Here is a 110,446-nt window from a genome sequence, read left to right as displayed (position 1 = left end):
CCGACCTTCTTCATGTTGCCGCCGGCCGCAGTGAGCACGGAGCGGCCAACCGGCGTCGAGCCGGTGAACGACACCATGTCGACGTCCATATGCTCGGCGAGCGCCTGGCCGACCACCGGGCCGAGCCCCGTCACCACGTTCACGACGCCGTCCGGCAAGCCGGCTTCGCTCAGCAGTGCGGCGAGCTTCAGCGTGGTGGTCGAGGTGAGTTCAGCAGGTTTGACGACAGCCGTGCAACCCGCGGCGAGTACGAACGGCAGACGCTCGGAAAGAATGAAGAACGGAAAATTCCATGGCGTGACGATGCCGACGACACCAATCGGTTGACGCACCGTCAAGCCGAACAGATCAGCGCCCAGCGTGTCGTGCGAATCGCCGTGCACGACGCGTGCGAGACCGGCCGCATATTCCCAGATGCCTGCCGCCGCATTGATCTCGCCGCGCGATTGGCCGATCGGCTTGCCGCTTTCCAGCGTTTCCAGATACGCCAGCGTTTCGACGTTGTCGCGGATCAGACGCGCGGTTTTCAGCAGCACGGTGGCGCGCTGCTCGCCCGACAGGCGCGACCAGCGGCCGTCGTCGAACGCGCGGCGCGCGCTGGCGACCGCTGCGTTCAGATCGTCGACAGAGGCACGCACCGTGGCCGTGACCGGCACGCCGTGGCCCGGGCTCTTGCGCTCGACGAACTCGCCGGTGCTGCCCGCGTAGTCCTTGCCGTCGATGAACATCGGCGTGCGCAGCGGCTCCGCCGGAAGACGAAGCGTTGCTGCGAGTTCATTCAGATTGCTCATTCCTGTCTCCAGAGTTTGCATTCACGCGGGCGCTGAAACGCGCGCCGCGCGCGAGGTAAACCGCTTCGGCAAGACAATGCTTCTGGCATTTTTGGCGCCCATTCTGCACCATCCAGTTACTTCCTCGCAATGCCTTTTTGGTCTATAGTCGCTGACACGACACCAGATCGACCGACACCGTTCCCTCACACTTTTTTCCTGCGACCAGCCAACATGACTCTTGCGAGCACGCCCCCGGGCCGGGCATCGAAAACGGCCCAAGCCGGCGCCGCGCAACCGCCGCGGCAACGCGACCCCGAAGTCACCCGGGCACGCATTCTCGAAGCCGCCAAGAAGGAGTTCGCCAAACTCGGCCTCGCCGGCGCTCGCGTCGAAGCCATTGCCACGCGCGCCAAGGCCAACAAGCGGATGATCTATCACTACTTCGGCAGCAAGGAGGAGTTGTTTCAGGCTGTGCTCGAAGATGCCTACGCCGACATCCGCTCCGCCGAACTGAAGCTGAACCTCGACCACCTCTCGCCCGAAGACGCGATCGTCGCGCTCACCACGCACACGTGGAACTACTACCTGAAGAACCCTGAGTTCATGACGCTCGTGAACAGCGAGAATCTTCACAAGGCACGCCACGTGAAGAAGTCCGAACGGTTCAAGGAACTGCATCATGGTTTCATCTCGATGCTGCAACGCATAATCGATCGGGGCGTCGAAGCGGGCGTATTTCGCGCGGGCGTCGATGCAAGGCAACTGCACATCACCATGGCGGCGGTCGGCTACTACTACCTGACCAATCGCTTCACGAGCGGTGTGATCTTCGACATCGACTTCATGAGCAAAGAGGCTTTGAAAAACCGTCTCGACTTCAATATCGAAACCGTTCTGCGCCTGCTGCGCCCCTGATCGCCGTGACGGCTGAAGCGCCCGGATACGGCGCTTCACGTCACCGCGAGCGGCGTCAGGCCACTCTGGCATGTGCTTCACGCGCTTCATTTTTTCCTCGCGCCAACAGTGCGTCGTCGACGAGCGGACGGAACGCCATACGCGCCAACACATCACGCTCGACATCGACACCTTCCGCCACTTCGATCAAACGCACGCCATTCTCTTCGAGACGGAACACGGCGCGCTCCGTCACGTACAACACTTCCTGCTTCGCGATACGCGCCTGCTCGCCGCTAAACGTAATGTGCTGCACGCGTTCGACGAGCTTCGGCACACTGCCCGGCGCCACGATCTTCACGCCCGCGCCAGCCTGTTCGACCTGCAACCCCTTCGCTTCGAAACTGCCGCAAAACACGATCTTTCGCGCGCCCTGAGTGATGTCGATGAAACCACCCGGCCCCACCACCGTCGCACCAAGCTTCGACACGTTGATGTTGCCTTCGCCATCCATTTCGCCCATGCCGAGGAACGTGATGTCCACGCCGCCGCCGCTATAGAAATCGAACTGGTCGACGCTCGAAAGGATCGCCTCCGCGTTGCGGGCGGTGCCGAACATCGGGCCGTCGAGCATCGCGCCGTTGTGAATGCCCTGCTCGACCGAACCCCAGAAAGTGCCGAGCCGACCGTGTTGCGCGAGCACGCCGGGAATGCCGCCCGGAATGCCGAAACCGAAATTCGCCGACTGTCCCTCATGCAATTCCTGCGCGGCACGCGCTGCGATGATGTAGCGGATGCCCGTGGGAATTTCGTAGAAACCGTCGTCGATCGGGCTCAGTGATTCGCCGCTCAGCGCCGGGTCGTAATCGGCGACCACGCATTGCACCTGCTCCCGCGTCTCGACGAGCGTATCGACGAGAATCCCCGGAATACGTACAAGACGCGCCGGCACATAGCCCTGCGTGGTGCGCTGCTTGACCTGCACGATCACGCGGCCACCGCTGTTATGAGCGGCAAGCGCCGCGGCGTATGTGTCGAGATCGGCAGGCTCGCGGCGCAGCGTGACGTTGCCGCTCGCATCAGCAGACGAACCGCGCACGATCGCGAAGTCCACCTTGAACGGCTTGTAGCGCAGGTATTCGCGCCCATCCAGTTCGATCAGTTCGACCAGGTCTTCACTGGCGCGCGCGTTGATCTTGCCGCCATCGATACGCGGATCGACAAACGTACGCAAGCCGACATGCGTGACCAGCCCCGGCCGCCCCGCGCCGATTTCGCGCAGCAACGTGGAAATCGCACCGGCGGGAAAGCTATAGGCCTCGAACGCGTTGTCTTGTGCCATCTGCTGCATGGCCGGCGACCAGCTCCAATGTCCGCCGATCACGCGCCGCACCATGCCGGCGTGTGCAAACCGTGAGAGCCCGCTGCTCTTGCCGTCGCCGATACCGAGCGCGTGAACCACCGTCAGGTCACGCGGATGTCCCGTCCGAAGAAAGCGCTGTTCGAGCGCCGCGAGCACGGCGTCCGGCTCGAGCAGACCGCCGCCGGAACCGGCCAGCGCAATGGTCGCACCGTCGAAAATTTGCCCGGCCGCCTCGGCGGCATCCATCCACTTATCCAAACCATCCTCCACTCAGATCGGCCTCAAACCTCGTTGACAGCAGCGATTCGTTGGTCTTAAATAACGAACCAGTTGGTTACTTGTTGCCAATGTTGGCACAGGGAATCATGTAATTCAAGTAGCGATGCGCGAGGCTCGGGTTTACCTGAACGAGCCCGATCAGACGCAAAAACAGGTACCGATCATTACGATGGAGACAGCATGAAACTCTCAGACACGCATCAGCAGATTCGCGAAACCACGCGCCGTTTCGCGCAGGAAGTGATTCGTCCGATCACGGAAGAACTGGATCGCGACGAGCGCTTTCCCGCCGAGATCTACGCGCAGATGGGCGAACTGGGCCTGTTCGGCATTACCGTTCCGGAGGCGTTCGGCGGCGCGGGGCTCGATGTCACGGCGTATGCGCTGGTGATGGAGGAACTGTCGCGCGGTTACGCGTCGGTGGCGGATCAGTGCGGCCTGCTCGAACTGGTCGGCACGCTGCTTTCGGTGCACGGCACCGACGCGCAGCGCGCGAAATACATGGAGCCGTTGCTGCGCGCGACGCTGCGTCCCGCGTATTGCATCACTGAAGCGGACGCCGGCACCGACGTGTCGGGCATCCGCACGACAGCGGTCCGCACGCCCGATGGCTGGGAGCTCAGCGGCGCGAAACTGTGGATTCACAACGCGCCGGTCGCAGACGTCGCGTTCGTGCTCGCGCGCACCGACCCTGCCGCGGGCCGGCGCGGCATGAGTATTTTCATCGTGGACTGCGCGCTCGCCGGTGTGTCGAAAGGCGCGAAGGAACACAAGATGGGCCAGCGCGCGTCGCAAGTCGGCGAACTGCATTTCGATCGCGTGAAGCTGCCGCAAGACGCGCTGCTCGGCCAGGAAGGCCGCGGCTTTCACATCATGATGAGCGTGCTCGACAAGGGCCGCGTGGGCATTGCGGCACTGGCGGTCGGCATCGCGCAGGCGGGCCTCGAAGCGGCGCTCGACTACGCTCAGACGCGCAAGCAGTTCGGCAGCCACATCGCCGAATTCCAGGGCATTCAGTGGATGCTGGCCGACATGGCGACCGACATTCAGGCCGCGCGGCTACTCGTGCACGATGCGGCGGAACGGCTCGAAGCGGGCGAACGCGCGAGCATTGCGTGTTCGATGGCGAAGTGTTTCGCGGGCGACACCGCCGTCAAGCACAGCGCGAACGCCGTGCAGATTTTCGGCGGCAGCGGCTACATTCGCGGCTATGAAGTCGAGCGTCTGTATCGCGACGCGAAGATCACGCAGATTTACGAAGGTACCAACCAGATTCAACGCACCATCGTCGCGCGCGATCTGATCGCCAATGGAGCCACGTTATGAGTGCGCGTCCCATTGCTCTTGTCACAGGCAGCCGGCGTGGCATCGGCCGGGCGATCGCCGTCGAACTCGGGCGCGCGGGTTTCGATGTGGCGTTGACCGATGCGGTGGCGTCGCAAGAACTCGACGACGCCGTGCGCGAAGTTGAACAAACCGGCGCGCGCGCGATCGCGGTCATCTCCGATCTCGCCGACATCGACTCGCATCCCGCCACGTTAAACGAGATCGAAGCAGCGCTCGACGGCCAGATCGATTGCCTCGTGAACAACGCGGGCGTCTCGGTGATGTCGCGCGGCGATCTGCTCGACGTGACGCCGGAAAGTTTCGACCGCTGTATCGCCGTGAATACGCGGGGCACGTTCTTCCTCACGCAGGCCTTCGCGAAACACTGCCTCGCGCGCTCCGGCGGCGCCGTCGCGCCACATCCGTCTGTGATCACGATCACGTCGTCGAACGCGATCGCGGCGTCGCCGTTGCGTGGCGAATACTGCGTGTCCAAAGCCGGACTTTCAATGGCGAACACGTTGTTTTCGCTGCGCCTCGCCGAACACGGCATCAGCGTGTACGAAGTGCAACCCGGCCTGATCGAAACCGAAATGACGGCGCCGTCCCGCGCGCGCTACGACACGCAGATCGAGCAAGGGCTCACCGCGATTAAGCGCTGGGGCACGCCGCAGGAAGTGGCGACCACCGTGCGCACGCTTGCAACGGGCGGCCTTCCCTATAGCGTCGGCCAGGCGATCCGTATCGACGGCGGCCTGCTCGTCACCAAATATTGAGTTGCATATGAACCTTACAATCAAACTTCCGGCCGCGTCCGGCACGATGGAAACGTATCGCGTGGAAGGTGTGCCGCTCGAAGTACGGCCGCCCGAACGCGAATTCAACCGCATCGCGTATTCCGCCGCCCACGTGGTGGCCGATCCGCTGCGCGCGGGCGAACTGAACGCCGCGCCCGCCATCGACTGGGATCGCACGATCGCTTACCGGCGCTATCTGTTGCAGCAAGGGCTCGGCATCGCGGAAGCGATGGACACCGCGCAACGCGGCATGGGCTTGCCGTGGAGCACGGCGCTCGAACTGATCACGCGCAGCATCGAAGGCACGCGCGACATTGCGGGCGCGGCGATCGCGTCGGGTTGCGGCACGGACCATATCGCGCCCGCTTCGGTCATGAACTGTGATCAGGTGATCCGCGCGTATGCGGAGCAACTTGAGGCGGTGCAGCGCGTGGGCGGCCGGGTGATCCTGATGGCGAGCCGCGCGCTCGCGCGGGTCGCGCGTACGCCGGACGATTATCGGCGCGTGTATCGCGAAGTGCTCGCCATGTGCGATCAACCGGTGATCCTGCACTGGCTCGGCGATATGTTCGACCCCGAATTCGCGGGCTACTGGGGCGCAAATGAATTTGCCGACGCAGCGCAGGTGTGTCTCGACATCATCGGGACGAGTGCTTCAAAAGTCGACGGCATCAAGATCTCGCTGCTCGATGAGCAGAAGGAAATCGCATTCCGTCAGCGCCTGCCGCACGGCGTGAAAATGTACACCGGCGACGACTTCAACTATCCCGCGCTGATCGCCGGCGACGGCACACATTTTTCGCACGCGTTGCTAGGCATCTTCGACGCGATTGCGCCGGCCGCGTCGCAGGCGTTATCCGCTCTCGCCGCCAACGATCACGCCAGCTTCAACGCGTTGCTCGCGCCGACCGTGCCGCTCTCGCGCCACATCTTTCGCGCGCCGACGCAGTACTACAAGACGGGCGTGGTGTTCCTCGCGTACCTGAACGGCTTCCAGGACCACTTCTTCATGCCCGGCGGCCACCACGGCATGCGTCCGCCCGCCTATCTCGCCGACGTCTTCCGTCTCGCCGATCAGGCCCGCTTGCTGCGCGATCCCGCGGATGCCGTCGCGCGCATTCGCCGCGTCATGGCGCCCCTCGGCTGCGGAGACTGACGATGAGCCGCCCAACCGGTGCTGTGCGGCACATGGTGTTCTGCCGGTTTCGCGCCGACGTCACGCCGACGCGGCGGCTCGCGTTCTTCGAGCAGATCCGGCGGCTCACCGAAGTGCCCGGCATTGTCTTCACGAACTTTCAGTGCGGACCCAATGTGTCGCCGGAAGGCTACGGCATGAACTTCGCCGACGGCTTCATGATGGACTTCGAGAGCCGCGCGGCCTGCTTTGCGTATCTTGCGCACCCGACGCATCAGGCGATCGGCGCGCGTCTGCTCGAAGCACTCGATGGCGGCGCGCAAGGCCTGCTCGTGTTCGATATCGATCTGGAAACTTATGAGAAACCTTCAGGGAAGACTCGACCTGTGCTCCATCAATACCGCCACGCTGGGGCATCGGGAGCCGCTCAGTCGCACGATTGACCGCATCGCCCGAGCCGGTTTCGGCGGGATTGCACCGTGGCGTCGCGAAGTCGACGAAGCCGACGTCGTGCAGATCGCGAGACAGATCAAGGCGCTCGATCTCACGGTAACGGGCTATTGCCGCTCGACTTACTTGCCGGCGACGACATCGGCGGAATTCGCGGCGAACGTCGAAGCCAACCGCGCTGCGTTGCGTGACGCGGCCACCCTCGGCGCGCGTTGTTTCGTGATGGTGGTCGGTGGACTGCCCGCAGGCGGTCGGGATCTGACTGGCGCGCGAAACCAGGTTACGGAGGGCATTGCGATGCTGCTGGAAACCGCTCGCGATTGCGGTGTGCCGCTTGCGCTCGAACCGCTGCATCCGGTGTACGCAGCCGACCGTGCCGTGCTCAACACCATCGCGCAGGCATTGGAAATTTGCGAGCGCGTGGATAATGATCGCAGCGCAATGATCGGCGTCGCCGTGGATGTCTATCACTGCTGGTGGGACCCCGCGCTGACGGCGTCAATCGAGGCAGCGGGCCGCGCCGGGCGACTTCTTGCGTATCACGTGTGTGACTGGCTGCGCGAAACGCGCGACGTGTTGCTCGATCGAGGCATGATGGGCGACGGCGTGATCGACCTGCCCGCCGTTCGGCAAACCATTGAACGAGCCGGCTACGAGGGGCTGATCGAAGTCGAAATTTTTTCCGCGCAAGACTGGTGGCGGCGTGATCCGGAAGAAGTTCTGGCAATCTGTGCCGAACGTCTGCAGAGCGTCTGCTGACAGCGCAACGCGGAACCGCATCAACAATAAAGGAAAGACAATGACAGACAGAGTCCGTTGGGGCGTATTAGGCGCCGCAAAGATTGCGAACAACTTCGTGGTGCCGGCCCTGCAGCGATCGCGCAATGGCCGGGTGACCACCGTGGCCAGCCGCGATCACGCCCGCGCGCAGGCTTTCGCGACGAAGCATGATATCGCCCATGTATCGTCCAGCTATGAGGAAGTGATCGCGAGCCCGGACGTGGATGCGATCTATATTCCGCTGCCGACGGCAAGCCACTTCGAATGGTGCAAGAAGGCATTGCTCGGCGGCAAGCACGTGTTGTGCGAGAAGCCGATTGCCATGAGTGCGGCCGAGGTGCAGGAACTGATCGCGTTGCGCGATCAAACGGGCCTTGTATGCGGCGAAGCGTTCATGGTGGCGCATCATCCGCAGTGGACCTTTGTGCGCGACAGCCTTGCACAAGGCTTGATCGGCGAGCTCAAGCTGGTTGAAGGCTCATTTACCTACTTCAATGACGACCCCGACGCGCTCAAGAACAACTTCGCACTCGGCGGCGGCGGCGTGCGAGACATCGGCGTATATCCGGTCGTCACTACGCGTCTTGCCACCGGCCTGGAACCGGATCGCGTCCAGAGCGAAGTCGTATTGGACCCGCGTTTCGGCACCGACCGGTTCGCCCGTTGCGTCGCGGATTTTCCGGGGTTCACGCTGAGCTTCTATTGCGGCACACAAATGGCGCGCCGCCAGCACATGATCTTTCATGGCACCAAAGGATGGCTGAGCGTCGACGCGCCGTTCAATCCGGGAAGCTATGGCCCTGCGCAAGTCCGCCATCGTTCAAATGAAACAGGCAATGAACACTTGCAGGAATTCAGCGATGTAGACCAGTATCAGGCGATGGTCGAGGACTTCTCGGACACGGTCATTGGCCGCAAAACCGGACTCGCATTTTCTCTCGAGAGTTCGCTTGCCAATCAGCGCGTCATCGATCAGATACTTCGCTGACGATTAGAACGTCAGGCGGCCAGATCGTCGGATGAACCGCCAATCACGCCGCCACATCAAACGAAATCCTAGAACAACGTGCGAATACCGACGCGCACCGCCGTCGACGATTGGCCGGTACTCACATACTCGCCGTTTGCAAACACCGGCGCCGCGCCACCGCCGAGAAACACCGGCGCCGCGCCGCCTGACGCACGCAGATACGTTGCACTCGTGTAGACGTCGGTGCGCTTGGACAACGCATAGTCGAGCAGCACCGTCACGTTCTGCCACTTCTGCCCTTCGAGTTTGCTGTACCAGTAGCCGCCCATCAGCGTGGTGGCGGGCGTTAGCTGGAATACTTCGTTGGCCTCGTAAGTGGTCATGGAGCCGCTGTCGTCGCGAACGCGGAAATGCACATCGGTGAACAGGAGACGAGTAAGGCTACGGCCGAAGCGGTAACTGCCGCCAATGCCGAAGCTGCTGACGCTATTCGCAATCACCGGGCCGGCGGGCAAATCGGGAAACAGCGTGGTGCCAGCCTGCGTCGGCGCATTCACACCGAGGTCATGCGTGTCCGTGTAAGCCGCGCCGAGGTTCAGCGGCCCATTCGAATAACGCAGTCCAAAGGCGATCACACGGCCAGTGCCCGCGGGAACGGATTGCGACGGAAACGCGTACAACGCGCCCGCGGAAAATCCGCCGTAGTTCGGCGACGTGTACTTGAGCGCGTTGTTGATATGCAGCGTGCCGGCCAGGTGATCAAAGTCGCCCGGATGCCAGGCATATTGCCCCGCGACCTGGCCCATCGCGAACTGCGTAAGGTTGTCCCAGAAGAAGTCATATTGCTTTCCGAGCGTGAACGTGCCGTATTTCGGCGCGCTCAGGCCCAACCAGGCCTGGCGGCTGAACAGAACACCGGATTGGACCATCGTGCCCGAATAGAGATTAAAACCGTTCTCCAAAACGAAAACGACCTTCGTGCCGCCGCCGATATCTTCCACGCCGCGCAATCCCCAGCGATTGGACTGAATCGAGCCGTCGTTCGCGACAAACGTGCCGTGGCCGTTAAGATTGCTGAAGTACGTCAGCCCGGCATCGATAATGCCGTACAACGTGATACTGCTTTGCGCATGCGCGACGTGGCTGCTCAATGCCAGCGCTGCGGCCGTGCTCAAGCTCAAGGCAAACTTTTTCATTGCTCGTCTCCAGATTTTATTTTTTAAAGGCAAAGCGGTGCCCTCCCGTGCCGAAGGGATATCGGTTCCCGTGGAGGATTGCCCGGCGGGTCGCCGGGCCAGTCAGTGTTCGACGAAGCTGCTAACCGTTGAAGCGATACAGCGCCGAATCGATACGAAAGCGAATGTCCGCGCTCAGACTATTGCTGACGGCCAGATAGCGCTGTCCGTCGATCATGAAAGCGCGGGCGTCCGTTGCAGCGGAAGTCTCGAACGTCTCGACGAGTTCGAAACGGTCCTCGCGCCATTGGAAGATTTGCGATTGCGGCACGACGACCGGTGCTTTCGGCGTGCCGGTGATAAAGCACACACGTACCAGATACAGGCCTTGCTCGCCGTCGACCAGACAGAGTTCGCGTCCGCCCGCCTCGCCGAGTACCTGCACGGCCACGAACTGCGAGCCGTCGAATCGGTACAGTGTGGTGTGCTGGAGCAGATTCGCGTGAAGCATCCAAAGCACGCCGTTCGCTTCGAAAAAACGGAATGCGCGGCCGCCGTTTTCATCGAGCCCCTGGAACGTTTCGAATCGCTCGCCGTTCCAGCGATAAATCGCCGAACCGCCGACATGGTCCGCATACGCGAGATAGTGTTCGCCACCGAACGAGACGAACGCGTAGTTATAGCCCCACTGTCCATCGAGCGTCTGAAACGGCAGGAAGCGCTCACCGTCCCACTCGAAAATGCGCGACGTGCGAGGGTTTTTTGGCTCGACGCCTTCAATCACCACGCCTTGCGCCAATGCGAGAAAATGCCGTGCGCCGAGCGAGAACGCGAACCACTGCTTCGCGGCGAACGTCGGAAAGTGCTGTAACGGTACCCATTTACGCTCGATCCGTTCGTATACGGTTGCGTCGCAATCGAGTTCGTATGGGCCCTTTCCCGTTCGAATTCCAGCTGCCGCCAAAAACTGCCGTCCGTCGATCTTGAAGTAAGCGAGATCTTCGCCGCCCGGCAAAGCCAACGCTTCATGCTCGACAAAGCGGCCATCCTGCCAGCGGTAAATCGGCGCGTCGATATCGCTGTCGCCTCCGTTCATGTACGGCGCTTCACCGGCCACATCGCGTGCCAGTTGCGGCACGCCGAGGAAGGTGCCCTCGTCGTTCGTAAAGACTTCCACGGCACGCGCACCGCTCGTGGGTAATTGCTGCAGCGGTGTGAGCAAGAATCTGCTGCGCTCAGTGTTTGCCATTCCCTAACTCCGAACCTGTGATTGCAAAGGACGCAGACGCGAGCGCCGGCCCACTCTCTTCGCGTGGCCGCCACATATTCGCGAGGCCGATGCCGAGCGCACCGCCCACCGCGAGCAGCGCGGCGACCATGAACAGCGTGTCGAACGGCAGATGCTGCGACAGCAGAATGCCGCCCACCAGCGGCCCGATGATCGAGCCGGTGCGTCCGATCGCCATCGCCCAACCAACGCCGGCCGCGCGGACGTCGGCGGGAAAGAGGCGGCTAGCGATCGCCGGAAACGTCAGTTGCCCGCCGACCAGACACGCCCCCACCGCGGACAGCATGGCGAACGCGACGTTGCCCGCACCGATGATGTGCCCCAGCGCAAACGTCAACAACGCGCCGCAGAGAAACGAGATCGTCACCGGCACGAATGGTCCGCGCTTGCCGACCAGCATGGAGATCACCAGCGCGCCGCCAATCGCGCCGATGTTCAACACCACCGCCCCTAATGCAGCACGCGCCGGCGCCACGCCGTTCATGTTCAGGATGGTCGGCATGAAGCTGACGAGAAAGCCCGACAGGATCATGCTGGACAGCACGCCGAACCACAGCGCCAACGTCGCGGCGAGGCGGCCGCCGGCAAACAGATTGCCGAATAGCTTGCCGGGCAACCCGGTTCGAAGCGCCGCGTTGCGCTGCCGCGCCGCGGCCAGTTCAGCGCGAGAAACGGTCTGCTTCGGGATCACCAGTAGTACCGGAATCAGCGCCACTAGCGCGGAGGCGCCACCCATCACAAACACGAACGGCCAGCCGAAGCGCATCATCAATGCAGCGGTGATCGCACCGCCCACCACCGCGCCGAGCGGAAAACCGATGAACATCAGAATCACCAGCGACGAGCGGCGCTGCGGCGAACTGCTCTCGGCGGTGATCGCCGCCACCGGTGGTATCGCGCCGCCCATCCCTAAGCCACCGAGAAAGCGCAGAGCGGCCAGCGCCGTCGCGGAAGTGGCAAACGCGCAGCCGAGCGTGAAAATGCCCGTCACGCACAGCGCGAGCACCAGCATGGGCCGGCGTCCGAAGCGGTCCGCCAGTGGACCCACGATCAACGACCCGAGCACGGTGCCGACAAAGCCCGCGCCGAATACGCGCCCCAATGCCGCGTGATCGATCTGCAAGGACTTGGCGAGCAAGGGCGCGACGAACGACAACATCAAGGTGTCGAAGCCGTCGATCATCGACACCGCGAAGCACACGAGCGTGATACGCAGCACGTTGTTCGACGGCGGCCCGGCGGATTGCTCCAACCCAAAAGCGTTCATGACTGTCTCCATCCATCAAGGGCATTTGATTCAGCCGGCGCGCGTGCCCTGACACGCCGGTCGTTTTTTAACAGTTGGCAGGCATGCCGTTATGGCTTCACGACGTCCGGATACGACACATTGGTGAACCCCGGAATCGCCACGTTTTGCGGCTGATTGCCGTTGTCATGAAGCTGATCGACGATGTAGTCGGCAACGCAATTCGACAGCAGCTGCGCGGGATCTTCCATGATGCGGCGCAGCCGGGCAGCGGTGGCGTCGCGATCGTCGATGGAAGTGATCGGCGGCATGCCGTCGGCGGGCGCCGGCTCGACGCGATAGGCGCGCTGGTCGGGAAACAGCAAGCGCGCTACGTCGATGCTCGAGCGCGTGTTGAGCCACAGGCTGCGATACATGCGTTCGAGTTCGGCAAGGCCGGCCCCGTCGCCAAGCTCGGCCACCGAGAACGACGGCGCGTGCGGTGCAACGAGAATGCGATCCGGTGGCAGCACACGCTCCGACGCGCGCCACACGAAGTAGCACATATTGTTCGACGCCCACGTCGTGCCCGCCGTCGGCCGGCCGGATTGACCGCTCACCAGCACCATCGCGCGTTGCCAGTCGAGCGACTGCGCACGCAACCAGTTGCCGATCCGATAGGCGATATCGAGGAACGCGAGCCCGAAAGTGGCGAACATCACATCGTTCATCGGTACGGGTAACGCGCCGCTTGAGGGCACGGCGAAGTACGCCGCATTCAAACGCTCGAAACTCAGCACCTCCGGATCCTGCTCGGCTCGCGTAAGCCAGTCGATCGTCGCGCCGCAGGTGTATTCGACGAGGTTGGCGATCTTGCGCTCATGACCGCTGAAGCTCTCCACGGCAACATGCTCGCGCCACAAGGCAACCGAGTTGGCCTCGCGCACGGCCTGTGCGTGTCGGCGCAAGCGCGCTGCGTCGCTTTTCCACGTGTCGTCGTGCGGCGCCACTTCGCGCATTCGCGCCAGATAGGCCAACGCCAGAGGCAAATGCGACACCGCGGTCAACTCGATGAAGCCGCGCGTCGATTTGCGAAAACTTTCGATCGACGGCGCACGTCCCGCACCGGGGAATAGCACGATGTCGCTGCCGGTCGAGACGAGCATGGGCGTGTCGTCGGCTTGCTGCGCCATCTGCTGCGTCAGATGCGCGCCGATGCTCTGCGGGTCGGACGTGAAGGCGCGGAATAGACCTGCAAAAGCCGCGTCTGGTTGATAGGACATAAGCTTGCGTGCTCTCTAGTAATCGAACAGACGCGCCGGATTATCCGACAGAATCATCTTGCGAACCGCGGCATCGTCGGTCCACGCGCCGAGCAGATTCAGCAACTCGCCGGTGTCGCGCGTCGAGTCGGGAATGTGCGGCCAGTCCGAGCCCCAGATCACTTTGTGCGGCGCGGCTTCGATGATCGCCTCGGCCATCGGCGCGACCGCTTCGTAGCCGCGATGTTTGGCAATGCGATACGGTGCGCTGAGTTTAAGCCAGCAGTTGCCGTCTTTCAGCAAACTCAACAGGCGGTCGAAATCGCTTTGAGTAAGACCGTCCTCTTCCAGCATGTAGCCCATGTGGTCGATGACGAAATCGCTCTGCACGTCGGCGAGAAACGGGATCAGATTGCGCACGACCCAACCCGGCGCATAGAACTGCACATGCCAGCCGAGGCTCGCGCACAACCGCGCCATGCGCGTGATGTATTGCTGGATCTCCGCGGTCGGCAATCCGGCGCGTGCGAACAGATCGAGCCTGATTGCGCGTACACCGGAATGATGGAAACTGTCGAGCGTCGCCGCGCCGGTGTTCTCCTCGATCATTACGACGCCGCGCGCTATCGAACCCGCCACATGTAACGCATCGATCATGCAGCGATTATCGGTGCCATAAAAACTCGGCTGCACGATCACGAAGCGCTTCAGTTGCAGCACGCTCATCATCTGCAGATAGTGCGAGAGCTTGCCGTCCGGCAGCGTGTAATGCGGATGCTCGACCTTCGGATATTTGTCTTCGGGGCCGAACACGTGCATGTGCGCGTCGCAGGCGAGCGCGGGCATGGTGAACGACGGACGCGAGAGCGTGTCGTAGTCGCGCATCGGCGTGGAAATCAGCGGGGTCTCTGCCATGATCTAGTAGTAAGAGTGTCGAATTAAAGTTGGCGTGCCTGCTCGGCGCGCTCACGCAGCGCCGCGAGATAGACATCGCTGTCGATGCCGGCAAAGATGAACGGCGCCGCGCCGTCGCGGCGCAATTCGTCGAGCGCCGCGCATTCCGGCATGCCGCCGACGATCACCACCTTGCCGTGCCGCTGCGCCGCCGCGATCACCTTGCGGCACGCGGCCACCACCTCGGGATGCGCCGATTCGCCGGTGTAGCCCATATCGGCGGACAAATCGTTGCAACCGAGCGCGAGCACGTCGACGCCTTCGATCGCCGCGATCGCGTCGGCCGCTTCCACGCCGGCGCGGCTCTCGATCAGCACCTTGAGCACGGTGGCATCGTTCAGACGCTGGTTGAGTTCACGAGCGGGCAGTTTCTCGAAGCCGACATAGGGGAGCGTCGCCAGTTGCGAGCGCTGGCCGAGCGGCGGAAAGCGCGTCGCGACCACGGCGTCGCGCGCCTGCGCCGCCGTTTCGACGCGCGGCACGATGATGCCGAGCGCTCCGCCGTCCAGCACGCGGTTGATCGTGCCGTAGTCGCGCTCCGGCACCCGCACCCACGGCATCAAACCGAGATCGACCGCGCACGAACACAGCTGCGAGACGGTGTCGACCGGCAGCGAGCTGTGTTCCATGTCCACCCAGATCGTGTCGTAGCCGGTGGCTTTGGCCCAGCGGACGGCGTCCGTGGTGCGCGAGGCGCGAATGCCCAGCGCAATAATTTTCTGTCGCGCTCGCAGGCGGTCGACGAGTTCCGCACCGTTCATGCTGTCTCCTGTGTTGTTGGTGGAAGACAGTATCGCCCCGGAAACAGTTTTGATTTATTCTCTAAACCAAGGTTATTGATTTACAGAGCAAATCAATGAATATCCGTCATCTGGAATTTTTCGTGGTCCTCGCCGAGGAACTGCATTTTCGCCGTAGCGCCGAGCGGCTGGGCATTACGCAGGCCCCGCTGAGTCTGGCGATTCAGTCGCTGGAGGCGGAACTGGGAGCACGGCTCTTTCATCGCACCCGCCGCACGGTCGCGCTGACCGAGGCGGGACTGGCGCTCGTCGACGACGCGCGGGCCATCCTCGCGCGGATCGAGCATGCGAAAGAGAGTGTGTGGGAGACGGTCAGTGGCGAGGTGGGGCGCTTGCGGGTGGGGTTCACGAACGCGTCTTCGTTGTCGCCGCTTTTCCCGCGTCTGATTCACGCTTACCGCACGCAGCGGCCGAAGGTGAATATCTCGTTGCTCGAACTGTCGTCGTCGTTGCAGATCGAGGCGATCGAACAGCGTGAGCTGGATGTCGGTTTGCTGCGTTTGCCGGACAACACGCCGCGGACCGAACTCGTCTTCACGCCGTTGATGGAAGAGCCGTTGCTTGTTGCGATGCATGCCGGGCACCGTCTGGCGAAGGCCGCGTCGATCAAGATCAAGGATTTGCGCGGCGAGCCGTTTATTGCGTATCCGCGCGCCGCGGGTGTGGCCGTGTCGCAGCAGATACTTGCGCTGTGCGCGAAACGCGGCTTCGAACCGCAGGTGGTGCAAGAAGCGCAGCAGGCTTCGACGTTGATCGGCCTGACGGCGACAGGACTTGGCATTGCGTTGGTGCCGGCTACGTTGCAAACCATCGCGGTGCCCGGCGTCGTGTTCAGAACGCTCGATGAGACCGACACCACGACCACGTTATATATCGCGCACCGTTACGGCGATGCGAATGCGCGAGCCATGCAATTTGCGGAGCTTGCGCTGGGGTTGCGGTAAGACGTCGAACCAAGAGAATCAGCGCTGCACAATTCAGCGCAACGCTTTCGCAGACTCAAGTCGGGCCACACTTCACCCCTTCCACGCTGCCCCCTCAGGAAAGTCATACTCATCAAGCGACGCCGCATGCATCTCGATGCTGTAACCCGGACGCTGCGGCGGCATATAACGGCCATTGCGGATCACAACCGGATCGACGAAATGCTCATGCAAATGATCCACGTATTCGAGCACCCGGTTTTCCAGTGACGCCGACACGCAGATATAGTCGAACAGCGAAATGTGCTGGACGTACTCGCACAATCCGACACCGCCCGCATGCGGGCACACCGGCACGCCGAATTTCGCCGCCATCAGCAGGACGACGATCACTTCGTTCAGCCCGCCCAGGCGGCAGCTATCGACCTGACAGAAGTCGATGGCCCGCGCCTGCAGCAACTGCTTGAACATCACCCGGTTATGACAGTGCTCGCCCGTCGCGACGCCGATCGGCCGAATTCGCTCGCGGATGGCCGCGTGACCGAGAATGTCGTCGGGACTCGTGGGCTCCTCGATCCACCACGGATCGAATTGCGCCATGCGCCGCATGTTCGCGACCGCTTCGTCGACATCCCACACCTGGTTTGCGTCCATCATCAGCTTCAGATCCTCGCCGATTTCTTCGCGCAGGATGCGAGCACGGCGCATATCCTCTTCGAGATTGCCGCCCACCTTCTGCTTGAAGTGCGTCCAACCCTGCGCGACGCCTTCACGCGCGAGCCGGCGGATCTTGTCGTCGTCGTAGCCGAGCCAGCCGGCCGATGTCGTGTAGGCCGGATAGCCTTGTGCAAGCATCTCCTTTTCGCGCTCGCCGCGCGTTTTCGCGTGACGATGCAGCATGGCGATGGCCTCCTCCGGCGTGATCGCATCCGTCACGTAGCGGAAATCGAGGCAACGCACGAGTTCTTCGGGGCTCATGTCGACGAGCAGCTTCCACACGGGCTTGCCTTCCGCTTTGGCCCACAGATCCCAGGCCGCGTTGACGACAGCCGCCGTCGCCAGATGAATCGCGCCCTTGTCCGGGCCGATCCAGCGCAACTGGCTGTCCGACGTCAGCGCGCGCCAGAAAGCGCCCATGTTCGCGGCAATATCCTCGAGCCGTTTGCCGACGATCAGCGGAGCAAGCGCCTGTACCGCGGTCACGCAAATCTCGTTGCCGCGTCCGATCGTGAAGGTAAGGCCGTGGCCAGTGAGCGCGTCGGGCGAATCGGTTTCGAGCGTGACATAGGCGGCGGAATAATCCGGCGCGGCGTTCATTGCATCGGAGCCGTCCAATGAGCGCGAGGTGGGAAACCGAATGTCACGGACGGACAGCTTGGTGATCGTGGGCATCTGAACACTCTCCTCTGCGGCAGCCATCGACTTCGGTCCAAAAGCCAACAGGGCCGTGGCATCGAACGACGCCGCGACCCATCCCCTCACACCGCGTTCAGGCGGCGACGATCAATCGTAGAGCACGGCTGCGATCTTCGGATCGGTCATATTGGTCTTGTCGTACCAGTAGAAGCCCGTGTCGACTTTCTTGGGCAGCTTCTCGCCCTTGAGCGCCTTCACCGCGGAGTCGACCACGCACTTGCCGATGCCGACCGGGTTCTGCGTAATGGCGCCGGCCATCAAACCCGAATTGATGTCGTCCTTCTGCTCCTTGCCCGAGTCGTAGCCAATCAGCACGAGCTTCTTGCCCGATTCCTTGACGCCGATCGCGGCGCCCTCAGCCGAGCCTTCATTCGCCCCGAAAATGCCCTTGAGATTGGGGTTAGCCTGGATCATCGTCTTGGCAATTTCCGCCGACTTCAAATGGTCGCCGCCGCCATATTGGACTGAGACGATCTTGATGTTCGGGTGCTTCGATTTCATTTCATTCAGGAAGCCATCGCGGCGATCGATGCCGGTGCGGCTCGTCTGATCGTGCACGATCACGCCGACTTCGCCGGCATTGCCGATTGCCTCGGCCATCTTGTCGGCGGCGAGGGCAGCCGCGGCGAGGTTATCCGTTGCACACGTCGTCAGCGGAATATCGCTGTCCACGCCGGAGTCGAAAGCGATCACGGGTATCTTGCCGGCCTGCGCGCGCTTTAACAGCGGAATGGCCGCCTTGCTATCGAGTGCGGCGATGCCGAGCGCCTGCGGCTTCTTGGCGAGCGCGGCCGAGAGCATGTCGATCTGCTTGTCGACCATGGCCTCCGTTTCCGGCCCCTCGAAGGTGATCCTGACGTTGTGCTCCTTGGCCGACTGTTCCGCGCCGGCTTTGACGGCCTGCCAGAACTGATGCTGGAAGCCCTTCGAAATGAGCGGGATGTAGGTGTCCGCATATGTCACGCTCGTCCCGCCAATAAGAGCGCCAACGCCGACCACGACACCGATTAGTTTTCTTTTCAACATGGTGTTTCTCCTCCTAAGATGGGCTATCAACTTCAGCCGTTGGGGAGCTTATGGCGCTCCATTCCTTATCCTGCCCCGCGTCGCATCAGCTTTTCTTGCGCCGCAAAATATCGCCGTAGACCGCAAGAATGATGATGAGACCGGTCACCACGATCTGCCATTCCTGCGCGACGGACATGATGCGCAGACCGTTGGTCAGCACGCTCATGATGAACGCTCCGATGATCGTGCCGAGAATCGTGCCCGCGCCGCCGCTAAGAGAAGTCCCGCCGATGACCACGGCCGCGATCGCTTCGAGTTCGTAGCCTTGACCTAGCGCCGGCTGGGCCGAATTCAGGCGCGAGGCGATGAGCAGACCGGCGACCCCGCAAATCGCTCCGCTCAGACCGTAAATGGCGATCTTCCACCGATCGACATTCACACCGGACAGGCGCACCGCCTCTTCGTTGCTGCCGAGCGCAAACGTGTAGCGCCCAAGCGCCGTGCGATTGAGCGTGATCGAACTCACCACCGCGAGGAAAAACAGAATCAGGACCGCGTTCGGAACCGGCAGGCTCGGCAACAGGTCACCGATCAGCGAATCCTGCGAGATCATGTAGAAGTTTTCGGTGTCGGTGAAATAGATCGGCTTGTCGGCCGAGACGACCAGCGAAAGCCCTTTCAGCAGCATCATCATGCCGAGCGTGGCAATGAACGGCGGTATTTTCATTTTCGCCGTGAGGGTGCCCGAAACGGTCCCGCAGATCGCGCCCGTGCCAATCGCGGCAAGGACGCCGGTCCACATCGGCAAATGCCAGTAGGTCAGAAACACGCCGCAAATCACCGCGGTAAAAGTCATCAACGTGCCGACCGACAAATCGATGCCTCCGGTAATGATGACGAACGTGCAGGCGATCGCCAGCACGCCGTTGACCGCCGTCGCCTGCAGAATCCCGAGCATGTTGTCCATCTGCATGAAAGCGGGAGACGCGAAGCTGAAAAACACCAACAGCAGGATCAGGCTCCCGAAGGCGAGCAGCTTTTGCAAAGCGGTCGGCGTGAAGACGCGGGCTCTAAGGCTCGAAGACCTCTTTTTATTGCCCAGCGCCGAAGTGTCCGATTGCAGTGTCATAAGAGACCTCTCGAGGCTCACGCCGCGTTTAGGGGTTCGCGCTGCGTGGCCAGTTGCATGATGCGCTCCTGGGTCGCTCCCGTCGCCGGAAGTTCGCCGGTGATGCGGCCCTCGCACATTACGACGATGCGGTCGCTCATGCGCAGGATTTCCGGCAGTTCCGACGAGATCATTACGATTGCCTTGCCCTGATCCGCGAGCGAGCGTAGAAGCTTGTAGATTTCACTTTTAGCGCCGACGTCGATGCCGCGCGTCGGCTCGTCGAAGAAGAGCACGTCGCAGTCGCGCTCGAGCCATTTCGCAATGACGATTTTCTGCTGATTGCCGCCCGAGAGCAGCCGCACCTCCTGCGTCGCGGAAGGCGTGCGAATGGCGAGCAGATTGATGAAATGCGCGGCGGTCCGGCGTATCTGCGTACGGCGCAGGAAAAAATTCAGCGACAGGAATTTGCGCAAGTTGGACATCACGATGTTCGATTCGACGCTCATTCCGGTCGCGAGGCCGAAGCGCTTGCGGTCTTCAGACAGATAGCCGATACCGCGCGCCACCGCATCGCTCGGATTCCTGATCGTCGCTTTCACGCCTTTCACGACGATCTCGCCCGATTCGATCGGATCGGCGCCGAACACGGCGCGGGCGACTTCGGTGCGACCGGCGCCCATCAAGCCCGCAAAACCCAATATCTCGCCCTTGCGCAGCGCAAAGCTCACGTCTCTGACCAGCGGGCCGGCGTTCAGATTGGTGACTTCGAGTGCGACCTCGCCCTGGTTGGCGATGTGTTGGGAAGGCGCGGCGTCGGTCAAGGTGCGCCCGACCATCATGCCGATGATCGCCTGCACGCTGGTGTCTTTCGCCTCGACCGTTGCCACATATTCACCGTCTCGCAACACGGTGACGCGATCGGCAATCTGCTTCAACTCATCCATCTTGTGCGAGATATAGACGATCCCCACGCCCCGGCTCTTCAGCTCGCGGATGATGCGGAACAGCTCGGCGATTTCGGCGTCGTTGAGCGCCGAGGTCGGTTCGTCCATGATCAGGACGCGCGAGTCGTAGGACAAAGCCTTGGCGATCTCGACCATCTGCTGCTTTGCGACAGTCAGCGTGCTGACCACCGCGCGCGGGTCGAGACTCACGTGCATGCGGGCGAGAATGTCATGCGCCTGCGCGTTGAGCTTGTCTTCGTCGAGGAACAGTCCGAGTCGCCCGCGTGGCTCGCGGCCGATGAACATGTTCTGCGCGACGGTCAGATGGTTCATCAGCTGGAGTTCCTGATGAATGATGCCGACGCCCACGGCCTGCGCCTCGCGCGGGCTCTGGAAATCGACCGGCTGGCCGTCATAGATGATTTCGCCGGTATCCCGCGTGTACACGCCGGCGAGGATTTTCATCAACGTCGATTTGCCGGCGCCGTTCTCGCCCATTAGCGCGTGGACTTCGCCCGTCATGAGCTCGAACTGGACTTCGTGAAGCGCCCTCACGCCGGGAAAGCGCTTGCTGAGCCGTTTGACGGAAATGAGCGGGGTCATGATGCGGATCGAACGACAAATCCGCGAGCGCCGCTGGCCTCACTGCGAGGAGCGGATCGAAAAAACGTGGAACCCCGCTGCGCCGGGCGCCGCCGGGTATCGCAGTGCAAAGACGGACGGTGCAAAGCGCGGTTGAAATCGCAACGAGAAGCCAGACGCATTGCTGGGCCCTCAAATCGATGTGCCACGATTTTACGACGCTGGACCTCGCCGGCTCAAGGTTAGGCATTCCCTAATAGGACGAGACTCCTGAATGCGTCGCTTGCCTGCTTCCCACTATTTGATTTGTCGCCGATTTCAGGCCGATGCGTTGGCCTTCACTATCAGAACAGTTGAGCGCCGAGCTCGCGCAGGCTGTTCCATTTCACGGTGCTGACAAAAGTGCGACCCGTGGTGTCGAGCGATTCGATCATCGCTCGCTGGCCGCGCGCTTCGGCGACAACGCGCACGATGCGCGCCTGGTAGCGCAGCAGCGCGCCAATCGGCGGGCACAGCGCTTCCCGGCGAATCCGCGATCGTTTCTTTTCCATACCCAATCTATCTAGATGTCCAGCGAGTTGCAGGGCCGCCGACTATCCACGGCGTCTCTGCGCGTGATGCTACCAGGTTGGCCGGCAATGGTCCAGGCCGTCTAGCGGCGCTCGGCTTGGGTATCGCGTTGCACCGACCGTCGGCCGCGAAGCTTACGTTAGCCTGAAGCCGTGCTAATTCATCGCTAATTCAAGCCCGATACCCTCATCGTCATGGTAACGATGGGGATGACCCATGGCCGACGTGCTTGAATGGCTCATAGATATCTCGATGGCGAGCGCGAGTGCCGCAGCCACCGGCTCGATCTTCCTGCTGCTGGTCGGCGTGGCCTGCGAGACGCGCCGGCACGTCGTCAAACATCGCGATGACGGCAGGATGGAAAAGCGCAGCGCCTTGTGAAAATCGGTGCAATTGCAACGACCGCGGCAGTTCGAACGCCTGCGCGCCGACATCAATGAACGCAAACATCCGCATCCGGGATCAGCGAGCCAGTTTTAACGACAATCCATTCCCATATATTTTTACAGTGCAAAGATGACATGACCGCATCGCCCCGCCAGGCGATAATCTTACCGATGTAAAGACTTTGCGCCCGAAGTGACCAGCGCCGTGATTCGATCAACGGATACCGGCTGCACAGGCTGAACGGCATGTAGTCCGCGACGTATGGGTCGATATTTTCAGCGCGAAGATTTTGACTTTCCCCTTTCAGTCGGCCAATATATCTTTTCACTGTAAAAATACCGCTTGCGACCAACAACCATGAAAGAAGCAACGTCACGCCGCAAAGCGTCCGCGTCTCCAAAAACTACTGCCCCAGCCGATCACTCGTCACGCGACAAGCCCTATCATCACGGCGCCCTGCCCCACGCGTTGCTGGAAGCGGCGGAGGTCGTACTACGGCGCGACGGCATTCGCGGTCTGACATTGCGCGCTATCGCGCGCGAGGCCGGCGTATCGCATACGGCGCCCCAGCATCATTTCGGCGACACGGCTGGGGTGCTGAGCGAACTTGCCGCCAGCGGACACCGGCGGCTCGCCGCTTCCATGGCGGAGCAGGCGGACGGTATCGAAGCGGGCCAGGCGCGGCGCAAAGCCATCGCCCGCGGCTATGTCAGCTTCGCGGTGGCCAATCCGGATTTGCTGCACCTCATGTCGCGCAACGAAATGCTCGACGCGGCGCGCCCTGCTCTTGCGCAGGCGCGGCAAGTGTCGGCGCGCGCCCTGGCCGGCGTATTCAGCGCGCCCGCCGAACGCACGGAGGAGGATAGATCCTCATTCGGCCGAACCACTGCGGCTCAGGCCATCGCCATGACTGCGGGCTGGGCCTACGTTCACGGACTTGCCTTGCTTCTAATCGATGGACGCCTGAATGCGCTGGCCGCATCCGCCGACGGCATACGGAGCGCCGAGGATCTGGTGGAAGCCGCGATCGAGCACGTCCAGATCGTTCCCGCCGAGCCCGCGGGCAAAGGCCGAAAATGAACTCGAAGGCTCACGACGCGATGAAGCAACGCTCATGCTAAAGCCAATAACGGGAACGCGTGCTTCCTCTCGCGGCCTCGCCACTCGTTCCTTCTGACGTTCACATCCATGCTCAAATCGCTCCGCAACCAACTCGTTATCGCAATCGGCGCCGTGGTGAGCCTGTTCGCCATTCTGCAGGGCGTGAGCTCCTACCAGTTCTGTGTGGCAGGCATGAGCGCGGTGCTCGATCTGCGCATGGAACAGGTCGCATCGCGTTTGCGAGTCGGCTTCGGCGACGGCATCCCGACGGTTCCGGCGCGCGGGTCGCAAGACGCTCGCGATATTTTCATCGTCATCTGGAAAGAGGGCGAAACGCAGCCCGTGCGATCCACCGAGCCGTCGCTGCTCCTGCCGCGCGATGCGGCCACCGGTTTCACGTCGCCGGAGGTCAATGGCGAACGGTGGCGGATCTATACGGCGCGTGACGGCGCTCAGACTGTCCAGGTCGCGCAGCGCCTGTCAGTACGCCATGAGATCGAGGAGACCGCCGCGACCAAGACCCTATGGCCGATCGTCGTGTTGATTCCGCTCGTCTGGGCCGCGGTGATCTTTGTCGTGAGTCGTTCGTTGCGGGAACTGAATCGGCTCGGCAACGAGGTCCGCGTTATCGACGTGAACCATCTGCAAGCGTTGCCGCTCACGGGTGTGCCCACCGAACTGCTGCCGTTCATCCGCTCGATCAATCTGATGATCGAGCGGCTTGCCCGCTCCGTCGAGAGTGAGCGCAAATTCATTTCCGATGCGGCGCACGAGTTGCGAACACCGCTCACCGCTCTGCAATTGCAGGCTGATAATCTGCAACGCGACATCATGCCCAGCAATCAGGAACGGTTTCGCGCGCTTCAAGGCGGGATCACGCGCAGCAGCAATCTGATTTCGCAGTTGTTGCGGCTCGCGCGTGCGGACGCGCCACCCGTCGGCCAATCTCTGACACGGGCGATGGTCAGCGTCGATGTCGCGGCCGCCGTCGTCAACGCCATTGCCGACGTGTTGCCGATCGCCATGCAGCGTGGCATCGATATCGGCGCGGACGAAATGGTCAGCGCCAACGTGCGCGCAATCGAACTCGACGTCGGCACCGTGATCAAGAATCTCGTCAGCAATGCGGTTCGCTATACGCCCGACGGCGGCACGATCGATTTGTCGACCCGCGTGCAGAACGGAATGGTGGATGTCGAAGTGACGGACACCGGTCCCGGCATTGACGAAACTCTGCTGCCCCGCGTGTTCGATCGTTTCTTTCGCGCCAATACGGACATTGAAGGCAGTGGGCTCGGGCTCTCGATTGTGAAGGCGATTGTCACGCGGTATGGCGGGACGGTGACGCTCCGCAATCGCAGCGACGGACAGTCCGGCATCGTTGCCACGGTCAGTTTTCCAATTGAACCGGCCGATGCTGCTTGATAGGCGGCGTACCCAGTTGCCGGAAACAGCGTGGCGCAATCTTGCGGCTCTACCTGCTCGGCGCATAACATCACCCGGCGTTCATCGCCATCGTTCACCGCTCATTTGCGACTCATTCTTCGCGCCTACGATGATGTTCATCGACGGGCAGCACTTCATTTCAAGGCCATTCATTCATCACGCTCGTCGTACTAACGAACGGAGCACGTCATGTTTGAAAAATTTGCCAAGAGCTTAGGGTCACTCTTCTTCGACTCACGAGACTACCAACGCGACGCGTTTCTGGCCGAACCGGTCGATTTCGCCGACCTCGAAAACCGCATGCGAATGCTCGAGATGAACCATCAACCGTTCGCGTTTTATTCGCGCGACGCGTTCCGAGTACGGGCCGATTGACCCGCCTCGACGGAGGCACCGAAGTGCAATAGCTGAGCGTGAAACGCGGGTGGACTGCGAAAGTCGGTCCGTGCCCGCGCACATTGCCGGAAACCAGGAAGCCCAGTACGGTCGGCATTCGATATCGCCATAGGCCCGGTTAGACACCGAGTCTAGTTGACGACTCGCAAGCGTTGAACCGGCGATTACTGCCCGACATGTGTCGAGCGTAATCGCCGGTTGCGTTTTAATGTCTGCGTCATTGTTTAGTGACGGAGGTAAATCGAATTCAAGCCCACGTTCGAGTTCGGACGCAGCAGTTCGGCTGGCATTGCGCCGACGTGCGTGCCGTGGTTACCGATAGCCGGAGTGGTATGCGTCGACATCGGCGGTGAATCGACACCGACAACTTCGTAGGCCACCATCTCGACCTGCATTTCATCGACCTGGTTGACAGATTGTGCGAACGCCGCAGTCGGCAAAGCGATCATGGCGGCGAGCAGTGTGGTGCGGAAAAACTTGTTCATGGTAGTGCTCCTTCAAAGTTGCAGCTTCATTCCGGGTATGGGATACGGCCTGGGCTATTGCGACGTCGCTTGCCAGGTCGATCCCGGCGCCGTCCGCAAATTAACGGCGGCAGTTCGATGCGGCGAAGTCACCGCGGCATCGATCTTTTCCACGACGATTGCCAACCACGAGAACATATTGCGCGCCCAGAATTAGCGCTGAATGAGGGAGCCCGGCTTACCCGCCCTGCCCTTCGGCCAGCCCGGCCCGCACCGCTTCGTGCTGAGCCGGACGTTCGAGACCGCGGGCTCGCATGCGCCCGCGCCGCTCCATCCATTGCGCGCATTCCCCGACGATGCCGCGTCTGAACAGCAAGACGCAGGCTACGAACATCACGCCGGTCAGCAAACTGACCGACTCGCCCAACCCCTGAAACCACGCGATCTGCGTCACGTCGGCCAGCCAACCACCGAACGCAGCCAACCTGGATTCCAGCACGACGACGATTACCGCCCCTACCACCGGACCCAGCCGCGTTCCAAGCCCGCCGATCAACGTCATCAGAATGACCGTACCGGATAGCGTCCAATGCACATCCGAGAGAGTCGCAAAACCCAGCACCAGCGTCTTCATCGCACCGGCAAGCCCCGCGATTGCCGCTGATAGTACGAACGCGAGAAGCTTGAAGCGGTCCACATCGTAACCAAGGGAAATCGTCCGTGCTTCGTTCTCTCTCAACGCCGTGAGGATTCTGCCAAACGGAGAATGAATGACGCGGCCAAGAAAGAGAAAGACGACCGTCGTAATCGACAGGATCACGAAATACAGTGTTAGATCGTTCTCGAGCGGAAGCACGCCGAACAGACGCCCGCGCGGTACACCTTGCAAGCCATCTTCACCGCCCGTAAACGGCGCCTGGACGCAGAAAAAGAACAGCATCTGGGCAAAGGCCAGCGTCACCATTGCGAAATAGATTCCCTTGCGCCGAATGGCGAAGAGCCCGAATATCAGTCCGAGCGCCGCGCCCACGCCGGTACCGAAAAGCAGTGCCATCTCCGGCGCGCAGCCGTGATCCCGCATGGCGCTACCCGCGATGAAGGCGGCCCCGCCGAAGAACGCCGCGTGCCCGAACGACAGCAAGCCGACGTAACCGAGCAGCAAATCCAGCGAGCACGCGAACAGGGCGAAACACATCAGCTTCATCAAGAACACCGGGTACGCACCCAGCCACGGAGCGACGGCCAAACAGCCCAATACGAGAGCCCCTACAATCCAGTTTCGCATGATGTGCCTCACTTCGAATTGCCAAAAAGACCGCTTGGGCGCACGAGCAGCACGAGCGCCATGATCACGAATACGACTGTCGCCGACCCTTCCGGATAAACCATCTTGGTCAGCCCTTCGATCAGGCCAAGGCACAGACTGGTCATGACCGACCCCGCGATCGATCCCATCCCGCCAATCACGACGATCGCGAACACGGTGATGATCACGCTCTGGCCCATCAGCGGCGACACCTGCATGACGGGTGCGGCGAGAACGCCGGCCAGCGCGGCAAGTGCCACCCCGCTGCTATAAGTCAACGTAACCATGGCCGGCACATTGACGCCGAATGCCGCCACCAGCTTCGGGTTCTCTGTCGCCGCGCGCAGCAGCGCGCCGAGGTTGGTACGCTCGATCGTCCACCAGACTCCGGCACACACGAGCAACGACGCCACCACCACCCATCCCCGATACGCGGGCAGCACCATGAAACCGAGCTGCATGCCTTGCATCAACGCTTCGGGTGCGGAATAAGACATGCCCGATGCGCCATAAAAAGACCGGCACAGCCCTTCTATAATCAGCGTCAGGCCCAACGTGAGCAGCAGACCGTACAGATGATCGAGCTTGTAGATCCGGCGCAGCATGGTCCGCTCGACGAGCGCCCCTAACGCGCCGGCCACGAATGGTGCGGCGATGAGCATCGGCCAATAGCCGAGACCCAGATAGTTCGTGCCCATCCATGCCAATAGCGCACCGAGCATGAAGAACGCGCCATGCGTGAAATTGATGACGTTCAGAAGCCCGAAAATGACGGACAAGCCCAGGCTCAAGACGGCATAGAAGCAGCCGTTCATGAGACCGAGGACCAGTTGGCTGGAGAACGCCGTAAGCGGAATACCAAAGAGTTCCACGATGATCTTCCTGTTCAAACGTTGAGCAGTTCCTGAAGCACGCCCGTCTTTGCGGCTAGAAGGCTTGCGTCGAATGTTTCGACGATCTGCCCGTGCTCCATCACGTAAAAGCGATCGGCGAGCGGCGCGGCAAACCGGAAGTTCTGTTCGACTAGCAACACCGTAAAGCCGCGCGACTTGAGAAGCGTGATGACCCGCGCGAGCGTCTGGACGATCACGGGCGCGAGCCCCTCCGAGATTTCGTCGAGTAGCAGCAGGTTGGCTCCTGTGCGCAGAATCCGCGCAATCGCGAGCATCTGCTGCTCGCCGCCCGACAGGCGCGTGCCCTGACTCGCTCTGCGCTCCGCGAGGTTTGGAAAAATCTCGTAGATCTCTTCGAGCGACATGCCGGTCGCATTCGACACCGGCAGTCGCGGCGGCAGCAGCAGGTTTTCTTCGCACGACAAGCCCGCGAAGATGCCGCGTTCCTCCGGGCAATAACCCACTCCTAATCGCGCGACACCTTGCGGCGGCATCCCGATCGTTTCCCGGCCGTTCACGCAGATCGAGCCTCGCCGTGCGTCGGTGAGACCCATGATGGATTTGAGCGTCGTGCTGCGCCCGGAGCCATTGCGTCCCAACAACGTGACCACCTCGCCACGTGCGGCGCGAACCTCGACGCCATGCAGAATGTGCGATTCCCCGTACCACGCATGCAGTCCCTTGATATTCAGAACATCGGCAGGCGCTTCCTGGTCGCGGGACGGTGCCGGACTCTTCAGGCGTTCAGTGTTCAAGCGATCCATTTTCGGTCCCCATGTAGGCTTCCCGTACCCGAGGGTCGGCGGCGACGGCTTCGTATGCGCCTTCCGCCAGGATCTCCCCGCGCTGCAGCACAGTGATCGTGTCCGAGATACTGGAAATGATTTTCATGTTGTGCTCGACCATCAAAATCGTTCGACCGGTCGATACCTTCTTGATCAGCGCCGTGACTCGATCGACATCCTCATGCCCCATGCCTTGCGTCGGTTCGTCGAGCAACATCAGAACCGGGTCCATCGCGAGCGTCGTGGCAATTTCGAGCGCTCGCTTGTGGCCGTACGACAGCTCAGCGGTTTTGACGTCGGCAAATGCGGTCAGGCCCACTTCATCGAGCAATTCCAGCGCGCGTTTCCTAAGCCGGCCGAGAACCGCGCTACTCATCCAGAAACGGAACGACACGCCGAGCGCGCGTTGCAGTCCGACACACACGTTCTCCACCGGGCTCAGATGCGGAAATACCGCGGAGATCTGGAACGATCGAATCACCCCGCGTCGGGCAATCGACGCAGGCGCCGCGCGCGTGATCTCCTTGCCGTCGAAGAAAATCCGCCCTGATGTCGGCGTCAGAAACTTGGTCAGCAGGTTGAAGCAGGTCGTCTTGCCGGCCCCGTTCGGCCCGATCAGCGCGTGTATCGTGCCGCGCCGGATGCGCAAATCGACTTCGTTGACAGCCGTGAAGCCGTTGAACGACTTGGTGAGGCTGCTGGTTTCAAGAATCAGGTCGGTGTGCGCCATACCCGCTCTCCTCGTCCCTTGGACGCGTGCGTTGTAAAAAGACGGCTTCAGCCGACCACGGGGAGCGTCTCGATTGCATAGCTATGGGTCAACGAGCGCCGCAGGATCGGATCTTCGAGTTCGATGTCGAAGCGCTCGGCCGGCCTGATGCCACCGAACGCGGCGAGCGTGCCGCACAACATGGCCGTGCCATCCACGAACCGGCCGTCACGACGCGCAAACTCGTCGAGCAGATCCTGCGGCGAGCGCATGGCTGTCACCTTGCCCTGCTGATACAGCACGCGCTCGCCCTCGATCGTCGCGTAGGAACGCAACACGAGTTCGTCCCAGTGGCCAGCAACCTCGCTCAGGCGCCAGAGTTTGCGTGAACACGGCTTGCCGCACATCTGCTTCGATACGGTGATGCCGTAGGTTTCCACTTCGCGATCGGTGTGGTCGGATGCGATACCGACGAACGTTTCGCCACCATCCTTCAACAAAACGAATTCCACTTCGCCGCTGCTCTGCGTGCCTGTCGCCTGGATCTTCGGAGTCGGTTCGAGCCGGTCGGCCGCGACACGGTAAAAGACGGGTGTATAGGCGGGCCGCTTGACGCCCAACTCTTCCAGCTCGCGAATGTGTTTTTCCATAGCGACGGCATCGCGGCCAGTCCAGCCGGCGATGACCAGCGTGTCGATCGAGATCGTTCGTACGAACGAACCCTGACAGTCTTCGACCTCAAACGAGATTTCTTTCATCACAGTCTCCTTGTAGGCGTGTGCCCGTTCGGCGCTCCGGTCACACGCGATTCGATTCAGTTGGATTTCGCGGTGACGAGCGGGCAACGGCTCGCGCTGAGCGGCGCGAACGCTTCCTGCGCCGGAATGACCTGCTTGATGGTGTAGTAGTCCCACGGCTTTTTTGACTGCTGCGGACTCTTGACCTCGGCCAGATACATGTCGTGGACCATCAGGCCGTCGGCGCGAATCGTGCCGTTCCTGGCGAAGAAATCGTCGACCGGGGTCTTCCTCATTTGCGCCATGACCGTGTCGGCCGCATCGGTTCCGCTTGCCTTGACGGCTTTCAGGTAGTGCAGTGTCGATGAATAGACGCCTGCCTGGACCAGCGTCGGCATGCGTCCGGTTCTCGCGAAGAAGCGTTGCGACCAGGCGCGGCTCGCGTCGTCACGGTCCCAATAGAAGGGCGTGGTCAGCATCATTCCCTGCGCAGCTTGGAGGCCAAGGCTGTTGATGTCGCTGATGAATAGCTGCAAGCCCGCGATTTTCTGCTTACCTTGCCCGATCACACCGAACTCGCGTGCCGTCTTGATCGCATTCACGGTATCGCTGCCGGCGTTGGCAAGGCCGATCACCTTTGCTTTCGATGCCTGAGCCTGCAACAGATAGGACGACAGATCCGAAGAGTTGATCGGATGCTTTGCCTTGCCCACCACCTTGCCTCCGGATGCCGTCAGCGCGGCGGCCGCGTCCTTTTCCAGCGAAGCACCGAGCGCATAGTCGACGGTCAGAAAGAACCAGGTGCTGTCGCCGCTGCGCGCCATCGACTTCACGAGGCTCGTGGTGAACGCATACGTGTCGTACGAGTACTGAATCGTGTACGGCGAGCAATCTTCATTGCTGAGCCGCGTGGTTCCGGCGCCGCTTGCAATGGCGATCCGATGCTTTTCCTTCGCCACGTTCGACACCGCCAGCGCGACGGAGGAAGGCAACAAGTCCTCCACCATGTCCACGTGCTGGTTATCGAACCAGTCCCGCGCGACCGTGGCGGCCACATCGGTCTTGTTCTGATGATCGGCGCTGATCACTTTGATGGGGACGCCATTGATCTTTCCACCGAAATCCTCAGCGGCCATCTGCGCGGCGACAACTGAGCCCTTTCCGCCGATGTCGGAGAAGATGGAAGACATATCGGTGAGCACACCGATTTTCACCACGCCGCCATTGGTCATGACCGGATCGGCGGCATGGGATAGAGCGGCGCACAGCATCGCCGCGGCTGGCACCGCAGTGAGTACGAGACGTTTGAACATGGACTCCTCCTTGATATGAATAGCGAGCGTGGTGGCCGACGGCTGACCAGCACGCGACGTCAGCCGGTTCGACGCAGAATCGCTTCGACACCCGCGCCGATTGCGAGCAGACGCCGGTCGCTCATGTACCGTCCCATCAACATCACGCCGACGGGCGCGCGGCCCGCCTCGTGACATGGAATGGACAAGGCGCATAGATCGAGCATGTTGGCAATCGACGGATTGCGCAGTAGCAGCCGATTTGTCGATGTATAGACACGCTCGTCGGCAAGCTCAGCGATGCGGGGCGCGATAATGGGCACGGTCGGACACACCACGGCATCGAATGGCTGCAATTCGACATCGGCTTGCCTGCACAGCAGCGAGCGGCGAGCTTTGGTGCGGAGATATTCGGCTGTGCTTTGCTGGCTGCCAAAACGGATGCGGGACAGAACCCGCGGGTCATACTGATTCGCCTGGTTGCAAATCATATTCACGTGCCACGCCCACGCTTCGGCCGCTACCAGTCCGCCGTGCAGCGTCAACTCGGCGAGTGCGTTCCAGCTGTCGAATTCCACTTCTCGCAGAATCGCGCCGGCTGCCGCGAGTCGGGAGAGCGTGCGCTCGAATGCGCTGGCCACGTGCGCGTCCGTGTCGTCGAGCACCGGTTTCGCCGGCACGGCGAGGCGCAAGCCACGTACCGAAGATAGCGGCGTTGGCGCGCCCGTTTCGCCTGCCATGACCGAATCGATCGAGGCACAGCACGCGACGCTCGGCGCCATCGATCCGACCGAGTCGTAACTGCACGACAAGGGCACCGCGCCGTCCAGTGGAATACGCGACGCGGTGGGCTTGAAACCGGTCACGCCGCACAAGGCCGCGGGAATCCGGCACGAGCCGCCCGTGTCCGAGCCGATCGCGGCTGCCGCCATGCCGTCCGCCACCGACACCGCCGCACCGGACGACGACCCGCCGGGAATGCGCGCTGTCTCGCGATCGAATGGATTGGCCGGCGTCCCGTAGTGCGGATTGATGCCGAGCCCCGAGTACGCGAACTCTGTCATGTTGGTGCGGCCCACGAATACGGCGCCGGCCGCACGCAACCGGCCAATCGCCACGGCGTCGCGCGTGGCTGCGTGCTCGGGCAGAACGCGTGCCCCCGCTCGGGTGATCTCACCTTGTACATCGAAGAGATCCTTGACCGAAATCGGGATGCCGGCGAGCGGGCCCGCGACGCCGTATCGACGCAACGCATCGCTCGTTATCGCCTGCGTCGCCGCCGCGGGACTGATGCCATGCGGGAAGACTCTCAGGCCCCCACCCACATCGGCTTCAATGGTCTCGACACATGAGGCGAGCAGCGCCTGTGCGTCGAGATGGCGATTGGCGAGTTGAATACGCAGGGCGTCGATGGCGGGCAACATGATCAGGCCGGATCGAAGTAGTGAATCTCGAGCAGCACACAGCCCTTTTCCGACTTGAACGGACCGTGGTAGGCGCCAGGCGGCCGCACCGCATAGGTGTAGCCCTTGAACGGCGTGCCGCCCTGGCCGACCTCGTCGTTGCCGACCGTCAGGTCACCTTCCACCAGAAACACTTCTTCCCAGTAGTCGTGCACAAAGGCCTTTTTCGTAAAGAGCCCGGCAGGCAAGCGCAGCAAACGCGTGCGGCTGCCTTTCCTCTTGTCCGTATCCAGCGAGCCGGAAAGAATCAGTTCCTGCGCGCCGGAAGCGGGATCGTAGCCTTCCGGCAATTGCCAGCCCTGCTGCATTTCCAGCGTGTGAAACTCGTCATGAAGTTTGTTGATTGCCATGCTGCTCTCCTGTGTGAGTTGGAATCGGTGCAATGCGAAATCAGGCGGCCTGCAAGGTCGCGAGTTCGGCGCCGAGCGAGTAGCTCGACAACATCTCGTCGACGAGGCCCGTCGCGCGCGGCCAGTCGTACGTGCGAAATGCGTGGCCCTTCGTGACGAACGACGCGCCCGCATAGAACAGTTCGTATTGGTTGTGGCGCGACGCGAACTCGGAGCCGACGGCGTCCCACGCGAGCTTGAAGAACTTGACGCGTTCCTCCGGGCTGCAGACAGGTGACTTCTGGGTCTTTTCTATGATGCGCAGGAGGTCCGGATTCTCGAAGTCGCGAATGCTCGACGGCAGCATGATCATTCCGCCGCCAGCCAGTTCGCGCAGCGTGTTGAGCACCTTCGAATACAGTTGCTGGGTCACCACCTGCGAGCCGTAAAGCATGTTGCGGTCCGGTACGAAGTAGCCGTTTTCCACGTGGCCTTTCGCCTCCATACCGTAGACCCACGCCTCCACCATCGACGCTTCAGAGGCGAGTTGCCCCAACGTTTCGCGGACCTGCGGGAAGCTGTTGGTCCCGTTGATTTCCGTGATCTTCAGCGCGAGACCGACGAGGAAGCGCAACTTGACCATCAGGCGTACCTGGCACTGATAGTTCTGATAGCTGTGGGCGGGCGTCGCGTGGAATTGCTTCGCGCACATCGCCACGTCGCCGGCCACGAAGATGCGCTCCCACGGCACTTTGACATCGTCGAAGTACAGCACCGCGTCGTTTTCGTCGTACCGGCTCGACAGAGGATTGTCGAAAACCGAAGGCGAGTTCTCTTCGTACGACTTGCGCGACATCACCTTCATACCCTTGGCGTTCATGGGTATGGCGAACGACAGTGCATACATCTCGTCGCCCGGGCGCAGCGGCTGGATGCAACTGCAGAAAACCTCGTTCGCCATGATGGCGCTGGTGGCGAGCATCTTCGCGCCGCGCACGGTGATGCCTTCCGCGTCCTGATCGACGATACCGACGGCCAGATATTTGTCTTCCTGCTCGTGCGCCGCTTTGGCCTGATTGGCTTGCGGATTGACGATCACATAGGTGAGAAAGAGGTCATTGTCGCGTGCGTACTTGTAGTAATCGCGCAAGGCGCCGGCGCGCGCCGGGTCGTACTGCTCGAACACCTCGATGCCCATGTACATGCCCGAGATGCACGAAGCGACGTGATCCGGCGAACGGCCCATGAAGCCGTAATGGAGTTCCGTCCATGCTTCGAGCGCGGCCCGCCGCTCGACCAGTTCGTCATATGAGGTCGGCAGTTGCCAGATCTTGCTGATGCGACGCCCGGTGTCGGGCGACGCGAAGGTCATCTTTTCGACGTTCTCCGGGCGAGCCTGGAAGTCGTACAGATTGGCGTAGCTACGAATAGAATTACGGAACGCGGGATGCGCCGTCACATCGCCGACGGCTTGACCGTTGATATAGACCTGCCGTCCATCGCGCAGGGAGGCGATATGTTGAGTGCCGTTTTTGATCATGATGTTCTCCAAAAATTGGGGCAGCTATGCGCTCAAGCGGAAGGCTGGTGAGCACCGTTGAGCGTGTGGTACCGGCCGCCGAAGAAGACGAGCGGTCGACCTTCCGACCGGGTTTGATATTTCTTGACGCGACCGACGAAGATGACGTGATCTCCCCCGTCGTACTGCGCATAGGGTTCGCATTCGAAAGTAGCTAGCGAGTTAGGCAGAAGAACCGCATCAGCGCGCTTTTCCGAAACGCCGGCCATGCCTCCCCATTTGTCGCTGTTCGCCTTGGCGAAGCGGTTCGACAAATCCTGCTGGGCTTCCTCGAGCACGTTCACCGCATAGGTGCCGACCGCGCTCAGGTCGGGCAAGCTCAGGTTTCGCCGGTCGACAGAAAACAGAATCAAAGGCGGATCGAGCGAAACGGAGTTGAACGACGCCACGGTGATACCGATAGGCGGCGCATTGTTTCTAGGCGCCGTGATCACGGCCACCCCTGTCGCGAACATCGACAACGCCGTGCGGAACTGACGTTGCGGGTCCGCGTTGTCCTTGGACGTCACAGTGCTTTCACTCATCTCGGCCTCCTTCCAGCGCACCGCCGACCGGGCGATGCTAGAATTCATCACACAAAGCGTTGTTCATTAGCTTTGTTATTTAGCTTTTATTACATGCTGTTCAATAAAGCTAATCAAGCTATCGTAAACCCCGGTGTGAAGTTGGCATGGAAACGACGACCCTACTCGCTGGATGGATGTTGACCAGGAGTCGCTTGACTCCGCGCTACACTCCGTTCGCTGCAACTGCCGGCATTCACCCGATACGAATCGACCGGGCCTTCTGGAATTGAAACAATGCAAACCAAGCAGTCATCTCGTCCGATTTATATGGACTACAGCGCAACAACGCCGGTTGATCCGAGAGTCGTTGCAGCCATGCTTCCGTTTCTGAACGAGAGCTTCGGCAACCCCGCCTCCCGCAGCCACAGTTACGGCTGGGAAGCGGACGACGCCGTGGAAACGGCTCGCACACAGGTTGCCGAGCTTCTGGGAGCGGACGCGCGTGAAATCGTCTGGACCTCCGGTGCGACCGAAGGCAACAATCTGGCGATCAAGGGCGCGGCCAATTTCTATAAGGGAAAGGGTCGCCACATCGTGACGGTGAAGACCGAACACAAAGCGGTACTGGACACGTGTCGTGAGTTGGAACGACAGGGTTTCGAAGTGACCTACCTGGACGTCCGGCAGGACGGTCTGCTGGATTTAGGCGCGCTAGAGAATGCGATGCGGCCCGACACGATTCTCGTCTCGATCATGATGGTCAACAACGAAACGGGCGTCGTGCAGCCCATTGCCGAGATCGGCGCCATGTGCCGCGCCAAAGGCATCGTGTTTCATTGCGATGCCGTGCAGGCTGCGGGCAAGATTGTTATTGATGTGAATGCGCTGAATGTGGACCTTCTGACCGTGACGGCTCATAAGGTGTATGGCCCGAAAGGCGTGGGTGCCCTGTATGTGCGCCGCAAGCCGCGCATCCGGATCGAAGCGCAGATGCACGGCGGCGGCCATGAGCGGGGAATGCGCTCGGGAACGCTGCCCACCCATCAGATCGTCGGGATGGGTGAAGCGTTTCGAATCGCAAAGGAAGAGATGGTGTCCGAGAGCCGCCGCGTCGAGGCCTTGCGTAATCGGCTGCTGGCAGGCTTGAAGGAGATGAAAGAGGTCTACGTCAACGGCGACATGACGCACCGTATTCCGCACAACCTGAATGTCAGCTTCAATTTCGTGGAAGGCGAGTCCTTGATCATGGGCATCAAGGGGGTCGCGGTCTCATCGGGATCTGCGTGCACGTCGGCTTCGCTCGAGCCTTCATATGTCTTGCGAGCGCTCGGCCGCAGCGATGAATTGGCACATAGCTCGATCCGCTTCACGCTGGGACGGTTCACCACGGAGGAAGAAGTCGATCAGGTGATCCTGCAGGTGCAGACCACCGTGGCGAAATTGCGCGCGCTGAGTCCGCTTTGGGACATGCACCTCGAAGGGATCGATCTGAGCACGATTCAATGGGCCGCGCATTGAGCGAGTGGCGCGAAGGGTCTCAGTGCCGATTCGCTCCTTTACACCGGACAGCGGCGGGCGAATCGCTACCGCTTTTCCTGCCGCGCGATCAGGTGCGAAAGATCGAGCGTGGCGCGATCGCCGTTGGCGACCAGCCGATCCACCACCGAACAAAGCACCTTGAACTCGGTTTTGGTCACGCCTTCGAACAGCACGTCGTTGATGTGCTGCTGCTTCGTGGCAAGCTCTTTCAGCAGCCTGGAACCCGCTGTGGTGACGGTCAGCCGCATCTTGCGTTTGTCTTCGGGATGGGAGCGTTTGTCGATCAAGCCCAGTTTTTTGAGCTTGCCGGTTTCGATGGTAATGAACGCTCCGCTCAAATGCAGGTGGTCCGCCAACTGGTTGACCGTGACGACATCGTCGTGCGAAAGCTGGGCGATCGCGATAAGCAACGAATACTGAATTCCCGTGAGGCCGATCAGCGTGCCGAACCCATCCCGAACCGACAGCAAGCGCGCCGCGAAAGGTAGCAACCCATTCACCAGATGCCGAAACTCCGCATCCGAGCCGTCGACCAGACAGGCTGGGTTTGTTACCGTCAGAACAACCTCATCTTGACTCTTAGCCATAACCTCTCCACTCCGAGTGCCGCGTGCGCTTTTACCTTTGGAAGGTAATTATACTTCAAAGGTGAGCACGCTCTGCCCGGAGCGGTCCTCCCGGCTCCTCTCACTTCGATCTGAGGCTGATCTATGAATACTTCCCTCTCGTCTTCGTCTGTTCGGTCACTGCTTGAATGCTACCTTCGTGCCAAGGATCTGAATCAGCCGGAGTTGATCTCCGAATGCTTCTCGTCCGGCGCTGAACTGACCTTTTCGATTGCAACCGACGACATCGATTTTCCCCGTCGCGTGCTCGGCGCGCCGGCGATCGCCAAAACGCTGGTGGCCGACTTCGGCGAACGCTTCGACCGATGCCGGACCTACTATGTGTGCGCAGAACCGCAGGTGGACGAAGGTCGAGTCTGCGCTATGCCGTGGCTCGTCGTCATGCGGCAGAGGGAAAACGAGTCGCTGCGGATCGGGAAAGGTGTGTATCGGTGGCGCTTCGCAAACGAGACCGGCCACGCGGATCGGATCGTCCAGCTACACATTCATATCGAACGCATGGATGCCGTCTCCGACCCGCACGCGGAAAAGTTGAACGCGCTGCAAGCGTCGTTGCTTTATCCTTGGCTTCCGCCGGCGGCGCTACGGGATAGGTTGGCAAGCTTCATCGCTACATCTTCGGACGCTGAGTTCGCCCTTCCATTCCAACAACCCGCCGCGGCCGACTGAGTCGCCTTGTCTATTCATCGGCGAGTTGAACATGGACGTTGGAGTTCGTACGTGAAACGCGTATGCGCACGAACCATGGGCGCTGGCTGAAGGTTGAAGATGTGTGCCGGCCAGGCGATGGCCTACCGCACAGTGCTCCTGGTCGGCCCTAATGGACGTTACAGCCACTTGGGCACGTCGACACGTGCGTAGTTGTGAAGTTTTTCTATCAAGGCGCTTGCGTCTGCATCCACGGAAATCGAATGCCGATGCGCCGCCGGCAGGAATTTCGTGTCGACCATATGGTCGATAAATCCCAGAAATGCTGCGAAGAACCCGGCAGTGTTCAATAGACCCACAGGTTTGTCGATCTCCGAGAGTTGATTCATCGTCCACACCTCCATCAGTTCTTCAATGGTGCCGATGCCTCCTGGCAGGGCGACGAATGCATCAGCAAGCTCGACCATTCGTTCTTTCCGGCTACGCAAGGTCTGCACGATTTCATGGTGAGTCAGACCCGAATGCGAGTGCCCGCGCTGATGCAGGCTTTGGGTAATCACACCATGTACGTTGCCGCCTGCAGCCAGAGCAGCATCGGCGGCAACGCCCATCAGACCTTTTGTCGTTCCGCCATAGACGACGGTTATTCCCGCTTTTCCCAAAGCCCGACCGAGTGCTCGCGCACCGTCAGCGAATTCTTCGCTAGCGCCGTAGTTTGATCCACAAAACACGGCGACGCTTTTGATTGAACGTGTCGGCATACCGCGTGTGAACTCCCTTATAGTGACGGCAAAAGATTGCATTCAGATCCGAGGCAAAGCGAAACAAAGTGCGCTTGCAGCGCTTGATCGGTCTTGCGCGTCGCCTCGGCGACGACTTTCGGTCCCGCGCCTGTTCCTTCGAAGGAGAAAAAAGTCAGATCATGCAGCCCGGTGGTGCACAGAATGAGCTTTAGATAGGGAGTCAGAAAATCCAGTTGTCGCGCATGCTCCCCGGAAAACTTTCTGCCCGAGGACACATGAACAAAAACCGGACGGTCGCGTAGTGTGCCTATTTTTCCATCCTTGGTCATGTTGAAAGTTCGACGGGCTCGGACCACGTGATCTATCCACGCTGTCAACGCAGAAGGAACGCTCAGGTTGTGCATGGGCGTTCCAATGACCACAACGTCTGAACTCCGTCGCTTCGAACTCTGGACGCCCCTAGGCCTCCCACAAGGCGGTGCAACTCTGAAGCACGATACAGGCGACCATTCTACAAACCGCATGGCCGATCAAAAAGGTCCATGAATCGACATATCAACTGGGCCATAATTCCGCAGGCTCGCTCACCGTCGTTTTAGATTGCTTCGAGCGGTCACTCCGGTTCATCATGGCGTAATCCCTTTCCCCTGCTTCCGTAAAGCTAACCAGTCCATATGCCCGTCGCCAAGAGCAGCAGCATCTCGCCGTTGGATCCGACAGCGGCCGCCCCGTTTTATAGACAGATCTACGATCGGTTTCGCGCCGCGATCGCCAGCGGGGTGTTGAAACCGGGCGATCGAATACCTTCGGCGCGTGCGCTGACCAAGGAACTGGGTTTGGCAAGAGGCACTATTGAGGCTGCTTATTCTCTACTAGCGGCAGAGGGATATATCCAGCCGCGTGGTCAGGCTGGAACCATCGTGACGCCCGGCCTCAAACCGCGAACGCCCGTTGCCAGCGCGATGCCACGGCCCGATAGCAGCATGGCCGCGCCCAGTTTTCGTCCGGATTCGATCTGGCCGTTCCAGATGGGCTTGCCCGCTCTGGATGCGTTTCCGCGAAAAATCTGGGCACGCCTGGGCGCGCGATGCGTACGTGCCATGCAACCATCGGACATGGTTCACCCGTCTGTATACGGCCTGCCGGAACTGCGTACCGAGATCGCGGCCTATCTTCAGGTTTCGCGCGGCATCAACTGCTCTCCTTCGCAGATATTCGTGACGTCGGGATATCGACATACGATCGAGTTGATTGCTCATGCGCTGCTGAAGGCAGGAGACCGCGTTTGGCTTGAAAATCCTGGCTATCCGCCTACTCGCGAACTGTTGGGGAATATGAATATCACAGCCGTCCCGGTGCCTGTAGACCGGGACGGCATGGTCGTCGCCGACGGACTCAAGCTGGCGCCACGGGCGCGCGCGGCGGTGGTCACGCCTGCACATCAGAGTCCGCTATCCGTGTCTTTATCGTTGCCCCGCCGTCAGGCATTGCTGGACTGGGCCACTCGGAATAACGCATGGATCATCGAGGATGACTACGACGGCGAGTACCGGTATGTCAGCCGTCCTCTACCCGCTTTAAAAAGCCTGGACCGCGATGGACGAGTTCTCTATGCAGGCACGTTCAGCAAGGTACTTCTTCCGAGTATCCGGCTTGCCTATCTTGTCGTGCCGGAAACGCAGGTCGAGCGGTTCGAGCAAATCATTCAGGCTTTTGCGGGCGGTAGTCCGGAACTTACGCAGGCCATCGTCACTGCCTTTATCAAGGAAGGGCACTTCGCACGCCACATCCAGCGGATGCGGAAACTCTATGCCGAGCGTCGGGAGGCAACGGTTGCGGGCCTCGAAAGCGTGCTGGGGAAACACATGCGGATCGATTCGCAACCAGGGGGAATGCACTTGATCTTGCGATTGCAAGGTCGACGCTCGGATCGCCGGTTCGTTGCACGCATGCGGGAAGACGGCCTGTACGCGGAAGCGTTGACGGACTGGACCATGGGCACTGATGGAGCTTCGGCCTTACTTCTCAGCTTCACGAATATCGACACGCAGCGCACCGCCGAAAATCTCGGTAGACGTATTTTGACGCTGATTTAACGGCCGCGGCAACCGTCAAGACAGGCGCAATCATGGCCTAGTTGATAAGACGGTTTATGGTTCTTCTACCATAGGCCAAGATGCATCACGATAGAGTCTCTCAATCATCAAACAAAGGGATTCGTCATGAGCCATCGTATCGACTACGCCAAAGCCTCGCCGGAAGGTTACAAGGCCTTCGGAGGCGTGTACGTCACGCTTCAGAAGTCCGGCCTTTCACAAGAACTCGTCGATCTCGTGTATCTACGTGTTTCGCAAATCAATGGCTGCGCATTTTGCATCGATATGCACACCCGCGATCTGCTCAAGCTCGGCGTGACGGTCGACAAGCTCGTACTCGTGCCCGTGTGGCGCGATTCGGGTGAAGTCTTCAGTACCCGCGAACGGGTCGCGCTCGCCTGGGCGGAAACGGTAACGCGTGTGGCCGAAACCCACGTTCCCGACGCCGAGTATGAAGCCGCGGCCGCAGAATTCAGCGACAAGGAACTCGCGGATCTGACCTACGCGATCGGATTGATGAACGCCTTCAATCGATTCGGGATCACGTTCCGTACGCCCCCGGCTGCTGCTTCCAAAGCTTGAGTTCCCCATTAGCGGACGCCTCACGCATGGCAGTGTCTATTCGGTGGCGTTCGCTTCTTCAAGGAGTGGCCGGGGTTGAAGCTTTCCGGCCCACATTTACATCAGTGGATCGAGCCGGATGTGGCTCCCGCTTCGGCGGCAGCCACACCTGGCGATTCAACGAACGGATCTGTCACCCATGTCATGGGCATTACTTAGTATCGCCGGTATTCTTGAGATCGCATTCGCCTTTGGCATGAAGTGGTCTGAAGGTTTCACGCGATTGACACCCGCACTGTTCACGGTCGCCACCGGCCTGTCGAGTGTCTTTCTTCTTTCAATCTCGCTCCGTACGCTGCCAGTGGGGACAGGCTACGCGGTCTGGACCGGCATCGGAGCGGCGGGTACCGCGATACTGGGCATGGTCGTGCTGGGCGACTCCGCTGCGCCGATGAGGGTGCTCTGCATTGTTCTTATTCTCGCAGGCGTTGTCGGACTCAAGTTGGTCTCGGGAAATTGAACGAGCATCCACCGGCCCCTCACACACAATGAATATTTTTAAGTTGTGACCACAGCCGGTTTTCAAGCCGTAGAATTTCAATCGGCTTCGGCTTCATCAACGTCATCTTCTTGAACACGTCGTCCGGCGGATAGACCGACAGGTCCTGCGCAATGGCAGGCGTGACGAACTTGCGCGCGGGCACATTGGCCGTCGGGTAATACACTTCATTGGTGATTGCCGCGTTCACCTTCGGGTCTTCGATGTAGTTGATCCACTTGAGCGCCGCCTCAGGGTGCGGTGCGTCCTTGGGAATCGCCATCATGTCGAACGCAACCAGGCCACCTTCCTTGACGTTCGAGAACTTGATGTCGAACGGATGTTTGGCCTCGGCGCTGCGCCGATGCGCGATACCCACGTCGCCAGCGAAGCCGATTGAGACACAGACGTCGCTATTCGCAAGATCGTTGATATAACCGGACGAGTTGAATTCCGTCACGTAGGGCCGCACTTTCTTGAGCATCTCGAATGCGGCCTGGTAATCGGCCGGGTTGGTGCTGTTCGGATCCTTGTGCATGTATTGAAGCGCCGCCGCGAACACATCGACCGATTCGTCGAGGAACGACACGCCGCATTCCTTCAGTTTCGCGAGGTTGGCCGGATCGAACACCAGCGACCAAGTGTCGACCGGCGCGTTGGCGCCGAGTGCTTTCTGCACCGCCTGCGCGTTGTAGCCGATGCCGATGACCGCAAATGCCCACGGCACGCCGTACTGGTTGCCCGGGTCGGCGCCCGCGACCATCCGCATGAGCGTGGGACTCAAATTCGCCAGGTTCGGCAGCTTCGACTTATCGAGCTTCTGATACACACCGGCCTGAATCTGCGCGCCCATGTAGTTCGATGTCGGCACGACGATGTCATAGCCGGAACTGCCTGCAAGCAGCTTGGCCTGCAATGTGTCGTTGCTGTCGTAGTTGTCGTATCGCACATGAATGCCGGTCTGCTTCTGGAAGTCCGGGACCGTGTCTTTCGCGATGTAGTCCGACCAGTTGTACACGTTCAATTCATTATCGGCCGCGTGGGCGGGCGGCGCGGTCCATACGGCGACAGCCGTCGCTATACAGGCGCTCGCAAACGCCGCATGCCGCAAACGAGATCCAAAATAGGAAACGCGCATCATGTTTTCCTCGGGGCAGGTTATCAATTTGGGAAGTAGTTGGTCACTCGGGCCGCGATTGATTGCGGCGACGATATCAAGACTCAGTGGCCGCGCGATGAGCTTCATATCGCAAGCGCATGGAAGCGCCGATGTCGAAGAATGGTTGCGGCGGTACCCAGCCTGGCTTGGCGTTGTTTAACACTGCGGTCAACAACGCTGACTGGCCTCCCGATGCCATTTCCGCAAGCAGTCGCCCCCACAACGTGCCGCGCGCGACGCCCGAGCCGTTGCAGCCGGCTGCGGTATAGACACCGTGCTCGAGTTTCGCGAAACGTGGCTCACCGGATCGCGTTGCACTCAGATGGCCCGTCCAGGTGAATTGCAGATGCTCGTCGGTAACCCAGGGGAATCGACGCTGCAATCCCTGCAGATGCCTCGCCCGGCGAACCGCCAGCGAGTGCCCCGCAAGATCGCGATGGCGATATTCCACCGTGTTACGAATCAGGAGACGTTTGTCGCGGGTCAGGCGCAGGGTGGCACCCGCGGCACGGGTCGAAAGAACGCCCCATTCGGCCGCGTTACCCAGTTGCGCCTGTTCGTCTTCATTCAACTCCCGACTGAGGGACGCGCTGAGTTCAAGGGGGAAGACTGCGCGGTCCGCCATCCCCACTCGCGGCAAAAATGCTCCCACGCAAACAATGACCTGGCTCGCCTCAATTTCTCCACTATTCGAATGCGCGCGAATGCCACCAGCACTCATCCGTTCGAGACTGGAGATCTCTGTGTTCTCGTAGAGTGAAACATTCTCGGGCAACGCATCCAGCAACCCCTTCGCGTATTTAGCGGGCTGCAGTAGGCCGTTACCGCCACCGCACCATATCGCCGCCTGGTAGAAAGGCGAACCCAATCGCTGCACCATCTCGCGGCTTCCCAGCAATTCCGCGTTTGCGCCTGCTTCACGCAGGGTTCGCACCTGGGCTTCTGCCTCCTCGAGTTTCGCCGGATCGTGGACGGCGAAGTAATAGCCGACGTCACTGAGGTCGCACTGGATGCCTAAGGCCGCGACGCGTCGTCTAACCTCTTCGCTCGCCGCTTTACCGATCGCGGTCACGTCCAGGTATTTCTCGTTCAGTGATCGCCCGGCCAACTCATCGGAATCGGGGCGCTCATAAGCGACCACGAAACCGGAGTTACGCGCCGAAGCACCTTGCGCCGCGCGCTGTCGATCGACCAAGGCAATGCGCGATTGCGGGTGCAGTTCAGCCAGCGTGTGCGCCGCCGACAAGCCCGTGAAACCACCGCCGATCACCAGCCAATCCGCTTGCTGAGTTCCTCTCAGCACTGCTCTAGCAGGCGAGACACCCGCCTGCGCAATCCAGCCGCATACATTTTCGATCAAGACATGTCTCCTACCTCGATGCGAGCAACCGAGCTTTTCGAAGGTATGAAAAATTGGCATCGTTGCCCGACAATTCCTGTGCTTTTGTGCAACTATATGGCGAGCAGAAAGCGGCAGCCATCGTTATTAATTCATCGAAGCATTAAAAAAACGCATGGATAAACTCTATCGTCCACCGTCTCTCCAAGCCCTTCAGGCGCTCGTACTCGTGGCGGAGTCGTCCAGTTTCACGGAGGTGGCCGACAAGCTGCATCTAACTCAGAGCGCGGTGAGCCGGAAGATTCAGCAGTTGGAGAGCCACTACGGCGCGCCGCTGCTCGTTCGCAACAGCCGCAACATGCAATTGACCGAGCACGGCAAGGCGGTGCTCGAAGTCGCGCGAAAAGTGCTAGGAGAACTGCGAGCGCTCGACGAGCAACTCACTCGACGCGACAGGCCGTTCCGCATCCGCATATTTGTATCGCTTGCGGTTCGCTGGCTATTGCCGCGGATGCTCGACTTTTATGCCCAGTGCCCCGATCTGTCGTTGTCGATCGAGACTGTCGCTACGGAAGTGGTCGAAGCTTCGGGCGAGTGTGACGCCTATATCCTGTACCTTTCCGAAATGCCCAACGACCCGGCATTCCTGACGCTATTCGAGGAGTTCCTAGTGCCGGTGTGTGCGTCTTCCGCCGTCAATGGGAAACCGCCGCCGACGTCTCTGGCTGAGTTGGCGGAACACACGCTCATTCACGGATCGACTGGGCACCACGAATGGACGGCCTGGCTGCAGGCCAACGGCGAGTCGGTTACGAACGGATATAAGCACATCACCTTCAATCTGGATGAACTGGCGATGGATGCGGCGAGCCGTGGATTAGGTGTCGCAATGACGGACCTGACTTTGGCGCAGGACGCGATCAATCGCGGCAATCTGATTGTTCCGTTCGGCACGCCTTTGAAGACCACGGGCGTCTATGTGCTTTGGCTGCAAACCGCCGGAGCCCTGCATCCGGCACGCGAACGCATTCTCCAATGGTTCGCTCAGCATTCCGTACGAACGTAGCTCGGCTTGGCGCTGGCGCGCACTTCAAGCTCAGCCCGGATAACCCAAAGCATCGCGCAGACGATACCAATTGATAGTCAGCCGCGCCCACTTGCCGCGGCGGATAGAACGGCATGCGGATTACCGGCGTCTCTGGGAAGTCGGGCTGTGCCGGTCTCAATCCGCGTACGGCCTCCGAAAGCACGCGCCCGAGTGCCGTGTCCATTGCCACGCCACAGGCGCAATATCCGTAGGCGGTCCACAAGCGTCGACGTCGGAGCCGGATGAATTGTTTATCTTCCACATGCTTCTTGACAACTCGGGAGACAGATCACCCGGGCTATCACTTCGGTAACAGCCCCTTCGCCTGATCGAGCATTTTGTCGACCGCCTTACTGAAACCGCCTGCCTGATCGTCGTTCTTCTTTTGCGCGGGCGCCTGCGAAGCGGCGACGCACGCAGCACGCATTTCCGGATGCTCAGTCCAGCATGTGTTGGCCAACTGCTTGGCGCGGTTGATATCCCCGTGTTCGCGATACCACGAGACAACGCTGGGCCAGGTCACTGACGTCCTGCCGAAGTAATCGAACTGTTGCAACAAGAACGCCTCACCTTGCTTCGGGTCTTTCTGCCCTATACGGTTGGCGAGATTGGTCTGTACCGCCCATGAGCGGTCGCGTGAACCCAGATTGCGCCGCAGCACTTGCGTCTGCGCATCCGGCGGCCCCGAGCGCGACAGTGTCATCAGATTCGACAACAGGAACACGGGGTACGCGTGGTCCGCTGTGGGACCGGATGCGATCGTCGTCGCGACTTGCAGCGCTTGTGAATAGTTGCCTACCGCTTGCAAGTCCTGCATGTCGGATATGGATTTGTAGTGGGCCAGAATGAGTGGCGTAGAACCGCGTTTGCGGGCGGCATTCCATGGCTCGATCCGCGGGTCGGGCCGTTTGTCTCCGAGCACGGGGCGCACGAGTTCGGTCAGGCTATCTTCGCGAGCCGCTGGATCACCGTGATCGTCGTGCAAGGTTTCGAGTTGAGCCGAGATCTGGTCGTCGATCACCGCGCGGGCGTCGAAGAGATTCTCCGCGACGCTCGCCTGTGCGCCCGCACGCGCGGACGTGTATTGCGCAACCGCGTCGCGCAGTTCGCCGATGCTGCTGAGCTGGTTTACCGTTTGCGCGGCGCTGCCGCCGACAGCCGGCGCGAGCGGCTGCGTGCGTGCCTGTGCCGCGGCCTGCTGCCCGGCCTTCTCTCGTCCGGCCTGAAGTTGCTTCTCATGTAGCTTCTGACGTCTCGCTTTGGAAGCCTGATCGTATGCAATAACGCGCTCGAAGAAAGCCTTGAAACCGTCCACATAGGAATAGCCGCAACGCAGGCTGATCGTCGCGCCAAATCGGTCCGCCTGTTCCTCGACACTGCGTTGCCAGGCGGGAAACAGCACGCGTGTGCCGAGTGTCTGCACCACCGCGATGTTGTCCACGCCGGTCCATGAGTTGGACGTCGGTGATTTGTTCGTCACCGTCCATGCGAGCGACACGATTGCGAGCGATGTATCGCCGGCCGTACGGGCGTCGAAAATCGCGTGATGGTTGAGGTAGATGTGACCGAACTCGTGAGAGAGGATCGCAAATATCTCGTCTTCCGATTCGGCTGACTGCAACCAACCGACCGAGACGAAGATGTTGCCGCCCGCGCTCGAATTCGCGTTGAGTCCGGTCTCGGAGATGATATGCACGGAGCCCGGGTAGTTCGGCGTGCCCGCGGTTTTTTTGATCGTCGCGAGCAGGCCGTTGAGGTACGCCTCCATCTCGGGCATCGGCACGAGACCCCAGCCGTCGGCGCGCGCGTTCATCAGGTCGAGTTTGAGGTCGGGCCAATCGCGAGCGGGTGGCGGCGGAATGGCGCCGACGGTGTCGAGCGTCGGTCCTTTCGCGGAACCGCCGCCGATGCCCAGGTTCGATAGGGCGCCCGGCATTTTGACGTCCGCGCATGCGCCGAGTAGAAGGCTTGCGCATGCACCGCAGAAGTAGCGCCGTCCGGTATGCATGATTATTGGCACCGGTTGGTGGCGGCGCCTAGTGTGCCGGCGGCTTGAACACCGGCAGACTTACTGCAGCGGGCGGCCTGCACATCTCGAACGACCTTGACAGCCATGCCGTCCACCCAATAGCGTTTGCCATCGACTTTCACGGGATAGAAACCGTGATCGGAAGCATCCTGAACAAGAAGCGGCAAAGTCGGAGCATCCATGACAACGCTATGTATGTCGGGCGCGCTGTAAAGCTTCACTGTGCCGCCTGGTTTCTGCGAATCGACATAAGTCGCCGGTTGAGCGAAGGCCATGCTGCTGGCCGTTGCAGTCAACGCTACGACCGTCGTTGCGGTCAGAAAAGCATGGGTGACCCGCGGCCAGACATCTTGAGCTTGTTTCACGATGACTTCTCCTTGCTGTCTGTGATCCAGTTGAACAGGTCTTCGCTCCAGTCAAGCCATTCGACCGCGATCGTGCAGGCGAGGACATGCGCAACCACCAGAAATGGGACGTGTATCCATGTGCCAATCACGATCATCGCCACGCCGAACATCACGAGCACCAATCCACTGATCGTAAAGAACGCAACATTGAAAACGGCTACCGTTCGTTTCGCACGCCACCAGGCAGCAGAAAGATGCGTCTTCCAACGCCTGTGTTCGTGATATGAATCCCTAAATTTCTCCCTGACCTTTTTTTTACCCGCCACGATGAGTAACATCGCCACGAAGCCGATTCCTCCCAAGAAAAGAAGCTTGCACCATCGACTGGCGGCCATGAAAAGTTCAGGCTCCCAAGCTTCGATGTTCTCCAATGTGTTGTTACCGCTCAAGAGATTGTCGAGCGCAGCAGCGTGCAGAAACACGCCCGGAATACGGTCGTTCAGGGGCGAGAGCACGAAGTCATTGGAGTATGCGAACGATGTGCCGATCATCACAAAACGGTCCCTGAAGGCGGCGTCCCATTCATCATTGCTCATCTTTTCGAGTTGACTTGCGTGGATAGTCCTGTAGTGCACACACAGCGGGCGTCCTGTCGGGCGCAGGATCGCGCGTGCCTCGGCACGCCAGAGGAGCTTTAACTCGCTGTCGCTCGAAGTGCAGTACATCTGCAAGTCGTCATCGAAGCTGTCCGTTCGCAGCAGCGACAACTTGTGACGCATCTCACTCTCTTCGTCCTCTGACTCGCGCCATCGCAAGCCGTACGCTGCCGTGTCGAGAGGCCACGTAACCGACATGAAGCTCGCTTGATTGCAAGGCACTACGAGTTTTTTGTCCTTGTCGTACACCTCTTTGAAGATCGAGAAAGCCGCGCTCCACGCACAATCGGTCGCCGCAGTGTCAGGCTTTTCTTTCCCACATTGCGCGCTTTGATTGCCGCGCGGTATTTGCTCGTCGCAGTGCTCTTTCTTCGGATAGACGAGCGGATAGGTCCACGCGAGCCGGTCCACCGCATGTGCGGAAAACTCAACGCCGACACGCTTCACGGTGCTCAATTCAGGATCGCCGTCGAGGTCTGCGTTAGTGACGAGCGTGTTGTCTTCGTTCAGGCGAGCCGCGAGAAATACCGGTTTCTTCTTCGCGATCAAGCCCTTGAGTGCCCTCTTGAAGTTGACCAGCTCCTCTGAGTCATTAACAACATGGCAAGACCTAGCCTTCTTGACACCGGCAACCTTCGCAGATTTGTCGCAGCCGTCGCCCTCGTTGTATGTGGGTTGAGAGAGAATCACGTCGATGAAAAGCCCCCTCGGCGGGAACTTGTCCAGATAGCTCAAGAGCCAACTGTAGAACGAATAGCGAGCTGGCCAACCTTCGTCACGCGCCTCTAGCCCCTCGCTATCGATTACTAGTACCGTGATGTCCCTGTCACTCCATTTCGGTGGCCCAGCCGCGATTGCGCGCTGACGCTCGATGTCAAACCAATAGCCGGAGAAGGGCGCTGCGTAGCGTGCGATCGTCTGTGCGCCCATTTCCTCCGTAAAGCGAGTGGGCACTACGAGAGCAAGCAGTAGACCTAACAGCACGGATAAAGCGGCGCGTCCAAACAAATGTACCCAGTCGATTCCCTCCCGCCTCCCACCTTCCGGCCCATGATTTTTTTTCTGCGTCGCCATCGCCCCGCCCGAAGTGTCAATGGAACGAAACAACAGAAAGGAGTCTAGAAAACCGTTGAGCTTTACGTTAGTTTATTTTTTACCGGGTAAACGCGAGGCGATGCAGCCGTTGGCGAATTTTGGTGCAAGCATCTTACGTATGAGCAAAGATCACCGCGACACACGCGACAGCTTTTTTTATCTGGATGACTAAGATTCTGCCACCTCTTCCCTTCCGCATTGGCAAGGTCTGCTCTGGGTACTTCAGCCGATAGTTAGTAATTCGCCGCCACCAGTCTTTTGAACGCCAGCCAAATCCCCAAACCGAGTTTCGAATACCGTCTATCTGGCGGATAACGACTATTCAATCCGCGGCGTGAGTCGATGCGATTAAGGATCCGCCGGTCAAGACCACTAGCATCTGAACAAGCCAGCGGTGACGAGTAAAGTGGAAAAGGGCGGCGCATACTAACTGTGCGAGGGCGCCGTGACCACCATTGAACGCCGCAAAGGAGGGCAAATTTTGACTAGTAGCGCGCGCCATACCGATGGACCTGCAGCCGCCACATTGAACACAGCTTTGCCGCAGCACCGGAAGTCGAGAGACTAGCCGAGCGCCGAGAAACACCTCGGTGGAACTCGTTCAGTCGAGCCCAACCGAGGACATGCCGCCTCAATATCGTTACTTCTCCAAGGCAGCCACCCAAGACTCACCGTCCCACGTCACGGCAACGTAATCGGCACCGGCCTTGTCAGCAAATCAACATAAAGACCAAAAAACCGATTGTTATCAAACAGAGTAACGTACGTGATCTTTTGCGGCGAAGCACCCGCCGCTGGCTGATCCGGATACACCTTCACATGTCCCTGATCTTCACCGCTCGCAGTGTCGATATCCAGATACGCACTTTTCGTCTGCGTAGCGTAAGTAGGATCAAGGAAATACGCAATCGTCAAAGTATCAAACAAATCCGTATTACTCGCGAACGCCCCCGCATTGGCAATCCCATACGCCCTCGTTACCGCGGTCTGCTTGCTCGGGTTATTGACGATCTGGTCATACACGCTTTGAGTCAGCGGCACCGTATTCGTCACGTCGAGCGGAATCACGGCCTGCGGAATCGACGTCTGCAACACGGTGCGCACAGCAAGCGGATCAAACCACCAGTTGAGTTCGCCCACGGCGTTCGCATTGCCCGGCACGGCCATCGCGCCGCCCATATAGACGATCCGCTTGATCAGCGGCACGATCTCCGGCGCCTTCATAATCGCCGTGGCAAGGTTGGTGGGCGGCCCGACCTCGAGAATGGTGACCTGGTTCGGATAACGTTTGATGGTCTGGATCATGAAATCCGCAGCGCTCTGCGACTGCAGTTTCGTCGACACGGCGAACCCATCCGGCGGCGCAACGAGCTGAGCCTGCGACGTCGGTTCGGGCCGGCTCCACGCGCCAAAATAGCCTTGCGGATTGGCGGCCTGCTGCGCGCGAATACTCGCCACGTCGTATTGCAATGGATAATCGGCGCCGCCGTACACACCCACGACGTTCTGCACACCCATGCGCTCCACTGCCTTGAGCGCATCCGATTCTTCCTGCAGCAGCCAGTCGTTGCCGGTAACCACGGTGAGGCCGAGCAGATTGACCTTGCCCTGCCCCATCAACTGCGTAGTCATGGCAAAAAGCTGGCCGTCGTCGCCCATCGTGTTGAAGTCTGAATCGATGATGACCTTCGGCGCATTGGCGAGGGGATCAGTGGTCGATATGCCGCCACCGCACGCAGCCAGTCCCAACGACATCATCAGTATGCCTATGCATTGTGATTTCATGTTTCGTCCATTCGAGAGCGTGATTAACAAGGGAACACCATCGTGAGATGGTGCCGATAAATCAACGTCGAACCACTGAAAGTGGCAATACGGATCGCCTCATGTCACAGCCGGCATCCGTGTCAGGCTGCGCTTTCGACTTCCGCGCGAGTCGGTATCGACGGCTGCGCGCCCGCACGCGTCACGGAAATCGCCGCCGCGCGTTGCGCGAGGCTGATCGCGCCTTCCAGTGGCTGCCGTGAGGCGAGTTGCGCGGCAAAGACACCGATAAAAGTGTCGCCGGCCGCAGTCGTGTCGACCGCTTGCACTTGCGGTGCGGGGAAATGCATGCCCTCGCCGCCTTCCACCAATAGATAAGCGCCCTGCGCACCGAGCGTGACGATCACATTGCGCGCGCCGCCCTGTTGCAACTCCGTGGCTGCACGCCGCGCGCCGCTTTGCGATTCGACCGGCAAGCCGGCCAGGATGGCCGCCTCGACCTCGTTCGGCACGAGGTAGTCGACCAGCGGCAGCCATTCCGCCGGCAACGGCCCCGTGGCCGGCGCCGGGTTCAACACAGTGATCTTGCCCAACCGACGAGCGAGCGCGAGCGTCGCGTGAACGGAATCCCACGGCGTTTCCAGTTGGCACACCACGACGTCGCAAGCCTTGATCGCCGCTTCATGGCGAGCCACGCTCTCCGGCGTGAGCTCGCCGTTGCTGCCGGCGACCACGACGATCGTGTTCTGCCCGTCGTCGGACACCGTCACCATGGCAACGCCGGTCGGCTGGCTCGGATGCACTTCAACTCCGCTGCAGTCGATCCCTTCCGCTTCCAGATCCTTGACCCGCTGAGCGCCGTTCGCGTCTTTCCCGACACATCCGACCATGGCCACCCGCGCGCCGATGCGCGCGGCCGCGACAGCCTGGTTCCCGCCCTTGCCGCCGGCAACCTGCGAGAACTCATGTCCACCAATCGTCTCGCCGGGGCGCGGCAAATGCGGCGCGCGAGCGACAAGATCTGTATTGATGCTGCCCACAACCAGCACTCGGCCCTGCTTCGTTTCTTTTGACACCTTCTTTCGCTCCTGTGTCGACCAGCGTTAGCGCTTTAGCGCTTACTCGGGTCCCATGCAAAGCTCTAACCATTCACCGAATGGTCCAATTATGCGGCGCGACGCCGGCTTCGATAAGTATCCAGCACGACAGCCACGACAATCACGGCTCCCGTAATGATGCGCTTGGTCGGCTCGGTCGCGCCGATCTGCGCGAGCCCAGCGGCCAGCACCGAAATGATCAACACGCCGAAGAAGGTGCTCGTCACCGAACCGCGCCCGCCCATCAAACTCGTTCCGCCGATCACCACCGCCGCGATCACCTGCAATTCGATGCCCTGCCCGGCATTCGGGTCCGCGGCCTCGAGCCGCGAGATCTGAAACAGGGAAGCCAGGCCGGCCAGCAGGCCCATCATCGCGAACACGGCGATTTTGTAGGGCCGCGGATTGACGCCCGCGAGCCGCACCGCTTCCTCATTCGTGCCGATGCCGATCAGATAGCGGCCGAAAACCGTGCGCGTCAACACGAACTGCGCGGCGACCATCACCACAATGGCGATGATGAACGCCGGCGAGATGCCGAACGCGACCGGGTTGGAGAGAAAATCGAAGGCGTCGCCGATATAAGCCGTGCGCGAGTTGGTCAGCTGATACGCGAGGCCACGCGCCGCTTCCAGCACGCCGAGCGACACGATGAACGACGGAATCCGCCACGCCACGGTAATCGCGCCGGTCACGCAGCCGGTCAGGGTCGCGCCCGCCATGCCGAGCAAGGCCGCGGGCAGCGCCGGCCAATGCCACTGCAAGGCCGCGACGCTCGTGAGCGCGGCGCCGAGCGCCAGCACCGAGCCGACCGACAGATCGATGCCGGCGATGATCAGCACAAAGGTCATGCCGATCGACATCACGACGAGGTCGGGGATCTGGTTCGCGATCGTGCTGAACGTGTCGTAGGTCAGGAAGTGCGAGCTCAGCAGCGAGAACAGCACGATCATCCCGAGGAGTGCGCCGAGCAATCCAAGATAGTTCGAGAATCCGAGTCGTGTGCCGAGCGGCTTCGCGTTTTTGGGTGGTTCGTTCTTCAGCGTAGGCAAGCTGGTTTCTACGGTCATGCTCAATACTCCACTAATTTTCTTTCGTCGGGCGCCTTCGCGTCGGGTTCGATCGGCTCGTGCAGCATGTCATCGCGTTTCGCGTAGCCCGCGAATGCCGCTGCCAGCAGCGCGTCCTGAGTCCAATCGCCGCGCTCGAACAGGCCCGTCATGCGTCCCGCCGACATCACCGCGATCCGGTCGCAAATCGCCATCAATTCGCGCAGATCGCTCGATACCACCACCAGCGCCCGGCCTTCGCGAGCCAGCGCGCCCATCAATGCATAGATGTCGAACTTCGCGCCGACGTCGATGCCGCGCGTCGGTTCGTCGAACAGCAGCACCGTGCAATCGCGCGCGAGCCACCGGCCGATCACTACCTTCTGCTGGTTGCCGCCCGACAATTCCGACACCGGCTGCGACGGCCCGGCGCTGCGGATGCGCATGGCATCGATCTGCCGATGCGCCAGCGCCGCCTCGCGACGGCCATCCACCACGCCCTTGCTCGACACCGAACGCAAGTGGCCCAGCGAGATGTTGGCGGCAATCGGCTGGGTCAGCAGCAGTCCCTCGCCCTTGCGATCTTCGGTGATCAGCGCGATGCCGTGCTCGACTGCGTCCGCCGGCGACGTGATCGTCACGGGCACGGGTGCGCCGCCTTCACGCCCAACCGACACCGTGCCGACGTCCGCGCGGTCCGCGCCGTAAATCAGCCGCATCAGTTCCGTGCGCCCGGCGCCGATCAGCCCGCTGATGCCGAAAATCTCGCCGGCCTTGACCTCGAAGGACACGTCGCGCACCACCGGCTCGCGGGTCATGCCGCTAACCTTGAAGGCCACCTCGCCGATGCGCCGCTCGCCGAGATCGATCCTGTCGCCGATATCGCGGCCCACCATCAGAGTCACGAGACGGTCGGTGGTGAGATTGGCCATCTCGTCGACATGCACGAGCCGGCCGTCGCGCAACACGGCCGCGCGCCTCGCGATACGCTTCAATTCTTCCAGCCGGTGCGAGATGTACACCAGCGCCACGCCGCGCGCTTTCAACCGCTCGACTTGCTCGAACAGCAGGTCGACTTCGCGCGCGGTCAGCATCGCAGTGGGTTCGTCAAGAATCAGCACGCGGCAGTCGCCGATCAGATTGCGCGCGATCTCTACCATCTGTTGATGCCCGATACCCAATGTGCCGACCAGCGTGTCGGGATCGATCGCGTCGAGGCCGACTTGGGCCATGGCGTGCCGCGCGTCCTCGCGCAGCTTGGCGCGGTCGATCCAGCCGAACATGCCGCGCTGCGGCAAACGGTTCAGAAACAGGTTCTCCGCCACAGAGAGCGTGGGCAGCAGATTCAGCTCCTGCATGACCATGCGCACGCCGAGCGCCTCGGCGTCCTTGCGGCTGGCCGGCGCGTAGGCCGCGCCGCCGAGGGTCATCGAGCCGGTAGTCGGCGTGACCAAGCCGCCGATGATTTTGGACAAGGTGCTCTTGCCCGCGCCGTTTTCGCCGGTCAACGCCAGCACTTCGCCCGCGCGCAATTCCAGCGAGACATCGGCGAGCACGGGCTCGGCATAGGTCTTGCCGATACCGTGCACGCGCAGCACGGGCGCGGCTTCAGCAAGAGATGAAATGGGAGTGGACATCAGAATGATCAGGCTGGACAGAAAACAGTCGGCGTGGCCCCTGGACGGAGCGGGCCACGCGTTGCACCCAACTTACTTGGTGACCAGATCGACCGGCGTTTCGACGACGCCGGACAATTCAGACTGTTTCTTGTGTTCGGAGATTGCCTTCAGAGCCGTGTCGATGCCGAACACCGCCTGCTTGGCGGCGTATTGATTAGCGGTGGCGAGCACGCGGCCGTCCTTGAGCATCGGCTTGATCGCGTTGATGTCGTCATAGCCGACCACCTGCACCTTGCCGGCCTTACCGGCCGCGCGCACGGCCGACACGGCGCCGATCGCCATGTTGTCGTTGCCGCACAGCAACGCCTTCACGTCCGGGTTCGCGTTGAGGATCTGGCTCGCCACGGCGTTGCCCTTGTCGATTTCCCACTCGCCCGATTGCAGTGCGACGACCTTCATGCCGCCCGACGCCATGGCCTGCTTGAAGCCCGCGGTGCGTTGCTGCGCGTTGGTCGTGGTCGTCACACCTTCGATAATGCCAACGTTGTCGCCCGACTTCAGGTGCTTGGCCAGGTAGTCGCCGACCTTCTGCGCGCCCTTGGCATTATCCGGCCCGACGAACGGGATGTTCAGGTCTTTCGATTTGAGGACGTCGTTGTCCAGCTTGTTGTCGATATTGACCACGATGATGCCGGCATCGACCGCCTTCTTCAGGACCGGCACCAGCGCCTTGGAGTCAGCCGGCGCGATCACCAGCGCGTCGACCTTCGAGACGATCATCTGCTCGACGATACGGATCTGGTTCGCGGTGTCCGTCTCGTCCTTGATGCCGTTGGTGACCAGGTCGAATTTCGCCGGATTCTGCTTCTGATAATCCTTGGCGCCCGTTTCCATGGTCAGGAAGAACTCGTTCGCCAGCGACTTCATGACAAGCGCGACTTTCGGTTTATGGGCGGCCTGAGCAAACGCCGCCGGCATCGGCAAAATCGACACGGCGAGGAAGGCTGCGCTGGCTGCAATGGCGCGACGCCGCGCCGGTAGGAAATGGCGAATCATTGATGTCTCCGTATCGCTCGTTCGGTCTACTGAGAGCCGTTGAGTCGTGTGATGGGTAGGAACGCCGCACTTGCCACCACTTGCTCAATCCCTCAGGTCTGGTCGCGTGATGCCGGGCAAGTATGGCCAGCTCCAATCCTATCCTCGCGAACTGCGTTATGCTATGCCAAATTTCAAAACCTATCGTTTCAAAAATGGAACACGTGGACTGGGACGACCTTCGGATTCTGGTGGCGATCGCCCGCGAGGGAACCATGCGATCGGCCGCCGCGGCGTGCGATCTGAGCGCGCCGACCCTGTCGCGCCGCCTTACCGAGCTTGAAAGACGGCTGGGCGAACCGCTCATCGACCGGGTGCCTTCGGGTTGTACCGTGACGGCGTTCGGCGCCAAGGTGCTGGCTTGGGCGGAGCAGATGGAAGACCTGGCGCACCAGATCGAACGCGCCGCGGACGTCAACGGCGGCGCACCCGCGCATGGCACGGTGCGGATCAACGCCGTCGAATGGCCGTCCTACATTCTGCTGAAGCTGCTCGGCTCGTTTCAGGACAGGCTGCCGGGGCTCGCGATCGAAGTGCTGACGTCGCGGCGCCCCTATAGCCTTGCGCGGCGCGAGGCGGACATCGCACTGTGGTCCGAGTGCCCGGAAGAGGGTGACCTGTACGTTCGGCGGATCGGCAGGATCCGCTTCGGGCTGTTCGGCTCGCGCGATTACTATCTGCGCCACAAGGCGGCGATCGTGAAGAAGGAGTGGGACAAGCTCTCGTTCGTCGGTTATGACGACCGTCAACCGGACCATCCGGCGACGCAATGGCTGAAGGCGCTACCCGGCGCCCCGGCGCCGTCGCTTCGCAGCAGCTACGGCATGGGCGTGTTCGACGGCGTGCTGGGCGGCTCGGGGCTCGGCATACTCGCCCAGCTGGCCGGTGACACGACGAGCGATCTGGTCTGCGTGGAGAAGCACATCAAGGCGCTCGATCAGGATGTGTGGATGGTGCTGCATCCAGCTCTGCGCGACAGCGAGCGGATCCGGACCGTGGCGAACCTGATTGCCGAGATTTTCCGCTAACGTCGCCTGACGAACGAACGCTAGCGTATGGGCCGGTTGCGGCTAACCTGCGCGAAGCTGAGCGCGATCGCGCCTCGCGAAGAAACGCTGCGTGGCTCGAAATCAGCCGCTTGATGGCCGGATCGGGTCAGCAAGCCGTAGAGTTCCGGGCGGCGGGCCGTGAGCCATTGCTGCCCTGCACTTGCGTCGATCAGGCCTCTGTCCAGATCGGCGGAAATGAGTTCGTCTCGCGCGCTGCTCTCGGCGAGCACGCGGCCGGATGGATCGATGATCATCCCTGCCCCGCTCGACTGTTCCGGGCCGTCGACCTCCACGCCTTCGCTGAAGACGACGAACATGCCGTTGTCTCCGGCTCGCGCCGGCAGCAAGCGGCGCAACGATTGCCCCATCGAAGCCGACCGCGTTCGGCGATCGTCGGTGCCGTTCACACCGCCGTCACTCCGATGCGGCGCAATAAGCAACGTCGCGCCCATGAGCGCCGTCATGCGCATGTTCTCAACCAGATAATTGTCGCCGCCAATGAGGATGCCGACGCGAACGCCCCACGTCGTATCGAAGACAGTGAACCTGTCGCCGCTGCTGATCCGCCGATGTCCGAACGCATGCAGTTTGCGATGGCAATGACGCACGCCGTCCGGCAGGCACACCACGTAGCTGTCGAACAATCGCCCATCGCTGGCACGCTCGATGATCCCGACACCAGCGGCCACGCCGGAGCGTTCGACCACATCGGCAACCGCGCGGATCGACGGTCCGTCAAGCTGTTCTGCAAGCGCATCGAGTTCGGCGCGATGAAGCTTCGCCATGTCTCCGCAGCCGCCAATACAACTCTCCGGAAATACCACCAGCCCGATGTCTTTCTCAGCGGCAAGCGCCAGGCAATCCGCAATGCGCGCGACGTTATGCGGGGCGTCACCGGGACGTGAAACGAGCGGCATAGCGGCAACGCGAAGCGATGGAATAGTGGAGGAGAACATCTTCACGACCGAAGGAACAGAACGACTCCATTGGACCGCTCCCCCTTCGATAAGTAAAATGAAAAATTCTATGCGTTCAATCACTTAGTGGAATGGAACTCAAACTGCTGCGGGCGTTTCTGACAGTCGCCGAACTCCGCCACTTCGGGCACGCCGCCGAAGCGCTTTATGTCAGCCAGCCCGCTCTGAGCAAGCAGATCGTAGCGTTGGAAGCGAGCCTTGGCGCGCGGCTGTTCGAGCGCGGCCGGCACGGCGCGGAACTGACGGTCTTCGGCGAAGCATTTCTTGCCGACGCGGAAGCACTGGTGCGCGACGCGGACAATATCCTCGCGCGTGCGCGCGAAGCGAGCAGCGGTACGCGCGGTTATCTACGCGTCGGCCTCGGACTCTCGACCTTGACCGAGGCGCCGCAACTGATCGCCCAATTCCGCAAGCTCCATCCGAATGTCAGCGTCACGCTGAACGATCTTTCTTCCGCGGAGCAAACCCGGCGGCTTCTCGCCGGCAAGCTCGACGTCGGTTTCCTGCGCTTGCCGGCCGACGTCGGCCTTTCCACATTGCCGATCCTCGACGAGGCCTTGGCATTGGCGATACCGCAGCACGCGCGCTGGAAACGCGTTCCGTCGAACCTGCAGGAATTGAACGAGCCCGGGTTCATCGCGCTGTCGCGCGGACGCGGTCCTGGCCTCGCGGCGCAGATCGACCACTGGTGTGGTGAACATGGCTTCGTGCCCAAGGTGATCCAGCAAGCCGACGATATTCAATCGGTTCTCGCCGGCGTGGCGGCGGGCGTCGGCGCGGCGTTCCTGCCCTCGCGCGCGCAATACCTGTTACGCGACGCAAGGGTGCTGCCGTTGCGCGATGCCGCCGCCCGCTGGCGGGTCGGACTGGCGTGGCAGACCTCGCGCGACGATCCCGTGGTGGCGAATTTCGTCGCGTTCGTTAAAGCGGCGAAGAAGTCCCTGCGCGCAGGCGCCACTGCGGCGGCCTGACAGGTAACGCGTCGCCTGGCAAAGCCGCCGTCATCGCACCGCGGCTGCTTCGAACTTCACGATTGCCTTATCCGGCGCGGCCCGTAGGGCCATTGATGGAAAACCATCATTTTTCAGCGTGAACCCGCGCGTGCCTTCCTCTATCGTTGACCCAACGAAAAGCGCGCCTGGCCTTTCGCATTGACGGGAAGCCCGCAAATAGAGAACCGTCATCTGGAGACACCCCCATGTCCACGACTCCCGGCGTCGGTAGCACAGCCGCACCTCGCGTCACCGACACAGCCTTCGAAGACGGCATCGGCCAGCAGTGGTATCAGCCCGTCATTGCGCGCGCCGCGCTCAAGGAATTGATGAAGCGCAGCGACGCCGAAGGCTGGCGCAACTTTGGACTATGGCTGGCCTTGCTGATCGCGTCGGGTGTCGTCGCGGCAATGACATGGGGAAGCTGGTGGGCGGTGCCGGCGTTCTTCGTCTACGGCACGATCTATTCGTCGAGCGACGCGCGCTGGCACGAACTCGCGCACGGCACGCCGTTCAAGAGCCGCCGTGCCAACGACTTCTTCTATCACCTGTCGTCGTTCATGACGATTCGCGAAGCCTACTGGTGGCGCTGGAGCCACGCGCGGCACCACACGCACACCTACTTCCAGGCGCGTGACCCCGAGATCCAGGTCGCACGGCCGACCAAAGTCTGGCCGATCGTCATCGACTTTCTCGGCCTGATGGGCTGCACGGTGGAAATCGGCAAGGTCGTACGGCATGCATTCGGCCGCGTCGACGCCGCGACCGACGCGTTTCTCCCTGCCACCGAGAAACCCAAGATGTTCTGGTCCTGCCGCATCTACCTCGCGGTGGTGCTGGGCACGGTCGCGCTCGCGATCGCCATGCGCAGTTTCCTGCCGCTCATGTTCGTCTGGACGCCGCGCTTCTACGGCGGCTGGCTGCATCAGTTGCTCGGCCTTACGCAACATGCGGGACTCGCCGTCAACGTGAAGGATCATCGGCTGAACACGCGCACGGTGCATATCAATCCGGTGTTCCGCTTTCTCTACCTCAACATGAATTACCACCTCGAACATCATCTGCTGCCGATGGTGCCGTTCCACGCGCTGCCGCGTCTGCACGAAGCGATCAAGGACCAGTTGCCGCCGGCCTATCCGAGTCTTTTTGCGGCGTATCGCGAGATGCTGCCCGCGCTGTGGAAACAGCGCTCCGATCCTGCGCACGTGATCGAACGGAAGATCCCGGTCGAGGACGCGCCCGCATGACCGGCGCGCCGCATTCCCCGCACAGTCGAACGCTTGAACGCCCCTGAATCCCGTTGAACAATGGAGACTTTCGTGACCGTCGAAACCAGCAACATCAAGTGGGTGGTGGCCTGCGCCACCGGCGATATCGATGAAGAAGACGTGATTCGCTTCGACCACGCCGGCGCGAGCTACGCGGTGTACCGGATCGATCAGGGCTTCTTCGCATCCGACGGCTGGTGCACGCACGAACACGCACATCTCGCCGACGGCTTCGTCGTGAATCGCGAGATCGAATGTCCGCTGCATCAGGGGCGTTTCGACATTCCCACCGGCGAGCCGAAAAGCCCGCCTGTGTGCGTGCATCTGCAAACTTATCCGGTGCGTGTGGAGAACGGCGAAGTGCTGCTGGGCGTTCCCGCGAAGGACGAGTCATGACAAGCCATGCCGCGATGGTCATCGTCGGCGCCGGCCAGTACGGCACGCGAGCCGCGCATGCACGATGCGAGGCTAGTCGCTGAGCGGCAGATTCTCGCGCAATAGCACGGTGACGGGAATCTGATGCGGCAAGGCAACGCCCGGATCGCGATGATAGTGTCGCAGAACGATTTCAATGGAACGCATGGCTTCGCCGGCCGGATTCTGATCGAGCACGGCGTCGAGCGTGCCTTCTATCAGCAGCCGTCGCGAACTTTCGTTGAGTTCGTGACCGACGAACACCGTCGAGCGCGTGCGCTCGAGCGCCACGAGCGCCGCGCCGACGCCTTCGTTGCCGACGGAAATGTTGTAGATGCCGCGCAAGTCGGGATAGCGCCGGAAGGCGTCGCGAGTGAGCCGTTCGGTGATCACCGACTGCTCGCGGCTCTCCACGGTCTCTACGATGTCGCAGTTCGGAAAGCGCCGCCGCAGCACGGAACGAAAGCCGCTTTCGCGCTCTTCATGGCCGAGAAAATCATGCATGCCGGTCAGCACGAGCACCTTACCGCCCGCCTCGCCGATGAAGCGCCCGACCAGTTCGCCCGCGACACGTCCCGCGCAGCGGTTGTCCACGCCGACGTAGGCGAGCCGCCCCGTGCCCGGCAGATCGCTGGCGAGCGTCACGACCGGAATGGCGCGGCTGATCTGCCGCAGCGCCGCGGTAATGTCCGGATGCTCATACGCGACGATGACGAGCGCGTCGGCCTTCTGCGTGGCGCGGTGAATGGTGTCGACCACGCGCGCCGGATCGAGGCTGTCGAAGTAAGTGACCGCGCAGATCACGCGCTGCCCCTCGAACGTCTTTTGCGCCACTTCGAAGCCCTGCTTCAACGACACGTAGTAAGGCGACACCGGTTGCTGCAACAGGATCGCGATACGCAACCAGCGTACCGACACCGAGTCGAGCGCGCGGTCGATCTTCAGCTTGCGCGCCCATTCGAGCACGCTCATTTCCTTCGCGCGCGACACGCCGCCTCGCCCGTTCAGCACTCGGTCGACGGTCGCCTCGCTGACACCGGCGGCCTTCGCGATGTCGGTCATGCTCGTTTTGCGGCGTGTGGAGCTGGGCATTCGCGTCGGGCTGACAGAAAGAGGAAGCGACGATGACCGGATCATCGCATCCCGGCTGTGGCGCATCAAGCCATGCCGCCGGTTGCGTAAACATCGATCGGGGACGTCAACGAGCTGCCTCGTCAGTGCGCGTCGAAAGGCGCGCTCGCGAGGCTGGCGAGCAGCGACACCTCTCCGAACATACGTATGTCGCACACAAAAGAGTAAATTTCACGGATGATGAGACCCGCCGCAAGCGGCTCCGCCAGGCCGACGAACCGCTCACCGCGGACACCGAAACCGACTTCCCGGTCGTGGACCTCGAGGTCGCATAACCAGTACGGGCAGTTCAGGCTCGCCCGCTTTCAGGAGATACGCCATGTCCCGCACCGTCGCCGAGAAGCGCGCCGCGTTCAAAGCGCTGCACACGTCCGGTTGCTTCGTCCTGCCCAATCCGTGGGATGCCGGCAGCGCGCGCTATCTGCATACGCTCGGCTTCCAGGCGCTCGCCACGACCAGTTCCGGCTTTGCCTGGTCCACCGGACACGCCGACAACACATTGCCGCGCGAGGCGATCCTCGCGCACCTGCGTAAGATCGTCGAAGCAACCGACCTGCCCGTCAACGCGGACTTCGAGAACGGCTTCGGCAGCACGCCGAACGAGGTCGCGGAAAGCGTCAGGCTCGCCGTCGAAACCGGCGTGGCCGGCCTGTCGATCGAAGACTCCACGGGCGACGCCGCCGCTCCGCTCTTTCCTGTCGAGGTCGCCGTCGAACGGATCAGCGCCGCGCGCCGCGCCATCGACGAAAACGGCGGCGATACGCTGCTGGTCGGCCGGGCGGAGAACTTCTTCGCCGGCTCGCCCGATCTCGACGACGCGATCGCGCGCCTCAAGGCCTATGCCGCGGCCGGCGCCGATTGCCTGTACGCGCCGGGCATCCAGACGCGCGAGCAGATCGAGGCCGTGGTCGCCGCCGTGGCGCCGAAACCCGTCAATCTGCTGATCGGTTCGACGTCGGCGTTCACGCTGCAGGACGTGGCCGCGCTCGGCGTGCGGCGCATCAGTGTCGGCGGGGCGTTGGCCCGCGCCGCGTGGGGTGGCTTCATGCAGGCGGCACAGTCGCTTGCGCAGGGCCGCTTCGACGGCTTTGCCGGCGCGGCGCCGGGCTCGCAACTCAATGAGCTGTTCCAGAACCGTGCTTGAAGCGTGATGACGCGGCTTGCGGCTAACGCGCCTCATAGCGTCGGATAGCCGGCATAGCCGCGCCCGCGCGTGATTGACCGGAAAGACGGAACATTTGACGTACGGTGAATTCCGTATGTCAGATAGGATACTTTGGCTTCCAGAATATCCGAGCCAGCACCCTGCCGTTACCCGCGTCAACTCACGAGGTGGAACCCATGAACGATCTCCTGGCATTCGCTGTCGACGCACATGGTGGGATGGAACGCTGGGATAGCTTCACGCGACTCTCCGCCGAACTGTCCGTCGACGGCGCCATCTGGCATGTCAAGCAACAGCCTGGACTGCTGGTCGACAAGCGTATCGACCTCACGACGCATACTGAGAAGCTGACCATTACCCCGTTCACGGCGCCCAATCTGCGCAGCGTGTTTGTGCCCGAGCGCCTGACGCTGGAAACGCTCGACGGCGCGGTCACCGAAACGCGCGAGCATCCGGAGGCCGCTTTTGCCGGTCAGACGCTCGAGACGCCGTGGGACAAATTTCACGTGGCGTACTTCGCCAGCGAAGCGCTCTGGACCTATCTGACTTCGCCTTTCCTCTACACCTATCCGGGTTTCGAAAGCGAGGAGATCGAGCCGTGGCATGAGAATGGCGAAACCTGGCGCCGTCTGAAGGTGACGTTTCCCGAACACATCGCGAGTCACACGCGTACGCAGATTACCCATCTCGGCCCCGATGGACTGATGCGCCGCCATGACTACACCGTCGATATTCTCGGCGGCGCGACCGGTGCGAATTATGTCAGCGAATATCGCGAGTTCCAGGGTATCCAGATGCCGACGCGGCGTCGCATCTACGCCTATGACAGCGCGATGCAGAAGGTGCCGGAACCCTTGCTCGTCGCGCTCGACTTCGGCCATATCGAATTCCAGTAAACCGCTTGCGGCAGGACGCAAGCGCCCGCGGGCCATAAAAGGATCGGCGAACTCGATGTATGATCGGATCGCACCGCCCGCCGGTGCGGCTCGAGCGAGCCAATTCAACAGGGGTGGCCGTTGGACAAATTTCAGGCGATGCAGGCTTTTGTGCGCGTGGTGGAAACGGGAACGTTCACGAGAGCCTCCGAGACCCTGAACATCCCCAAGCCGACCGTCACCCGGCTGATTCAAACGCTCGAAGCGGAGTTGGACACCAAGCTGCTCAACCGCACCACCCGCAAGGTCAGCCCCACCACCGACGGCACCGCTTACTACGAGCGTGCCGTGCGGCTCCTCAACGAACTCCAGGAACTCGAAGGCGTGATGGCGCGCTCGAAGAGCAATCCTCGCGGCCGTCTGCGCGTCGATTTTCCGGTGCCGATCGGGCTCGGCCTCATCATCCCCGCGCTGCCCGATTTCGTCGCGCGCTACCCGGATATCAAGCTCGACTTCGGTGTCAGCGACCGGCCGCTCGATCTCGTGGCGGAAAACATCGATTGCGTCGTGCGCACCGGCAAGGTCACCGACCAGTCGCTGGTCGCGCGACGGCTCGGCGAAGTGCGCCAGGTGCTTTGCGCGACCCCGGACTACTGGAAACGGCATGGCCGCCCCAAGCATCCCTCGGAACTGGAACATGGGCACGTGGTGATCCAGATGGTCGCGGCGCGAACCGGACGGGCGTTCCCGCTCGCGGTCACCAGAAACGGCGAGAAAGTCGACGTGACGCCCGAGCGCACGCTGACCGCGAACGATTCGACGGCCTGTCTCGCGATGGGCCTGTCCGGTCTGGGCGTCGTGCATGCGCTGACGTTTCTCGGCCGGATGCATTTCGAAAGCGGCGCACTGGAACCGGCCTTTGCCGATTGGTGGGCCGACCCCATTCCCGTGTACGTCGTCTATCCGCCGAACCGGCATTTGAGCGCCAAGGTCCGCGTATTCGTCGACTGGCTGGTCGCCCTGTTCGCGGCCAGCGACACGGCGCACAAACCGGCGCTGCGCACGTAAAGCCGGCCACCCGAGATTGTTTCACCTGTGAAATAAAGTGGGATCGTCACGCCTATTTATTGCGGAATGGCGATCACCTACTCTGTGTCCATCAACTCAACGCAGGCACTCCACAGAGAAGGTGATCGACATGTCTGAACTCTTCAATCCCATCAAGCTGGGTCCTTATCAATTGCAGCATCGCGTCGTGATGGCGCCGCTCACACGCATGCGTTCGGCGAAGGGCGACGTGCCCAATCCATTGATGCGCGAATACTACGAGCAGCGCGCTTCGGCGGGCGGCTTCATCGTGTCGGAAGCGACTGTCGTGTCGGCGAACGGCAACGGCTACCTCGGCGCACCCGGAATCTACTCGGATGCGCAGATTCCCGGCTGGAAGACAATCACTGAGACCGTGCATGCAAAAGGCGGCCGCATTTTCCTGCAGTTGTTCCATGCGGGCCGCCAGTCGCATCGCGATATGCAACCGGATCGCGTGCTGCCTGTCGGCCCGTCTGAAATCGAATCGGAAGGACTCGCCTACACTGCCAGCGGCTGGGTGCCGAGCACGCCGAATCGCGCGCTCACCGAAGCCGAAGTCGTAGCGCTGGTCGAAGACTTTCGCTCGGCAGCACAGCGCGGTTTGGAAGCGGGATTCGACGGCGTCGAAATTCACGGTGCGAACGGCTATATCATCGACCAGTTTCTGCATGACGGCAGCAACCAGCGTAACGACGGGTACGGCGGTTCGATCGAGAATCGCGCGCGTTTCCTGCTCGAAGTCACGCAGGCTGCGATCTCCGTTTGGGGCAGCGATCGCGTGGCCGTGCGCATCGGGCGCAGCGGCTCGTTCGGCGACATGTCGGATAGCGATCCCGTCGCGCTCTTCACGCATGTCGTGAAAGAACTCGACAAGCTCGATCTCGCCTACCTCCATCTGATCGAACCGCGCATAGCGGGTAACGCAGCCGACGAAAGCCGGGATCAGAATCCGATCGCCGCGCGCCGGTTCCGCCAGTCGTATCGCGGCACGATCATCGCGGCCGGTGGATTCGACGCCGACTCGGCGCAAGCGATTCTTGCCGAACGCAGCGCCGACCTGGTGGCGTTCGGTCGTTACTTCATCTCCAATCCTGACTTGCCCGAACGTTTTCGCCACAAACTGCCGCTGAATGACTACGATCGCGACACGTTCTACGGCGGCACGGCTGTCGGCTACACCGACTACCCGTTCTACCGGGCGCCTGAAGCGAGCCGTGACGCGGCGCTGGAATTGGCCGCCTGATCACGGGTAAGAGCACGCACATGGGGACACGTCCCGCGCCGCTCGAACGCGCTCGCGCGTGCGGCGCGAGACGCGCTTCCGCCCCAGATGCACGACGCCGCCAAAGTTCGCTGACGCACGTACGCTGTTCACGCAGCCATGAGAGACTGATGACTAGCGTGCGTTCAAGCCTGTCGACGCCCGCAGTTTGGGCCGCCAGTTATGGAACCTCGTCCTTTCAGAGTGCTTGCCGCACTCCTCGTCTCAAGCGTCGGCTTCTGCCCGGCGGCCTCGCATGCCTACGCGCTCGACGACCAGTTCGACTGCCAGGCGCGTCCCCACGCGTTCATCACGAAACTCATCGACGACAAGTACATCGAGTCCAATCCCATGCGGGTCGACAAGAACTCTGTCAACGCGTTTCGTCCCGTGCACGGCAGCGACATGACCGTTTTCGGCTTTCGCGTCTACGCCGTGCTCGGCTACGAGCCTGACGACGGGATGTTCAAGAAAGGCCGCGGCCAGGCTCTCGCGGGCCCGTTATACGGCGTCGTGCTGTCCGCGCCGAGCGAGTCGGTCGAAACGCGCGTGCGCGCGGCCGGAAGCACCGCCAAGGTGCACTCGGTCATTCCGTTGCTGCTGACCGCGGTGATCTGCACCGATTGACGAAGGGCGGCCGGGCGTCGCGGTGCTATGCTTTTCGCTCCTCATCGCCCACGTCGCCAAGGACTTCACGCCCGATGCCCTCATCCGTGCGCAACTCGCTCATCTGGATCTTCGACGCGTTCGAGCGCGATCCGACTTACATCAGCAAGCGGATGTTCGGCAGCGACGCCGCTTATATCGATGGACTCTTGTGCCTGATCGCCGCGGATCGCGACAAGCCGTGGAATGGCCTGCTGGTGTGCACGTCACACGAACGTCACGCCGCGCTGATCGAAGAAATACCGGCCTTGCGGCCGCATCCCGTGCTCGGCAAATGGCTCTACATACCGCAAGACGATCCGGCGTTTGAAACTGTCACCGAACGGTTGACGGCGCTGGTGCTCGCCCGCGATCCGCGCGTGGGCGTCGAGCCGAAGCCGCGAGAGCGCAGCAGAAAATCCAGGCTGCCGAAGGCGTAAAGCGTCGCGCCGCTCAAACGCTCGGCTCACCCGCGTGTTTGCGCCTGCCGCCCGGCTCCACGGTTTGACTAAATTCACCACTGCCGGTGATGGTGCGGATCCATACCGTGGCAAAATCAGCGGCACCGCAGCAGGTGTCCAGGAGGCTTGTCATGGGCAACGAAACGCACGTCGAACACGAGACCGGCGCAGCCGGCGGGCCGGACGCCCCACCGGACATTCCCGGCCAGATTGTCCTGGTCTTTCAGGGCGGCGGCGCCCTCGGCGCGTACCAGGCGGGCGTGTATCAGGCACTTCATGACGGCAAAGTCGAACCGCACTGGGTCATTGGCACGTCGATTGGCGCGATAAATGGCGCGATCATCGCCGGCAATCTGCCCGAGAACCGCATGGCGCGCTTGACCCAGTTCTGGAACGGCGTGGCGCGTCATGGCATCGAGGCGGCAAACTGGCTGCCGGGACTCGCAAACTGGCTGCGCGACCTTGCCACGGTCACTCAAGGTGTGCCGTCGTTTTTCACTCCACAGTTGCAATCCTGGGCGGGCATTCAGGCACGCGTCCGTTCCGATCAGGCAGCTTTCTATTCAACCGGACCGCTGCGCGAAACCTTGTCCTCGCTAGTCGATTTCGACTACCTGAATCAGAAGGCGACGCGGCTGACAGTCGGCACAGTCAATGTCCGCAGCGGACGCATGCGCTACTTCACCAATCGCGACGCGCTGCTCGACGTCGAACACGTGATGGCCTCCGCCGCTTTTCCGCCCGGCTTCCCAGCGGTGCAACTGGAAGGCGAATCGTACTGGGACGGTGGTATCTATTCGAATACGCCGCTCGAAGCCGTGCTCGACGACCGCCCGCGGCGCGACTCGGTGATTTTTTCGGTGCAGTTATGGCCTTCGAGCGGTCCGGAACCCGAATCGATCTTGCAGGTCATGAGCCGGCAGCGCGACATTCAGTATTCGAGCCGCGCGGAAAGTCATCTCGATCGACAGAAGCAGATTCACCGTTTGCGCCACGTGATTCGTGAACTCGGACAGCATCTGCCCGAAGAGGTACGCGACGATCCGCAGGTGCGCGACCTCCTCGGCTGGGGTTGCGGCACCACGATGCGAGTGCTGGAACTCGACGCACCGGCATTCGATAACGATGACCTGAACAGGGATATCGATTTTTCGTCGGCGGGCATCAAGCGGCGCTGGCTTGCGGGTTACGAAGACACGGTCCGCTTGCTGAAGCGCGCGCCCTGGCGGGAATCACTGGACCCGATGGAAGGCCTCTCGGTCTTTCGGATGGCCTCGGCGGAAAGCCAAAAATAATCGCGTTAGCGCCGCCGGCAGCGACTAGCGACGCCGGGCGCGGCGTAAGCCTCGCGCGCCCAACCGCCGCAAATCCCATTTGTACCTCGCACGCAAGACTGTTTGTCCATGGCGGGTGTTCGAGATCGGCGCCGATGCGCCTAGATTTCATACCCATCGGAGCCGCTGGCCCGATCAGCATTTGATCCCAAGTTACTTATCCGGAGATTTAGCCATGAACACGTCACAAAAAGTCGTCGTCGTTACGGGCGCATCGCAAGGCATCGGCGCCGAACTGGTCAACGCGTTTCGCAAGCTCGACTACCGCGTCGTCGCCACCGCACGTTCGGTCAAGCCCTCGGAAGATCCCAACGTCCTGACCGTGGCAGGCGATATCGGCGACCCGGCCACCGCGCAGCGCGTGATTGCCGAAGCCATTGCCCGCTTTGGCCGCATCGACACGCTCGTCAACAACGCCGGCATCTTCGTCGCCAAGCCCTTCACCAGCTATACGGCCGAAGACTACGCAAACGTCACCGCCGTGAACCTCAACGGCTTCTTTTTCATCACGCAACTCGCCATTGCCGAGATGGAAAAGAATGGCAGCGGCCACGTGGTCAGCATTTCGACGAGCCTCGTCGACCACGCTATCGACGGCGTACCGTCGGTGCTGGCCTCGCTGACCAAGGGCGGCCTGAACGCGGCCACGAAGTCGCTGGCCATCGAATACGCGAAGAGAGGCATCCGCGCGAACGCCGTCTCGCCGGGCATCATCAAGTCGCCCATGCATGCGCAAGAAACCCATGCGGCGCTCGGCGGGCTGCATCCTGTCGGGCACATGGGCGAAATGAGCGATATCGTGGGCGCTGTCCTGTATCTGGATTCAGCGCCGTTCGTGACGGGCGAAATCCTGCATGTCGACGGCGGCCAGAGCGCGGGCCACTGATCACGCCAGGGCGCCGCTGATCGGCGCCTTCACGTCAACCGAGGATTACGGAGAACGCCATGCCTATCGTCACAATTCAGGTGACCCGCGAAGGTTCCAAACCCGGCAACGATGCCGTCACAGCCGACGAAAAAGCCCAGCTCATCGCAGGCGTCAGTCAGGTGCTGCTGGACGTGCTGAACAAGCCGCTCGCAGCGACCTTCGTTGTCATCGAAGAAGTGGACACCGAAAACTGGGGCTGGGGCGGATTGCCGGTCGAAGCCTATCGCAAGCAGCTGGCCCAGAAGCCGGGTTGAGCGCCGGGCGGGGATCGCTCTACCCGTTGGCCTTCCAGTTTTTAGTTCGCGAACTGCCGCAGCTGCTCGATGCTCTGCTTCAGTTCGCGCTCCAGCTGGACCATCAGTTCCGCCGCGGGCATCGACCTTGCCAGCGCGGCGGCCTGGCCTGCCCAATGCGCGCCGTAGCCGAACTCGCCTTTCGCCTTCGCTGCCGCATTCAGCGCCTTACCGGCGTCGTAGGCAATCGGATAGGCGGCCGGCCTGGGTGAATGCGGGTCGGCGCCAAGCGCCGTGAAGCTGTTCGCCATGCTTCTCGCCAGCCGCCCGGAGATCGCCGCCGTGAACGTCGTGCGGCGAGCCGCCTCGCCGAGCATCGCGCGACGATAACCCTCGTCGATCGACGTTTCCGGGCACGTCACAAAGGCCGTGCCAAGCTGCGCGGCCTGAGCGCCGAGCGCGAGCGCCGCCGCAATGCCGGCGCCGTCCATGATGCCGCCGGCGGCGATCACCGGCAGCCGGCATTCCCTGGCCAGCAAACGCGTCAGGGCGAACGTGCCCAACCTGTCGTCGAATGCATCCGGGTCGAACACACCGCGATGCCCGCCGGCCTCGATCCCTTGCGCCACGATCGCATCGACGCCGGCCGCTTCGACCTGCGCCGCTTCCTCCAGATTGGTCGCACTGGCAAGCAGCTTGATGCCCGCCTTCCTCAGTTCGGCGATGACATCGGCGGAAGGCAAGCCGAAGTGGAAACTGACGATCGCCGGCTTCTCCTCCAGAAAAACCGCCAGCATGGCGGGATCCGCAAGAAAGCTCGTGTAGATCTCCGACAGCTTGGCCGGCGGCGTTGCCCCATATTTTTCGAAGTGCGGCGCAAGCCAGCTCAACCATTGCTGCTCGAGCGCCGCGTCCGCTTGCGCAGGCTGATGGCAGAACACGTTGATGTTGAACGGCTTGCCCGTCAGCGCGCGCGTCTCCCTGATCACCTTGCGCGCGCCGTCAGCGTTCATCGCTCCGACGCCCAGCGAGCCGAGCCCGCCCGCATTGGAAACTGCCGCAGCCAGGGCGGGCGTGGTGACGCCGGCCATCGGCGCCTGAATGATCGGTTTGTCGATGCCCAGCACGTGCAGCAAGGCGCGGTTGTCGGTCTGATTGCTCATGTCGCTTCCTCATCGAGTCTCACTACAATATAGTCCTGATATTCCGTTTGAACCCTTGTTCCGCATCCAACGTGGCCGCGCCGCCGTTGCGTTCGCGCTGCGGCCGTTCCGGGCGGCGTTCTGCCCGGACAAGACAGCGCGATCAGGCACTTCGCCGAGAGACCATGCAGCGTCAATTTGAAGATGTCCTTCTGGGCAGTATCGAACTGTTCTGTCTCGCGGCCGAACTGGAGAGTTTCACCGAGGCCGCCAACGCCGCGAGCGTCACGCCGGCCGCCGTCAGTCGTACGGTCGCGCGTCTGGAAGAGCGCCTCGGCGTGCGATTGTTCGTGCGGACCACCCGACAGATCCGCCTAACCGATGCGGGACGACGCTACTTCGAACAATGTCGTCTGGCGCTGGCCCAGCTCGCCGAAGCCGAGCGCGAAGCGACCGGACAGCAAACCGCGCCGACCGGCGTGCTGCGCATCAGCATGCCGACGCCGTATGGACACTACCGCGTGCTTCCCCTGCTGGCCGAGTTTCGCAAGCGCTATCCGGGCGTGACGGTGGAAACGCATCTCAGCAATCGCAACATCGATTTTGGCGAAGAAGGCTTCGACCTGGCCATTCGCGGCGCGGCGCCCGGAGACTCCGGGCTGATCGCGCGCACGATCGAGGACGCGGAACTGGTGGTCATCGCTTCGCCGGCTTATCTGCGTGGCGCCGCCAAGCTGAAAACGCCGGACGACCTGATCCATCACGACTGTGTCCAGTACGCGTTGCCGAGCACCGGCCGCAATCTTCCGTGGCTGTTCAAGTACGAAGGCGAAGTTGTCGAGACGATGACGAGCGGCGCTTGCACGTCATCGGGCGACGTGCTTGCCGGGGCGACGCTCGCGCGTCACGGTGCGGGTATTTTTCAAACCTACCGGTTCATTGTCGAGAAAGACCTTGCTGAGGGAACGCTCAAGGAATTGCTCATTCCCTATGGCGGTTGCTCGCGGCCGTTCGTGCTGCTTTATCCGCATGCGCGGCATCTGTCCTCGCGCGTGCGCAGTTTCGTCGACTTCCTGATGGAAAAGCTGGGGTCGTAGGCTTGCGGACGGTCGCGCGACGCTCTCCACCACGGCCCGTCACAAGCGCAGCGGGAAGATGAACTTCGCCGCCAGCAGTCCAAGCACGCCGCCTAGGAGCGTCTCCCAGGCGCGCGCGCCAAGAATCGAAATGGAGTGCACGCCGCCGATCGCCAGTGTCACGATCAGCGTGAAGGCGAACGCTCCGCAAGCGATGTCGTAGCGATCGGGCAACGTCATCGCGTAGACGATCATGGCGGCCGCGACGGCGGCCCAGGCGAGCAGCGGCGCGTGCTCGACGAGCGGCAGGCAGGCTAGACCCACCGGAACGCCGATCAACGTACCGATGATCCGTCGGCGCACCCGTTCCGCCGTGCCGCTCGCGGAGCCCGCAACCACGTAGGTGCTTGCCGTGATCGCCCACGCGGACTCCTTGAGTCCGATCGTCTCGTTCAGGACAACGACGACCAGCGCGCCGCTTGCCGCCTGCAGGCCCATGATGAGTTCAGCCGAAAGCATCCAGCGATCCGGCACGTTGACAGGCGAAAGCACCGTCATGGCGGGACGCTCCGCCGGGCCGCTGAGCAACCGCGGAACGATGCACGCGATGATCGCGATCAGTCCCGCCACCCCGACCGCCGGCAGATCGACCGTCGTCAGATGGACGTTGTAGGCCAGCAATTGGCCGATGTATATCTGGGAGCCCATTCCCGCGCCCAGAATGCCGAAGCGCTTGAGATAGCCGACCAGAAAGGCGCCTGTGACGAGCGTCAGTTCCGGGCCCGATTTGCCGATCGACTGCAGGAGCGGGGCGAATGCGATGAACATGGCCGCGCCGAGCACGGCGGCGGCACACAGGAGTGCCAGGTCGCGGCTGGATTCGGGCCGCGAGACGCGCGCTTCCGAGACGCTGGCCCACAGCGCGAAGTTGCCGGCCAGCGAGGCGACGAGCGTCGCGCCGGGCAAACCATGCGTGATGTCCTGCAACGTCCCGAGCGCAGCGGCGATGCCGTAGGCGGTGATAAGCCGCAGTCCCTTGATCCGGCGATGCGTGCCGGGATCGATCTGTTCCAGCCATGTCGTCGCTCTTCTTAGGACGCCACGCCCGTCCTCGCCCGTGGGTTCGCCTCGAATGCCATCGCTCGCCGCGCGGTTTTGCGCGTCGGCGCTGGTCTCTTTCTTGTCGTTCTCCGGGATCGTCGTTCGCTTCACGGCGTTGGGCGCGTCGGATTGGGCTACCCGTAGTCTAGTTGATCGGAACGGCGTGGACCGGTCGGAAATCGTGGTCAGCGGCTTGTTTCGCCAACCCGGTTAAGACAACCGCTTCCTGACGGCCATCGACCAATCGCGGCTTTGGCCATCAAAAATCGCATGCGATTTAATCTCATACGCTTGACAAGGCCAAATTTCTTCTTCATTATGCGACGCATGCGATCGCATCGCATGCGATTTAAAGCGATTAGCCACCCTCTCTCTTTCAAGGAATTCAGCATGACCAAGATCGAAGCCGTCCTGCTCACCGGCAAAACCCACACGAAGTTCAGCGGCCGCGGCGGCCGCGTCGACCTCAATCTGTCGACGGCCAAAGGCGCCGGTGACGACATCGCGTTCCCGGCCGTCCAGGCGCATCCGACCGCGGAGCAGCTGTTCGCGGGCGCCTGGTCGGCCTGTTACATCTCCGCGATCGGCCTCGTGGCTCAGGCGAAGAAGGTGACGCTTCCGGCCGATCTGTCGGTGGATATCGAGGTGGATCTGGGCATGACCGGCGACGCCTACTTCCTGCAGGCACGCTTCGACGTCAGCGTGCCGGGCGTGGCGCGCGAAGTCGCCGAGGCCCTCGCGCACGAAGCGCACGAAATCTGCCCGTATTCGAAAGCAACACGCGGAAACATCGACGTCGTGGTCAACGTGGTCTGATCCTTTTCCATCACAGAACCGGCTTTTCGGGGCGCGATCCGGCAAGGCTCGCGCCTCTTACCAAACATCTTTTAAGCGGAGTTCCATCATGAAAACCAAATTCGTTGCTGCATTGCTCGTCGCACTTTCTGCTTCCGCCGCCGCGCCCGCGTTCGCCAGCGGCTATGGTCCGGCCCCCTTCTATCGCCCTTCGGTCGGCGCCCCGGCGTCGCAACGCGGGCAGAGCGCGCAAACCGTCGCGGCGAGTGCCGACGACGCAGCCAACTCGCAGGCGGCGTATGGCGGTGTCGTCTCCGGCCACTCCGAGTCCGCGAGCCGCGCCGCCGTCGCGCTTCACGACAATCTTTACGCACGTCACTAAAGCGCGCCGCCGGCCGCCGCACGCAGCGCGGCCGGTTAGCTTGCCAATGCCCCAGGTCGGCACGATGGGCTTTGCCCGCCGGCCGACTGGCCTGGCCGATCTCTGGCATGCTTGCGGGACCGCAGCCGATAAAACGGCGAGCCAACCACTGACGAAAAGGATTGGATTGAAATGACGACGCAAACCGAAACCGCCATCCTGGCCGGCGGCTGCTTCTGGGGCATGCAAGACCTGCTGCGGCGCTATCCCGGCGTGCTGTCCACGCGTGTGGGCTACACGGGCGGCGACGTGCCCAACGCCACTTACCGCAACCACGGCACGCACGCAGAGGCGCTCGAAATCGTGTTCGACCCGCGCCAGATCAGCTATCGCAAGATCCTAGAGTTTTTCTTCCAGATCCACGATCCGACGACGAAGAACCGCCAGGGCAACGACATCGGCATGAGCTACCGCTCGGCCATCTTCTATCTCGACGATGAGCAGAAGCGAGTGGCCGAGCACACCGTCGCCGACGTCGAGGCATCGGATCTCTGGCCCGGCAAGGTCGTCACCGAGATCGTTCCCGCCGGCCCGTTCTGGGAAGCCGAGCCGGAACATCAGGACTATCTGGAGCGCATTCCCGACGGATACACGTGCCACTTCGTCCGCCCGAACTGGAAGCTGCCCGAGCGCGGCTGAAGGTTAAATCAAGCGCCAACGATCGAGCAACGCTGTGGCGCAAAGAAGAAGAAGCCTGCGGACATCGTTCGCGGGCTTCTTCGTTTTGAAAGGCGCTTGATGCGCGCATGGATCGCGTGATCCGCCGCTCATTCCCCGTTCTGAACCGCCTTGACGAGATTGTTGCGCAGCGTCACGATCGCCTTCTGCACTTTTGAGAACTCGTCCGGCGCGAGGCCGGTTGCTTCGACGAGGTCCATGTTCAGGCCTTTTTCGCGCAAACGCCGACCGCTTTTCGTCAAGCCGACCCGCACCTGACGCTCGTCTTCGGGATCCCGTTGCCGTTCCACATAGCCCGCCGCCTCCAGCTTCTTCAGGATCGGCGTGAGCGTGTTGGACTCCAGGAACAGTTTCTCGCCCAGACTGCTGACGGTCTGGTTGTCCTCCTCCCACAGCGCAATGATCGTGATGTATTGCGTATAGGTGAGCCCAAGCTCTTCGAGAATCGGCTTGTATGCCTTGCCGAACGCCAGGTTCGCGGAATAGACCGCAAAGCACAGGAAGTCGGAGAGCTTCACATCCGCGGAAGCTGGTTGGTCGGTCGATTTCATCTGCGTCCTCGTTGAGTAGAGGCTAACGCCTCGCTAACGGCATTATACATCGCATGCGATTTTATCGTAATCGCGTCAAATCTGCCGGGTTGGCGGACGAGCACTGACGATCGGCTTCACCGGCCCCGTCGGCACGAGTAAGCTACCAGCGCAGACAATCACGACCTCGAATCGGCCGCTGCGCCGAGGATTTGAAGGTCCGCACGGATTTCCCTGGGAGAGCGTCTTGAAGCGGATCGTGGTGATCGGCGCAGGCTTCGCCGGACTCTGGAGCGCGGTGGGCGCGGCGCGCAAACTCGACGAACTGCGCGTTCCCGCCGATCAGGTGGAGGTGGTCGTCATCAACGGCACGCCGTACCACAGTATTCGGGTGCGGAATTACGAACAGAATCTGGACGAGACGCGCGTGCCGCTAGCCGATGTGCTCGAGCCGATCGGCGTGCGACTCGTCGAAGGCACGGTATCCGGCATCGATGTGGCGAACGGCGGCATCACGCTTCAGACCCAAGGACAGACGCAAACACTGGCTTACGACCGGCTCGTCATCGCGGCGGGCAGCCAACTCGTCCACCCCGATATTCCCGGTTTGACCGAGCACGCGTTCGACGTCGATACGTTCTCTGGCGCAACGAAACTCGCCGCGCATCTGCGCGGCTTGCCGTCGCTCGCGAGCGCGGCGAGTGCGGCGAGTGCGTTTACGGCCGTGGTGGTCGGCGCCGGTTTGACCGGAATCGAACTGGCGGCCGAACTGCCGGCGCGGCTGCGCGGCATCGCGGGCGACGCGCATCGCGACGCCGTGCATGTCGTGCTGGCCGATCGCTCGGCGAAGATCGGCCAGGCCATGGGCGCCGCGCAGCCTGTCATCGAGCGCGCGATGGATGCCCTCGGCGTCGAGATGCTCGCCGGCGTGTCCTTGCAGTCAGTGGACGCCGACGGCGTCGAGCTCACGAATGGCCGGCGCATTGAAGCGGCCACGGTGATCTGGTGCGGCGGCATGCGCGCGAACGCGCTGACCGCGCAAATCCCCGTGACACTCGATCCGCTCGGACGCCTTCCAGTGGATGCGTTCATGCGCGTGGAAAACGTAGCGCATGTATTCGCTGCCGGCGATTGCGCGCGCGTGTTGATCGACGGCGCGCGGCCATCCGTCATGTCATGCCAGCACAGCCGGCCGATGGGACGCTATGCCGGTCACAACGTCGTCTGCGATCTGTTCGGCGGAGAGATGCTGCCGCTCCATATCGACTGGTACACGACCATTCTCGATCTCGGCCCCTGGGGCGCCGTGTACACGGAGGGTTGGGACCGGCATCTCGTGTCCGAAGGCGACGCCGCCAAGACGACGAAGCAAACCATCAACTGCGTACGCATCTACCCGCCGCGCACTGGCGTTCGGGACGACATCCTGCAAGCTGCCGCGCCCGTCGTGCAGACCCCGCCGCCGACAGCCGCGGCCCGATAAACACGCGGAGTTCACGAAACCACGCAAATCGATCCGGTTGTCAGAAATACGCGCCGCACACGCAACTGGATGTGATGCCGGGCCTCGTCGATCATGAAATCTTCGCCAACGAATGTGATCAGTACGGCCGGGACACGTGGCCGGAAATGTGTATCGATGCGCCCGGCGTGGATCGCACCGAACTGCACGAGTACATTGGAAATGCGGCGCTGAAGTTCTTCGACACCAATCTGAATGTGACGCGCAGCCCGCAAAACTAATCTGATGGCTCAACGTTCAAGCCGTGCCATTGGATTCGAGTTGCGCTTCGATGGCCGCCTTATCGATCACTGACCACACCTGCTCGATCTTTCCATTGCGGAATTGATAGAACACGTTCTCCGTGAAGGAAACGCGCTTTCCGTTGACGGCGAGGCCGAGGAACGTGCCCTTTGGCGTACAGACAAAGCCGAGCCGGCTGGCTATATAAGGCGGATCGCAAATCAACAACTGAATGTCGAAATGAAGGTCCGGAATTTCACGGAAGTCTCTCTCCAGCATCTCGCGATAGCCGGATAAGCCGATGCGCTGACCGTTGTAGTGCGCGTCGTCGTCGACGAACTGGCCGAGATTCGGCCAGTCCTGTTTGTTCAGGCAGGCAATGTAATTCCGGTAGAGGTTGGAGAGATCGGTCGTGTCCACGGCAATTGCTCCGTCCTTGTACGAGGTCCGTGCTGCGAGCCTAGCGCATCCAGCGGCACGACGTCAGGCCGCCGCACCAACTTGCGCGCGTTGCATACCAACCTCCTCCAGCACCGCCTGCGCGACCCGCTCGACGCTCGGCCAGTTGCGCGCGTGTTCGCCCGCGACATACTGCTCGGGCGACACGCTGCGATACGGTGGCGGATAACCCCAGATGGCGTCGTGCCGGTCGGGTTTGGTCACGCTCCCGCCGATCACCGCGACGGTAGGACGACGAAACGCCGCCGCGACGTGCATCAGCATCGACGAGTTCGTCAGCACGACGCCGGCCCCTTCGGTGAGGGCGAACATGATGCGCATCGGCACTTCGCCCGCCAGCGAGCGGACCGGCACGTCCGGCCCCGCCGCTGCGATCGCCTCGGCGGCGCGCAACTGATCCGCCTTGCTGCCGACGATCACGATATCGCACGCGTCGCCGGCTTTTTCCAGTGTCTGTGCGATCTGCGCGAGCGCGGCGCCGACCTGGCGTGCGTCCCACGCCTTGGTGGGAACACCGGCCCCGACGCCGACGATCAACCGCACGGTTCGGCGCCCCGGCACGCCGCCCGCATTCCAGATTTGCGCGGCTGTTGCACGCTCGACATCGGTCAGGAACAGTTGCGGGCGCGCTTCCGGCAGCGCCGTCGCGCCGAGCAGTTCACCCTGCGCGAGCGCGGCGCGTCCGCATTGCCGGGCGGCGAATTCGATAAACGCCTGACATCCGCTCCAGCCGCCGCGATAACCGCGCACGCCGACGCGATAGCGCACGCCCGTGCGCATCATCAGCAGCGCGCCCATATAGCTGCCGAGCACGTCGATACCGACATCAAAGCCGCCGCGCGCGCGCAGTGCGGCGACCTGCGGAGACTTCCACAGAAAACGCAACACGTTGCCGTGTGAGCGGTCCTCGACCAGCTTGTTGTTCCAGGGCGCGTCGATCTCCACGATCTCGTCGACGAAGGGATTGTTCTCGAGTATCGGACGTCCCCAACTGCCCACGCCGGCGATCAGGCGCGTCGTCGGAAAGCGCTTGCGCAGCGCCTCGAAGAGCGGCGTGGTGGTGAGCAGTTCGCCGAAATCGTTCGGACGCAGCACCAGAATCTCGCGCGGCGTGTCACGTTTCGGATCGAACCGTGGCGGGTAGAAACGGGCCATCAACCAGACCGGCGTTTCGATCAGCAGACTTTTCCAACCCATTGCTTCTCCAATGCGGCAGGTGGTGATCGCCGTCACCGTGCATCGGTTCGCGCGGGAGGCGGCCCGGACGCGCAGGGCGCAAGTGTGCCGCAGGCGCCGCCCGGATAGCGCTTTCGATTGTGCATGGTTGTCGCAGCGCGCTCTGTGGCCGGGCGTACAGAGCCGTGCGCTGCGCATGCGTGCGCCGCGTAGAATTCCCGCCGGTCGAATCTTGCCGCGTCGCCCGCGAATACCGCCGGGGAAGCCGTCCGGTTCTGGGCCTCGCTCTCAGCAGGTCTCGACCGCGCGGCGATTTGCTGCACGGCCGGCGAACACCAGTATCAAGCCCGCCGCGGCCAGCACCGCGCCGGCAATCGGTACGGCCGTGTAGCCCAATCCCGCCGAAATCACCGCGCCGCCGGCAGCGGCGCCCAGCGCATTGCCGAGATTGAACGCGCCCACATTGACCGACGACGCCAGCCCCGGCGCGTCGGCCGCCGCGTGCATCACGCGAATCTGGACCGGCGGCACGATCGCGAACGTGGCCGCGCCCCACACGAGCATGCCGATCAACGCCCCCACGTGGCTGGTGAGAACGAACGGCAGCGCCACCATGATGACCGCCAGCGCGCCGAGAAACAGCTTGGTGCTGCCGTCGAGCGACCAGTCGGCGAGCCGACCGCCCAGCCCGTTGCCGATCGTGAAGCCGATGCCGATCAGCACCAGCGCAATCGTGACGAAACCGGCGGAGGCACCCGTCATATTCTCGAGCACCGGCGCCACATAGGTGTAAAGCGTGAACATCGCGCCGGCTCCCATGACCGTGGTGGCCATCGCCATCAGCACGTCAGGACGCGCCAGCACGCGCAACTCGCGGCGAATGTCCGGCATCTTGCCTGCGTCGCCTCGAGGCAACGCGACGGCCAATGCGGCGATCGCCAGCACACCGAGTCCGGCGGTGCCGGCGAACGCCATGCGCCAGCCGATCTGCTGACCGATCCAGGTCGCCGCCGGCACGCCGCCGATGTTGGCGATCGTCAGGCCCATGAACATGGTGGCGACCGCGCTCGCGCGCTTCTCACGCGGCACGAGATTCGCCGCGACCACCGAGCCGATGCCGAAGAACGCGCCGTGGTTCAGGCTCGTCACGAGGCGCGCGGCGAGCAGCGTCCAGTAGCCGGGAGCCATCGCCGAGAGCAGATTGCCGATGACGAAGATCGACATGAGCGCGATCAGCGCTTTCTTCGCGCGCAGCCTGCCGAAGGCGAGCGTCATCAACGGCGCGCCCAGCATGACGCCGAGCGCATAGGCGCTGATCAGCAGGCCCGCGGCCGGAATGGAAACGCCCACGCCGTTCGCGATCACCGGCAACAAACCCATTGGCGCGAATTCCGTGGTGCCGATGCCGAATGCGCCGACAGCCAGGGCCAGCAATGCCCAGGTTGATTTCATGCCTTTTCTCCGTCCAGATATCACAAGCGGAGAATTGTCGGCTAACGGGCGGCCGACAAACAGCCCTGCCGCAGCAATTGAATCTTGATCGCGAGGCACGAATGACGATTCATGCCGGAGTCCGGGCACGTCACGTGCTTCCTCATACCAACGTACGAAGCTGACTGTTGAACAGCCATCAAGGAGCCGAAAATGAAAGCAAAAACTCTGATCTGCGTGACCGCACTCGCCGCGATCTGCGCCTCACAAGGCGCCTACGCGCAGATTGCCGGACTGCAACCGCTCGGTGGCACGGTCGAGCAAACCAATGCGCTGCTGAAGGGCTGGAGCGTGCGGCGCGCCTTGGTCGACCAGCCGGTCTACAACGATCTGAACGACAAGATCGGCAGCATCTATGACGTGATCATTTCCCCGGACCGTAAGGCGACGTATGCGGTCGTGTCGGTGGGCGGCTTCCTCGGCATGGGCAAGCACTATGTGGCGATCCCGGTCGATCACTTCGAGATCCGCGACGGCAACCTGTTCCTCGCCGGCGCGACGAAGGATGCGCTGAAGTCGGTGCCTGAGTTCGAGTACAACAAGCTCGAAAAAGCCACCAAGCCGCACAAGGTCAAAGTGGAATGACCGGAGTGGCAAGCCGTGAGCGAGAGTGAGACGACTCACGCTCGCACCGGCCATGCGACGGGCCGCGTTCAGTGATTCGCGGCCGTGACGAGTTGCAGCGGTGTTTCGATCACGCTCGACAATTCACTCTGCTTCTTCTGTTCGGTGACCGCCTTCAACGCGACATCGACGCCGAATACGGCTTGCCGCGCGGCGAACTGATTGATCGTGGCGAGCACACGGCCATCGGCGATCAACGGCTTGATCGCATCGATATCGTTGTAGCCGGTGACGTAGACGCCACCGGTTCTGCCCGCATCGCGGACCGCGTCGACCGCCCCCATCGCCATATTGTCGTTGCCGCACAGCAGTCCGCGGATCTGCGGATGTTCGCTGAGCATCTTCGAAGCGGCGTCGCGGCCCTTCCCATACTCCCAATCGCCGGCCTGAACGGCGACGATATTGATGCCCGCCGCGTTCATCGCATCCCTGCAGCCGTCCGTGCGTTGCTGTGCATTGCGATCGGCTGAACTGCCTTCGATGATGCCCACCTGATCGCCCGCCTTGAGCCGCTGCGCCAGATAATTGCCCACCTGCTGCGCGCCCTTGCGATTGTTCGGACCGACGAACGGCACGGAAATGCCGGCCGCGTCCTGAAACGCCTCGTCGAGCGGATTGTCGATCGCGACCATGATGATGCCCGCCTTGATCGCACGCGCGACGACCGCCGTTAGCGCCTTCGAATCGGTCGGCGCGATCACGACCGCGTTCATCTTCGCCTTGATCATGTCCTCGACCATGCGGATCTGCCCGGCCGTGTCGCTTTCGGTGGCCGTGCCGCGCACCGTCAAATCGAATTGCGATGCGTAATGCTGCTGGTAGTTCTGTGCGGCGTTCGCCATCGCCACCGTGAACGGATCGCTCAGGGACTTCAGCACGAGCGCGATCTTGAGCTTGCTGCCCGGCGTGACCGCCGCATCCGCCGCGCCGCTGATGCCGGCCGCGGCCAGCGCGCCGGCAAACACCACGCGGCGGCGCATCCCCCAGGAGGACGTCCTTCGGGGCGTCTTCTGCATCATCGAATCTCTCCTTCTGGACCGGGCTGACGAATCGCTGCGCTGCACTCGGATGAAAGGCTGCCGTGGCTCTGCCTGCCGCTCATCAATCGCCCTTCAGCGCCAGTAAACGCGCTGCGATTTCGTCGAACAACGGCCGGCTGTCGATAGCCTCGCTCAGGCAATTGTCCTTCAACTCCACCAAGCGCGCCTGGATGTTCGTCTGCGCATGCGGCCAGACGCATCGTTCGAGCAACTCTTCGAGCAGACAACCATAGGCTCGAACTTCGAGGCGCTGAAGCGCGAGACCTATGTCGCGATTGTCCAAAGCATAGAAAGACGCGGCGCCGAAATCTCCCAACAGCGCGCGCCCCTGTCCACCGTACAGGATATTGTGAGCGTACAGATCGCCATGCATGATGCCCTGCTCATGCAGATGACACGCCGCCGACGCGATCCCGTACGCAATGCCCAACGCCGCAGCCAAATCGAAGCGTGTGTCGGCGCCGTAGATATCGCGCGTGCAGGAGTCGAGGCTCGGCGGACCGGCAAGGTTGGTGAATTGCGGATCGATCAGTTCCATCACGAGACCGTGCGTGCCTGCGGGATGATCCTTCACTTTCCCCGCCACCGGAATCAGATTCGCATGATCGCCCGCGCGAATGCACGCTGCCATTTCGCAGTCGGGCAAACCATCGCTGGTCACTGCGCCCTTGAACAGTTTCACCGCGACGTGGCGCAATGCGCCGTGCTGATCCGCCAGCTCCGCGCGATAGATGACACCGGAGGCGCCCTCGCCCAACTGCGCTTCGAGTTTCACGTCAGGCCACGCAATCGCGGCGGTCGGCGTGTCGATCAACGCCTCCGCTTCGAGCGCTTCGCTGAACGGATTGCCGGCATACGCCAGCCAGGACAGCCGCGGCAGCCGCAATAGCCAGGCAGGCAGTCCACTGAGCTGATTCGCCGCGAGACGCAGCAATTCGAGCTGCGAGCAGGCGGCCAATTCCTCGGGAAGCGTCCGCAGACGATTGCCCGCCAGCATCAATTTTTGCAATTGCGTGCAGCCGCCGATTTCGGCAGGCAACGCTTCGATCGCGTTGTCAGTGAGAATCAACCAGCGCAATTGCGGCGGCAGCGCATTGCCGGACACATGCCGAATGCGGTTGGCCTTGAAGCCGACCATGCTCAATTGCGAGCACTGTCCCAGCACTTCCGGCAATTCGGTGAACGGGTTGTCGGAGCCGAAGAGAATACGCAGCTTGGTGAGCCGTGGCAGATCGTCGGGCAGCGACGTGAGCGCGTTGCCCGACAGGTCGAGAACTTCCAGTGTCTCGGCGAGGTCGAAAATCTCGCGCGGAAATTCAGTCAGGCCGCAGCCCAGTTTCAGCCGGCGCGTGCCCGCGAGTTGGCCGGCCCGCAATTGTTCAAGTGTCGTCGTCACAGTCGTGGAAGAGAGGTCCGGTTGCCGATGCGCTTCGTATCGAAGGTATCAATTCTACTGAGTCGCGGGCCTGGCGCGAAAAGGGTTGTACAGTGATGCATCGTCCCGTCCAGAACAACGAGCCGCCCGGCCGTCATCGGCCGCGAGGAATTGGACAGCAAGTTTCGGAGCGCAATCAGAGAGTACGAGGCTCACACTGTCGGATATCGGCGCGCTTGGCGCGTGTATTCGCAGACTCGCCTTGCAGCAGCTGCGCCTCCAACCAGTCAGGAGCAAGCAAAGTGACATACGCCTACAAGTTGATGAACTCGCCCGTCGGCCAGTTGAAACTCGTTGCAAACGGCGACCACCTCGCCGCCATTCTGTGGGAGCACGACAAGCCGAACCGGGTGCGCCTCGGGGAGTTGGTCGAAGCGAACGACCGGCCCGTGCTGATCGAGACCGAACGGCAGTTGAACGAGTATTTCGCCGGCACGCGGCATGAATTCGACCTTCCGCTCACCTTCCAGGGAACGGACTTTCAGAAGCAGGTGTGGGCCGCGCTGTTGACCATACCGTTCGGCCAGACGCGCAGCTACTCGGAAATCGCGACGCAGATCGGCAACGTCAATGCCGTGCGGGCGGTCGGCGCGGCGAACGGCAGAAATCCGATTTCCATCGTGGCGCCGTGCCACCGGGTGATCGGCGCGTCCGGTGATTTGACCGGGTTTGCGGGCGGTTTGGCGAACAAGATGCTGCTGCTGTCGCTCGAAGCCGGACAGACTTCGATCGAAGCGGAAGCGGACGGGCAAGCGGATATGTTCGCGGCCGAAGAAAAGACCGAGACCGAGGGCAAGGCCCAGGTCAAATCCGAAGCTCAGACGAAACCCCCGCGCCATGCGCCGAGCCGCGGCACGCAAGCCTCGCTGTTTGGAAATTGACCGGATGCATGGTCCGCGATGGCAGTGGACTCACTGCGTCGCGTTGAACGCTTCGTGATAGATCATTTTGCCGGCCGCATAAAGCACCTATCCTTAAGAAGCCCTTTTGGGCATCAACAGGAGGATGACATGCGCATGCTTCTCAACATACGAATCCCGCACGAACCGTTCAACACCATGGTGCGTGATGGCACCGCCGGACAAGTGATCGGGAAAATACTGGAAGAGATAAAACCGGAGGCCGTCTACTTCACCGAGCAGAGTGGAGCGCGCGGAGCAGTGGTCGTGGTGGATGTCGAAAGCGCATCGTCGATTCCCGCGCTCGCGGAGCCGTGGTTTCTAAAATTCAACGCCGACTGCGAAATGCGCATTGCGATGTTGCCGGAAGACCTGATGAAAGCCGGACTGGACAACCTCGGCGCGAAATGGAAATAGTGTTAGCCATCGGCGGTCGGCGACCGGCACCGCCGATGGCTGCGCAAACAAGCCTCATCACGCTGCGCTCTGGTCAACCCAGCTCGAACGACGTCACGCCGAACACGCGTTCCATGGAAATAGCGGGCGGTTCCTCCGTGTACATCCGCGCGGTTTCGAACACGCTCGTCATGCCGTGCCGTTCGGCCAACGCAACGGCATCCACGTTGATCTCCGGCACATCGAAGAAAAACACCTCGCCGGCAATGCTCGACGTCAACGCAGAGAACAGACGACCGGCAATCTCGTCGTTATCGGCGAAGAGCGGGCCAATCTTGTAACCCGTCAGGCAACGCCGCAATACGCCGTAGCCCACCACATGGCCGTCGCGCACCACGACTCGCGCCATCGCGCCAGGCTGCGCGAGCCATGCGGCGAGAAAGCGCTCGCGCGCTGCGGGAAAGCACTGCCGATCGTAGTCGCTCAACGATTCGAAGGGCAGCGCCGAAGCATTCAACACGTCTGCATAGTGCTCGCCCTGAGTGGTCTCTTGCGCGACGCCCTGAAAGCGAATGTTGCGATAGGCAAGCTGAAATCCGGACTTCTTATAGTTCGCCTGCTGAGCGACCACGCCGTCCAATCCGATATTGCGGTTGCGCAAATAGTTCATGCCGTGCTGCCAGACACGCATGCCGAAGCCTCGACCGCGAAACGCCTGTTTCACGATATAGAGCCCGATAAAGCCAAAGTCCTCGCCGTACGCGACAGCGGATAGACACGCCACCGGCTCGCCGCGCCATTCGCCGATGAAAAACCCGTCCGGGTCGGCCGCACGAAAACAGGCGGCATCGTGCAGACCGGGGTTCCATCCTTCCTGCGCGGCCCATTCGACCGCCAATGCGACGTCCTCGGCCGACATCGTGCGCACGACAAAATCGCCCGGCTCGCTCACGTTCGTCACGATCGTTTCGCCCATTGTTCCTCCAGAATCGCCGCGGCAGCCGTGGCCGCAACCTGACAGCCGAGAACGATATGCGCCTCGGCCGTATCCTCGATGAAATCGTGGCTCACGCCGCCGATGCTCGGCACGAACATCATGCAAGCCGGCATGCAGCGGGCGATGACCTGCGCGTCGTGCGCGGCGCCGCTCGGCATGCGGATCCATTGGCCGGGCGCCACCGCGTTGGCGGCGCGGGCGAGATGATCCGCGAGCGCGGCGTCCATGGTCACCGGTTGCATCGGTTCGTCGATGGTCGTCAGTTCCACGTGCACCGAACCGCGCGCATTGAAGTCACGCACCAGCTCGGCGAGCCGGACTTCCATCGCTTGCAAACGCGCGGCGTCCGCGTCGCGGAATTGCAGGTCCATGTCGGCCGCGCCCGGCACGACGCTCAGCGAGCCAGGGTCGAGGTCGATGCGGCCCACTGTCCAGACGGTATCGGCATCCGCGAGTTGCGCGAACGCTTCGTTCATCTGCGGGACAAAGGCGACCAGCGCCGCGCCCGCGTCGCGCCGGATCGCCATGGGCGTCGTGCCGGCATGGTTGCGCTGCCCCGTGAAGCGCAGCCGCAATTCGCGCAACCCGACGATCGTGGTGACGACACCGATGGACATGCCGGCCGCTTCCAGCCGGCCGCCCTGCTCGATATGCGGCTCGAGGTAAGCGACCTGCCGGCCCGGCTCGAAGCGCGCACGCGGCCGTCCGGCCAGACCCGCGGTTGCGAGCACGTCTTCGAGACGCTGGCCTTGCCGGTTCGTGGCGTCGCGAATCGCCTCGTCGACGCTATCGCCCACGAAGCTGCGGCTGCCGAGCAGGCCGGAGAACGTGCCTTCTTCATCGATCCACGATGCCACGTCCACCGCGAGGTGACTCGTCGCGTCGTTCTCGGCCAACGCGCGCGCAATCTCCAGCCCGTAGATCACACCCATCGCGCCGTCGAGCCAGCCGCCGGTCGGCTGCGTGTCGGTATGAGAGCCGATCACGAGCGCGGGGCCGCTTTTGCGCGAGCGTCCGAACACGGTCCCCACGCCGTCGATCACGGCCTCGAGTCCCGCCTCCGTCATGCGCCCGGCCAGCCATTCGCGCGACGCCAGATCCACCGGCGACAACGCCAGCCGGACGACGCCTGGGCCCGTGGCGCCGAAACTGCGCAACCGCTTGAGATCGGTCAGCAACCGGTCCGGATCGATCTTCACCACGTTCTCATCTCCTTCGATTATCGGTTCATGATGCCTTGTCACATCGACAGATTACACGGCCTAAGCCTTTCCTAAGGTTGGCTCGTTATCATCGCTCGACATCAGTGCGCCGGAGCGGCGCAGACGTCCATCGAGAAACACACCGTATGCAGACACTTGAAGCGTTCAACCAGGCGCTCTTTCTGATGATCAACGCCACGCCGTCGACACCCGCGTGGCACATCGACCTCGCGCGTTCAATCGCCGATTACGTCATCTATCTCGTGCCGCTCTGCCTGATCGCCATGTGGCTCTTCGGCGACGAAGGTCAGCGCGAAACCGCCCTGCGCGCATGCTGCGTGACGTTCCTCGCGCTCGGCATCAATCAGCTCATCGGTCTGGCGTGGCCGCATCCGCGGCCGTTCGTGATGGGCATCGGCCATACGTTTCTCGAACACGCGCCGGACCCGTCGTTCCCCAGCGATCACGGGACGATCTTCGCGAGCATCGCACTGAGCTTGCTGCTCGGCGGCGTGCGGCGGTACGGCCTGCTTATGGTGCTTTCGGGGCTCGCGGTCGCCTGGGCGCGCATCTTTGTCGGCGTTCACTTTCCGCTCGACATGGCAGGCGCCGTCGTCGTGGCGGGCGTGGCCTTCCTGTTGGTGGCGCCGCTGTGGCGGCTCGCCGGCGCGAGCGTGACGCGCGGACTGGTCGCGCTGTATCGCAAGTTGCTGGCGTGGCCGATCGAACGCGGCTGGTTGTCGTTCTAGGCGATGTGTCGACACGCAAACGCGAGTTCACGCCCACCGCGGCGAGCCGCCATCCCCTATCGGGTCAACGCCCGGAAATCGCTCGGCGACATGTCGTAAGCTCGACGAAACGCGCGAGTGAAATCCGACGCGCTATTGAAGCCGAGGCCATAAGCGATCTCGACGATCGCTTTGTTCCGGTATCGATGCAGATCTTCGGCGGCTTCGCGCAGCCTGCGGCTGCGGATGTAGGCGGCCAGCCCGCCTTCGGGCTCGAACAGGCGATAAAGCGTAGACCGGGACAGTCGCGACGCGGCGAGCACGCTGTCGGGCGTCAGATCCATCTGGTCGAGATTGGCATCGATATAACGGCGCGCCGCGGCAAACATGGCGGTGCGAGCAGCGGCGCGCGCATTGCCGCTTAAACCGGCCTGCTTCCCGAAGGCCGCCGCGATCAGCAATGCGCAGCTCTGGATGGCGTCGTATGCCGCCTGCCCGCTCATCTTGGGCAAGCTTCGGCTCAGGTCGGCGAGCTGTGCGGGAATCATGCGCGCAAGCGGCGAGTGATAGTCGATCACGCTGCCATGAATCGACTCCGCCTCCGGCAAAACGGATTCCACCAGCTCACGCGGCAGGAAAAACGCCTGCACGCGGCAGGCGCTGCGGTCCATGTGCATGGGCTGGTTCATATCGAGCGCGAGAATGCCCGGCGTGGACTGGGTGGCCTTGCGCTTCGGATGCGGTCCGGTGCCGGTTTCGATCGTGCCTTCCACGGCCACGTGGAATACGAACTGGCGCACCGAGTCCGTGGAAATGCGCGCGACGGATCGCGTCTGCGAGACCGGATCGGTACGGCAGTCCATGAATGCCAGATCGGCCACACGATAGCTGTCGATCAGACCACTGAAGCCATCCGCCAGTTGCCGGCGCGATATGGGTACATCGAGAAAATGGCCCAGACGGTCGCGCCACGCGGGCAACTGCGCGCGCGGCGCTTCGTGGTGCGTACTAAAGTGGCTATGAATGCAGTTCGCGGGAGCCGCATCTCTCGTCACGGACTCGGTCGTCAAGTTTTCCCCCGCCAGATTCGTTGTCTGCGCATGATAGCCGCACTTCGCGAACATCGCTCGGGGCGGAATTTCAGCTTTGCACGCGCTCAGAAGGTGTCGAAGAACGCCCGCGCCGCCACCAGGCAGAATGACGCGACCAGTTGGCCATGATAGGCCCGCAGCACCGCTGACGCCCCGCCGTCGGTCGCACCACCGGCCACGGCCTGACTCGCGACCTCCGCCTTCGCACTCGCGAACTCCCGCTTGATGGACGCATACGGATCGCCGGGCCCGACAACGGGAGAGTCTACATCCAGCACGGACGTGAGCCCCGCGGGCACTTTGGCGTTCTGCCAATACGCCTGCTCGATGCGCGCGTTGAAAAAGAACACCGTGGGATCCGACTCGCCGCCACACATCAAAACGGGCGTAACCGGCAGCCAGTTGCGCAAGTCGTTGCGCTTGAACGCCTGGCGCAAGGGATGCAGCGGATTCGCGGCCGGTTTCATCGCAAGCGTCGGGTTGGGAAACGCACCGTCGGGATTGGCGGCGGCGTCCTCCAGCAGCGTCAGGCGATAGGCGTTGCGCACGAGGTTGGGATTGCCGAATCCCGCGGCAAACAGCGGTGTCAAGGCGGGCGGCGTCAAAGGCGGCGAAGCAGGCGGCGTCATCGAGGCGAACTGCGGCGCGGGCGGCAACTTGCTGAAGAGATGCGCGGACGGCAGTTTGCCCGTGGTGAATAGCGTATTGAGCGGCTGCAGGCTCGGCAGCAGCGTTTCGATACCCGGCGCGTAGGCCGCGTCGTAGAAGTCGCCGGGGCGGCGGTAGATATTCTCGTAGGCATGCTGATAACCCGTCACGAGCAGCGTCGAGAAGAGCGTCGAGCCCAGGTTGACCTCGCCTTCGATGAGTGCGTCGGCGGTAGCGGCGAGTGCGTATGGCCCCGAACCCGGTGCGGACGCTGTCACCTTGACGCCAGCCGCCTGCAGCGCGCGATGCGTTGCCATTGCAACGAAGCCGCCTTGCGAATAGCCGGTGACGAACAGCTTGCCGTTTTCGCGCGGCCTGCTGTCCGGCGCTATTCCGGCTAGCGCCGCGCGCGCAGCCCGCAACGAGTCGATCATATCGGCGGATTGCTGGTCGGCATTGAGATACGGGTGGTACGGGAGGTCGGAGCCGGCGTAGCCCGCGTAGTTGGTCGCCACCACGATATAGCCTTGCGCCGCATACATGGCCGCCACGCTGATGCCTTCCCCGGCGCCGTCGCCGTTGCCCGGGTCCGTTTGCGTGATATCGGCGAGGTTGTAGTTGCGATACGCGGTGGTGCCGTGTGCATAGAGCATCAGCGGAAGCGCTCGGCTGCATGCCGCCGAACGCCCCGAAGGGATCATCAACGCACCGCTCGCGTTGGTGGGCTCGCCCGCGCCGCCGATGGTCCCGTAGCGAAAGCTCACGATCTCGATGCCGCACGCGGGCGCGCCGGCAATCTGCACGAGCCGCCGGCCGCCCGCGCTCGACGCCAGCAATTTTGAAAACGCCGCGGCGCTCAGCGTGAGCGTGACGCGGTGATCGAGAAGCTGGCCGCGCGCATGGCACCCTTCGTCGCATCCGGAGTCGGCTTGCGCAGCGGCACTGGCGCCCAACGTGAAACATGTCAGCAGCCCGAGGGCCGCGCTTCGCATCGCTACAGACATGTGAGGCTCCGTCTTGTTGGTATGACGACGAGTGGGCGGCCTTGCAGAGTGACAGGAGTATAGGTAAACGGGTCGGCGCGCCGCCAGCCTGACCGCTCTGGAAATGCGGTGGCGCCAGGTGTGGTTGAAACCGATATGTCGAACTTCACGAAGACCGGCGCGGGAGGCGCGGTGACGCTTGAGATGCAGGCATTGAAACGCGTGGCGCAAGCGGATGACATCGGCGGCGCGGTGCCTTTCTCGCCTCGGATGCCGCTCGCCGGATTACCGGCGAAACGTTGCATGTCGACGGCGGGTCAAAACTCTGAATCCGTAAAGCGATTCTGTTTGCGATCCCGCCGGGAAGCCTTTCTGGAATGCCGCCCATGCGTGGCTGCACGCCCGCGGACTTCACCGGCGCGACCCGACGCGCTTCGCCCCGTTAGCCGGACGTAGCGCGTCTCAAGCGGCGAGCGAGCCGCTTACTTCCACAAGGTGCGGCCGAAAAACGTCAGCGTGCGATCCCAAGCCAATTGCGACCACACCGGATCGAACTGCGTCCTGGCGATACGGCCCGGACCGACCGCCGTTTCGTTCGCGAACGCGTGGTGTGCGAGATAGCGGTGAAACTCGACGTCGACATTTGCGTCTTTCAGTTTCCTCTCCAGCGCGTCGACCGTTTCAGACACGAAGAACTCGTCTTGCGTCGCCCAGTGACCGATCAGCGGCGCCTTGATTTTCGAAGCGTCGATATATTCCAGCGGCGGGAAGCCGTACCAGACCACGCCGGCCGACACTTCCGGGATATTGCACAGCGCGAGCAAGGTCAGCGCGCCGCCCATGCAAAAGCCTGTCACGCCGACATTCGTCGCGTGCTGCTTCAGATATTGGACAGCGCCGCGCACATCCTGAGTAGCGGCGTCGCCGAAATTGAGCCCGTCGAGCAGATGGTGGGCTTCTTCCTCTTCCACCGTCGTTTTGCCTCGAAAGAGATCGGGCACCAGCGCCAGATAGCCGGCCTGCGCGAGCCGGTCCGCCACACCGCGAATCTGGTCGTTGACGCCCCACCACTCCTGAATCACGACGATGGCGGGCGCGCCCTCCAGCTTCTGCGGCTTGGCCAGATAGCCCTGGATCTGCTGGCCGTCGGGCCGGTTAAAGGTGATCATCGAACCTGCTGCCTGTTTCATCAGTTGCTCCTCGAAGTAGACGAAAGCGCTAGCATAGTCCTAGCATGGCAGGTTCTGCTCGCCCGCTGCCGCGTCCGGCCGGTCGATGCGAACAGCGCGCCGTGCAGCGAAGGAATGTGCCGCTTGGCGCCAGCTTGACCTGGTCGAGTTGCAACGTCATGAAAGGCCGCTCCGCGTCGTCGATGGAATCCACGGCCATCAAGAAGGCCGAGCGGCAAGTTGCGCCTCAGGTCTGGAAATAGCGCGGCCGGTCGAGGTCGGCGATCAAGCCCGGCTGCTTCGGTTCCCAGTCAAGCAGCTTGCGCGTCTGCTCGCTCGAAGTCGCGGCATCCATTCCGGCAAACAGCGCGAACCAGCCGAAATGGTGGGCCGCCTCATCAACCGATTGCGCGACGACCGGCACGTTCAGGCGTCGGCCGATCACACCGGCGATCTCGTTGAACGGCACACCTTCTTCGGCAATGGCGTGATACCGGCTGCCGGCGGCGCCGCGTTCGAGCGCGAGCCTGTAGACGCGCGCGGCGTCGAGCCGGTGCACGGCGGGCCAGCGGTTGAGGCCCTCGCCGACGGTCGCCGAGACGCCCTTTTCGCGCGCTAGACCGATGAGATGCGGAACGAAAGCATGGTCGCCATCGCCATGCACCGACGGCGGCAGACGAACCACCGACGCACGCACGCCGCGCTCCACCAGCGACGCAGCCGTCGCCTCCGACACGCGAGGATAGGCGTCGGAGCGTGGAACCGGCGCGTCGTCCTCGGTCGCGAGGCGGCCCGACGCCAGCAGCGCGACCCCGGACGTGACGAGGAGCGGCCGCTCCGAGCCGACGAGCACGGAGCCGAGCGCTTCGATGGCGCGCCGGTCCAGCTCGCAGTTCTCCGCGAATCGGGAGAAGTCGTGGTTGAAGGCGGTATGAATGACACCGTCCGCAGCGGCCGCTCCGGCTTTGAGGCTGTCGAGATCCTCGAGCGAACCGCGCAGGACCTCCGCTCCGGTCCTGGCCAGAGACTCGGCCGCGGCGTCCGAGCGTACCAGGCCGAGCACGGAATGTCCGGCGGCAATGAGTTCGGCAACGACGGCGGAGCCGACGAATCCCGTCGCTCCGGTAACAAAGACGCGCATCGTAAGACCCTCCAGTTGAAAACGAAGGTCGACTATCGGCGGGTTTCCTTCCGAGGTGAAGTAGTGACGTTTTAGGGGTATACGGACTAACAGGCTGCGCCGTTCAGGCGCCAGGCAAGCATCTTGCTGAGCTTACCGAAGATGGGTCGTGCATCTTTACTGCCGGGAGCGCGGGATGCGTCAGTTAAACTGCTTTGTCTTATTCATGCTGCTGCCGCTCGCCGCGTGCGCGGCGGGGCCGTCGAGCCCCACCGATACCGGCTTTGGGCCGTCACCCGTATTGCCCGCGCCGGAACCGTCGCTGGTTACCACGGTCAACATCGCGCCCGTCCGGCCGAGAACCGCCGACTTTCTCCCGACCGCTCCCAACGGCTTTGTCGTGACGGAATTCGCTCGCGGGCTGACTCACCCGCGCTGGCTCTACCCGTTGCCGAACGGCGACGTGCTCGTGGCGGAAAGCAACGCGCCGCAGCGACACGACGAAGGCAGCGGCGTATTCGGCTGGATTAGAAAGCAGGTCATGAAGCGCGCGGGAGCGGGCACACCGAGCCCCGACCGTATCGTGCTATTGCGCGATACCACCGGCAGCGGCGTCGCCGATCAACAGACGGTGTTCCTACGTGGCCTGCACTCGCCGTTCGGCATGGCGCTGATCGGCAACCAGCTCTATGTCGCCGACACGGACGCCATCCTGCGCTTCGACTACACGCCCGGCGCGACCCGGATCGACGCGCCCGGCGTGAAGGTGGCTGATTTGCCGGCTGGCCCAATCAATCATCACTGGACCAAAAACATCCTGGCCGACCGTTCGGGCAAGCATCTCTACGTGACGGTGGGATCGAACAGCAACGCGGGCGAAAACGGCGCCGAGGCCGAAGCGGACCGCGCACGGATTCTCGAATTCGACGTGGCGTCCGGCCAGATGCGGCCCTTCGCGACCGGCTTGCGCAACCCCAACGGACTGTCCTGGCAGCCGGAGAGCGGCGCGCTGTGGACTGCCGTCAACGAACGGGACGACCTGGGCAACAACCTCGTGCCGGATTACATGACTGCCGTGAAAGACGGTGCGTTTTACGGGTTTCCTTACAGCTATTACGGCCAGCATGTCGACACGCGCGTCAAGCCTCAGCGCCCCGACCTGGTCGCCACGGCAATCGCACCGGACTATGCGCTCGGCAACCATACGGCATCGCTCGGGCTGGTTTTTTACGACCGGACGCTATTCCCCGCGCATTACCGCGGCGGCGCTTTTGTCGGTCAGCATGGGTCATGGAATCGCAAGCCGTACAGCGGCTACAAAGTGGTGTTCATCCCATTCGTCAAAGGCCAACCCGCGGGCGATCCGGAAGATTTCCTGAGCGGATTTCTGACCGCCGACGGTCACGCCGTGGGCCGGCCAGTCGGTGTCGCACTGGATAAGCGCGGGGCGCTGCTGGTGGCGGACGACGTCGGCAATACGGTCTGGCGCGTGGCCCCGCGCACCGATACCGGCGCGGCAGTTGGCACGTCGCCCGCTCAATGACAGCGGATCCGCCTGCCACTTGCGTGGCATAACAACGGACGATCCACTTCAGTCTGCTCACGCAGATCAGAAGCGCTCCAACACGCCAAGCTGCACACCCTTGACCGGCGCGCCGGGATACGCGACCGGCAGCCCGATCACGTTGACGCCGCGCAGCGTGAAGCTCGCATCGTCGTGATTCGCCAGATAGGCCGCGCTGAAATAGAACAGCAAAGTACGCGAAACGTTGTATTCGAACGCCATGCTGAACTGGTCGGCGCTCGCGCCCGCGCCGGTATAGTCGCGCACGTGCGCATAGCCCAGTGACGCGCGCGCATTCGCAGAAAAGCTGTATTGCGCTGAGAGCGATCCGCCCGCGCCGTGATAAAGCGGCGTGCCGCCATCGCCGTTGAAGAACGCGAGCCACACCCGCACTTTATCGATCGCGTAGGTCGCGCCGCCGAGATTCGCCCGCAGCGCGCCCGCGCCGTGCGTCTGCTGACGCGCGTACAACAGCCTGAGGTTGTCGAGCTGGTAGGTGGCGGTGACGTAGTATCCGTCGATACCGTTGCCGTCGTTCTCCGACGGATCGCGCGTGGCCATCATGACCGTCGCGCTGAATCCGCCGACGACCGGCGACAGATACTCGATCGCGTTGCTCGCGTAGGGTGTGATCTTCGACAGGTTGTTCAGCCCGGACGCGATCGTGCCGGCGCCGAACGCATCGAGGTCGCCCTTGAACGGGATATAGATGGGCGAATATTGCCGGCCGAAGCGCACCTCGCCCCAGGCGTTCCGCGCGCCGATCCACGCCTGGCGGTTGAATAGAACACCGGGAGTCTGAAGCGTGCCGTCGACCGAGCTAAAGCCGTTTTCCAGCGTGAAGAGCAGGTCGGTGCCGTTGCCGAGCGGCTCGCTGCCCCGCAAGCCGACCCGCGAACCGCGATAGGCTCCCGAGTCCAGACGTGGGGTCCAGCCGGACCCTGGGTCGGTTACTTCGAGACTCGTGTCCAGCACGCCATACAGCGTAACGGTGCCCCCGCCGCCATCCGAGGCCGCCGCGCTCTGCAAGCAAAATAGCAGCCCCGCGCCGCCCATGCCCGCGCGCCAGCCCACGCGACGGCTCCAGGCGGCGATCTGCGCGACCGGATCCCACTTTCGTCGCGGCTTGTCGAGTGAAATTTTCGCGGCGCCGACCAGATGCAGTCCTCCATAGGCACGTCGAACGTGTGTTCCGGAAACGAACTTCTGCCATGTTGAGACAGGACGCTCGCCGCCGAATCACGAGTGGGATGTGAACAGGCATTGAACGGTCCAGCAGCGAACATAACAGACCTGAGCCGGTTTGCAATTTTCAGCGCCCTTAATTCGGAGCGTTCAGGTGCGTCTATGGGTGAGCAACGCTCAAACGACGGCTGCGAATTCGCGTGCTTCTTTCGCCGACGGCCTATGGACCCGCAACGACCCGCCTTCGTCGCCGGAACCCTGCGGCTCCAAGTTGAACTGGCTGATCGACACTTGCAGCAGCCGCGCCTGTTCGGTCAGCGTCTGCGCCACCGCCGCGGCCTGCTCGACCAGCGCCGCGTTTTGCTGCGTCACGCTATCCATCTGCGCGACGGCGTCGCCGACCTGATTGATACCGGCGCTTTGCTCGGCAGCCGCCGCCGCGATCTCGCGCATGACGCCCGACACTTTTGCAATGGCCTCGCGCGCGGAGTGAATCGTCGCGCCGGTTTGCCCGACGAATTCGGCGCCGGTCCCCACCTTGTCCACCGCGCGGCTGATCAACGTGCGGATTTCCTTCGCGGCCGCCGCGCTGCGCTGCGCGAGCGTGCGCACCTCGCCGGCGACCACCGCGAAACCACGCCCCGCATCGCCGGCCCGGGCCGCTTCCACCGCCGCGTTCAGCGCGAGAATATTGGTCTGAAAGGCGATGCCTTCGATGACCGAGATGATCTCCACCATCTTGTGCGATTCCGTCGATATCTCCTGCATCGTCGATACCGCTTGCGCCGCCATTTCGCCGCCGCGATTGACGATCTGCTCCGCGCCGGAGGTCAGTTGGCTCGCTGTCTGAGCGTTCTCCGCCGTCTGTCGCACCATTGCCGTCATCTGTTCCATGCTCGCCGCGGTCTCCTCGAGCGACGCCGCCTGATTCTCCGTGCGTGCCGACAGATCCGAGTTGCCGCCGGCAATCTCGCGCGCGCCTGTCGCAACCTTGTCGGCCGCGCCCTTGATCTGTTCGATCGTGTGGGCCAGCGCGTCGCGCATGCGCTGCATGGTGTAAAGCAGGCTCGAGTCGTCGCCGTGACGGAGGTCGATGGGAATGGCCAAGTTGCCCTGCGTGATTTCACCGGCCACTTGCGCTACGTAGGCCGGATCGCCGCCGATCGTGCGCTGGATGCTGCGATTGGTCAGCGAGACCAGCGCCGACAGCAGCAGCGCGACGACGGCAAAGATTCCGCCGACGAAATACAGCGACTCCTTGAACGCGGCGTCGATGTCGTCCACGTAAGCGCCCGTTGCGATGATCCAGTCCCACGGCGCGTAACGCACGACGTAGCCGATCTTGCCGACCGCGGCGGCGGGCGGGTTCTGCGGATGCGGAAACACGTAGTCGACGAAACCGCCGTTCGGCGCCTGCGCGACCTTGGCGAATGTCACGTAGTGGTAACGGCCGTCGGCATCGGCGGTGCCGGCAAGATCCTTGCCGTTCAACGCGGGCTTCATTGCATGCATGACCATGCGCGGTGTCGAATCGATCACGAGGAAGTAGCCGTCCTCGCCGTAACGTACACCGCGCAGCCGTTCGAGCGCCTGCCGGCGGGCGTCCGCTTCGCTGAGCGCGCCGCTTTGCGCCAGCGCCGCATATTCCGTCACGATACTGAGCCCGACATGGGCCACGTTGACCAGATCGTTCTTGCGCTCCTCGATGCGGGTCTGCCGCGACAGCCACGCCGCCGACACCGACACGGCGAGAAGTGCCACGAGGCTGACGACCAGCGGCAGCCAGAGCTTCTGTGTGAAACTGAATCGGACCATGCACGCGCCCCGCATCTGTATCGAATGATCGAGCCGGGTCTCATCATGGCAACACGTGCCGATATCGGAATCGACACGTCGTTGCTTGGATGCGACCACCCGATTCATTTATCGGCAATCGCGTGCATGTTTTGTGTAGAGACAAACCCTTTACGGGGAATGAGCGAGCCTGAGCTACAGCAATGCGTTCGGCCCGCAGTTGCCTCAGTGCTTCTCATACTCGTCATGCCGACGCCACCACACCCCCGTTTCGTTACGCCCTTTGGGCGCGCGGTCGAGCCACTGATACATGCCCCACAGCGCGTCCACGCCGCGCCCATAAGTGGAATACGTGTGGTACACCACGCCGTCTTCGAGCACGAACGCGCTCATGCCGGGCCGGTCGAGCGAATACGTCGGCGCGTCGGTCCCGCAGGCGACCGCGAACTCGACCACGGGCGCCGGCGCCGGTGTCGCATCCATCGCATGGCCGCCACGCTGGAAGTTGTATTCGACGCTTCCTTCGCGTTGCTGCTGCTCGGTGAACGAGACGTTGATATCGAAGTTGAAGTCGCTGCCCGCCGACGACGCCCACGGAAACGTCCATCCCATGCGCCGCTTGTACGCCTGCAGCTTCGCGAGCGGCGCGCGCGATACCGCCGTCATCGCGACATCGTGATTCGCCAGATGGACCACGGAACCGTTGAACCCGTCCGCGACCGCCGAACACGACGGGCAGCCCGCGGTGTAGTCGGGGCCGAACATGAAGTGATAGACGAGCAACTGCGAGCGTCCTCGAAAGAGATCGGCCAGCGAGGCGCTGCCTTCATCGGTCTCGAACCGGTAGGCCTTGTCGATTCGCACCCAGGGCAGCGCCTGCCGCCGCCGGACCAGTTCGTCGCTCTGCCGCGTGAGCGCCTTTTCCGCTTCGAGCAGGTCGAGCCGCGCGGCCAGCCATTCTTCCCGTGTGCCGATGCTGTGTTTCGTCGTCATGCTTGCCTCCTTGCTTCGCTATGCGAAGTGCTGTGGGTTGGTCGTGCTAGATTAGCCCCGGGCTTCGAACGACGGGAGTGACAAGTGTGGCGTGATTCACCTGGACCATGGACTCGCTAGTCACGGCGGCGGCGCGCGCGCTCGCCGCGGGCGATCCGCTCGGCGCGCTGAATCGCGTCGCCTTGCGCGACGACGCGCCCGCGCTCGCGTTGCGCGGCATCGCCATGGCGCAGCTCGGCGATCTGGTGCGGGCGAAGGCGCTCGTGCGAAGCGCCGCGCGTGCCTTCGGTGCGCGAGAGCCTGTGGCCCGCGCGCGATGTATCGTCGCCGAGGCCGAGATCGCGCTCGTCTCACGCGATCTGAACTGGCCCACGAAGGCTCTGGAAGCCGCTCGCGCCACGCTCGAAACGCACGGCGACCGGCTCAACGCCGCTCATGCGCGCTATCTCGCGGTGCGGCGCCTGCTGCTGATCGGACGTCTCGACGAAGCCGAACGCGCGCTCGCCGGGCTCGATCCCACACCGTTCCCACCGCCTTTGAGGACCGCGCACGAACTGGTCGTGGCGGGCGTCGCGCTGCGCCGTCTTCAGACCAAAGCAGCGCGCTCCGCGCTCGAACGAGCCCGGCGCGCAGCGGGTCTCGCGGGTATTCCTGCCCTGACGGCGGAGGTCGACAACGCCGCGCTCGTTCTGAACGCACCCGCGGCACGGCTGCTCGCGCGTGGCGAGGAACGCCCGTTGCTGCTCGACGAAGTGGAAGCGCTGCTGGCATCGAAGGCATTGATCGTGGACGCGTGCCGTCACGTCGTGCGCGACGCCGGCGCGGTGATCTCGCTCGCCAGCCGTCCGGTGTTGTTCGTGCTCGCGCGCGCGCTGGCCGAAGCATGGCCGGAGGACGTATCGCGCGACGTGCTCGTCGCGCGAGCCTTCAGGGCCAAGGCCGCCGATGAATCGCATCGCGCGCGCCTGCGGGTCGAACTCGGGCGGCTGCGTTCGGTGCTTCGCGCAGTGGCCAGCGTGAGCGCGACGCGGCGCGGGTTCGCGCTGGTGCCGCGGCATGCGCAGGAGGTAGTCGTGCTGGCGCGGCCTGTCGAGGACAAACATGCGCCCGTGCTTGCCTTGCTCGCCGACGGCGAGTCGTGGGCGAGCTCGGCCCTCGCGCTCGCGCTTGGCGCGAGCCAGCGCACCGTGCAGCGAACCCTCGACACGCTCGCGGCGCAAGGCAAGGTGCAGTCTCTGGGCCAAGGGCGGGCGCGTCGCTGGATGACGCCGCCCATGCCCGGATTCACGACGACCTTGTTACTCCCCGCTCCGTTGCCGGTTGATTAGGATGGCAACACGATAACCACGAGGGACAAACCATGAAACGATCAGCCGCGGAAATCATCAACGAGTACGGCCCCTTTGCGGGCATAGAACGCGTGCATGGCGTAACGTACGACGGCCAGCACGTCTGGTTCGCGACGGGCGACGCGTTGAACGCGCTCGACCCGCAGAGCGGCAAGACGGTCCGCTCGATCAACGTCGCCGCGCACGCGGGTACGGCCTTCGACGGCCAGCATCTGTACCAGATCGCCGAGGACCGTATCCAGAAGATCGATCCCGCCACTGGCAGCGTGCTCGCCACGATCCCCGCGCCCGGCGGCGGTGCCGACTCGGGACTCGCGTGGGCCGAAGGGACACTGTGGGTCGGACAGTATCGGGAGCGCAAAATCCATCAAGTCGATCCGCAGACGGGCGCGATTTTGCGCACCATCGAGTCCAATCGCTTCGTGACCGGCGTCACGTGGGTAGACGGTGAACTTTGGCACGGCACGTGGGAAGGCGACGAAAGCGAATTGCGGCGAATCGATCCGCGCACCGGCGAAGTTCAGGAGCGGCTGGAGATGCCGTCCGGCGTCAGCGTGTCGGGGCTTGAATCGGACGGCGGCGATCGGTTCTTTTGTGGCGGCGGAAGCAGCGGCAAGGTACGGGCGGTGCGGCGGCCTAAGTGAGGTTGTGGGGTGGGGGCCGATTGCAAAAGCAAGCCGCAATCGGCGCCTACATCAGCCTATTTGCGCTCGCGTCCCGGCAAATCCTGCAACAGATCCATGAACGCCCGCACCTTGGCGCTCAGTAGACGCCGCGAGTTGTACAGCGCCCAGATCTCGACCGGCGGCCCATCCGCCACACCCCAACAAACGAGCCGCCCCGCCGCCACATCCTGCTCGACCAACAACTTGGGCAACAGTGAAGCGCCCAGCCCATCGAGCACCGCTTCGCGCACCATCAGCAGCGATGAGAGCCGCAGCACCGGTATCGGCGCAAACGTCCTCACTCCACTTTCCGTGCGCACGCTCCAACTCGCACCCGCCGATGCCGCCACCAGCACGACCGCGGGCACCGCCAACGCGGCAGCGTCGCCGGCGGGCTGAGAAGGTACCGACATCGTGGGCGCCGCGACCATGAGCCGTTCGTCGCCGAGAATGCGCCGCCCCACGAGTTGCTGGTCAGGCGATGGATTGATGCGGATAACCAGGTCGTAGCCGTCCTCCACTGGATCGACGACGCGGTCTTCCGCAATCACTTCGAGCTCGACCTGCGGATAGGCCAACGCAAAACGCGTCGCGATCCGCACCAGCACGACGTGCGCGAACACGACCGGCGCGCTGATCCGCAATCGTCCGCGTGGCACCGGCGCGCGCGACGCCACCGCCTCACCCGCCTCCTGAATTTCCGCCATCAAACCCCGCGTGCGCTCGTGCAGCACGAGACCTTCTTCGGTCAGCCGCAGCGTGCGCGAGCCTCGCTCGATCAGCCGCACGCCAAGCGTTTCCTCCAGTTCCGCCACGCGCCGCGACAACGTGGCCTTGGGGCGGTCGAGCGCCCGGCTAGCCGGGCCGAAGCCGCCGTGCAGCGCCACCGCATTGAAATCGGCCAGTGATGTCAAATCCATGATCGTTCCGAATATGAGACGAGGTGTCTGGATTTTTGCACTTTCGCGGTTCAAATGGAACATCTATTGTGTGGCTACGGGCTGACTTCCAGTCCATCCAACCCTCAAGGAGAAAGTCATGGCAATCCTCGTAACCGGCAGTACGGGCGTAGTAGGTAAGCAGGTCCTCGAACATCTGAGCGGCAGCGGCGCGCAAGTTCGCGCGCTGACTCGCACGCCGGAAAAAGCGCAATTCCCGGACGGCGTCACCGCAGTCCAGGGCGACCTGTCCGACGTGGACGGATTGCGCCGCGCGATGAACGGCGTCAGCACGCTGTTCCTGCTCGCACCCAACGCCCCGGACGAACTGACGCAAGCGCTGCAGACCCTGAGCGTGGCGCGCGAAGCCGACGTGAAAGGCGTCGTGTACCTGTCGGTGTTCAAGGGCGCCGAGTATGTCGACGTGCCGCACTTCACCGGCAAGCACACGGTTGAGCGCATGATCGAGCACTGCGATCTGCCCGCCACCGTGTTGCGCCCCGCGTATTTCATCCAGAACGACGTGCGCCAGAAAGAGCCGCTGCTGACGCACGGCGTGTACGGCATGCCGATCGGCGCCAAAGGTATTTCGATGGTCGACGTGCGCGATATCGGCGAGGCCGCCGCGCGCGAACTGCTGCGCCGCGAGCGGGCCGCGGGCCGCTTGCCTCGTGAGACTTATGAGCTGGTCGGGCCTGACGCGATCACGTCGGAAACCGTGGTGTCGATCTGGGCTGAAGCGCTGGGCCGCACCGTGCGCTACGGTGGCGACGATCTCGACGTGCTGGAACAGCGTTTGAAAGCGGCCGCTCCGGGCTGGCTCGCTTACGACATGCGCCTGATGATGAGCCGCTATCAGCAGGACGGCGCGGTCGCATCGCAAGCGCAAATCGATCATCTCGCGACGCTGCTCGGCCGGCAGCCGCGATCTTATCGGGACTTCGCGGTGGATATGGCGGCGGCCTGGGCGAAGGGTTAATGCCCGAACATATATGCGCCGGCGCGCTGCACGACTTCAACCGCGCGCGCAAGGCGCTGGACTTGATACGCGAGATTGCCGAAGGCGTAGCGTGCGTGAACGCGGGGCGTCGCTTCATGGGATAAAAGGCCCTGCCGAAGCGGAACATTTTGACAACTTAATCTGCATCTTCGACGTACAGCCCTTTGTACTTGACTTGTCCGAACATTAAAACAAATCCAACCGTATCCTGAAGACCTTCATTTACCCCTGCGATTACCACTGCGGCCGGCGCGCTGCGAATCGCCATGCCGATCAGGTCCGGCTTTACGACTCCCATGAGAAGAAGCTCACGGTTTACACCAAGAAGCATGAATGAGCCTGTGCCGCCGAATAGATATCCGGCTGCGCCTTCCACATAGATCGTCCCACCTTCGAGGTTTTCCGGATTACCCGAATTTTCTAAAGCCACCAATAAAAGCATCCCTCAAGTTCTGGATTCACCCGGCCGTTTACATGGCATGCGCCGTGTACCACATCATTCACGCTGCATAAACAACGCTAATTATTGGCCAAAATACCAACCACACTCCTTTCAATTCGTAATGAAAAAGTACATCGCACTCTTTGCCATTGCCGGCGCGCTATTGACGTCAGGCTGCGCGACTGTTTCCACCATGTCGCCGACCACATCGACGAGTTCAGTCGACACCACGAAAAACTCGTACGCGCTAATGACGGTGACGCTCAAGAACGCTTATCACACCAGCTACCAGCCGAGCCCTATCGTCGTGCATATGGAGCGCGGTGCGGCAGACTCGCGGGATGATCGTTTGAATTTCAAATTCGACGATCAAGCCACCACGACGAGCGACACGGGTAATCACTATTTCATTCGCCTCCCGCTCGCGCCGGGCAAATATGTGATGCGCGGCATTACCGGTCAAAGCGGCGTATTCCCGTTCCACGGCATGTTCTTTACGCCGCTTCACGAGGTCGTCGAAATCAAACCGAATTCGATCGTGTATCTCGGCCATATCGACGCCACGATCGTCGAACGTAAAGACGGCGAATTGCGCGCGGGACCGGTCATTCCGCTGGTCGATCAGGCGGTCGCCGGTTTCAGCGGCGGGACGTGGGACATCAGCGTGACCGACCAGTTCGACGACGACGTGACGGCATTCAAAAAGGACTTTCCGGCGCTGACCAACGCATCCATCGATCGTGAAGTGCTGCCCGCCTGGGATAAACAGAAAGCCACCGAATGGTGGAATAACCACTAAATTCAAGCTGCAAATCTGAACGGCGCGCGCAGCGCGAATGGCTTGCCTGCGCCCGATTCCAAACAAGCCGATAATCGCATGACCGACAGGATGGAGACGTCACGGTCATGCGCAATCTCGACGAAAACACGATCACGGAAGCGGTTCTGGCGCGCCACGCGCACGCAGGCGACGAGCGGCTGAAAACCGTCGTCACGAGCCTCGTGCGGCATCTGCATGCGTTCGCGCGCGAGGTGAACCTGAGCGAGAACGAATGGGAACAGGGCATTCGTTTCCTCACCGACGTCGGCCATATCACCGACGACAAACGCCAGGAATTCATCCTGCTCTCGGACACGCTCGGCTTGTCGATGCTCGTCACCGCGATGGCGAACCGCAAGCCGCCGGGCTGCACGGAAGCGACGGTCTTCGGGCCGTTTTTCGTCGAAGGCGCGCCCGCCTATCGAAACGGCGACGACGTGTCCAACGGCGCACGCGGCGAACCCTGCTTCGTGTCGGGAACCGTCAAGGGCGCGGACGGCGAAGCGGTGGCCAACGCACGCATCGAAGTCTGGCAAGCCGACGCGGACGGCTTCTACGACGTGCAACACGCCGGCAACGACACGCATCGCGCCAGAGGCGTGCTCCATAGTCTCGCTGACGGGCGTTATCACTTCCGTTCCATCGTCGCCGAGCCTTACCCGATTCCGCACGACGGTCCGGTCGGGCGCATGCTCGCAGCGCTCGACAGGCATCCGTGGCGTCCGGCCCATCTGCATTTCATGATCACTGCGCCGGGCTACGAGCGCCTCGTCACCCACGTTTTCCGCGAAGGCGACCAGTACCTCGATTCGGACGCGGTGTTCGGCGTTCGCTCATCGCTCGTCGCACAGTGGAAGCACCATGAGGCAGGCACGGCGCCGGACGGTACGTCCATGACTACGCCGTTCAGCACGCTCGAATTCGACTTCGTGCTGAACCGATCCACATAACACGAGTCACTTTTCTATCGCAGAAGACGCATTGAGCCCGCGGATCAAAGCCGGTCGTAGAACCGCTCCGCGTCGACAGGCATTCACCTACTCACTTTGATTCCCATGGAAAAACGAGCACTCATCATCGGCGCGAGCGGCATTGTCGGCGGCAATCTGGCAGACCAGTTGCTTTCGAACGGCTGGCAGGTCGCCGGACTCTCGCGCGGCCGCACGCCGGTGTCGCCGGCAATCGAATCGATCACGGCCGATCTGCAGTCGGCCGACTCAGTCAGCGAGGCGCTCGCGGGTCAGGCATTCAGCCATGTGTTCCTCACCGCGTGGTCGCGCCAGGCCACGGAGAAAGACAACATTCGCGTGAACGGCGCGATGGTGCGTCACGTCATGGACGCCGTGGGCCCGTCAGGCACGCTCGAGCATGCCGCGCTCGTGACAGGCCTCAAGCATTACCTCGGCCCGTTCGAAGCGTATGCGACCGGCTCGGTGCCCATCACACCGTTTCGCGAGGAACAGGGCCGCCAGCCAGTCGACAACTTTTACTATGAGCAGGAAGATCGTTTGTTTGAAGCCGCGCAACGCTACGATTTCAGTTGGAGCGTGCATCGTCCGCATACGATCATCGGCTTCGCGCTCGGCAATGCGATGAACATGGGCGTGACGCTCGCCGTCTACGCGACGCTGTGCAAGCAGACCGGCCAGCCGTTCGTCTTCCCCGGATCGGCGGCGCAATGGAACAGCCTCACCGACATGACCGACGCGCGGCTGCTCGCGCGCCACCTCGAGTGGGCCGCCACGTCCGAGAAGGCGCGCAACGAAGACTTCAACGTGGTCAACGGCGACGTGTTCCGCTGGAAATGGATGTGGTCGCAAATCGCCGGCTACTTCGGGATCGAAGCTGTACCGTTCGATGGCGAAACACGTCCGCTGGAAGGCCGTATGCAGGACGCGGGCAAGGCATGGGCCGATATCGCCGCGCGCTTCGATCTGAAGGAGGCCGACATCGGCAAGCTCGCCTCGTGGTGGCACACCGACGCGGACCTTGGCCGCCCGATGGAAGTGCTCACGGATATGAGCAAGAGCCGGCAGGCAGGCTTCCTCGATTATCAGAGCACGCCCGACGCCTTCTTCGCGCTGTTCGACCGGTTGAAGGCGGAGCGCATTCTGCCCAGCGATACGCGCACGCGGCTAGCGGCCTCGATTGAACAGAGGTGACGCGTGGCTCGCGGCGGCGAGTTCCGAAGCGGCCGCGAGCAGTGTCGAGCCGAGGCTGGCCATGCGTTTTTCGTCGAGCCGCACGAGCGGCCCGGCAATGCTGATCACGCCCATGGCGGGATAGCCGCGCCGCTGCACGGGCGCGGCCATGGCCGTCATGCCGGGAGCAAAGACTTCGTTGATCGTCGCATAGCCTCGTTCGCGCGCGGCGTGGACGAACTTCAGCAGTCCGCTGATCGTGGTCGGCGCGTTGGGACCGTATTGCTTGGGCTGCCCGAAGCCCTGGCGTGATACGAGTTCGAGCGCGCGTTCGTCGGTCATGGTCATCATCCATGCGTGGCCCGTGGCGCTGCACGAGAGGATCGTGTCCATGCCCATGTCCGGGTCGTAGCGCAAACCCTTCAGCGCGCCCTGCGCCTTGGCGACCCACGTCAGCCGGTCGCCGTCCACGATCGCGAGCCGCACCAGTTCGCCGGATGTCTCGGCGAGCCGATCGAGCATCGTCTGCGCAATGTCCACGATGCCGGAGGTCGCGAGAAAACCGAGCCCCAGTCCGACGAGCTTGGTGGTGAGCACGTAATCGCCGTGCTCGCGCAACTGCCGCACATAACCGCATTGCTTCAGATCGACGAGCAGCCGATGGCATGCGCTACGCGGAATATCCAGCTCGTCCGCGATCATTGCGAGCGGCGTTCCCTCCATTTGCGTGGCGAGAAATTCGAGTACCGCGAGGGTGCGCTCCGTGACGCCGGGCATATCGGTCTCCGTCTTTTACAGGGGTTCGCGCAGGCAGTTTTGCACATTATGGGATCAAATTCCACCCTGGAACGGCATCCCACCCAAGGATGCTAACCTTGGTTTCAAGGCGGCGCGACGCGCACAGCGAGTCGAGAGCGCCCCGAGTTCATCGGTTAGACAAGAGAGCGGGAAACGGTCGGCGGCGCTCATCGCTTGCGACCTGCATCCCGCGCGGCGACGGTTAAGGAGACAACATGATTCAGGAAACGCAACAAGGCACGCATGCCGCGATGCGCACGCGAGCGGTCACGGCGGCGGCCGTCGGCACCGCGCTCGAGTGGTTCGATTTCACGCTTTACGGCGCATTGGCCGCCACGGTTTTGCCCAAACTGTTTTTCCCTTCGATGGACTCGACGTCCGCCCTGCTCGCCTCGCTCGCGACTTTCGGCGTGGGGCTCGCCGCGCGGCCGCTCGGTGCGATCATCTGCGGCCATTTGGGCGACAAGCTCGGGCGACGCAACCTCATGCTCGGCACCGTCACGGTGATGGGTCTCGCGTCGATGCTGATGGGCCTGTTGCCGACCTACGCGAGCATCGGCGTATGGGCGCCGGTCCTGCTGGTGCTGCTGCGCATTCTGCAAGGCTTCGCGCTCGGCGGCGAATCGACCGGCGCGCAATTGATGGCGATCGAACACGCCAGCGCCGACCGGCGCGGCAAGTACTCCGGGCTGCTGGGCCTGTGCTCGCCGCTCAGTCAGATCATGGCCAATGGCGTGCTGCTTCTGCTGTCGTCCACGATGTCGGCCCAGGCGTTCGATTCGTACGGCTGGCGCATCCCGTTCGTGCTGAGCTTCATTCTCGTGATCGTCGGCGTGTATATCCGCTTGCGAGTCAGCGAGACGCCTGCCTTCGTGGCGCTGCGCAAAACGGAAGTCGTACACGTGGGCAGCCCGCTGCGCGATGCATTGCGTCTGCATTGGAGAACCGTTCTGCGCTGGATGCTGTTCTTCTGCGGGCCGGCGGCGATCTTCTACCTGATCGTGGTGTTCTCGCTCAGCTACATCACGAAGACGCTCGCCATCCCGAAGCAAACCGGCTTTCTTCTGCTGATGGGCGCCAATGTCTGCGCGATCGTCGGCGCGCTTGCCGGGGGCATGCTGAGCGACCGGATCGGCCGCAAGAAAGCGCTCGCGATCGGTTCGACCGCGACCTTGCTGATGCTCTTCGTGTACTTCCAGATTCTCGACACCAAAAGCTTTGTACCGATGCTCGCGGCGATGGGCTTCTTCCTCGGCTTCACGCAGTTTCAAAGCGGCATTCAACCGGTCGCGTTCGCCGAAGCGTTCCCGACCAATGTGCGTTACTCCGGCTCCGCGCTCGCCTACACCGGTGCGAACCTGGTGGCGGGCGGTCCGATGCCGGTGCTGGCCGTGTGGCTCTTTGCCGTGTGCAACGGTTCGCCGTGGGGCGTGGTCGCCGTGTGCGTGGTCTTCAACGTGATTTCGCTGGTGATGATCCTGACTGCGCGCGAAACCCTCGGCATCGACATGAACCGCACCGACTCGACGGCGGCCGTCACGGGCGAAGCGGACTTTGCGACGGCGGGCGTGAGCAACAGCCATCGCACGTAATAAACGTGCTCTACAGCGTGACACTGAATCATCGAATATTTGCAGACAGGCGACCGAACAATGACTGAACTCGTATATGTACTGAATGGCTCGAACCTCAACATGCTCGGCAAGCGTGAGCCGCATCTGTATGGGACGACCACGCTGGCGCAAATCCAGCAGCAGGTGGAGGCGCTCGCGGTCCGGCTGGAGCTCGAATGCGAGTTCCGCCAGACCAACAGCGAGGCCACCATGGTCGACTGGCTGCAGGAAGCGTTCGAACGCGACGCCGCGGTGATCATCAATCCGGCGGGCTTTTCGTTCGCGTCGGTGCCGGTCTTCGACGCAGTGAAGCTGATCGAGCGGCCGTTGATCGAACTGCACATCACCAACATTCATAAACGCGACGAAACCTATCGCCATTCGCTCATCTCGCGCGCGGCGACCGGCGTGATTTGCGGACTCGGCGCAAACGGCTATCTCATCGCGCTGCAGGCGATGGCGATGGCGCTCGGCAAAAGTCCGAGTTTCGGCTGAAGCTGCGCGCGCGGAGCGGCCAGTACATCGCCCGCGCGCAACCCGACGCCTCTTGCCCGCTCGCTCCACCCATCAAGCCGTGCCGGCTGCGCACGGCATTTTTTTGTCCCGAAATTCCAGAGAATAATTTCGAATAAGGGAAAACCCGTATAATTCCTTCCAAGAGGTCAGACAACTAGAGGACATCAGTCGTCAAGACCCTGACCTGCGCCGGCCGCGCAGCGTCCACCTTGAAAAGCTTTCCCTTCAGATCCGTGAATCCGACTGCCACTGCCCTGCCTTTCCGAAACGCGCTGTTCGCCATGCTCGGCATCGGCCTCGTCAATATGCTGGTCGCACTCGATCAGACGGTCGTCAGCACCGCGCTGCCTTCTATCGTCGCCGAGCTGCACGGCTTCGAGTACTACGCGTGGATCGCCAGCGCTTACCTGCTGGCTTCGGTGGTCACGGTCCCGGTGTTCGGGCGGCTCGGCGACTACTTCGGCCGCAAGCGTTTCGTGCTCGCCGCGGTCATCACGTTCACGGTGGCGTCGGTGCTCTGCGGCGTCGCGAACGACATGCTGTTTCTCGTGATCGCGCGCGGCTTGCAAGGTGTCGGCGGCGGGATGATGGTCGGCACGGCGTTCGCGTCGATTCCCGATCTGTTTCCCGATCCGCGCGCGCGAGTGCGCTGGCAAGTGGTGATGGCCGCGGCGTACGGCATCGGCACCGCGGCGGGACCGTCGCTCGGCGGCTGGATGAGCGAACACTGGGGCTGGCGCTCGACCTTTCTGATCAATTTGCCGGTCGGCGCGGCGGCGCTCTATTTCATCTGGGCGCATCTGCCGAGCTTCCGGCGTCCGCATGAAGGCGAAGTCAAAATCGACTGGCTCGGCGCGGCGCTGGTTGCCGCTGTGCTCGGCGGTCTGCAGGCTTTCATCGAAGCAGTGCCGAAAAGCGGCCTGACCGCCGGCAATCTCACCTTGGCCGTTTGCGTGATCGTGGGCACGGTCGCACTGCTGATCTGCGAGAAGCGCGCCACGCATCCGATCATTCCGCTCGATCTGTTCAAGGACCCGCAACTCGTCACGCTGTTCACGCTCGGCATGCTGTCGGGTTTCGTGATGTTTTCGCTGATCTTCTTCGCGCCGCTGCTGCTGCAAGGCGGCTTCGGACTGTCGCCGCAACAGGCCGGCCTGCTCGCCACGCCGATCGCCGCCTGTATCGCGCTCGGCAGTCTGCTGAATACGCGCATCGTGATTCACATGAAGAAGCCCACGCAGATCCTGTCGATCGGCTTCGCGCTGCTGCTGTTCGCGTCGATCGCGCTGGCGTTTGCGAATCCGGACACACCGCACGTGCGGATCGAATTGCCGATGGCCGCGGTCGGTATCGGTC

113 protein-coding genes and 1 pseudogene (2 of these 114 running past the window's edge) are annotated in these 110,446 nt (G+C 62.2%); 54 read left to right on the top strand and 60 right to left on the bottom strand.

Going from position 1 to position 110,446, the window contains the following annotated elements:
* Positions 1 to 791, bottom strand: partial view of an aldehyde dehydrogenase family protein gene (locus ACQKRQ_RS01015; protein WP_427474716.1) — the 5' portion only. It extends 718 nt beyond the left edge of the window; 791 of the gene's 1,509 nt are visible here — the first part of the coding sequence; the start codon lies at positions 789 to 791; its stop codon lies off the left edge, out of view.
* Positions 792 to 1,004: 213 nt separating this feature from the next.
* Here ACQKRQ_RS01015 and ACQKRQ_RS01010 point away from each other — a divergent pair, with 213 nt between their 5' ends.
* Entirely contained in the window at positions 1,005 to 1,688 is a 684-nt protein-coding gene (locus tag ACQKRQ_RS01010; RefSeq protein WP_132378592.1) for a TetR/AcrR family transcriptional regulator, read from the top strand.
* Positions 1,689 to 1,743: 55 nt separating this feature from the next.
* Here ACQKRQ_RS01010 and ACQKRQ_RS01005 read toward each other — a convergent pair whose 3' ends face one another.
* Entirely contained in the window at positions 1,744 to 3,276 is a 1,533-nt protein-coding gene (locus ACQKRQ_RS01005; protein ID WP_427476033.1) for an acyl CoA:acetate/3-ketoacid CoA transferase, read from the bottom strand.
* Positions 3,277 to 3,489: 213 nt separating this feature from the next.
* Here ACQKRQ_RS01005 and ACQKRQ_RS01000 point away from each other — a divergent pair, with 213 nt between their 5' ends.
* From ACQKRQ_RS01000 to ACQKRQ_RS00975, 6 genes are read left to right on the top strand one after another with little or no spacing between them, the layout of a single operon-like run.
* Positions 3,490 to 4,635, top strand: coding sequence for an acyl-CoA dehydrogenase family protein (locus ACQKRQ_RS01000; protein ID WP_427474715.1), 1,146 nt, complete (start codon positions 3,490 to 3,492; stop codon positions 4,633 to 4,635).
* Positions 4,632 to 5,411 carry a 3-ketoacyl-ACP reductase gene (locus ACQKRQ_RS00995; protein ID WP_427474714.1) on the top strand — a complete coding sequence of 260 codons (780 nt, stop codon included), beginning with the start codon at positions 4,632 to 4,634 and terminating at the stop codon, positions 5,409 to 5,411. The genes ACQKRQ_RS01000 and ACQKRQ_RS00995 overlap by 4 nt, the downstream gene beginning before the upstream one ends.
* 7 nt (positions 5,412 to 5,418) lie before the next feature.
* Positions 5,419 to 6,588, top strand: coding sequence for a dihydrodipicolinate synthase family protein (locus ACQKRQ_RS00990; RefSeq protein ID WP_427474713.1), 1,170 nt, complete (start codon positions 5,419 to 5,421; stop codon positions 6,586 to 6,588).
* Between the two features lie 2 nt (positions 6,589 to 6,590).
* A complete protein-coding gene (locus tag ACQKRQ_RS00985) occupies positions 6,591 to 7,010 on the top strand; it encodes a Dabb family protein (protein WP_427474712.1) in 420 nt (139 codons plus the stop codon).
* Positions 6,925 to 7,776: a sugar phosphate isomerase/epimerase family protein gene (locus tag ACQKRQ_RS00980; protein ID WP_427474711.1), complete on the top strand. Its 852-nt coding sequence runs from the start codon at positions 6,925 to 6,927 to the stop codon at positions 7,774 to 7,776. The genes ACQKRQ_RS00985 and ACQKRQ_RS00980 overlap by 86 nt, the downstream gene beginning before the upstream one ends.
* 40 nt (positions 7,777 to 7,816) lie before the next feature.
* Entirely contained in the window at positions 7,817 to 8,785 is a 969-nt protein-coding gene (locus ACQKRQ_RS00975; RefSeq protein WP_427474710.1) for a Gfo/Idh/MocA family protein, read from the top strand.
* Positions 8,786 to 8,853: 68 nt separating this feature from the next.
* On the opposite strand, the gene ACQKRQ_RS00970 is transcribed toward ACQKRQ_RS00975, so the two are convergent.
* The 6 genes from ACQKRQ_RS00970 to ACQKRQ_RS00945 all read right to left on the bottom strand — a co-directional run bounded on the left by ACQKRQ_RS00970 (position 8,854) and on the right by ACQKRQ_RS00945 (position 15,432).
* Entirely contained in the window at positions 8,854 to 9,963 is a 1,110-nt protein-coding gene (locus tag ACQKRQ_RS00970; RefSeq protein WP_427474709.1) for a porin, read from the bottom strand.
* Positions 9,964 to 10,084: 121 nt separating this feature from the next.
* Positions 10,085 to 11,191 carry a hypothetical protein gene (locus ACQKRQ_RS00965; RefSeq protein WP_427474708.1) on the bottom strand — a complete coding sequence of 369 codons (1,107 nt, stop codon included), beginning with the start codon at positions 11,189 to 11,191 and terminating at the stop codon, positions 10,085 to 10,087.
* Entirely contained in the window at positions 11,178 to 12,497 is a 1,320-nt protein-coding gene (locus tag ACQKRQ_RS00960; RefSeq protein WP_427474707.1) for an MFS transporter, read from the bottom strand. Before ACQKRQ_RS00960 ends, ACQKRQ_RS00965 begins: the two co-directional genes overlap by 14 nt.
* An 89-nt stretch (positions 12,498 to 12,586) precedes the next feature.
* Complete coding sequence (locus ACQKRQ_RS00955; protein ID WP_427474706.1) at positions 12,587 to 13,738, bottom strand: DUF5624 domain-containing protein; 1,152 nt, start codon at positions 13,736 to 13,738, stop codon at positions 12,587 to 12,589.
* Between the two features lie 15 nt (positions 13,739 to 13,753).
* Positions 13,754 to 14,632, bottom strand: a complete 879-nt coding sequence (locus tag ACQKRQ_RS00950; RefSeq protein WP_427474705.1) for an amidohydrolase family protein — start codon at positions 14,630 to 14,632, stop codon at positions 13,754 to 13,756.
* Between the two features lie 23 nt (positions 14,633 to 14,655).
* Entirely contained in the window at positions 14,656 to 15,432 is a 777-nt protein-coding gene (locus tag ACQKRQ_RS00945; RefSeq protein ID WP_427474704.1) for an HpcH/HpaI aldolase family protein, read from the bottom strand.
* A 95-nt stretch (positions 15,433 to 15,527) separates the two neighbouring features.
* On the opposite strand from ACQKRQ_RS00945, the gene ACQKRQ_RS00940 reads away from it, so the two are divergent.
* Positions 15,528 to 16,415: a LysR substrate-binding domain-containing protein gene (locus ACQKRQ_RS00940; protein WP_427474703.1), complete on the top strand. Its 888-nt coding sequence runs from the start codon at positions 15,528 to 15,530 to the stop codon at positions 16,413 to 16,415.
* Between the two features lie 72 nt (positions 16,416 to 16,487).
* Here the strand turns inward: ACQKRQ_RS00940 and ACQKRQ_RS00935 are convergent, their stop codons facing one another.
* The 4 genes from ACQKRQ_RS00935 to ACQKRQ_RS00920 all read right to left on the bottom strand — a co-directional run bounded on the left by ACQKRQ_RS00935 (position 16,488) and on the right by ACQKRQ_RS00920 (position 21,476).
* Positions 16,488 to 17,786: an L-fuconate dehydratase gene (locus tag ACQKRQ_RS00935; protein WP_427474702.1), complete on the bottom strand. Its 1,299-nt coding sequence runs from the start codon at positions 17,784 to 17,786 to the stop codon at positions 16,488 to 16,490.
* 111 nt (positions 17,787 to 17,897) lie between these two features.
* Positions 17,898 to 18,836 (bottom strand): ABC transporter substrate-binding protein, encoded by a 939-nt coding sequence (locus ACQKRQ_RS00930; RefSeq protein WP_427474701.1) that lies wholly within the window; start codon positions 18,834 to 18,836, stop codon positions 17,898 to 17,900.
* Positions 18,837 to 18,921: 85 nt separating this feature from the next.
* A complete protein-coding gene (locus ACQKRQ_RS00925) occupies positions 18,922 to 19,947 on the bottom strand; it encodes an ABC transporter permease (RefSeq protein WP_132378608.1) in 1,026 nt (341 codons plus the stop codon).
* A 17-nt stretch (positions 19,948 to 19,964) separates the two neighbouring features.
* Positions 19,965 to 21,476 (bottom strand): sugar ABC transporter ATP-binding protein, encoded by a 1,512-nt coding sequence (locus ACQKRQ_RS00920; protein ID WP_427474700.1) that lies wholly within the window; start codon positions 21,474 to 21,476, stop codon positions 19,965 to 19,967.
* Here ACQKRQ_RS00920 and ACQKRQ_RS00915 point away from each other — a divergent pair.
* Positions 21,475 to 21,612, top strand: a complete 138-nt coding sequence (locus ACQKRQ_RS00915) for a hypothetical protein (RefSeq protein WP_165923937.1) — start codon at positions 21,475 to 21,477, stop codon at positions 21,610 to 21,612. The two genes, ACQKRQ_RS00920 and ACQKRQ_RS00915, sit on opposite strands and share 2 nt — an antisense overlap.
* 187 nt (positions 21,613 to 21,799) lie before the next feature.
* Here the strand turns inward: ACQKRQ_RS00915 and ACQKRQ_RS00910 are convergent, their stop codons facing one another.
* Positions 21,800 to 22,006, bottom strand: a complete 207-nt coding sequence (locus ACQKRQ_RS00910; RefSeq protein WP_106278507.1) for a hypothetical protein — start codon at positions 22,004 to 22,006, stop codon at positions 21,800 to 21,802.
* 235 nt (positions 22,007 to 22,241) lie between these two features.
* Here ACQKRQ_RS00910 and ACQKRQ_RS00905 point away from each other — a divergent pair, with 235 nt between their 5' ends.
* Complete coding sequence (locus ACQKRQ_RS00905) at positions 22,242 to 22,406, top strand: hypothetical protein (protein WP_427474699.1); 165 nt, start codon at positions 22,242 to 22,244, stop codon at positions 22,404 to 22,406.
* A 52-nt stretch (positions 22,407 to 22,458) separates the two neighbouring features.
* Here the strand turns inward: ACQKRQ_RS00905 and ACQKRQ_RS00900 are convergent, their stop codons facing one another.
* Positions 22,459 to 22,788 carry a hypothetical protein gene (locus ACQKRQ_RS00900; protein WP_427474698.1) on the bottom strand — a complete coding sequence of 110 codons (330 nt, stop codon included), beginning with the start codon at positions 22,786 to 22,788 and terminating at the stop codon, positions 22,459 to 22,461.
* On the opposite strand from ACQKRQ_RS00900, the gene ACQKRQ_RS00895 reads away from it, so the two are divergent.
* The 3 genes from ACQKRQ_RS00895 to ACQKRQ_RS00885 all read left to right on the top strand — a co-directional run bounded on the left by ACQKRQ_RS00895 (position 22,770) and on the right by ACQKRQ_RS00885 (position 25,334).
* On the top strand, positions 22,770 to 23,492 hold the full coding sequence (locus tag ACQKRQ_RS00895) for a TetR/AcrR family transcriptional regulator (RefSeq protein ID WP_132378612.1): 723 nt from the start codon (positions 22,770 to 22,772) through the stop codon (positions 23,490 to 23,492). The genes ACQKRQ_RS00900 and ACQKRQ_RS00895 overlap by 19 nt on opposite strands.
* 108 nt (positions 23,493 to 23,600) lie before the next feature.
* Positions 23,601 to 24,938 carry a sensor histidine kinase gene (locus ACQKRQ_RS00890; protein ID WP_427474697.1) on the top strand — a complete coding sequence of 446 codons (1,338 nt, stop codon included), beginning with the start codon at positions 23,601 to 23,603 and terminating at the stop codon, positions 24,936 to 24,938.
* Positions 24,939 to 25,148: 210 nt separating this feature from the next.
* On the top strand, positions 25,149 to 25,334 hold the full coding sequence (locus tag ACQKRQ_RS00885; protein ID WP_427474696.1) for a DUF3563 family protein: 186 nt from the start codon (positions 25,149 to 25,151) through the stop codon (positions 25,332 to 25,334).
* Positions 25,335 to 25,579: 245 nt separating this feature from the next.
* Here the strand turns inward: ACQKRQ_RS00885 and ACQKRQ_RS00880 are convergent, their stop codons facing one another.
* Positions 25,580 to 25,840 (bottom strand): hypothetical protein, encoded by a 261-nt coding sequence (locus ACQKRQ_RS00880; RefSeq protein ID WP_427474695.1) that lies wholly within the window; start codon positions 25,838 to 25,840, stop codon positions 25,580 to 25,582.
* On the opposite strand from ACQKRQ_RS00880, the gene ACQKRQ_RS00875 reads away from it, so the two are divergent.
* Positions 25,839 to 26,036, top strand: a complete 198-nt coding sequence (locus ACQKRQ_RS00875) for a hypothetical protein (protein WP_427474694.1) — start codon at positions 25,839 to 25,841, stop codon at positions 26,034 to 26,036. The genes ACQKRQ_RS00880 and ACQKRQ_RS00875 overlap by 2 nt on opposite strands.
* A gap of 21 nt (positions 26,037 to 26,057) precedes the next feature.
* Here ACQKRQ_RS00875 and ACQKRQ_RS00870 read toward each other — a convergent pair whose 3' ends face one another.
* From ACQKRQ_RS00870 to ACQKRQ_RS00825, 10 genes are read right to left on the bottom strand one after another with little or no spacing between them, the layout of a single operon-like run.
* Positions 26,058 to 27,104 carry a branched-chain amino acid ABC transporter permease gene (locus tag ACQKRQ_RS00870; protein ID WP_427476031.1) on the bottom strand — a complete coding sequence of 349 codons (1,047 nt, stop codon included), beginning with the start codon at positions 27,102 to 27,104 and terminating at the stop codon, positions 26,058 to 26,060.
* A gap of 8 nt (positions 27,105 to 27,112) precedes the next feature.
* Complete coding sequence (locus ACQKRQ_RS00865) at positions 27,113 to 27,997, bottom strand: branched-chain amino acid ABC transporter permease (RefSeq protein ID WP_427474693.1); 885 nt, start codon at positions 27,995 to 27,997, stop codon at positions 27,113 to 27,115.
* Positions 27,998 to 28,011: 14 nt separating this feature from the next.
* Complete coding sequence (locus ACQKRQ_RS00860) at positions 28,012 to 28,782, bottom strand: ABC transporter ATP-binding protein (RefSeq protein WP_427474692.1); 771 nt, start codon at positions 28,780 to 28,782, stop codon at positions 28,012 to 28,014.
* Positions 28,763 to 29,533 carry an ABC transporter ATP-binding protein gene (locus tag ACQKRQ_RS00855; RefSeq protein ID WP_427474691.1) on the bottom strand — a complete coding sequence of 257 codons (771 nt, stop codon included), beginning with the start codon at positions 29,531 to 29,533 and terminating at the stop codon, positions 28,763 to 28,765. Before ACQKRQ_RS00855 ends, ACQKRQ_RS00860 begins: the two co-directional genes overlap by 20 nt.
* 47 nt (positions 29,534 to 29,580) lie before the next feature.
* Entirely contained in the window at positions 29,581 to 30,270 is a 690-nt protein-coding gene (locus ACQKRQ_RS00850) for a DUF2848 domain-containing protein (protein ID WP_427474690.1), read from the bottom strand.
* 56 nt (positions 30,271 to 30,326) lie between these two features.
* Positions 30,327 to 31,562 (bottom strand): ABC transporter substrate-binding protein, encoded by a 1,236-nt coding sequence (locus tag ACQKRQ_RS00845; RefSeq protein WP_427474689.1) that lies wholly within the window; start codon positions 31,560 to 31,562, stop codon positions 30,327 to 30,329.
* A 59-nt stretch (positions 31,563 to 31,621) separates the two neighbouring features.
* On the bottom strand, positions 31,622 to 32,965 hold the full coding sequence (locus tag ACQKRQ_RS00840) for an amidase (protein WP_427474688.1): 1,344 nt from the start codon (positions 32,963 to 32,965) through the stop codon (positions 31,622 to 31,624).
* 2 nt (positions 32,966 to 32,967) lie between these two features.
* Positions 32,968 to 33,354 (bottom strand): cupin domain-containing protein, encoded by a 387-nt coding sequence (locus ACQKRQ_RS00835; RefSeq protein WP_408314180.1) that lies wholly within the window; start codon positions 33,352 to 33,354, stop codon positions 32,968 to 32,970.
* 40 nt (positions 33,355 to 33,394) lie between these two features.
* A complete protein-coding gene (locus ACQKRQ_RS00830; protein WP_408180285.1) occupies positions 33,395 to 34,873 on the bottom strand; it encodes a 4-hydroxyphenylacetate 3-hydroxylase family protein in 1,479 nt (492 codons plus the stop codon).
* Between the two features lie 32 nt (positions 34,874 to 34,905).
* Positions 34,906 to 35,436 (bottom strand): flavin reductase family protein, encoded by a 531-nt coding sequence (locus ACQKRQ_RS00825; RefSeq protein ID WP_408180309.1) that lies wholly within the window; start codon positions 35,434 to 35,436, stop codon positions 34,906 to 34,908.
* Positions 35,437 to 35,712: 276 nt separating this feature from the next.
* Here ACQKRQ_RS00825 and ACQKRQ_RS00820 point away from each other — a divergent pair, with 276 nt between their 5' ends.
* Positions 35,713 to 36,936: an IscS subfamily cysteine desulfurase gene (locus ACQKRQ_RS00820; protein WP_427474687.1), complete on the top strand. Its 1,224-nt coding sequence runs from the start codon at positions 35,713 to 35,715 to the stop codon at positions 36,934 to 36,936.
* 65 nt (positions 36,937 to 37,001) lie between these two features.
* On the opposite strand, the gene ACQKRQ_RS00815 is transcribed toward ACQKRQ_RS00820, so the two are convergent.
* A complete protein-coding gene (locus ACQKRQ_RS00815; RefSeq protein WP_427474686.1) occupies positions 37,002 to 37,544 on the bottom strand; it encodes a MarR family winged helix-turn-helix transcriptional regulator in 543 nt (180 codons plus the stop codon).
* A 123-nt stretch (positions 37,545 to 37,667) separates the two neighbouring features.
* Between ACQKRQ_RS00815 and ACQKRQ_RS00810 the strand changes: the two genes are divergently transcribed.
* Positions 37,668 to 38,252 carry a nuclear transport factor 2 family protein gene (locus tag ACQKRQ_RS00810; protein ID WP_427474685.1) on the top strand — a complete coding sequence of 195 codons (585 nt, stop codon included), beginning with the start codon at positions 37,668 to 37,670 and terminating at the stop codon, positions 38,250 to 38,252.
* Between the two features lie 158 nt (positions 38,253 to 38,410).
* Here ACQKRQ_RS00810 and ACQKRQ_RS00805 read toward each other — a convergent pair whose 3' ends face one another.
* Together ACQKRQ_RS00805 and ACQKRQ_RS00800 are read right to left on the bottom strand one after the other, a co-directional pair.
* Positions 38,411 to 39,034: a TIGR00730 family Rossman fold protein gene (locus ACQKRQ_RS00805; RefSeq protein WP_427474684.1), complete on the bottom strand. Its 624-nt coding sequence runs from the start codon at positions 39,032 to 39,034 to the stop codon at positions 38,411 to 38,413.
* Entirely contained in the window at positions 39,010 to 39,498 is a 489-nt protein-coding gene (locus tag ACQKRQ_RS00800; RefSeq protein ID WP_427474683.1) for an FMN-dependent NADH-azoreductase, read from the bottom strand. Before ACQKRQ_RS00800 ends, ACQKRQ_RS00805 begins: the two co-directional genes overlap by 25 nt.
* Before the next feature lie 150 nt (positions 39,499 to 39,648).
* Here ACQKRQ_RS00800 and ACQKRQ_RS00795 point away from each other — a divergent pair, with 150 nt between their 5' ends.
* The 3 genes from ACQKRQ_RS00795 to ACQKRQ_RS00785 all read left to right on the top strand — a co-directional run bounded on the left by ACQKRQ_RS00795 (position 39,649) and on the right by ACQKRQ_RS00785 (position 42,151).
* Positions 39,649 to 41,070, top strand: coding sequence for a PLP-dependent aminotransferase family protein (locus tag ACQKRQ_RS00795; RefSeq protein WP_427474682.1), 1,422 nt, complete (start codon positions 39,649 to 39,651; stop codon positions 41,068 to 41,070).
* A 126-nt stretch (positions 41,071 to 41,196) separates the two neighbouring features.
* Complete coding sequence (locus tag ACQKRQ_RS00790; protein WP_132378624.1) at positions 41,197 to 41,652, top strand: carboxymuconolactone decarboxylase family protein; 456 nt, start codon at positions 41,197 to 41,199, stop codon at positions 41,650 to 41,652.
* Positions 41,653 to 41,830: 178 nt separating this feature from the next.
* Complete coding sequence (locus tag ACQKRQ_RS00785) at positions 41,831 to 42,151, top strand: DMT family transporter (RefSeq protein WP_132378626.1); 321 nt, start codon at positions 41,831 to 41,833, stop codon at positions 42,149 to 42,151.
* Positions 42,152 to 42,170: 19 nt separating this feature from the next.
* On the opposite strand, the gene ACQKRQ_RS00780 is transcribed toward ACQKRQ_RS00785, so the two are convergent.
* Both ACQKRQ_RS00780 and ACQKRQ_RS00775 read right to left on the bottom strand, forming a co-directional pair.
* Positions 42,171 to 43,307 (bottom strand): polyamine ABC transporter substrate-binding protein, encoded by a 1,137-nt coding sequence (locus ACQKRQ_RS00780; protein WP_427476029.1) that lies wholly within the window; start codon positions 43,305 to 43,307, stop codon positions 42,171 to 42,173.
* A gap of 76 nt (positions 43,308 to 43,383) precedes the next feature.
* Positions 43,384 to 44,688, bottom strand: coding sequence for an NAD(P)/FAD-dependent oxidoreductase (locus ACQKRQ_RS00775; protein ID WP_427474681.1), 1,305 nt, complete (start codon positions 44,686 to 44,688; stop codon positions 43,384 to 43,386).
* Positions 44,689 to 44,842: 154 nt separating this feature from the next.
* Here ACQKRQ_RS00775 and ACQKRQ_RS00770 point away from each other — a divergent pair, with 154 nt between their 5' ends.
* The gene (locus ACQKRQ_RS00770; RefSeq protein ID WP_427474680.1) at positions 44,843 to 45,733 is read left to right on the top strand and encodes a LysR substrate-binding domain-containing protein; all 891 of its coding nucleotides are present in this window, start codon (positions 44,843 to 44,845) and stop codon (positions 45,731 to 45,733) included.
* A 322-nt stretch (positions 45,734 to 46,055) separates the two neighbouring features.
* Here ACQKRQ_RS00770 and ACQKRQ_RS00765 read toward each other — a convergent pair whose 3' ends face one another.
* The 8 genes from ACQKRQ_RS00765 to ACQKRQ_RS00730 form a co-directional block, all read right to left on the bottom strand.
* A complete protein-coding gene (locus ACQKRQ_RS00765; RefSeq protein ID WP_427474679.1) occupies positions 46,056 to 47,690 on the bottom strand; it encodes a M48 family metallopeptidase in 1,635 nt (544 codons plus the stop codon).
* Positions 47,691 to 47,764: 74 nt separating this feature from the next.
* The gene (locus ACQKRQ_RS00760) at positions 47,765 to 48,148 is read right to left on the bottom strand and encodes a hypothetical protein (protein WP_427474678.1); all 384 of its coding nucleotides are present in this window, start codon (positions 48,146 to 48,148) and stop codon (positions 47,765 to 47,767) included.
* Positions 48,145 to 49,860: a CHASE2 domain-containing protein gene (locus ACQKRQ_RS00755; RefSeq protein ID WP_427474677.1), complete on the bottom strand. Its 1,716-nt coding sequence runs from the start codon at positions 49,858 to 49,860 to the stop codon at positions 48,145 to 48,147. Before ACQKRQ_RS00755 ends, ACQKRQ_RS00760 begins: the two co-directional genes overlap by 4 nt.
* 702 nt (positions 49,861 to 50,562) lie before the next feature.
* A complete protein-coding gene (locus ACQKRQ_RS00750) occupies positions 50,563 to 51,666 on the bottom strand; it encodes a nucleoside hydrolase (protein WP_427474676.1) in 1,104 nt (367 codons plus the stop codon).
* A gap of 122 nt (positions 51,667 to 51,788) precedes the next feature.
* The gene (gene rbsK / locus ACQKRQ_RS00745; RefSeq protein WP_408283706.1) at positions 51,789 to 52,721 is read right to left on the bottom strand and encodes a ribokinase; all 933 of its coding nucleotides are present in this window, start codon (positions 52,719 to 52,721) and stop codon (positions 51,789 to 51,791) included.
* 89 nt (positions 52,722 to 52,810) lie between these two features.
* Positions 52,811 to 53,812 (bottom strand): ABC transporter permease, encoded by a 1,002-nt coding sequence (locus ACQKRQ_RS00740; RefSeq protein WP_408283709.1) that lies wholly within the window; start codon positions 53,810 to 53,812, stop codon positions 52,811 to 52,813.
* A 2-nt stretch (positions 53,813 to 53,814) separates the two neighbouring features.
* Positions 53,815 to 55,428, bottom strand: a complete 1,614-nt coding sequence (locus ACQKRQ_RS00735; protein WP_427474675.1) for a sugar ABC transporter ATP-binding protein — start codon at positions 55,426 to 55,428, stop codon at positions 53,815 to 53,817.
* A gap of 72 nt (positions 55,429 to 55,500) precedes the next feature.
* Positions 55,501 to 56,466 (bottom strand): sugar ABC transporter substrate-binding protein, encoded by a 966-nt coding sequence (locus ACQKRQ_RS00730; protein WP_132378634.1) that lies wholly within the window; start codon positions 56,464 to 56,466, stop codon positions 55,501 to 55,503.
* A gap of 194 nt (positions 56,467 to 56,660) precedes the next feature.
* On the opposite strand from ACQKRQ_RS00730, the gene ACQKRQ_RS00725 reads away from it, so the two are divergent.
* The gene (locus tag ACQKRQ_RS00725; protein ID WP_106278522.1) at positions 56,661 to 57,533 is read left to right on the top strand and encodes a LysR family transcriptional regulator; all 873 of its coding nucleotides are present in this window, start codon (positions 56,661 to 56,663) and stop codon (positions 57,531 to 57,533) included.
* A 20-nt stretch (positions 57,534 to 57,553) separates the two neighbouring features.
* Here the strand turns inward: ACQKRQ_RS00725 and ACQKRQ_RS00720 are convergent, their stop codons facing one another.
* The gene (locus ACQKRQ_RS00720; RefSeq protein ID WP_427476027.1) at positions 57,554 to 58,471 is read right to left on the bottom strand and encodes a nitrilase-related carbon-nitrogen hydrolase; all 918 of its coding nucleotides are present in this window, start codon (positions 58,469 to 58,471) and stop codon (positions 57,554 to 57,556) included.
* Between the two features lie 131 nt (positions 58,472 to 58,602).
* Between ACQKRQ_RS00720 and ACQKRQ_RS00715 the strand changes: the two genes are divergently transcribed.
* The 3 genes from ACQKRQ_RS00715 to ACQKRQ_RS00705 all read left to right on the top strand — a co-directional run bounded on the left by ACQKRQ_RS00715 (position 58,603) and on the right by ACQKRQ_RS00705 (position 61,187).
* Complete coding sequence (locus tag ACQKRQ_RS00715; protein WP_427474674.1) at positions 58,603 to 59,502, top strand: LysR substrate-binding domain-containing protein; 900 nt, start codon at positions 58,603 to 58,605, stop codon at positions 59,500 to 59,502.
* Positions 59,503 to 59,729: 227 nt separating this feature from the next.
* Positions 59,730 to 60,770 carry a fatty acid desaturase gene (locus ACQKRQ_RS00710; RefSeq protein ID WP_427474673.1) on the top strand — a complete coding sequence of 347 codons (1,041 nt, stop codon included), beginning with the start codon at positions 59,730 to 59,732 and terminating at the stop codon, positions 60,768 to 60,770.
* Positions 60,771 to 60,842: 72 nt separating this feature from the next.
* A complete protein-coding gene (locus ACQKRQ_RS00705) occupies positions 60,843 to 61,187 on the top strand; it encodes a non-heme iron oxygenase ferredoxin subunit (protein ID WP_408434249.1) in 345 nt (114 codons plus the stop codon).
* 72 nt (positions 61,188 to 61,259) lie between these two features.
* Here ACQKRQ_RS00705 and ACQKRQ_RS00700 read toward each other — a convergent pair whose 3' ends face one another.
* Positions 61,260 to 62,267 carry a LacI family DNA-binding transcriptional regulator gene (locus tag ACQKRQ_RS00700; RefSeq protein ID WP_408283723.1) on the bottom strand — a complete coding sequence of 336 codons (1,008 nt, stop codon included), beginning with the start codon at positions 62,265 to 62,267 and terminating at the stop codon, positions 61,260 to 61,262.
* Positions 62,268 to 62,655: 388 nt separating this feature from the next.
* On the opposite strand from ACQKRQ_RS00700, the gene ACQKRQ_RS00695 reads away from it, so the two are divergent.
* The 9 genes from ACQKRQ_RS00695 (at position 62,656) to ACQKRQ_RS00655 (ending at position 70,348) form a co-directional block, all read left to right on the top strand.
* The gene (locus tag ACQKRQ_RS00695; protein ID WP_132378646.1) at positions 62,656 to 63,480 is read left to right on the top strand and encodes an isocitrate lyase/PEP mutase family protein; all 825 of its coding nucleotides are present in this window, start codon (positions 62,656 to 62,658) and stop codon (positions 63,478 to 63,480) included.
* Between the two features lie 197 nt (positions 63,481 to 63,677).
* Complete coding sequence (locus tag ACQKRQ_RS00690) at positions 63,678 to 64,397, top strand: hypothetical protein (protein ID WP_427474672.1); 720 nt, start codon at positions 63,678 to 63,680, stop codon at positions 64,395 to 64,397.
* A gap of 120 nt (positions 64,398 to 64,517) precedes the next feature.
* Positions 64,518 to 65,444: a LysR substrate-binding domain-containing protein gene (locus tag ACQKRQ_RS00685; RefSeq protein WP_427474671.1), complete on the top strand. Its 927-nt coding sequence runs from the start codon at positions 64,518 to 64,520 to the stop codon at positions 65,442 to 65,444.
* A gap of 130 nt (positions 65,445 to 65,574) precedes the next feature.
* Positions 65,575 to 66,708: an alkene reductase gene (locus ACQKRQ_RS00680; RefSeq protein WP_427474670.1), complete on the top strand. Its 1,134-nt coding sequence runs from the start codon at positions 65,575 to 65,577 to the stop codon at positions 66,706 to 66,708.
* Between the two features lie 201 nt (positions 66,709 to 66,909).
* A complete protein-coding gene (locus tag ACQKRQ_RS00675) occupies positions 66,910 to 67,353 on the top strand; it encodes a hypothetical protein (RefSeq protein ID WP_132378654.1) in 444 nt (147 codons plus the stop codon).
* 74 nt (positions 67,354 to 67,427) lie between these two features.
* On the top strand, positions 67,428 to 67,811 hold the full coding sequence (locus ACQKRQ_RS00670) for a hypothetical protein (RefSeq protein ID WP_427474669.1): 384 nt from the start codon (positions 67,428 to 67,430) through the stop codon (positions 67,809 to 67,811).
* A 152-nt stretch (positions 67,812 to 67,963) separates the two neighbouring features.
* Complete coding sequence (locus tag ACQKRQ_RS00665) at positions 67,964 to 69,127, top strand: patatin-like phospholipase family protein (protein WP_427474668.1); 1,164 nt, start codon at positions 67,964 to 67,966, stop codon at positions 69,125 to 69,127.
* 214 nt (positions 69,128 to 69,341) lie between these two features.
* The gene (locus ACQKRQ_RS00660; RefSeq protein ID WP_408180257.1) at positions 69,342 to 70,052 is read left to right on the top strand and encodes an SDR family NAD(P)-dependent oxidoreductase; all 711 of its coding nucleotides are present in this window, start codon (positions 69,342 to 69,344) and stop codon (positions 70,050 to 70,052) included.
* 59 nt (positions 70,053 to 70,111) lie between these two features.
* Entirely contained in the window at positions 70,112 to 70,348 is a 237-nt protein-coding gene (locus tag ACQKRQ_RS00655) for a tautomerase family protein (RefSeq protein WP_132378662.1), read from the top strand.
* 41 nt (positions 70,349 to 70,389) lie between these two features.
* On the opposite strand, the gene ACQKRQ_RS00650 is transcribed toward ACQKRQ_RS00655, so the two are convergent.
* A complete protein-coding gene (locus ACQKRQ_RS00650) occupies positions 70,390 to 71,490 on the bottom strand; it encodes an NAD(P)H-dependent flavin oxidoreductase (RefSeq protein ID WP_427474667.1) in 1,101 nt (366 codons plus the stop codon).
* Positions 71,491 to 71,654: 164 nt separating this feature from the next.
* Here ACQKRQ_RS00650 and ACQKRQ_RS00645 point away from each other — a divergent pair, with 164 nt between their 5' ends.
* A complete protein-coding gene (locus ACQKRQ_RS00645; protein ID WP_408180255.1) occupies positions 71,655 to 72,566 on the top strand; it encodes a LysR family transcriptional regulator in 912 nt (303 codons plus the stop codon).
* 39 nt (positions 72,567 to 72,605) lie between these two features.
* Here the strand turns inward: ACQKRQ_RS00645 and ACQKRQ_RS00640 are convergent, their stop codons facing one another.
* Positions 72,606 to 73,757: an FUSC family protein gene (locus ACQKRQ_RS00640; RefSeq protein ID WP_243658339.1), complete on the bottom strand. Its 1,152-nt coding sequence runs from the start codon at positions 73,755 to 73,757 to the stop codon at positions 72,606 to 72,608.
* Positions 73,758 to 74,036: 279 nt separating this feature from the next.
* Between ACQKRQ_RS00640 and ACQKRQ_RS00635 the strand changes: the two genes are divergently transcribed.
* The 3 genes from ACQKRQ_RS00635 (at position 74,037) to msrA (ending at position 75,501) form a co-directional block, all read left to right on the top strand.
* Entirely contained in the window at positions 74,037 to 74,462 is a 426-nt protein-coding gene (locus ACQKRQ_RS00635; RefSeq protein WP_427474666.1) for an Ohr family peroxiredoxin, read from the top strand.
* An 88-nt stretch (positions 74,463 to 74,550) separates the two neighbouring features.
* The gene (locus ACQKRQ_RS00630; protein WP_427474665.1) at positions 74,551 to 74,823 is read left to right on the top strand and encodes a hypothetical protein; all 273 of its coding nucleotides are present in this window, start codon (positions 74,551 to 74,553) and stop codon (positions 74,821 to 74,823) included.
* A gap of 171 nt (positions 74,824 to 74,994) precedes the next feature.
* Positions 74,995 to 75,501, top strand: coding sequence for a peptide-methionine (S)-S-oxide reductase MsrA (gene msrA / locus ACQKRQ_RS00625; protein ID WP_427474664.1), 507 nt, complete (start codon positions 74,995 to 74,997; stop codon positions 75,499 to 75,501).
* A gap of 128 nt (positions 75,502 to 75,629) precedes the next feature.
* On the opposite strand, the gene ACQKRQ_RS00620 is transcribed toward msrA, so the two are convergent.
* On the bottom strand, positions 75,630 to 76,091 hold the full coding sequence (locus ACQKRQ_RS00620; RefSeq protein ID WP_121309326.1) for a MarR family winged helix-turn-helix transcriptional regulator: 462 nt from the start codon (positions 76,089 to 76,091) through the stop codon (positions 75,630 to 75,632).
* Between the two features lie 226 nt (positions 76,092 to 76,317).
* On the opposite strand from ACQKRQ_RS00620, the gene ACQKRQ_RS00615 reads away from it, so the two are divergent.
* Together ACQKRQ_RS00615 and ACQKRQ_RS00610 are read left to right on the top strand one after the other, a co-directional pair.
* Positions 76,318 to 77,553 carry an NAD(P)/FAD-dependent oxidoreductase gene (locus ACQKRQ_RS00615; protein WP_427474663.1) on the top strand — a complete coding sequence of 412 codons (1,236 nt, stop codon included), beginning with the start codon at positions 76,318 to 76,320 and terminating at the stop codon, positions 77,551 to 77,553.
* Positions 77,554 to 77,627: 74 nt separating this feature from the next.
* A complete protein-coding gene (locus ACQKRQ_RS00610; protein WP_207915714.1) occupies positions 77,628 to 77,813 on the top strand; it encodes a hypothetical protein in 186 nt (61 codons plus the stop codon).
* 16 nt (positions 77,814 to 77,829) lie between these two features.
* Here ACQKRQ_RS00610 and ACQKRQ_RS00605 read toward each other — a convergent pair whose 3' ends face one another.
* The 3 genes from ACQKRQ_RS00605 to ACQKRQ_RS00595 form a co-directional block, all read right to left on the bottom strand.
* Positions 77,830 to 78,234, bottom strand: coding sequence for an ester cyclase (locus ACQKRQ_RS00605; protein ID WP_427474662.1), 405 nt, complete (start codon positions 78,232 to 78,234; stop codon positions 77,830 to 77,832).
* 63 nt (positions 78,235 to 78,297) lie between these two features.
* The gene (locus ACQKRQ_RS00600; protein ID WP_427474661.1) at positions 78,298 to 79,470 is read right to left on the bottom strand and encodes a glycosyltransferase family 9 protein; all 1,173 of its coding nucleotides are present in this window, start codon (positions 79,468 to 79,470) and stop codon (positions 78,298 to 78,300) included.
* A gap of 267 nt (positions 79,471 to 79,737) precedes the next feature.
* Positions 79,738 to 80,901 (bottom strand): MFS transporter, encoded by a 1,164-nt coding sequence (locus ACQKRQ_RS00595; RefSeq protein WP_408180247.1) that lies wholly within the window; start codon positions 80,899 to 80,901, stop codon positions 79,738 to 79,740.
* 192 nt (positions 80,902 to 81,093) lie between these two features.
* On the opposite strand from ACQKRQ_RS00595, the gene ACQKRQ_RS00590 reads away from it, so the two are divergent.
* Complete coding sequence (locus tag ACQKRQ_RS00590) at positions 81,094 to 81,525, top strand: PRC-barrel domain-containing protein (RefSeq protein WP_427474660.1); 432 nt, start codon at positions 81,094 to 81,096, stop codon at positions 81,523 to 81,525.
* Between the two features lie 68 nt (positions 81,526 to 81,593).
* On the opposite strand, the gene ACQKRQ_RS00585 is transcribed toward ACQKRQ_RS00590, so the two are convergent.
* Both ACQKRQ_RS00585 and ACQKRQ_RS00580 read right to left on the bottom strand, forming a co-directional pair.
* Entirely contained in the window at positions 81,594 to 82,583 is a 990-nt protein-coding gene (locus tag ACQKRQ_RS00585; RefSeq protein WP_427474659.1) for a substrate-binding domain-containing protein, read from the bottom strand.
* A gap of 82 nt (positions 82,584 to 82,665) precedes the next feature.
* On the bottom strand, positions 82,666 to 84,000 hold the full coding sequence (locus ACQKRQ_RS00580) for a leucine-rich repeat-containing protein kinase family protein (RefSeq protein ID WP_427474658.1): 1,335 nt from the start codon (positions 83,998 to 84,000) through the stop codon (positions 82,666 to 82,668).
* Between the two features lie 281 nt (positions 84,001 to 84,281).
* Here ACQKRQ_RS00580 and ACQKRQ_RS00575 point away from each other — a divergent pair, with 281 nt between their 5' ends.
* Positions 84,282 to 84,920, top strand: coding sequence for a methylated-DNA--[protein]-cysteine S-methyltransferase (locus tag ACQKRQ_RS00575; protein ID WP_427474657.1), 639 nt, complete (start codon positions 84,282 to 84,284; stop codon positions 84,918 to 84,920).
* Positions 84,921 to 85,049: 129 nt separating this feature from the next.
* A complete protein-coding gene (locus tag ACQKRQ_RS00570) occupies positions 85,050 to 85,355 on the top strand; it encodes a panthothenate synthetase (protein WP_408314374.1) in 306 nt (101 codons plus the stop codon).
* 73 nt (positions 85,356 to 85,428) lie between these two features.
* Here ACQKRQ_RS00570 and ACQKRQ_RS00565 read toward each other — a convergent pair whose 3' ends face one another.
* Positions 85,429 to 86,310, bottom strand: coding sequence for a GNAT family N-acetyltransferase (locus ACQKRQ_RS00565; RefSeq protein ID WP_427474656.1), 882 nt, complete (start codon positions 86,308 to 86,310; stop codon positions 85,429 to 85,431).
* Entirely contained in the window at positions 86,292 to 87,533 is a 1,242-nt protein-coding gene (locus tag ACQKRQ_RS00560) for a Zn-dependent hydrolase (protein WP_427474655.1), read from the bottom strand. Before ACQKRQ_RS00560 ends, ACQKRQ_RS00565 begins: the two co-directional genes overlap by 19 nt.
* Before the next feature lie 146 nt (positions 87,534 to 87,679).
* Here ACQKRQ_RS00560 and ACQKRQ_RS00555 point away from each other — a divergent pair, with 146 nt between their 5' ends.
* Positions 87,680 to 88,282, top strand: coding sequence for a phosphatase PAP2 family protein (locus tag ACQKRQ_RS00555; protein ID WP_427474654.1), 603 nt, complete (start codon positions 87,680 to 87,682; stop codon positions 88,280 to 88,282).
* Positions 88,283 to 88,338: 56 nt separating this feature from the next.
* On the opposite strand, the gene ACQKRQ_RS00550 is transcribed toward ACQKRQ_RS00555, so the two are convergent.
* Together ACQKRQ_RS00550 and ACQKRQ_RS00545 are read right to left on the bottom strand one after the other, a co-directional pair.
* Complete coding sequence (locus tag ACQKRQ_RS00550; protein ID WP_427474653.1) at positions 88,339 to 89,331, bottom strand: helix-turn-helix domain-containing protein; 993 nt, start codon at positions 89,329 to 89,331, stop codon at positions 88,339 to 88,341.
* Positions 89,332 to 89,417: 86 nt separating this feature from the next.
* Positions 89,418 to 91,004: an alpha/beta hydrolase family protein gene (locus ACQKRQ_RS00545; RefSeq protein WP_427474652.1), complete on the bottom strand. Its 1,587-nt coding sequence runs from the start codon at positions 91,002 to 91,004 to the stop codon at positions 89,418 to 89,420.
* 213 nt (positions 91,005 to 91,217) lie between these two features.
* On the opposite strand from ACQKRQ_RS00545, the pseudogene ACQKRQ_RS00540 reads away from it, so the two are divergent.
* A pseudogene (locus ACQKRQ_RS00540) lies at positions 91,218 to 91,312 on the top strand (SDR family oxidoreductase); the annotation flags it as partial.
* 153 nt (positions 91,313 to 91,465) lie between these two features.
* On the opposite strand, the gene ACQKRQ_RS00535 reads toward ACQKRQ_RS00540, so the two are convergent.
* Both ACQKRQ_RS00535 and ACQKRQ_RS00530 read right to left on the bottom strand, forming a co-directional pair.
* A complete protein-coding gene (locus ACQKRQ_RS00535; protein WP_132378700.1) occupies positions 91,466 to 92,173 on the bottom strand; it encodes a dienelactone hydrolase family protein in 708 nt (235 codons plus the stop codon).
* Positions 92,174 to 92,399: 226 nt separating this feature from the next.
* The gene (locus tag ACQKRQ_RS00530; protein ID WP_427474651.1) at positions 92,400 to 93,293 is read right to left on the bottom strand and encodes an SDR family oxidoreductase; all 894 of its coding nucleotides are present in this window, start codon (positions 93,291 to 93,293) and stop codon (positions 92,400 to 92,402) included.
* A gap of 175 nt (positions 93,294 to 93,468) precedes the next feature.
* Here ACQKRQ_RS00530 and ACQKRQ_RS00525 point away from each other — a divergent pair, with 175 nt between their 5' ends.
* Complete coding sequence (locus ACQKRQ_RS00525) at positions 93,469 to 94,815, top strand: PQQ-dependent sugar dehydrogenase (protein ID WP_427474650.1); 1,347 nt, start codon at positions 93,469 to 93,471, stop codon at positions 94,813 to 94,815.
* Positions 94,816 to 94,881: 66 nt separating this feature from the next.
* On the opposite strand, the gene ACQKRQ_RS00520 is transcribed toward ACQKRQ_RS00525, so the two are convergent.
* From ACQKRQ_RS00520 to ACQKRQ_RS00510, 3 genes are all read right to left on the bottom strand, one after another.
* A complete protein-coding gene (locus tag ACQKRQ_RS00520) occupies positions 94,882 to 95,892 on the bottom strand; it encodes a porin (protein ID WP_427476026.1) in 1,011 nt (336 codons plus the stop codon).
* Between the two features lie 306 nt (positions 95,893 to 96,198).
* Positions 96,199 to 97,836, bottom strand: a complete 1,638-nt coding sequence (locus ACQKRQ_RS00515; RefSeq protein ID WP_427474649.1) for a methyl-accepting chemotaxis protein — start codon at positions 97,834 to 97,836, stop codon at positions 96,199 to 96,201.
* 204 nt (positions 97,837 to 98,040) lie between these two features.
* Positions 98,041 to 98,808 carry a DUF899 domain-containing protein gene (locus ACQKRQ_RS00510; protein WP_427474648.1) on the bottom strand — a complete coding sequence of 256 codons (768 nt, stop codon included), beginning with the start codon at positions 98,806 to 98,808 and terminating at the stop codon, positions 98,041 to 98,043.
* Positions 98,809 to 98,915: 107 nt separating this feature from the next.
* Between ACQKRQ_RS00510 and ACQKRQ_RS00505 the strand changes: the two genes are divergently transcribed.
* Both ACQKRQ_RS00505 and ACQKRQ_RS00500 read left to right on the top strand, forming a co-directional pair.
* Positions 98,916 to 100,136: a helix-turn-helix domain-containing protein gene (locus ACQKRQ_RS00505; protein ID WP_427474647.1), complete on the top strand. Its 1,221-nt coding sequence runs from the start codon at positions 98,916 to 98,918 to the stop codon at positions 100,134 to 100,136.
* 32 nt (positions 100,137 to 100,168) lie between these two features.
* On the top strand, positions 100,169 to 100,801 hold the full coding sequence (locus ACQKRQ_RS00500) for a DUF5074 domain-containing protein (RefSeq protein WP_427474646.1): 633 nt from the start codon (positions 100,169 to 100,171) through the stop codon (positions 100,799 to 100,801).
* A 56-nt stretch (positions 100,802 to 100,857) separates the two neighbouring features.
* Here ACQKRQ_RS00500 and ACQKRQ_RS00495 read toward each other — a convergent pair whose 3' ends face one another.
* Entirely contained in the window at positions 100,858 to 101,742 is an 885-nt protein-coding gene (locus ACQKRQ_RS00495; RefSeq protein WP_427474645.1) for a LysR family transcriptional regulator, read from the bottom strand.
* A 118-nt stretch (positions 101,743 to 101,860) separates the two neighbouring features.
* Here ACQKRQ_RS00495 and ACQKRQ_RS00490 point away from each other — a divergent pair, with 118 nt between their 5' ends.
* Positions 101,861 to 102,739, top strand: coding sequence for an SDR family oxidoreductase (locus ACQKRQ_RS00490; RefSeq protein ID WP_427474644.1), 879 nt, complete (start codon positions 101,861 to 101,863; stop codon positions 102,737 to 102,739).
* A 157-nt stretch (positions 102,740 to 102,896) separates the two neighbouring features.
* On the opposite strand, the gene ACQKRQ_RS00485 is transcribed toward ACQKRQ_RS00490, so the two are convergent.
* The gene (locus tag ACQKRQ_RS00485; RefSeq protein ID WP_427474643.1) at positions 102,897 to 103,202 is read right to left on the bottom strand and encodes a hypothetical protein; all 306 of its coding nucleotides are present in this window, start codon (positions 103,200 to 103,202) and stop codon (positions 102,897 to 102,899) included.
* A gap of 121 nt (positions 103,203 to 103,323) precedes the next feature.
* Here ACQKRQ_RS00485 and ACQKRQ_RS00480 point away from each other — a divergent pair, with 121 nt between their 5' ends.
* The 3 genes from ACQKRQ_RS00480 to ACQKRQ_RS00470 all read left to right on the top strand — a co-directional run bounded on the left by ACQKRQ_RS00480 (position 103,324) and on the right by ACQKRQ_RS00470 (position 106,184).
* Positions 103,324 to 104,001: a hypothetical protein gene (locus ACQKRQ_RS00480; protein WP_427474642.1), complete on the top strand. Its 678-nt coding sequence runs from the start codon at positions 103,324 to 103,326 to the stop codon at positions 103,999 to 104,001.
* A gap of 107 nt (positions 104,002 to 104,108) precedes the next feature.
* Positions 104,109 to 104,972: an intradiol ring-cleavage dioxygenase gene (locus ACQKRQ_RS00475; protein ID WP_132378720.1), complete on the top strand. Its 864-nt coding sequence runs from the start codon at positions 104,109 to 104,111 to the stop codon at positions 104,970 to 104,972.
* Between the two features lie 105 nt (positions 104,973 to 105,077).
* Positions 105,078 to 106,184 (top strand): SDR family oxidoreductase, encoded by a 1,107-nt coding sequence (locus ACQKRQ_RS00470; RefSeq protein ID WP_408434194.1) that lies wholly within the window; start codon positions 105,078 to 105,080, stop codon positions 106,182 to 106,184.
* On the opposite strand, the gene ACQKRQ_RS00465 is transcribed toward ACQKRQ_RS00470, so the two are convergent.
* Entirely contained in the window at positions 106,158 to 106,940 is a 783-nt protein-coding gene (locus ACQKRQ_RS00465) for an IclR family transcriptional regulator (RefSeq protein ID WP_132378724.1), read from the bottom strand. The two genes, ACQKRQ_RS00470 and ACQKRQ_RS00465, sit on opposite strands and share 27 nt — an antisense overlap.
* A 236-nt stretch (positions 106,941 to 107,176) precedes the next feature.
* Between ACQKRQ_RS00465 and ACQKRQ_RS00460 the strand changes: the two genes are divergently transcribed.
* The 3 genes from ACQKRQ_RS00460 to ACQKRQ_RS00450 form a co-directional block, all read left to right on the top strand.
* Positions 107,177 to 108,553 (top strand): MFS transporter, encoded by a 1,377-nt coding sequence (locus ACQKRQ_RS00460; RefSeq protein ID WP_132378726.1) that lies wholly within the window; start codon positions 107,177 to 107,179, stop codon positions 108,551 to 108,553.
* A 60-nt stretch (positions 108,554 to 108,613) separates the two neighbouring features.
* Complete coding sequence (locus ACQKRQ_RS00455) at positions 108,614 to 109,069, top strand: type II 3-dehydroquinate dehydratase (RefSeq protein WP_132378728.1); 456 nt, start codon at positions 108,614 to 108,616, stop codon at positions 109,067 to 109,069.
* A 302-nt stretch (positions 109,070 to 109,371) separates the two neighbouring features.
* A protein-coding gene (locus tag ACQKRQ_RS00450; protein ID WP_132379474.1) for an MFS transporter crosses the window boundary here: on the top strand, positions 109,372 to 110,446 show its 5' portion. It continues 434 nt past the right edge of the window; only the first 1,075 of its 1,509 coding nucleotides appear in the window; it begins with the start codon at positions 109,372 to 109,374; its stop codon lies beyond the right edge, outside the window.

This window comes from Paraburkholderia sp. NPDC080076 (genome assembly GCF_050281145.1).
Classification (GTDB): domain Bacteria; phylum Pseudomonadota; class Gammaproteobacteria; order Burkholderiales; family Burkholderiaceae; genus Paraburkholderia.
The sequence above is the reverse complement of the archived record's forward strand: the minus strand, read 5'-3'. Positions and strand labels throughout refer to the sequence as shown.

Coding starts and splice junctions, on each gene's coding strand:
- ACQKRQ_RS01010 (WP_132378592.1), top strand. CDS start 1,005: ATGACTCTTGCGAGCACGCCCCCGGGCCGGGCATCGAAAACGGCCCAA.
- ACQKRQ_RS01005 (WP_427476033.1), bottom strand. CDS start 3,276: ATGGATGCCGCCGAGGCGGCCGGGCAAATTTTCGACGGTGCGACCATT.
- ACQKRQ_RS01000 (WP_427474715.1), top strand. CDS start 3,490: ATGAAACTCTCAGACACGCATCAGCAGATTCGCGAAACCACGCGCCGT.
- ACQKRQ_RS00995 (WP_427474714.1), top strand. CDS start 4,632: ATGAGTGCGCGTCCCATTGCTCTTGTCACAGGCAGCCGGCGTGGCATC.
- ACQKRQ_RS00990 (WP_427474713.1), top strand. CDS start 5,419: ATGAACCTTACAATCAAACTTCCGGCCGCGTCCGGCACGATGGAAACG.
- ACQKRQ_RS00985 (WP_427474712.1), top strand. CDS start 6,591: ATGAGCCGCCCAACCGGTGCTGTGCGGCACATGGTGTTCTGCCGGTTT.
- ACQKRQ_RS00980 (WP_427474711.1), top strand. CDS start 6,925: ATGAGAAACCTTCAGGGAAGACTCGACCTGTGCTCCATCAATACCGCC.
- ACQKRQ_RS00975 (WP_427474710.1), top strand. CDS start 7,817: ATGACAGACAGAGTCCGTTGGGGCGTATTAGGCGCCGCAAAGATTGCG.
- ACQKRQ_RS00970 (WP_427474709.1), bottom strand. CDS start 9,963: ATGAAAAAGTTTGCCTTGAGCTTGAGCACGGCCGCAGCGCTGGCATTG.
- ACQKRQ_RS00965 (WP_427474708.1), bottom strand. CDS start 11,191: ATGGCAAACACTGAGCGCAGCAGATTCTTGCTCACACCGCTGCAGCAA.
- ACQKRQ_RS00960 (WP_427474707.1), bottom strand. CDS start 12,497: ATGAACGCTTTTGGGTTGGAGCAATCCGCCGGGCCGCCGTCGAACAAC.
- ACQKRQ_RS00955 (WP_427474706.1), bottom strand. CDS start 13,738: ATGTCCTATCAACCAGACGCGGCTTTTGCAGGTCTATTCCGCGCCTTC.
- ACQKRQ_RS00950 (WP_427474705.1), bottom strand. CDS start 14,632: ATGGCAGAGACCCCGCTGATTTCCACGCCGATGCGCGACTACGACACG.
- ACQKRQ_RS00945 (WP_427474704.1), bottom strand. CDS start 15,432: ATGAACGGTGCGGAACTCGTCGACCGCCTGCGAGCGCGACAGAAAATT.
- ACQKRQ_RS00940 (WP_427474703.1), top strand. CDS start 15,528: ATGAATATCCGTCATCTGGAATTTTTCGTGGTCCTCGCCGAGGAACTG.
- ACQKRQ_RS00935 (WP_427474702.1), bottom strand. CDS start 17,786: ATGCCCACGATCACCAAGCTGTCCGTCCGTGACATTCGGTTTCCCACC.
- ACQKRQ_RS00930 (WP_427474701.1), bottom strand. CDS start 18,836: ATGTTGAAAAGAAAACTAATCGGTGTCGTGGTCGGCGTTGGCGCTCTT.
- ACQKRQ_RS00925 (WP_132378608.1), bottom strand. CDS start 19,947: ATGACACTGCAATCGGACACTTCGGCGCTGGGCAATAAAAAGAGGTCT.
- ACQKRQ_RS00915 (WP_165923937.1), top strand. CDS start 21,475: ATGATGCGGATCGAACGACAAATCCGCGAGCGCCGCTGGCCTCACTGC.
- ACQKRQ_RS00920 (WP_427474700.1), bottom strand. CDS start 21,476: ATGACCCCGCTCATTTCCGTCAAACGGCTCAGCAAGCGCTTTCCCGGC.
- ACQKRQ_RS00910 (WP_106278507.1), bottom strand. CDS start 22,006: ATGGAAAAGAAACGATCGCGGATTCGCCGGGAAGCGCTGTGCCCGCCG.
- ACQKRQ_RS00905 (WP_427474699.1), top strand. CDS start 22,242: ATGGCCGACGTGCTTGAATGGCTCATAGATATCTCGATGGCGAGCGCG.
- ACQKRQ_RS00895 (WP_132378612.1), top strand. CDS start 22,770: ATGAAAGAAGCAACGTCACGCCGCAAAGCGTCCGCGTCTCCAAAAACT.
- ACQKRQ_RS00890 (WP_427474697.1), top strand. CDS start 23,601: ATGCTCAAATCGCTCCGCAACCAACTCGTTATCGCAATCGGCGCCGTG.
- ACQKRQ_RS00885 (WP_427474696.1), top strand. CDS start 25,149: ATGTTTGAAAAATTTGCCAAGAGCTTAGGGTCACTCTTCTTCGACTCA.
- ACQKRQ_RS00875 (WP_427474694.1), top strand. CDS start 25,839: ATGGTAGTGCTCCTTCAAAGTTGCAGCTTCATTCCGGGTATGGGATAC.
- ACQKRQ_RS00880 (WP_427474695.1), bottom strand. CDS start 25,840: ATGAACAAGTTTTTCCGCACCACACTGCTCGCCGCCATGATCGCTTTG.
- ACQKRQ_RS00870 (WP_427476031.1), bottom strand. CDS start 27,104: ATGCGAAACTGGATTGTAGGGGCTCTCGTATTGGGCTGTTTGGCCGTC.
- ACQKRQ_RS00860 (WP_427474692.1), bottom strand. CDS start 28,782: ATGGATCGCTTGAACACTGAACGCCTGAAGAGTCCGGCACCGTCCCGC.
- ACQKRQ_RS00855 (WP_427474691.1), bottom strand. CDS start 29,533: ATGGCGCACACCGACCTGATTCTTGAAACCAGCAGCCTCACCAAGTCG.
- ACQKRQ_RS00850 (WP_427474690.1), bottom strand. CDS start 30,270: ATGAAAGAAATCTCGTTTGAGGTCGAAGACTGTCAGGGTTCGTTCGTA.
- ACQKRQ_RS00845 (WP_427474689.1), bottom strand. CDS start 31,562: ATGTTCAAACGTCTCGTACTCACTGCGGTGCCAGCCGCGGCGATGCTG.
- ACQKRQ_RS00840 (WP_427474688.1), bottom strand. CDS start 32,965: ATGTTGCCCGCCATCGACGCCCTGCGTATTCAACTCGCCAATCGCCAT.
- ACQKRQ_RS00835 (WP_408314180.1), bottom strand. CDS start 33,354: ATGGCAATCAACAAACTTCATGACGAGTTTCACACGCTGGAAATGCAG.
- ACQKRQ_RS00830 (WP_408180285.1), bottom strand. CDS start 34,873: ATGATCAAAAACGGCACTCAACATATCGCCTCCCTGCGCGATGGACGG.
- ACQKRQ_RS00825 (WP_408180309.1), bottom strand. CDS start 35,436: ATGAGTGAAAGCACTGTGACGTCCAAGGACAACGCGGACCCGCAACGT.
- ACQKRQ_RS00820 (WP_427474687.1), top strand. CDS start 35,713: ATGCAAACCAAGCAGTCATCTCGTCCGATTTATATGGACTACAGCGCA.
- ACQKRQ_RS00815 (WP_427474686.1), bottom strand. CDS start 37,544: ATGGCTAAGAGTCAAGATGAGGTTGTTCTGACGGTAACAAACCCAGCC.
- ACQKRQ_RS00810 (WP_427474685.1), top strand. CDS start 37,668: ATGAATACTTCCCTCTCGTCTTCGTCTGTTCGGTCACTGCTTGAATGC.
- ACQKRQ_RS00805 (WP_427474684.1), bottom strand. CDS start 39,034: ATGCAATCTTTTGCCGTCACTATAAGGGAGTTCACACGCGGTATGCCG.
- ACQKRQ_RS00800 (WP_427474683.1), bottom strand. CDS start 39,498: ATGCGGTTTGTAGAATGGTCGCCTGTATCGTGCTTCAGAGTTGCACCG.
- ACQKRQ_RS00795 (WP_427474682.1), top strand. CDS start 39,649: ATGCCCGTCGCCAAGAGCAGCAGCATCTCGCCGTTGGATCCGACAGCG.
- ACQKRQ_RS00790 (WP_132378624.1), top strand. CDS start 41,197: ATGAGCCATCGTATCGACTACGCCAAAGCCTCGCCGGAAGGTTACAAG.
- ACQKRQ_RS00785 (WP_132378626.1), top strand. CDS start 41,831: ATGTCATGGGCATTACTTAGTATCGCCGGTATTCTTGAGATCGCATTC.
- ACQKRQ_RS00780 (WP_427476029.1), bottom strand. CDS start 43,307: ATGCGCGTTTCCTATTTTGGATCTCGTTTGCGGCATGCGGCGTTTGCG.
- ACQKRQ_RS00770 (WP_427474680.1), top strand. CDS start 44,843: ATGGATAAACTCTATCGTCCACCGTCTCTCCAAGCCCTTCAGGCGCTC.
- ACQKRQ_RS00765 (WP_427474679.1), bottom strand. CDS start 47,690: ATGCCGGGCGCCCTATCGAACCTGGGCATCGGCGGCGGTTCCGCGAAA.
- ACQKRQ_RS00755 (WP_427474677.1), bottom strand. CDS start 49,860: ATGGCGACGCAGAAAAAAAATCATGGGCCGGAAGGTGGGAGGCGGGAG.
- ACQKRQ_RS00750 (WP_427474676.1), bottom strand. CDS start 51,666: ATGAAATCACAATGCATAGGCATACTGATGATGTCGTTGGGACTGGCT.
- ACQKRQ_RS00740 (WP_408283709.1), bottom strand. CDS start 53,812: ATGACCGTAGAAACCAGCTTGCCTACGCTGAAGAACGAACCACCCAAA.
- ACQKRQ_RS00735 (WP_427474675.1), bottom strand. CDS start 55,428: ATGTCCACTCCCATTTCATCTCTTGCTGAAGCCGCGCCCGTGCTGCGC.
- ACQKRQ_RS00730 (WP_132378634.1), bottom strand. CDS start 56,466: ATGATTCGCCATTTCCTACCGGCGCGGCGTCGCGCCATTGCAGCCAGC.
- ACQKRQ_RS00725 (WP_106278522.1), top strand. CDS start 56,661: ATGGAACACGTGGACTGGGACGACCTTCGGATTCTGGTGGCGATCGCC.
- ACQKRQ_RS00720 (WP_427476027.1), bottom strand. CDS start 58,471: ATGCCGCTCGTTTCACGTCCCGGTGACGCCCCGCATAACGTCGCGCGC.
- ACQKRQ_RS00715 (WP_427474674.1), top strand. CDS start 58,603: ATGGAACTCAAACTGCTGCGGGCGTTTCTGACAGTCGCCGAACTCCGC.
- ACQKRQ_RS00710 (WP_427474673.1), top strand. CDS start 59,730: ATGTCCACGACTCCCGGCGTCGGTAGCACAGCCGCACCTCGCGTCACC.
- ACQKRQ_RS00700 (WP_408283723.1), bottom strand. CDS start 62,267: ATGACCGACATCGCGAAGGCCGCCGGTGTCAGCGAGGCGACCGTCGAC.
- ACQKRQ_RS00695 (WP_132378646.1), top strand. CDS start 62,656: ATGTCCCGCACCGTCGCCGAGAAGCGCGCCGCGTTCAAAGCGCTGCAC.
- ACQKRQ_RS00690 (WP_427474672.1), top strand. CDS start 63,678: ATGAACGATCTCCTGGCATTCGCTGTCGACGCACATGGTGGGATGGAA.
- ACQKRQ_RS00680 (WP_427474670.1), top strand. CDS start 65,575: ATGTCTGAACTCTTCAATCCCATCAAGCTGGGTCCTTATCAATTGCAG.
- ACQKRQ_RS00675 (WP_132378654.1), top strand. CDS start 66,910: ATGGAACCTCGTCCTTTCAGAGTGCTTGCCGCACTCCTCGTCTCAAGC.
- ACQKRQ_RS00670 (WP_427474669.1), top strand. CDS start 67,428: ATGCCCTCATCCGTGCGCAACTCGCTCATCTGGATCTTCGACGCGTTC.
- ACQKRQ_RS00665 (WP_427474668.1), top strand. CDS start 67,964: ATGGGCAACGAAACGCACGTCGAACACGAGACCGGCGCAGCCGGCGGG.
- ACQKRQ_RS00660 (WP_408180257.1), top strand. CDS start 69,342: ATGAACACGTCACAAAAAGTCGTCGTCGTTACGGGCGCATCGCAAGGC.
- ACQKRQ_RS00655 (WP_132378662.1), top strand. CDS start 70,112: ATGCCTATCGTCACAATTCAGGTGACCCGCGAAGGTTCCAAACCCGGC.
- ACQKRQ_RS00650 (WP_427474667.1), bottom strand. CDS start 71,490: ATGAGCAATCAGACCGACAACCGCGCCTTGCTGCACGTGCTGGGCATC.
- ACQKRQ_RS00645 (WP_408180255.1), top strand. CDS start 71,655: ATGCAGCGTCAATTTGAAGATGTCCTTCTGGGCAGTATCGAACTGTTC.
- ACQKRQ_RS00635 (WP_427474666.1), top strand. CDS start 74,037: ATGACCAAGATCGAAGCCGTCCTGCTCACCGGCAAAACCCACACGAAG.
- ACQKRQ_RS00630 (WP_427474665.1), top strand. CDS start 74,551: ATGAAAACCAAATTCGTTGCTGCATTGCTCGTCGCACTTTCTGCTTCC.
- msrA (WP_427474664.1), top strand. CDS start 74,995: ATGACGACGCAAACCGAAACCGCCATCCTGGCCGGCGGCTGCTTCTGG.
- ACQKRQ_RS00620 (WP_121309326.1), bottom strand. CDS start 76,091: ATGAAATCGACCGACCAACCAGCTTCCGCGGATGTGAAGCTCTCCGAC.
- ACQKRQ_RS00610 (WP_207915714.1), top strand. CDS start 77,628: ATGCCGGGCCTCGTCGATCATGAAATCTTCGCCAACGAATGTGATCAG.
- ACQKRQ_RS00600 (WP_427474661.1), bottom strand. CDS start 79,470: ATGGGTTGGAAAAGTCTGCTGATCGAAACGCCGGTCTGGTTGATGGCC.
- ACQKRQ_RS00595 (WP_408180247.1), bottom strand. CDS start 80,901: ATGAAATCAACCTGGGCATTGCTGGCCCTGGCTGTCGGCGCATTCGGC.
- ACQKRQ_RS00590 (WP_427474660.1), top strand. CDS start 81,094: ATGAAAGCAAAAACTCTGATCTGCGTGACCGCACTCGCCGCGATCTGC.
- ACQKRQ_RS00585 (WP_427474659.1), bottom strand. CDS start 82,583: ATGATGCAGAAGACGCCCCGAAGGACGTCCTCCTGGGGGATGCGCCGC.
- ACQKRQ_RS00570 (WP_408314374.1), top strand. CDS start 85,050: ATGCGCATGCTTCTCAACATACGAATCCCGCACGAACCGTTCAACACC.
- ACQKRQ_RS00565 (WP_427474656.1), bottom strand. CDS start 86,310: ATGGGCGAAACGATCGTGACGAACGTGAGCGAGCCGGGCGATTTTGTC.
- ACQKRQ_RS00555 (WP_427474654.1), top strand. CDS start 87,680: ATGCAGACACTTGAAGCGTTCAACCAGGCGCTCTTTCTGATGATCAAC.
- ACQKRQ_RS00545 (WP_427474652.1), bottom strand. CDS start 91,004: ATGTCTGTAGCGATGCGAAGCGCGGCCCTCGGGCTGCTGACATGTTTC.
- ACQKRQ_RS00535 (WP_132378700.1), bottom strand. CDS start 92,173: ATGAAACAGGCAGCAGGTTCGATGATCACCTTTAACCGGCCCGACGGC.
- ACQKRQ_RS00530 (WP_427474651.1), bottom strand. CDS start 93,293: ATGCGCGTCTTTGTTACCGGAGCGACGGGATTCGTCGGCTCCGCCGTC.
- ACQKRQ_RS00525 (WP_427474650.1), top strand. CDS start 93,469: ATGCGTCAGTTAAACTGCTTTGTCTTATTCATGCTGCTGCCGCTCGCC.
- ACQKRQ_RS00520 (WP_427476026.1), bottom strand. CDS start 95,892: ATGGGCGGCGCGGGGCTGCTATTTTGCTTGCAGAGCGCGGCGGCCTCG.
- ACQKRQ_RS00515 (WP_427474649.1), bottom strand. CDS start 97,836: ATGGTCCGATTCAGTTTCACACAGAAGCTCTGGCTGCCGCTGGTCGTC.
- ACQKRQ_RS00510 (WP_427474648.1), bottom strand. CDS start 98,808: ATGACGACGAAACACAGCATCGGCACACGGGAAGAATGGCTGGCCGCG.
- ACQKRQ_RS00505 (WP_427474647.1), top strand. CDS start 98,916: ATGGACTCGCTAGTCACGGCGGCGGCGCGCGCGCTCGCCGCGGGCGAT.
- ACQKRQ_RS00500 (WP_427474646.1), top strand. CDS start 100,169: ATGAAACGATCAGCCGCGGAAATCATCAACGAGTACGGCCCCTTTGCG.
- ACQKRQ_RS00495 (WP_427474645.1), bottom strand. CDS start 101,742: ATGGATTTGACATCACTGGCCGATTTCAATGCGGTGGCGCTGCACGGC.
- ACQKRQ_RS00490 (WP_427474644.1), top strand. CDS start 101,861: ATGGCAATCCTCGTAACCGGCAGTACGGGCGTAGTAGGTAAGCAGGTC.
- ACQKRQ_RS00485 (WP_427474643.1), bottom strand. CDS start 103,202: ATGCTTTTATTGGTGGCTTTAGAAAATTCGGGTAATCCGGAAAACCTC.
- ACQKRQ_RS00480 (WP_427474642.1), top strand. CDS start 103,324: ATGAAAAAGTACATCGCACTCTTTGCCATTGCCGGCGCGCTATTGACG.
- ACQKRQ_RS00475 (WP_132378720.1), top strand. CDS start 104,109: ATGCGCAATCTCGACGAAAACACGATCACGGAAGCGGTTCTGGCGCGC.
- ACQKRQ_RS00470 (WP_408434194.1), top strand. CDS start 105,078: ATGGAAAAACGAGCACTCATCATCGGCGCGAGCGGCATTGTCGGCGGC.
- ACQKRQ_RS00465 (WP_132378724.1), bottom strand. CDS start 106,940: ATGCCCGGCGTCACGGAGCGCACCCTCGCGGTACTCGAATTTCTCGCC.
- ACQKRQ_RS00460 (WP_132378726.1), top strand. CDS start 107,177: ATGATTCAGGAAACGCAACAAGGCACGCATGCCGCGATGCGCACGCGA.
- ACQKRQ_RS00455 (WP_132378728.1), top strand. CDS start 108,614: ATGACTGAACTCGTATATGTACTGAATGGCTCGAACCTCAACATGCTC.